The sequence below is a fragment of the Shewanella frigidimarina genome (genome assembly GCF_003797125.1).
Classification (GTDB): Bacteria; Pseudomonadota; Gammaproteobacteria; order Enterobacterales; family Shewanellaceae; genus Shewanella; species Shewanella frigidimarina.
Window position 1 is genome coordinate 173,014 of record NZ_RKKE01000004.1, and the last position, 115,343, is coordinate 288,356.

A 115,343-nucleotide genomic window follows, 5' to 3' on the forward strand; every position below is an offset into this window, starting at 1 on the left:
TTTCAGCAATCGGGCGGGCATTAGGGGCAAGGCGTGGATCAGTGGTATAAATACCGGCTACATCGGTCCAAATCTCAACCGCTGTGGCACGAAGCGCTTCGGCAAGTAATGCCGCCGAATAGTCGCTGCCACCACGGCCTAATGTTGTTGTTCGTCCTTCTTCATCTGCACCAATAAAGCCTTGAGTAACGATAACGTAACGCGCAAGTAATGGCTGTAAAAAGTCACCCGCTAACGTTGAAATCGCTTCAATTTGTGGCTCTGCGCGACCAAAGTGACTGTCGGTACGTAATACTTGGCGCACATCAAAATGATTTGAAGCGGTGCCCTTTTCCCGAATAACCGCAGAAAATAAAATCGATGAACATTGCTCTCCCGTCGACAGTAACTCGTCCATAACCGCTTTGCTGCGATTCAGCTCTAACGATTCGCTGAGTACTGACATCCGGCTGAGTATTTTATCAATACTGGCTGCCACGTCTTGCGGACGACCGAGTTCATCTAATATCGCATATTGAATTTGAGCAATTTGCTTAAGCAATACCAAACGGCGTTCATCATTAACATTAGCTTGAGTTAACTCAACTAATAAATTGGTCACTCCGCTGGAGGCGCTTACTACCACAAGACGAGTAGCTTGATTAGCCAACACAATATCTGCACAACGGCTCATAGAAGCGTAATCAGCAACTGACGTGCCGCCAAATTTGGCAACGACTAATTCTGGGGTATCTATTTCAGACTGAACAAAGCTCATACTGATGCCTCCGCTGTTTGCGAAAGGCTAAAAAATAAGATGTGATTTACTAACATGATATACGCTCCGAACACACTACGTTCGAAGAGCCTGGTGCTAAGATAACGCACCCTTATAGAAGGGAAACAGCAATCATCACCAGAAGCTCTCCACCAAAAAAATAGGTGACAATCGTTAGGATTCAGCCTAATCGACCGATATCAATGTTTGCCAAACAAACTGATACCTCGGCGCTAATCTCCATCATAAGTGGTCATCGGATTGGCATCCTCTCACTTACTACCTAGTTAACGCTCCTCTTCTGTTCCTCCCGAAGGAGTGAGTTGAAAATAGCAACAAATCCCCTATCAAGTCAATCAACAAACACAGTAAAAATACACTGCTGCGATAAAAAATATCGTTGCGTTGAGATATTCTGTTGCTGTGCCCTCTAATTAATGATTGTTCTCTATTACGAAAAAACGCCAATATATATGCAAAAAATATTATGAATGGTAAATTACCGAGACAATCGAACATTGATTGTCCCCAAATAATACATCAGTTGTTCTTCTACAACGGTGCAGTTTAAATTACGCCATTATTTACCCAGTATACGAGCCTATCTCAGGCCACTCACTCACCACCCTTAATCGGTGGTTAAACATCCCCATATCAACTTCAGGTTTGATAATATCAAGGCACGCAATCAAAGATAGTAAACCTTGATTAACGTAGTAAATTGCATGTTGATTAAACTCTCTGCCAAGCTCAATAGCTTGTTCTTTATCAATAAAAATCGCCCAACTCTTTTCCATATGCGACAAATCAGGTGCTGCACCGATTAGCGCACGATAGGGGCGGTTATATTGTTGAATTTTAGATTGAAGCTGACGATCGAGTAAGCGATTTTGACTAGGAGAGAGTCTTGAACCACGAGGGTTATGAGCAGTAACAATAGCAAATGGGAAATCATGTGAAAGGCGTTGGGTGAACAAAAAATGAGTGCTTTGATACTCATTCCACAATGTGTCTATAACATTTTCCATAATAAATTTTCGTCAATTAAGCCAAAATTAGTCTAGCAGATAGGTTAGAGTTCTAAAAGGTTTGCTATCTAAATCAACAGTATTATATTAGAAAATCATTAATTATTATTATCTTAGCAAGGTTAATCTTTCATATACTTGAGTGTTATATTAATTTTTTAACATTTAATTTGTTAACAAATGCCTAAAACGAGTACAATAACCATCACGCACTATTAAATCACTGTAGCAAAGTTAGCTACATACACCTCAAAAACTCAGCAAATGTTGTTGTGAGTGTGATGATTTTTTGATGTAAAGTTTACAGTCGTACTAAATTTGTTCTACATTTGATAAAACATTAATACGATTAAATAAGTTTGCTATAGAAGGAACTATCTTTCTAAATCGCATTCATAGTAAGTAAGCTTAAGTGCAACAAATTTTACACCATCATGCATAAGTGCAAACACGTACCTTGGCGTAGTGGAAATTAATCGACGTAAGCAGACTCAGTAACCAGCATTAAGTGTTACATAATAGAGTTTATAGAGAGTGTTTAATTCAGGGTAGACATAGATAAACACCAAAAAATATCGGAATCTTAGCGCATTAGCTAAAGCGCTATTGCAATCTATTAGCACACAGTTCGCAAACAGTGGCTAGAATCGAATTTTATAAAATCAGGTAAATATCATGCAAAATCCGCACATTTTAATTGTTGAAGATGAAGCTGTAACTCGTAATACATTACGCAGTATTTTTGAAGCTGAAGGTTATGTTGTCACTGAAGCTAACGACGGCGCAGAAATGCATAAAGCCATGCAAGACAATAAGATTAACCTTGTTGTTATGGATATTAATTTACCAGGCAAAAACGGCTTATTATTAGCTCGTGAGCTACGTGAAATTAATAACATCGGTCTTATTTTCTTGACTGGCCGTGATAACGAAGTTGATAAGATTCTAGGTCTTGAAATTGGTGCGGATGATTACATCACTAAACCGTTCAACCCTCGCGAATTAACGATTCGTGCTCGCAACCTATTAACTCGCGTTAATAATGCTGCAGCAGAAACTGAAGAAAAAGGTTCTGTTGAGTATTACCGTTTTAACGGTTGGAGCTTAGAAATCAATAGCCGTTCTTTGGTAAACCCACAGGGCGAAGCTTATAAGCTTCCACGCAGCGAGTTCCGTGCGATGCTTCATTTTGTTGAAAACCCAGGTAAAATTTTAACACGTGCTGACTTGTTGTTAAAAATGACTGGCCGTGAATTAAAGCCCCATGACCGCACGGTTGATGTGACAATTCGTCGTATCCGTAAGCACTTTGAAAGCTTGCCTGATACGCCAGAAATCATCGCGACAATTCACGGTGAAGGCTATCGTTTTTGTGGTGACTTAGAAGCATAATCTTTTAAGGTTAGCCGCAATAAAAAACCAGGTGAATCACCTGGTTTTTTTATATCTGCTTTTTAGTTAATCATGGAACGCCATAATGATTACTTCAGCTGTTGATCTAAAAATGCCGCTAATGATTTATATAAATGATTACGCACTTTCTCGCCACGCATTGAATGCTTAGACCCTGGGTAATCCATCATTTGGAATAACTTACCCTCATCTTGTAACGCTTTATATACTCTAGTGCTGTTTTCAAACAGGACATTATCATCAGCCATACCGTGATACATCAATAAGCCCGATTGATAATTTTTTACATAAGGTAAAATACTGCTAGCGTCGTAACCTTTTTTATTGGTTAGTGGGTTACCCATATAACGCTCAGTATAATGAGTGTCGTACAAACGCCAATCCGTTACTGGCGCACCCGATATTGCCGCTTTAAAATAACCTGGTGCCTTAAATTGACTCATCAACGCCATATAACCACCATAACTGTGACCATAAATAGCAATGTTGTCACCATCAATAAATGGCAAGCTACGTAAGTAATCAACGCCAACTTTTTGATCGTTTACTTCAGCATCACCCATGTTTTGATAAATCACATGTTCAAATTGAGTCCCACGGTGCGCTGAACCACGATTATCTAATTGAAATACCGCATAGCCTTGCTGCAGTAAATATTGAGTAAAATAATCTGCTTCGCTCCAGCTGTTGACCACTAGCTGAGCATGCGGCCCGCCATATACACGCACCACAACCGGATACTGCTTAGCGGCATCAAAAGGCACTGGTTTAAACAATCTGTATTGCAATGCTTGACCATCTTCAGCGCTTAATTGACCAAACTCAGGCATTTGCCATAAACCTGCATAATCATAAAGCGGATGATTTTTATCAATGTCATTTTGCTCAACCCAAGCTAACTGCTTGCCAGAATCATTGTGCAAACTTATCTGCGGCGGTTGCTGTAAACTACTAAAGTAATCTAAATAAACGGGCTTTTTATCCGCAAATACAGCCTCATGCATACCCGATGCTTGGCTAATTCGCTCAATAGAATCCATACCTTTATTAAGATTAACCCGATACAAATGACGCTCAACAACGCTGTCTTTTCGACCGCTAAAATATACCCAACCCGTTGCTTCATCGACAAACTCAAGTGTATCTACCGCCCAATCACCTTGGGTTAATTGCTTAAGTTGTTTGCCTTGTAAGTCAAATAAATACAGATGATTAAAACCATCACGCTCAGAGCCCCAAATAAGGGCCGCTTGTTGCTTTAGGAAGTGTAAATCATTGTTTAAATTTACCCATGCTTTGCTGCGCTCTTCAATCACCGTTTTAGCTTGTGTCGGCTGAGAGATTGCAGCAATGCGTAAATCCAGCGTTTGTTGATCGCGGCTTTGCCATTGGAACGACACATGCTGGCTGTCGGGTAGCCAATCTACACGAGGTAAATACATGTCTTTTTGTTTGCCCAAATCAATCCAGCTAATAGTGCGATCTTTTAAGGTCACGACACCCAGTGCGATCTCAACATTGGCTTTGCCTGCATAAGGGTAACGCTGCTCGGTTAATTTAATCCCCTCGGCGTAAATTTCATTACGAGTCACTAACTCCACACCAGATTCATCAATATGAGTAAAGGCAATAGCAGACTCATCGGGCGCCCACCAATAACCTGTCATACGGTCCATTTCTTCTTGGGCGACAAACTCTGCCATGGCATTTTTAATCGGCCCTTTACCGTCAGTCGTTAGTGCTGTTACTTTTTGGCTATCCAATGACAATACAAATAAGTTTTGATCGCGCACAAACGACACAAAGTGACCTTTTGGAGACAAACGCGCATCGGTTGCAAAACCGTCACCGGTTGCAAGCTCAGCCACCTTATTGCTGGCAACGTCATATAAATACAACTTACCCGCAGCAGGGATTAAAATATGTTGGCTGTCTTCAGACCAGAAATACTCCATGATCCCTTGGCCATAAATTCGTTGGCGCTCTCGGCGAGCTTTTTCTTCATCAGACAGTTCTCCAGCCTCTAATTGATCAGCATTAATCAGTACACTGCGCTTACCCGTAGCGATATCCATTTGCCATAAATCATACAAATGTTGATTATCGGCTCGGTTCGATAAATAGGTTACACGTTTTCCGTTAGGCGATAATGCCAACCCACGAGGGCTTGAGCCTGCTAAGGCTGGTGACGCATGAATACGTTCAATGGTCAGTGGTGTAGTGCTACCGTTGATTGCAGTCAGTGTCGCGGTAGTTGATGAGTTCATGATGCTGCCTTGAGCGGTTGCTGTTGCTGAAAAAGCCGAGCTAGTAAAAAGAAGTGGCACGGCAGACACTGCCGCTAAAGCATGATGCTTCCATGTTGTTGTCATTATTATTAATCCTTGGGGCAATTCAATCCGCCCACATTTTGCCTCAATTAACAGTAAAACCAAAACCTCAGATAACAATCGCTGAAATTAGCGTCATTGTGGGGTATGATTTGCACATAACTGATAAGAATTAACAACATCGACCTTAACCTCGCAAAATCTCATAGGAAAAATCATGCAGACTTTGGCACAAACCCTTAGCGTACAAGCCGTAAACGCGTCTTTAACACAACTACTATTAACCTTAGCTGACACCTCAAAAGCCATTAGTGGTGCGGTTCGTCACGGGGCATTAGCGGGCGTTTTGGGTGCAACAGAGCAAGAAAATATTCAAGGCGAAACCCAGAAAAAACTGGATGTAATCACCAATGACATGCTTAAAGATGCCCTTAAAGCCGATGGCAATGTACGTGGTTTAGCGTCTGAAGAAGAAGATTATGTGGTTGAGGTGAATGCTAAAGGTGAATACCTGGTGTGTTTTGATCCACTCGATGGCTCATCAAATATCGACATCAACTCATTAGTGGGCACTATATTTTCAGTATTACCTGCACCCGCTGGTGAGTTAAACGAACAAAGCTTTTTACAAGCTGGCCGCAAACAAGTTGCTGCGGGTTATGTGTTGTATGGCCCATCAACCATGATGGCGCTAACCACAGGCCAAGGCACTCAGTTTTATACTCTTGCTCCAGACAGCCAAGAGTTTTTACTGACCGACGATAGCGTGCAAATAACCCCAAACACTGCCGAGTTTGCCATTAATATGTCAAACCAGCGTTTTTGGGAAGCACCAATGCAAACCTATATTGCCGACTTATTACTCGGAGAAATAGGACCTCGTGAGCAATCATTTAACATGCGTTGGATTGCAGCAATGGTCGGTGATGTGCATCGTGTATTGTGCCGTGGCGGGATATTTTCTTACCCGACAGACAATAAAAACCCAGCCAAACCGTTTAAGTTACGCTTAATGTATGAAGCCAACCCAATGGCATTGTTAGTTGAGCAAGCTGGCGGTAAAGCATCAACAGGTTATGAAACTATTTTGGACATTCAGCCAATCGAAATCCATCAGCGCGTTGCGGTAATTTTAGGTAGCGCTAACGAAGTTGATACCTGCTTGAGCTACCACGGTATTGATTACAGCGAAGAGCCATCAATTGATTAATTGAGCCTGTTGTAAGAAAAACCGCCTTCTGGCGGTTTTTTCATTTATGTAGTGCAATTGAACTGATTGATAATCTGACTAAAGTGAACAAATACAGTGAACCACAATGTTGCATTGTGGTCAGGAAACGAGAGTAAAGAATCATTTCTTTACAATAACTTAAATACCCACTAAGTTATTTTAAGGAAATTAATAAAGGACTATAACGATGCCGCCCGCCAGATCATCGAACAAAAATAAATACATTGCGGCTATTTTACTCTTATTGCTTATTAGCATGAGTGCTTATGCTTATCTGATGTCCACTAAAACCCCTACAATAGAAACTGGCACTATTTTAGTACTTCCAGTGCAACTCGCAACAGACAATACAGACTTACAATGGAATCGCTATGCCGCGATGGATATGCTTATCAATAAGCTCAATGTCGGTGTTAGTTACCCATTGCTGCAAACCGAAGATATTATAAATATCATCTCGCTTATCGCTAATGACCACTTGAGCCAAACTGTCGACATTCAGCAATTAATGGCTGTCTCTGGTGCGGGGTTGGTGATTAAATCCAGTATTACCGGCGCGAATAATCAATATCAATTAGCATATACATTACATCAGCAGCATCATACAAGAGTGGGGATAGTTAACGCTTCAAGCATCGAGCAAGTATTATTAGCAGCAACAACCAATATTACTCAGCGGATCAATCCACAACACAATTTACAAAATAATTTACAACAGAATCAACATCATAAAAAGACAACAACTCAATACCATTCACGTCTTAGTGAACCGCTGTTGTTCAATGCAATGACACAGCTACAACTTGGCGACATTAAAGCTGCTGAGCAGCACTTATCCAAGCTCATACGCTCCACACCAGACAACTTAGTTGCCATACGTCTGCTAGCCAGCATCCAATTGCAGCAACATCAATATCAACAGCTTAATACAACATTGATAGCAGCAATCGATCTAGCTACGCATCAGCAAGATGAGCGAGAGCTAGCCAGACTAAGATTGTTATTAGCGCAAAGCTACACCGAAACCGACAGAATAGAACAAGCATTAGGTGTACTTACCATTGCCAAAACCAATGCAGCTAAAGTGAAAGACTGGCTAACATTGGGCTATATTTCACAGCTTGCTGGCATGATAAACCAGCGCATAGGTCGTAATGATGAAGCCAGAGAGCAGTTTAAAAAAGCCATTGAATATCATCAAATGATGAACTATCCCATAGGACAAACACAGGCGCTGAATGAATTGGCAGAACTTGAGGTGATTGAGTTCAACTACCCACAAGCTTATCGCTATATTAATCGCTCTTACGAGCAGGTCGCTCATCGCGGTTTAGATGATTTAGAAAAGACGACATTCAAGCTGATGACCAAGATAGAAAATAAAATGCAGCATAGATAGCATCTACTATTTTCGACACAACGACCCTGTAACAGATTCGTCAATTTAAAGCCTTAAGCATATGACCTTAAACATAAGGCCTTAAACCTTAGACATAAAAAATGGCCTGCATAGCAGGCCATTTTATTCATACTGCTAAACGAATCTTATACTTCCTCAGCTGCAGCTTTTGCAACCTCAAGCTGATGCGCTTGTTCAGTTTGATCCACAATGGTTAGTACCGCAGTATCACCGACCACATTACATGAGGTTAATACCATATCAATAATACGGTCTAATGCTGCAACAATCACAAATGCCTCTGCTGGTAAGCCTAATTGGTAAATCAATACCCCAATCATCACCATCCCACCACCAGGAACACCACCAGCACCCACCGACAGTAAAAATACGCTGAACAATAACGATGGAATTTGATCATTACTGATTGGCATACCAAAGGCATTCGCGACAAAGAAGATTGCAATGGTAATATAAATCGACACCCCGCCCATGTTCATGGTCGCGCCCAGTGGCACACCAAAACCAGCCACAGCTTGACTCACACCTAGCTTGTCAGTAAGGGTACGCATAGTTACCGGAATAGTGGCGTTTGAGCTAGCAGTAGACAATGAGAATAGAATTTGTTCTTGAGTTTTATCTCTGAAAGTTTTCGCTGAAATTGGAGTGAACAGGCTAACAGAATATGGGTATACGATAAAAATCCAAATCAATAATAAAGCCAAAATAAGCACTAAATATTCAACTACACTGACAAAAATTTCAGGCTCTAAGGTTGCGCCTAATTTAAACATTAAGGCGAATACACCGTATGGCGCTAAACTCATTACCACTGAAATTAAACGCATCATGATTTTATTGGCGGTTTGAAACCCTTTAACTGCTCCCTCAACCGATTGCCCCATTGATTTAATGACACCGCCCATTAATAGCGCCATAAAAATCACTTGCAACATATTGCCAGAGGTAAAGGCTGAAAACGGGTTGTTTGGTACAATACTCACAATTAACGACATTAAATCAGGCAGTTCTGTGGCGGTAATATCCAGCGAACCGTTGCTCGACATATCCACGCCTTTACCGGGCTCAAATATCATTGCGACGGTAAAAGCAGCTAAAATCGCTACCATGGTATTAATAATATAAAACCCAAAGGTTTTACCACCTAAACGGCCAAAGCTTTTTAAATCTTGTAACTCACACACACCGCACACAATACTCACAAACACCAGTGGAACCACTAGCATCATAATCATATTGACGAACATGGTGCCAACACCACTGGCTAGGCTAACTAACGTGCCACCAAAAAAAACATTATCTGCCAGTAAAAACTGCACAATACTACCAAGCAGAACCCCAAAAAACAGACCGATAAAGATCCGTGCTGAAAGTGATTTTGTCATCTATAAATTTCCCTTCGAAATGGCAACTTCTGTTGCTAATTATTGTTATACCAATCCTGGTGTTTATTCTTTTCGAGCGCTGAAATACTGAGACATAGCGCAATATATTTCAATCACCTTATGAACAAAAGTGATTACTTAATCGACGCTTAACAAGCGTGCAATATAAAAGTTAGATATAACAACAGATTATATACTTAGTTAATCATTAACGATGGTATAACCAGTGACAGATTTACTACGAAAACAGCTAAAATTTGTGCGTATAGCATTAAAATCAAACCGACAACGAGAGTAACAATCAATTTGAAGGTTTTACTTGCTGATTAAGTGAGCTCGACTCTGTTTAATAAATGGGGTTAGCTGGCTCAATCAGCGTAGTGTTTTTTTTATTCTGCACAGTGGTTTTATTATGAAGAGTGGTTTTATTCTGAACAGTGGATATTAAGCAACGTCAGTGACATGGATTTGGCTAACATATGTTGTTGTTTAATGCTCACGCAATGTTGTCCGAGCCATTGCACTAACGCTAACCACTGCGAGCTGTATTTTATTGATTGAGAGGAAGATTGATAAGCAGATAGAGACTTTGATTGTTCGCCAGAATGTGCATCTCGATGTAAGTTATTAAGGTAAGCCCATTGCTTGTGTTGTTTATGAAAATCATCCGTCGAATTTGTCTGGGCTAACGCTAATAACTTATCAGGCGACTCTAGCGCAAGTTGCGGCACTATAATGCTGCTGCAAGACTCAAGGGTATTAGCAATCATTAATCCTGCAGGATCAAGATCAGTAAAGCCAATTACATTGATGTTGAGTGGTTGAAGTAAGTGTAAAAAACGCTTTCGGCCTGCTGGCGAATAGTCATGACTACCACGGTATAACACCATGCAGTTATTAATGATGGCCTGTAAATCTGGGGTAAATGAATTAGCAAAAAAGTGATCAAAACTGTCGAGATTTTCGACCACAATAAGGTTCGGTAAATTGAGTCGCTGACAAAGCGCAATCGCACTGTCGACCTTTAATCGCAGTGAACAATTATGTACAGATAATAAATCGGCAACTGAACCTGACGCTAAATCAGTCTCTAAGCTTTGAGATAAACTAGGCGCTAGCTTAATTAATACATAGTCAGCTTCAGGGCTGATGTTAGCGTATTTTTCATTAGCGCTGAGTTGTGACATCTGTTGGCGGGGCACATCAAAATCAAGGGCCAGAATATCTAAGCCCGAATCAATTTGGGCCATGTTACGCAGTAAAACATAATCGTTTGCAGTCAAATACAAGTATTTGTCAGTTCCATCGGTCTCACCTATATGCCACAACTGATACAATTTTTTCCAATCGGCAGTTAACTTCACACGCGGCAAGCGCTGCTTTGCCGCGTGTTCCATTAGCTGTAACTGTCTTTTGCTTAGGCTAGCCATAACTCAACATCGTTAATGATAAAGTTACCGCTATAAACCGGATCAGGTTTACCTATCGGTTCAAGCTCAAAGTAATTTTTATGCTCATCGGCTAAACCTTCATAACCGCCAATGACTTGATAAAGCCAGCTTTCTGCATCCCATGTTAATTGCTTCTCTTGCAAATAGCTTAATGCCGATTGACGTAAACCAGAATCAATCACTTCACAAAAATATTCATCCACGGCTATTTTAAGGGGATTTTCAGGGATATCGAAATCCTCACTGTCGCCCATTTCAAAGGTCACGTTGTGCTCACGCAGTACCGCAGGTAACGAGTCGCGACTAATGGCTTTAACTTGTGCCACTAACCCCATCAGCTCTAGTTCGTGATGAGGGTTTGACACATCAACACTTGCAGGGGCTATCAGCGCTTCAGCACAATTAAATAATATCGGCACCGCTTTATGCACTACATGGTTTTCAGGTTGATAATCAGGATGCATGTTGGTGTGCAGTAACCAACCTTTTAGTAATCGGGTACGCCCTTGTATTTGCCTAAATCGCCCAAGTAACTCATATAATCTCGCCTGGACAATACTCAACTCTTGGGTACATTGACTTAAGGTTTCTTGCAAGCTGGTCATCAATAAACGGCGCAATTCACGAATATCGCCAGCAATTTCACCTAACTCGCTAAATTGAAACATTTCTAAGCCGTTTAGCAGTTCTGACACCTGGCTTTGGGCTAATTCGTTTTCGCGAATTTTGGCACTTATAGTCCCAACATAACCAAATTCGTTGTTAATTCGGCTCCATAACACCCGAATTGAATAACGCAAACTGTCGGTAAAACTGTAAACATGCTCATTTAAATCGGCTAAATAGGCTTCTGCAGCACTAAAATCCACATCACGGCGCGCCTCTTTATAATGGTCGGCTAAGGTTTTTATTGTCGCTAGCGCTGAGCCGACGTTGGCATCAATCTGTCGATTACGTTCGTCGCTTAATGCTTCTTCCAATAATGCCCGCACCGAACGCTTTAAGCGCAGTTCTTGATCCGGTTCTGGTCGCCATAAAATGCCACTTTTTTTCAGTTTTTCGATAACGCCAGCATCATGGGCTGTATCGTTAATCGACCCAGCCAAATATGCATCCATGACAACATCGGCATGGCGCCCAAGTTGTTTGAGCAGCTTTACCCCAGCTTGGTGTAAGTTACTGCTCATATCAAGTCCCTTTGGGTCGCGGTTTCTGCCTGAGCCTCAAGACTTAAGCCTTCGGTCTCATCAATAAAGCGAATCACTTCGTATAAATAATCTAACTTACCCGTGGCGATATAAATCTGTTTTTCACTATTGGGTTTGGTTAAATAACCCAGTTCCACTAAGCGCTTAAACACCAACTTAATTTGGCCGTCAACGTTAGTACTGCTTGAACCGAATAATCGGTAATGGCTCAACTTAGTGAGTTGCTCTCTAAAGGCTGGCGTGTCTTCAATACGCGCTTGTAAATCGGTTAAGCGGATCAGCGCGCCTTCGCTCAGCGGAGCATCTTGACCACTGGCTTCTTGCACTAATACCAGCCATTCCACTAATGGAATAAGTCCTGAGCAAATATCTTTAAATTGCGATGAAATAACTTTGCGCTCAACCTCACCTAGCTGCAAATAACCGCAAAAAAAGACTTCACCCTCACCAGCACTCGCAATGGTGCGATTAATTTGGTTAAGGTAGGTTTCAACTCTGTCGCGAGTGCTGTTGTTTTTTAATGCCCGCCAACCATCTTCATTGGTCACTCGGCAAATAAACTCACCACGCAACAATTGCTCTATTAATGCGCCAGTACCAACTAAGGTAGTTTCAGTCGATTCAGACATTAGATGTGCTCCTTAGCAGTTTCAGCGCGAGTCATTTCCGCCGTAGGCATTTCGGTTTTAGTGTTACGTTGCGATAAACGGGCCGCTAACGGGTTGGCTTTAGGTTTAACGACCTGCAGCTTTTTAGTTTGCTTATTAATGATGTAACGGTTAGCAAATAGACTTAGCACTTCAGATTCAGGATTTGGGAAAGCCCCTAATACACTGATATTGTTGTTCTCACAGGCATCGAAGATTTTCTTCACGTTAGTGTGATGTAGCGTACCTAACTCATCAATTGGCCAATGGATAGTGACATTGGCTTTGCCGCGCAATAAACGGGTGAAGGCCAATAAAAACTTACATAAAATAAGGTAAGCCATACCATGACTTGAAGACTCGTTTAACTGACGGTCGGTACGAATAATTAAGTCGCTGTTACCTTCTTTTAAACGCAATTCGATTTCTAACAGTTTCGCAATACCGCCGGTTAATGCTGCACGGCCAATAATGTCTAATGCACGGCGCATTGAGTTAGTGTAATGCTCGTCCGGTAGTTGGCTGAAACCATCTGCTTTCCACGCTTTAAAGGCTTTAACAAACACTTCAAGTTCAGGCCAAAACTCCAGTTCGCTGATGCGAGAGCGAATTCGCACAGCCGACTCTGATACTCCTTCGAGGAATAATTCTTCACCCACTTCACGGGTAATACGCGCGCTTTGGCTGGCAATACGGCGGTCAATATCGGTTAACACGTCATAGAATGCGGTTAAGTCGATACCAAAAATACGCCCTTGTTCGCGGATCGCCATTAACGATTGCGGCACCATCACATTCAATAACTGCTCAAGCTGTGGGACTAACTTGCGATAGTCGAGTAGACGAATACCTTTGTCGTTAACAAAGCTAGACTCATCACGGGCCCGCTCCCAAAATTCGGCCAAACTTGAACCTGATTTACTGGCAATGACCGAGTCAAAGTGTTCAACATATTGTTTAACAGAACCCATTAAGTAGTCACGCTTTAGCAATAAATCTTCGCCTTGGCGCAAACGCTCGCCAATGCTGCCCATCGCTTCATCGTTATTAGCTGGCAATTTGAGCTCAGCTAACTTGCGCATCACTGCACGCAGCTTAGTGAGGTTTTCAGACGCCTCTACTTGGGCGGCATCACAGGCTTTACGTTCGGTTTCTAAACTGTCTCTTCGGTGTTTTATTTCTGCCGTTTTCGCTTTTAGCAGTTGCTCCAATTCCAGCGTAGCGCGCTTAACATCAGTTAATTGCGTTTGCACTTTAGGCTTTCGAACAAGCCAGGTATGTTGATACCAATCATCAAAACGCAGCACTTCACTGCGGCGTTGTTCTGCATTACTGATGCAGGCTTCAAGATCGCGGATCTGTTTTTTAAGCGCCAAAATGGTGCCTTCATCAACACCACGTGATTTAAGCTCATTTTTGTACCAGGTTTCACCTGCTTTTTGCTCGATTTTTGCATTGGCACGGCGTTGTTCAATATTGGCTTTAATCTGGCCTAATTGATTATCAATGGCGCCGACCACTTCTTGCCAATAGGCATTTTTTTCCATGCGCGCTTCAAGCGCCTGCTCTTTTTGCTCGCTTAACCAACCAAGATGCTGATTGCTAAGCAGCTTAAGTTCATTATCAAGTTGTACTAATCGCTTGCTCGAATCGGCTTTACGATCTGCCACAGCTTGATTGATTTTTTGTTGTTCGTTACGCTTCTCGTCAAACAGACGGCGTAAATCTTCACGGCTATTTTTGTACGCTGTACGGGCAAATGTCAGTTCGCGGGTGATGCTATCGAGCGCCGTATTCATAGCAACCAGTTGATCTTCCGCTTCGGCATGCATTTCTTGCGCACTTTTTAGTGCTTCTTCTGCTTTGGCTAAACGAATACGTAAATCTTGCTCTGTAGCGGCATACTCCGGTACATCAATGGCTTTAAGATCGAGGTTAACCCCAAATAATGCTTCACTGCTGTCTTTGGTTAGGCTTGGGTGTAGATCGCTGCGATGCAACAACTCTGGCGCGATAACTTTACCAAAGGTGTGCTCCCAACCGTGGGCTTCTTTACGCAAAAACTCCAACAAGGTATGCGACTGTGGGAACAACATATGGTGCAGTTCTTCTTTGGCATTTTCTCGGTCACTAACGCGAATGCTGGATATACGCAGCGCTTCGTTAGCTTGGTCGCGCTTGGCTCGTTGTTTACGCTCTTCTGTGGTTAAACGATCGACCTTTTGATTACAGGTTTCTTGCTCTTCATCAGCTAGGCTTATGCGTTCATCGAAAATCGCTAAACGCATTTTTTCATCTTCGGTGTAAGTCACACCATCAACTCGATGCTTAAGCTCGGCAGCGGTTAATTTAAGTTGATATTCTTGTTCGCTAAATTTAGCTTTACCAGCATCAGTTTGTTCACGCCATTGCAGCTCTAGTTTAGCAAGATCGTCATTGGCAAGCTCACGTTGCTTATCACGCGCTTCACGTTGGGTGTCTTGCTCAAGATGTAGCATTTCAAGTTCGCGATGTAATTGCTCAGCAATTTTACTACGGCGGGCATTAAAGGCGGCTTCAATATCTTGGTGTTTTTCGGTTTGTAATTTATGACGCTCGTTAAGGTTTTCAACATCACAGCGCCAATTAGGCAAATTATCTAAATCAGCTTTGGCTTGTTCAATGTCGGCATCTAAAAAGGCAGCATGCTGGTCTTCAATGGCATTAAGTTCATCTTCAAACTTGCCAGCGTCACCTTTAGCAGCAGATAATTCCTGGTTTAACTCATCACGAACATCTTTCCACTCATCATCTAATAAGCGCAACTTGAGGTTTAGTTCTTTACCATGAGTTTGGTTACGATCTTGACGCTCAGCTTCTAAGGTTTCGTCAGCGCGATAACCGCGCGATAAACTGGCTAAGCGTAACTCTGCACTTAATAACTGATTAAATTCTTGTTCGAGCTTTTCGTATTCGGGGCGGATTTGTTCAAAACCTTGCACCAGCTGACTTTCACGGATCCACGTTTCTACTCGTTGCGGATTCAGTCTAGACGTCGGTGGGTTTACCCCATCTTCTTCTAAAATGGCTGCGATCATTGATTTAACCGTTTCCATTTTGCCCTCTTTCGAGTGCACTGCTTTGGCGAGTTTTTCGATATGACGCAAGCTATGTTCACCGTCACACAACGAGAACTGACGCGCGTAAGTACGCAGCTCATTGCGGTTACTGCCGGTATTTAATAAGCTACGATCGTTCTGGATGATCGCTCGAAACTCTCGAGTGTTTAACAAGTTTGTATGGGCTACGCCATCACGTTTTACTTCACGGCCCAACTCTGCCATTGAATGACAAATGATGGTGTCGCCATTACGCGACTTAATATAATGCTCTAACTCAAAAGCACGGCCAATAAAGCGGTAGTTTACCCCTTTACCGTCACCCGCTGATGCTAAAACCGCTTGATAAAGTAAACCATCATCTTTTTGATATTCATAGATAATGTAGCTTGAGTCATGGGGTAAATACCAACGTTCGAAACTGTCACGCGTTGACGGCACAACACGGCTAGGGTACTCGCCATAAAATACCGGCACTAACCGTTGTAAGGTTGTTTTACCAGAGGCATTGGTACCACAAATATTAGTGTGACCATTTAATAACAGTTCGACCACACCTGGTAGGTGGGTATTAATTAACACGATTCTAATCAAGCTTGGCATGATAATCCTTTTCCAAACAGCTCACATTGCAGTGACAAAGAAGCAAAATACGGATGAAAAAATAACGTCTATTTATTCAATTTAAATAAAGTAAAACAAACGCAGGTTGGAGGCAATTTTCCCCCACAAAAATTGGCTTTATAATACGCTAAATAATTCAAAAATGGCGGCTAACAATGCAGCAAACAGCCAGAAACTGTTTATGTGCAACATATGTCGTCAGGCAGAGAGGATAAACACTGCGGAGCAGAAGGCTTTTTGGTGCGGGATAAAATAAAAAACGCACAGATTTCTCTGTGCGTTTTTTTATGGTGTACCACTCACATTTGGATCTGAGTTGTCAGCAATATTACAATTTAAACTGTGAGGTAGCGTGGTTAAGCTCATTAGCAAAACCATCTAATCCTTCTGAAATGCCCTGCACTTCTGCAAGAATACCCAATGTTTGTTCAAATGATGCATTCATTTCAACCACATTATTCGCCACATGTGCAGCAACCAAAGATTGCTGTTCAGTGGCTGAAGCAATATGAGTATTCATACTATTAATACTGACAATTTTAGATTGAATTGAGCTTAATACTTCACCGGTATCTTTAGCATAACGTTCGTTTTCTGATGACTTAGTAATCGCCACATCCATAGTACTTACCGATGATTCAGCTGCGATTTTAAGCTTCTCTAGTACACCACGAATTTCTTTAGTCGCGTCTGCCGTTTTAGAAGCAAGTGCACGAACTTCATCAGCAACAACGGCAAAACCTCGCCCATGCTCACCCGCTCTAGCTGCTTCAATAGCGGCATTTAACGCCAATAAGTTTGTTTGATCTGCAATAGAGGTAATTACGTTCAAAATAGAGCCAACACTTTCGGTATCTTTGGCTAATTCATGAATGGAGTTAGATGCCAGCTCAATACCGGAGTTGAGTTCTTGTGAAATTCTCACTGTACGTTGTACTACAGCCAAGCCCTCCGTCGCTTCTCGTTCAGCAACTTGCGCAGCTTCTGCCGCTTGCTGGGCACTATGTGAAATGTCATTCACCGAGTGGCGCATTTCTTCCATCGACATATGCACGGCTTTAGCATCGTGGCTTTGTTGCTTGGTTGCCTTAGTCGCTACAGCCATACGTTCTTTTAGCGATGACGCACTGTCTAATAATGGACTGGTTACACTGACTACACGTTGAATAGAGTCAGCTAATAAACGTAAAAAACGGTTAAAATTACTCGATACTTGCCCCAGTTCATCAGTACCTGCAACCGTCAATTGGTGGCGTAAGTTACCTTTACCATCTGCTAACTCACCCAATGAGTTTGCCACATCACCAGCAGAACCACTGATGGCACGTGCAATAGAAATGGTAGCAAGTGCCATAAATACCAATAATGCGATACCGATGCTAAATGAAAGATATAAACTTTGCTCTGAACGGTCGCCAGCTTCTTTAATGGTAGAGCTAAACTCATCCACTTTGTCGGCTTTATAAACAGTAATTCCGTTGGTCAGTTTATCGAAAATCTTAGCTTTTTTCTGACTGATTTGTCCCACATCTGCCATATCGATCGTGCCATCAAGCATGCCTCTAGCCAATGATAGTGTCATGGTATTGTATTCATTGAGGTTGTTAGATAATTGCGATAAAACTGCAGTTTCTTGCTGATCGGTAGTTGATAAGTCGGTTAAATTATCGTTAAGTGAAACAAACGTTTTATTGGCGTTCTCAAGTAAATCTTCATCTGCAAACGATACCGCTTGAGTATATAACTCATCTAAGCGTTGTACATAAATGACATTTTGATTTGCAAGTTCAACCCGGTGTGCCACCTTGGTTTCCATGAAAGACAAGGTGTCACGATTTTTATTAATCGCAACAGTGCTGATACCAAGGTTAACGGCAAAAATAATAACCGATAACACAAAAATCAATCCAACCTTTTTAAAGATTGACATGTTACTAAACCAATTCATATTCCGCCCCCAAGCGATAATCAAATGAAGATAAAACCAATGTAGAGCTTATCAATACAGCTACTGAGATATTGCTATTGAGAACTGTGATGCCTAGTCTCAATCCTTGAGGTTGTTTATTGTGTTGCTACGGATACCGCTTCACATCAATCTTTAGTCAATTCACCATAGCTGGTACTATTTTATTGTTATAAAAATACTTTCTAACGAAATAAAGCTCATGCGTAAATGACTATCTATGTCTATATGTACGTAAAGGCTATCGACCTAAGTCCAATATACTTGAAACTTTTCTAATATATCAATTTCTTTATCAGTTATTGATAAACTGCCAATCCCTACGATGAAAAATTGTAAATGAATAAACAAAAAAATAGCCCACAAAAATGCGGGCTATTCTTATTCGGTGGTTGAAATAAAACCACATATAACAAATCTTACAATCTGCTATGCAGCTTTTACATCCTCTTCTTCTGAATGTCTGATCAGATAATCAAATGCACCCAGTGATGCTGTTGCGCCGCTGCCCATAGCGATAATAATTTGCTTAAACGGGGTATTGGTTACATCACCTGCGGCGAATACCCCTGGAATTGAGGTTTGACCACGCTCATCGACAATAATCTCGCCACGAGGTGTCATATCAACCACACCTTTTAACCATTCAGTATTGGGCACTAAACCAATTTGCACAAAGATACCGGCTAAGGTAACGGTATTGCTTTCACCTGTTGCACGATCGGTGTAGATCAAACTGGTTACGCGGGTACCATCACCTTTTACTTCTGTGGTCATCGCTTGGGTAATAATCGTGATGTTACCCATTGATTTAGCTTTGCGCTGTAGCACTTCATCGGCACGTAACTTACTGTCAAACTCAAGTACAGTGACGTGTTCAACGATATTGGCTAAATCGATAGCCGCTTCAATTCCTGAGTTACCACCACCGATAACCGCAACACGTTTACCTTTGAACAATGGGCCATCACAGTGTGGACAATACGCTACACCTTTATTACGGTATTCTTGCTCACCAGGGACGTTCATTTCTCTCCAACGTGCACCCGTTGCCAAGATTATCGTTTTACTACGCAGCGTTGCGCCACTTTCTAGGGTCACATCAAACAGGCCATTTTTAGCTAAACTCAACGCACGTTGGTTTTGCATAATGTCGACGTCATAATCTTTAACGTGGGCTTCAAGGTTAGCAACTAGTTTAGGACCTTCAGTTTTAGACACTGAAATAAAGTTCTCAATACCTACTGTTTCGGCGACTTGTCCGCCAAATTTATCGGCAACAATACCGGTGTTTAAGCCTTTACGAGCAGAATAAATTGCCGCGGCTGCACCAGCCGGGCCGCCGCCAACCACTAACATATCAAAAACTGATTTTTGGTTTAATTGTTCGGCTTGTCTGCCCGCAGCATTTTTATCTAATTTATTCAGTACTTCAACAACGCTAATGGCACCGACAGAGAAGGCTTCGCCGTTTAAAAATACTGATGGAACTGACATGATATTGCGATCGCTGATTTCCTGTTGAAAAAGCGCACCGTCAATCATCACGTTAGTAATATTTGGGTTAATTGCCGCCATCATATTCAGTGCTTGGATCACTTCTGGACAGGTTTGGCAACTTAACGAAATATAGGTTTCAAAATGGAATTCACCAGGTAGCTGACGGATTTGTTCAATGGTATCCGCATCTAACTTAATCGGATGTCCGCCGCTGTGTAATAACGCCAACACCAGTGAGGTAAATTCATGGCCCATTGGCAATCCAGCAAAGGTTATGTTGGTTGCAGCTTGTGGGTTAATAACACTCATGCTTGGTGTGCGCTTGCCTTGCTGATACGTGACTGAAACTAAGTCTGATGAGTCAACAATGTCTTGGGCTAGGCTGGTTAATTCTTTACCTTTGTTTGAGTCATCTGCAGATACGACAAGTTCAACTGGGCGCTTGAGGTTTTGCAGATAGGTTTTCAGTTGATTTTTTACATTCGCATCTAACATAACAACTCCTAAAAAATGGGGAATAATCGATGAGTTTAAAAGTGCTAGTCAGTGCCGGGGGAACACCGACTAGCTGGAGATGATATTACTAACCTAAGGGTGAACTTAGCGGTTAGATTTTACCGACTAGGTCAATTGAAGGAGCTAATGTTTCTTCACCTGGCTGCCATTTAGCTGGACATACTTCACCATCGTGAGTTGCAACATATTGTGCAGCTTGAATCTTACGAACTAGTTCAGAAGCGCTGCGGCCAATACCTAGGTCATGAATTTCAGCTACTTTAACTTGGCCTTCAGGGTTGATAACGAAAGTACCACGTAGGGCTAAACCGTCTTCTTCAATCATCACACCAAAGTTGCGAGTGATTGCGCCAGTTGGGTCACCTATCATTGGGTAAGTAATTTTACCGATTGTGTCTGAACTTGAATGCCAAGCTTTATGAGTAAAGTGAGTGTCAGTTGATACTGAGTAAACTTCAACGCCCATTGCCTGTAGCTTCTCATAATGATCAGCCATGTCGCCTAATTCAGTTGGACATACGAAAGTGAAGTCAGCTGGGTAGAAAAATACTACTGCCCACTTGCCTAATAAATCTTGCTCTGTAACTTCAACGAAAGCACCATTGTGGAATGCTGTTGCTTTGAAAGGTTTGATAGTGCTATTGATGATAGATTGTGTCATGTCATGCTCCATTGGAATTAAGATTTACGTTAACCCGATACCATGTGGTGTCGGTGATGATGAACATGTGCTCGTCATCTGATGTGAATCATAATAGCGATGGAGATGAATTAAGTATAACGGATAAAAACTATCACCTTAATCGATTTTTTATATTGAACTTAATGTTAATCAATAAAACAGAACGTCGTAATGAGCAACGTTCTATTATCAAGGTGAGTTATTCCCAAATACCAAAACGAGTTAATACGCGGCTGATGTTGGTATCGAGCTTTTGCGATAATGCTTGTAAGGCTTGCTTATTGTTCGCGGCGGCAAACCCAGTATGACCATTAGTGGCATATACAACCCAATTACCACCGCCAGTTAAACAAGCATAAACATGCGTAAAATGGCTATAAAGAGTGTCACGCAGTTGGGTGTCACGACTATGCTCTTTCCAACAATTAAGCACTAAAAAACCATCCGTTTTTAAAAGTTGCTTTGCTTGACCAATGAACAACGTTGATAGCTGTTGCTTATCGACACCTTTGTTACTGTATATATCGGCAAAAACGACATCGACTTTTTTGTGTTCTGCATTGGCCAAAAAGACATTGGCATCTTGATGAACTAAGTTCAATTTTTTACCCAGTGGCAATTGAAAAAATCGTTTGGCTACCTCAATTACCCTTTCTCGTAACTCTACTGCAGTAATTTTAATCGCGGCATCAACATGCCGAAGCGAGTGGACTAATGCTCCGCCGCCTAAGCCTAAAATAATCACACTTTTAGGTTGAGTAAATAATAATACCGCAAGCATTGCCTGAACATAAGTATGCTGCGGCACATGCGGTTGGGCTTTATCCATTTTGCTTTGCTCGTCGTTATCTCCAAAAGATAACACTCTAAAATCACCATCATCGAGCACACAAAAATCACCAACACTATCACTGTCGACATGCAATACTTTATAATCGGACATACTTCACTCAGTTGGCTGGCTTGCAATCATTATTAAGCAAGCATTAAAACCGCATTGTACCTCAGAATGAAGTACCAAGTCTGAGCCTTATTAGCCAATTTATTACTGATGATAGAATTTATTGGCCTTCATTATTTGACAGGGAATTTACATGCTTAACCAGTTGCTGATGTGTATTGTGTATTTAGCGGTATTTTTGTTTGCTCAGCGCCAAGTGAGTAAATGGATTAGGCAACAAGCTGAGAAAAAACAGGTTAACGAAGTGCGCAGTCGCTTAGTGACTCGGCTTATTTCTTACTTTATGTTTTTTGTCACAATCTCAATCATGGCGATATCGCTCGGTTTAGGTTATCAAGAGGTATCGTTATTTGTCTCTTCGGCGTTTGCCGTTTTAGGCGTGGCATTATTTGCCCAGTGGTCAATCCTCAGTAACATTACCGCTGGGGTACTAATATTTTTTGCTTTTCCGTATCGCATTGGCGACAGAATTAGAATTGTTGAAAAAGACGAAGATATGTCTGGGGTGATTGTAGAAATCGCATTATTTCACATTTTAATTAAACGCGAGTCCGGTGACGTGATGACTTACCCTAACAGCCTGCTATTACAAAAAGGGGTTATAAAACTGCCAAATGAAATGCCAGCAAAGAAAGTACAGCCGATAAAACGTGTGATACCTAAACGTAAATAACCGTTATTTCCTGCACATTCAGACACAAAAAAGGCGCATTTAGCGCCTTTTTGATTGTATCTTACATAGCTAGTTTAATACTCGATGAAAAAATGCCACCGCTTGTAAATACATTTGCAACGCTAAAGCGGCATCGAAACGCTCGCCTTCATCACGCATAAAAGCGTGTTGAGCGTTGACTTCAAGCCAAGTAAAGTTTGCATTTACCTGCTCAAGCTTTTGATAAATAAGCTTACGGCCTTCTTTAGTGACATGCGGATCTTGCTTACCAAACACCATCACCAACTCGCCTTTTATATCGCCAGTACGGGTTAATGAATCATTGCCTACCTGGCAAGGTAATGTGTTTGAATGAATGTCGGTTGGGTATAAACAAAAAGCACCGCTGATGTCTGGATTAAGTGCGGTGCGGTAAGCTAAGTGACCACCGATACAAACGCCCATAGCGCCCACTTTGTCGCTGCAAAATGACTGAGCCCGAGCAAAGTCGACTAATGCTTGAGTATCGCTGTCATGTTGCTCTAATGGTTTGGCCCACTTGTCTGCATTACCTTTATCTTTACCAGCTTCGTCATACGCCAACACGGTTCCGATAGGATTTAGCTCATGAAACACTTCTGGTACTAATACAACAAAACCATGACCAGCTAAGATTGCCGCTGAGCGAGCAATAGGCGCGGTTTGCTGAAATATTTCTGAGTAGAAAATAATGGTCGCAAATTGGCCTTTAGTGTCTGGACGATAAAGCGTGGTACGCATTAAGCCCGTAGCCGTTTTAATGTCGTGGATTTCTGTTGTTGTAATCATAATGTTCCATTTATTTTGCTCTGCGCCTAATCTTTATCAGGCTGGACAGAATGTGATTATAGTTTATGAACTCGTAAGTATTCAGGTTAACCCATGCGAATTAAAACAGCTCATTATTACAAGTTTGCCCAGTGGTCAACTGCGTCACATTAGTTAATGTTGTTGAGGCTATTGCATTTAATGCTTCTTCAGTTAAAAAGGCTTGGTGACCAGTAAAAATCACATTATGACAAGCAGACAAGCGACGGAAGATATCATCTTGAATAATCTCATTTGATTTATCTTCGAAAAATAATCCTTTTTCATTTTCGTATACATCTAGCCCTAACGAGCCAATCTGGCCATCTTTTAACGCTTCCATGGCATCAAATGCATCAAGTAATCCGCCGCGGCTGGTATTAATCACCATCACGCCTTGCTTCATTTGATTGAAGCTCACTTTGTTGAGTAAATGATGATTATCTTTAGTCAATGGACAATGCAAACTAATGATATCGCATTGAGGATACAGGCTTTCTAATGGGACATATTCGACGCCTAAGTCGATTACCGCTTGGTTTGGATAAGGATCGTGGGCGATCACTTTACAACCAAATCCGAGTAAAACTTTAATGGTAGCTAAACCAATTTTACCTGTGCCTATTACCCCAACTGTTTTGCCAAACATGTTAAAACCGACAAGACCCGATAAAGCAAAATTGGCGTCACGAGTACGTTGGTAAGCTTTATGAATTTTACGATTTAAGGTCAACATTAAGGCCACCGAATGCTCGGCAACTGACTCAGGTGAATATGCTGGTACATTAACGACTTTCATACCGAGTCGCTCGGCAGCGATTAAATCAACATTATTGAAACCGGCACAACGCATGGCAATAATTTTTGTACCGCCTTTTGCCAACTCAACTAACACTTCTTCACATAAAGAGTCGTTGACGAACGCACACACAACTTCATAGCCTTCTGCTAATTTTACGTTTTGCATGCAAAGTCGGTAATCAAAGAATTCAATATCAACCTTAAAGGTTTCGTTAATACTATTGAAATGGCGGATGTCGTAAGGCTTTGCGCTAAAAAATCCAATTCTCATAAGGCTCCAAATGCGTTAATGGCGCTATCGCGATCGTTTACAACGATTTACCGCAATAGTCGCGCTCAAAACAGAAGTTAATTGTATGTGAATTAACAGTTATTGTCGTCAATATCACACGGGATAAAGATGAAATTGTGATCCAGGCTAGGCCTTGCGAATAGCAACAACAATAATCACTCTGCGGTATAGTTTGCTGGTAACGCCAACAAAAAATAACCGTTTAGCGTTATACATTCCTTTCTATATAAGCACGGATTTAGCCAAATTATCTGGAGCAGTATTCACGATTAAAGTGATGCGGCAGCAAACTAAACATAGCGAATGTCGATTTCATTTGTTCATCAACATATTCTCATTTCACTCTACTTCAAATAATCTAGAGTAGAGATGCTCTTAAGAGATACCTAGTAAGCTAGAACACATGATAAAGAACATCTACTTAAGGCATTCATTAATTAAATTGAATAATCACATTGAAAATGAAAAAAACTGCTGTACCCATCACTGTTTTAACGGGGTAAAATTGCTAATGTTACCGCAATGTTAATCTAACAACGAAACTATGAATCAGAAAAAAAACTTGCCAGTATCAGACCGTCGATTTTGGATTGAACGGATAAGCAAAACTGCACTCAGAGCACTACATATTATTGGTGTAGTGGGCAGTGGTGGTGGCATAATATTTAATCTTGAGTTATCTCTATGGTTGAATTATTGGCTTGTTGCAATCATATCCGGTGTATTACTAATGAGTTGGGAAATCATTAGAGATTGGCGCTGGCTGATACAACTCAAAGGAGTGTTAACCCTACTAAAAGTGATATTGCTAGGTTTTTTTATTCAAATAAGTCAGTGTCATTCTGAATTAGTCATCTTTATTATTTTATTATCTGTTATTGTATCTCACGGACCTGCTGGATTACGCCATTACTCGGTAGTTCATCGAAAAGTGATTCAGAGCAAAAAAGAAATAAAAGGCTAATACGCCACAACAGATGACTTTAAGGACATGGGATGTTCCCTTACCCAGATCAATATCGCGTTGCTATGCCGCCAATGACTACCGCTTTGATGGTAGTTTGGGCGTTGATGACTCATGCCATTTTTACTGATGCCAGTCCATTTTCACTTTATCCATTGTTAGCGCTATTTCCGACAGTTATTGGTGCGCATCTATATTTAATTTGGCAAGCAAAAGGTATGAGTCGTCTTGATCAATGCTTTTATGCGTTGGTACATATCCCACTCGCATTTGTAGTGTGGACATTCACCATCATGCACGTCAACGGTAATGCATTCTCTTAAATCGTTATTTTAGTCTCCCAGCAATACCATTCTATACTTGCACATCATAAGCCCTAGCGGTATCTTTGCCGCGAATTGACTCACGAGAGCAACTATGGCTGATTTCATTTACAACCCACCTACCACCCCTTGGTTAGATATTGTGTATCAAGACAAGGATATTCTGGTCGCAAATAAGCCCTCTGGACTACTTTCGGTTCCAGGAAGAGAAGCTATTTACCATGACAGTATTTATTCTCGAGTTTTAGCTGAACATCCAAATGCACAAATTGTACACCGATTAGACATGGCAACCTCTGGAGTCATTGTCGTCGCACTACGGCGCAGTGCTGAACGAGAATTAAAACGTCAATTTCGTGATAGAGAAACAGCCAAAACCTATTTTGCTCGAGTGGCTGGTCATATGAAATCCAATATCTCGAGAGTCGATTTACCACTAATTTGTGATTGGCCTAATAGACCCAAACAAAAAGTCGACCACACAGTTGGTAAGCCTTCGGTGACGTTAGTTGAAGTCGTGAGCTATGGTGCTAAGTCTACATTAGTCAAACTCACTCCTATTACTGGACGCTCACATCAGCTTCGAGTTCATATGATGGCATTAGGCCACCCTATTCTGGGTGATGGATTTTATGCCGATCCTTTAGCAAAAAGCTTATCACCTAGATTACTCCTTCATGCAGCGGCATTATCGATAACTCATCCTTACTCTCAGCAAGTAATGCATTTTGAGTCACCCGTCACGTTCATGACTCCAACGGCGGATCAATAACAAAATTAAACATTGTTAATAACCATGCTAATTTTAGTAGCTATTATGCAATGAAAGTCGTAAATTTATGGCCAATTAATGGTTTATTAGGCTTTATACAGTGGATAGCTCATTTCAACGTGATGAATTAGACAATCATATTCTCACCGCACTTATGCAAGACGCCAGAACACCTTTTGCGGAACTGGCGAAACGTTTTAATGTCAGTGCTGGGACGATTCATGTTCGCGTTGAAAAAATGAAACAAGCAGGCATTATTACTGGTGCGCAAATTACCGTAAACCCCAAAGCGCTCGGTTATGATGTTTGCTGTTTTATCGGTATCAACTTGAAGAGTGCTGGCGATTATCCCGCTGCTATTGCCAAGCTAAATGAATTAGAAGAAGTAGTGGAAGCGTATTACACCACCGGAAATTACTCGGTATTTGTAAAGGTAATGTGCCAATCTATCGATGGATTGCAGCATGTGCTGATTAATCGTATTCAGTCTATTGATGAAATCCAGTCTACAGAAACACTTATTAGCCTACAAAATCCCATCGTAAGATCTGTAAAGCCATAGATCATGGAGGGCTAAGTAGCCCTCAAGCCCTGCATCAACCCCTAAATTGTCAACTCCCACTAGTGAATAACACAACGTCAATCACAAACCAACACATACTTATTAACAATTAATTGCCGACTTTTTAAGTTACAGTGTTACTTTTGTTAAATCTTTGTGCTACAAATGCTACTGATGCGCCATAGAGTGCAGCAAAAAACCGAAAATATTATAAACACCATCACTTAATATTCATCGTGTTACAGCGATATCCCCCTCAGATTGAGTGGTGTCTAAAAACAAGGAAGAAGTTGTGAAGACAAAATTAGCCCTAGCCATTTCGGCAGCACTAATATCAAGTGCTACTTATGCAAATACTCAATATAGCTCTAACCATGCAGGCATTGAACTGCTTTCAGCTGACCATCATAAAAAACCTGCGATAAAAATTAACAATGTCAAAGCTCCTCAGCGTTATATCATTGAGCTAGAATCACCTGCTGTTGCAAAATATCAAGGTGGTATTTCAACTTATGCCTCTACCGCTGTTAAAGATAAAAATAGCAAATTAGATATTCAATCAGCTCCAGTTAAGAGTTATGCGTCTCATCTTAAGGCCGAGCAAGCTGCATTTACAAAAGCCCTTTCAAAGGTTGCTTCAAATGCTAAAGTTGAACGTCAATTTACAACATTATTTAACGGTGTCACGATTGTTGGCCAAGGGTTAACTGTTGAACAAATAATGGCTATTCCAGGAGTTATCTCTGTATATCCTGAAGCAATGTACGAAATAAACATGGATGCTTCACATGAAATAATCAACAGTGAAGCTATGTGGAATGCTGTAGATGGCATGGAAAACGCTGGTAAAGGTATCCGAGTTGCCATTATTGATGGTGGTATTCGTCCTGAAAACCCAATGTTCTCAGGAGAAGGTTTTGAAGCGCCAACAGGTATGATGCCAACAGATGACTACTGTTCAACGGTTGATAGTTCATTTTGTAACGACAAACTGATTGTTGCACGTTGGTCGCAACCTACATTCCAAGTCTGTCCAGATGAATACATGAGCCCACTAGGATTTGGTGGTCATGGTACTCACGTTGCTGGTACAGCTGTTGGTAACAAAGTAGAAACAACATTCCAAGGTGTTGACGTTACATTATCAGGCGTTGCTCCAGCTGCATATTTAATGGCTTACAAAGCACTTTATTCTAAAGCTGACTGTACTGGTGGCAGTGGTTCAAACATCATGTTAATGGAAGCATTAGAGCATGCTGTTAATGATGGCGCAGATGTCATTAACAATTCATGGGGTGGTGGCGCTGGCGCAGATCCTTCAAGTAGCCCATACAAAACGATGTTTGAAGCTGCCGAAGCTGCAGGCATTGTAGTGGTAAGTGCTGCGGGTAATGATGGTAATACAGCAAAAACAGTAGGTTGCCCTGGTTGTATTGAGTCTGGTATCACAGTGGCTAACAGCACTACAGGTCGTTACTTCGCTAACAGCTTCAATACTGGTGGTGATGATTTGTTAGCGATTCCAGGTTCAGATACTGAAATTGATATGGACATCACAGGAACTGTTATTTCAGCACTCAATATTGATGCCGAAAACTTTGAAGGTTGTGAACCATTCGCTGCAGATTCATTTAAAGATGGTATAGCACTGATTTCACGTGGTACTTGTAACTTTAGCAATAAAGTAACTAACGCTGAAGCTGCTGGCGCAACTGCCGTTGTTGTTTATAACAACCGTGCTGGTGCACCAATCACCATGTCAGTGCCGGGTATTACCTTCCCTTCAGTTATGATCGGCCAAGATGACGCCATGGCGATTTTAGATTCAATGGGTGATACCGCTACTCAAGGTACTATTGGCGCTGACATTAAACGTATTATGGCCAGTGGTCTTGCAGATTCTATCAATGAATCTAGCTCTCGTGGTCCAAATGGTAATGAAAATATTCTCAAGCCAGACCTAGCTGCTCCAGGGACTAACATTTTATCGGCCTTCTCACCTGATGATGGTGGAGAAGACTTTAATATGATTTCTGGTACTAGTATGGCTAGTCCACATGTTGCAGGTGCAGCAGCGCTTTTAAGTCAGCTACATCCTACATGGTCAGCAACTGATATTAAGACCGCGCTAACATCTACATCTAAAATGGACGGCATCCTAGATGACGACTCATCAACACCAGCAACACCTTTTGCTATGGGTGCGGGTCGTATGGATTTAGATGCTGCAGCAAAAGCAGTGTTAACATTTGATAAGCCTTCTATAGCTGCAGATTCATGTGTTGGTATCTGTACCTTTACTCGTACGGTTTACAACAAGAGTGATGAAAAATCATCTTGGGCGCTTTCTGCAAGTTCTGGTACTGCAGGCCTAATGATTTCACCTTCAACACTTGAACTTGAAGCGGGTGCATCAGCAACCTTCACTGTCACTGTTGATTCAACATTTAGTGAATATGGTGACTGGATTTTCGGTAATGTCATGATTAGCAGCACTGAAGGAAAGCAAAATGCTCACCTTCCATTGGCTGTACTCGCTAAAGAATCAAGTGATTCATCATTAATATCAGCTTTTACAACCGACACTGATATTTCTGTTGCAGATCCTTTCACAATAAAATCTGTTGTGAATAACACTATGTTTGAAAACACGGTAACTCTGACGGCTACGACTCCTAAAGGCACTAAGCTTACATCAAAAGATGATGTATCTGTGGTCCTAAACGGCGCCTCGCAAAACGGACTATCTGTTGATGAAAACACGGGGGTTATCACTTGGGTTGGTTCAATGGATTTACCTGAAATGGTCACGACTAGTGGCACTGGTACATATCCAAATATTACCGCTCTTGGCTTAAGTCAAACACCTGCTTGTTTAGACGGTTGTGATGAAAATACACTTGTATATGGTGTTCCAGCTTATAAATACAATGGCCAAACTTATACCTCAATTTCGATCTCTCCTAATGGTATTGTGATTCCAGGTAGTAGTTCAGCCGCAGGTACTTATGCCAATAAAGAGCTGCCAGATGGCTCAAATCCTAATAATATTGTTGCACCTTTCTGGTCTGACTTTGATTTAAGCGATGGCTCTGGCGATGTTACTGATACTGGTGGTGGAGCACTCTCTCTTGGTGTCGTGAACACTGGAACAGATTCATTCTTAGTTGTTGAATGGAATGATGCACAGCTTTGGGGAGATCCATCAGGTGATCAGTATAGCTTTAGTGTGTGGTTCAAAACTGGCGATACTGAAGAAGTCACATTCAATTATTACGATATTCCTGGTATGCCAGCTAACGTAACGATTGGCGCTGAAAACATCGGTGGTAACATAGGTACAACTCATTACTTTAACGGTGTAGGCACATCTGTTACAGATGATGATTGGGTAGAAGTTAAATCAACTACAGCAGGTAGTGTTGAACTTGCTTATAAAGCAATGGTTACTGAGTTTAGCTTCGGCCAAGCTGACGCTCCTTCACTTGATGAAGATACTTCTATGGAAGGTAATGTATTAGATAATGATACTAAGCCAGACCAAAAAGTAGCTCGTACTCAAGTAACGGGTGATGGCATGACGGCTAAGGCTCAACGCTTAATCGATGTGTCTCCAGTTGGGAAATTAGACACTGTTGTTCTTGTTGATGAAGTGACTAATGGCGAACTGACGTTAGCAGCAGATGGTGCATTTACTTATACACCAACTGCAGACTTCACTGGCACCGATACATTCTCTTATACATCAACTGATGAAGAAGGGAATTTGAGTACGCCTACACAAGTTGTTATTACTGTTAATAACGTTAATGATGCCCCAACGGTTGCGCCTTCAGGAATGAATAGCGCTGGTGGATTCGTAGTAACAGCAAAAGCAAATGGTAAAGACATCGATGGTGATGCTTTAACTTATAATTGGGTTCAAACTGGTGGTAAGAGTGTTAGCTTTACTAACGGTGGTCCATCAATTCTGTTTACTGCTCCAGTTGGTGATGACACCTTCACTTTCACAGTAACCGCATCTGACGGTGAGCTGACAAGTGCACCGGGTACAGCAACCATTAATGTCACCGAAGAAGTAGAGCAATCTTCTGGTGGTTCTATGGGTTGGTTAACTGCACTATTACTTCCATTAGCTGCATTACGTCGTCGTAAGCACTCATAATAGTAATCATTAATTTGGCATTGCCAAATTAATATAAGAAAAAACCAGCTGTTATCAGCTGGTTTTTTTATGGTATAAAAATATGAAACTAGGTAGCGTTAGTTATTCATTTTCATCCGATTCATCAGCATGAGCAGAAGCTTCAAACTGCTCTACATTCGCCAATTTCCCAAACCAGAAATCTGAACTCACCATCTTAAACTGACGAGATAAACCTTCACTTGATACTAATTCTAGCTTCCACAATATCCCTAAGGCTTCTGGAAATTGCGTACCGGTAATTTGGTCTTCATATAATCGATGTAAGAGCGCATCGGGAGATAACCCAGATGCGAGAAGACGTACCATTGATGCATGTAATGATTCATCAAAAATAGTTAGCTCTGCTGCGTCAGCTGCTGTGACATTAACCATAAACTCAACACCGGTAGGCTCGGCAAAAACACCATTAAATGCTTCTCTCAATAAGGCATAAGCGCTAAAAAAACCTTCATGGAGCAAGCAATCAGAATATTCTTCCCACATTCTGTCACCGATCATGTCATTACTTAATTGATCAATTTTCCCTTCAGTCAATTCACTGAATAAATGCGTCAAGACGATTTTAGCTGCTTCATTGGCCTCTAAATCATTTAGAGACATCATGCACATTTCTCTAAGTTCAGTAGCCTCCATTCCTTCTAGGCCATCATCTAAGCCCATAATAGCCATCAACTGAAGGTAGTCTTCATTTGACCAAGCATTCGGGATCTTATTGATTTTACGAAAAGAACCAATTTGAACATTAAATTGTGCTTGCATGGAAACTCCTTCTTATAAGCGTCAAAAGTGACGAAGACAGGTCAAACTAATACCCAACATGTACAATCGCAATACTGTATACGTGCAAAAACAAACCATGACGTATCGATAGAGAACTAAATAAATATAAAGACATGATTCATAATGCTTTATTAAAAATAAAATATATTAACAATTATATTAAACTTTGTTTATATGATATAAATTTAGCTCATAAATGAAACAAATCACATTTTATCTTGAATAGTAATAGAATTAGATATGACTAAGAAAATCTATAATGATTCACACCTTTTATTCGCCCCTAACTCTGCATGTTAACTTTATTAGCAAAATCACTACGCCCCCTCATGATCAGTTATCCATGCTAACAAGCTGACTGACTATCCAAGAAGCTTCACATTTTAAAAGCATGGACAAAAAAGATAGGTTTTATCAGTACCACCACGACACTCATAACTGCCGACATAGTTTGTGGTAAACACTACAGTCCTAACTTTCCTCTTAACTTATTTAAAGCGATAACCGTTTGCCTGATAGTTGGCCTCAACTTGGAATAATAAATGATATATCACAATCCGTTGCTCCACTAACAGTGTTGTATCAAGATTCAATAAGCTCGCTATAGAAGCGCCAATACGGCTTGTCAGCAAAACAAAGGCGTGATCTGTATCAATTATAAGTAAAACCCTCGATACATTATTGTGAGAAATTAATTCTCAACAATACAGTAATCAACATCACATATTATAACTTTACCTAAATAAATCAATTAATTAAAAACAAAAAATAACTGGCACATTACATGCTCTTACTTTAATGCTTACATTTTCAAACAAGAAAATGAATAAACAGGTTAATAGGTAAATATTCACCTCGTTTAAAAATCATTAATATTAAGGGGACGATAATGAGTACAGACACTAAAACAAATCTATCAAGACGCCACTTTTTAAAAGCAACCAGTATTACCACCGCAACAGCTGGATTAGCTTTATCCGGCTTTGCTTCTGCCAAAACAGAGTCAAGCTGCACATCATTACCAGATAAATGGGATGAGACCTATGATGTCGTTGTTGTCGGTAGTGGATTTGCAGGTTTATCTGCCGCCATCGAAGCTAAAAACGCTAAATCATCAGTTGTGGTACTTGAAAAAATGCCTGTTCCTGGTGGCAACTCAACCATCAATGGTGGCGGTATGGCCGTCGTCGGCAGTGATATTCAAAAAGCCAATGGTGTAACAGACTCTGTTGATGCAATGCTTGCTGATATGTATAAAGCGGGTCTTGGTCTTAACTACCCTAAACAAGCACGTATGGTTGCCGAACAATCTAACGATGCATTTGAATGGTGCCGAGATTATCTTGGTGTGAAATTCAAAGAAAAACTCGCACAATTCGGCGGGCACTCAATCCCAAGAACACATACCACTTATAACCAATCTGGTTCAGGTATCGTGCACCCAATGTTAGAAAAAGCAAAAGAACTAGGTATCCCACTCAAAAAGAAAGTCTTCGTAAAACGCCTAATAAGCAATAAAGAAGGCAGAATTGTAGGACTTGAGGTGATCACTAAATTCAAGCCTGGTAAAGAAAACTCTACTGCAACACATTTCATCAAAGCCAATAAAGGCGTTGTGATGGCATCTGGTGGCTTTGCTGCCGACGTGGTTTATCGCTCATCCCAAGATCCTAGATTAACAGAAGAGCTTGCAACAACAAATCACATGGGAGCCACTTCTGAATGTTTAAAAGAAATGATCCGTGTTGGCGCAAATCCAGTGCAACTTTCTTGGATCCAATTAGGGCCATGGGCTTCACCAGATGAAAAAGGCTTTGGTCTTGCTCCTATTTTCGCTGCTTACTCAGCCTTTACTCACGGGGTGATGGTTAATCCTGAATCCAGTGAGCGTTTCGTTGACGAACTTGCTGACCGTAAAGTGCGTGCCGATGCCATTATCAAAACCGGTAATGTCGCCGTCGCGATTTGTGATGCAAAAGGAGTCAAAGCTTCTATGCATGTTATGCCTAAGCTACTTGATCGAAAAGTAGTACATACCTTTGACACCATTCAAGCCCTAGCTGCTCACTATAATATGTCGGCTAAAACGCTAGAGGCACAAATACAACGTTATAACAGCTATGTTTTAGCAAAAAATGACCCTGAGTTTAATAAACCGTTCTCAATGAATCAGCAACCAATTGTCGAAGCACCTTTCTATGCTGTTCGTTTATGGCCTAAAGCACATCACACAATGGGCGGTGTTGAAATCGATACAGAAGCAAGAGTCATCAACATTGCCACACGAGAAACCATTCCAGGATTGTTTGCATGTGGTGAATCGACAGGGGGCACCCATGGCGCTTGTCGCCTAGGTACTGTAGCCATTCCCGACTGCATCGTGTTTGGTCGTATTGCCGGTAAAAATGTAGCAAAAGCATAACAACTATAACGACTGGGCAAAATGCCCAGTCGACGAATATTGATGAACTTATGAAAGAGAAAAATCATTATGAATAAATTATATGCACGTAAACCATTAGTAACAGCTGTCGCTATTGCAATACCGCTTATGCTTGGCACGGCCTCGGTTAATTCGGCAGAATTTGATATCGCAGACACTAAAGTGACTGTCGGTGGTTACGCTAAATTTATGCTGAATTACGATACCGACGGTACGATAACGGCCCCATTTAATGGCGATCTTTATAGTGTTTATACCACTCCAATTGATGGCTCTGCCAACGCAGAAAAATCGGATTTACACATGACGGCAAGAGAAAGCCGCTTATTCATTAAAACCGCATCAGAAAATAAATATGGCACATTAAAGACTTATGTTGAAGGAGACTTTTTTGCCGACATCGATAGTGATGGCCCAACTTGGTCTAATAGTAACGGCTTCAGGATCCGCCATGCATATGGTGAGATGACCATGGGTAAACACGTGGTTCTAGCGGGGCAAACATGGTCTAACTTCATGGATTTTGCAGGCATCATGCCATCGATGGATTTCGCCACCGATCCTGGAACCACGTTTGTCCGCCAGCCTCAAGTTCGCTACCAATACAATATAGGTAAAGGTCAATACACTTCAATCAGTCTTGAAAACCCAACGCTTGGACTAACAGCCGCAGGCCCTTATACCCTAGTCAATAACGGTTCAAGTGAAGATGTCATGCCAGATATTATCGCCAAGTACTTTTACGCTAATAGTAGAGTTACTTTTTCACCGAGAGTCGTGATCCGTCGATTTGAACTAGAAGGTGATGATGCTTTTGGTTATGGCCTAGCATTAAACACTAGCCTTAAATTTGGAGACGGTCATAAGGCAGTTCTCGGCTTAATGTACGGTGATGGTATTGGTCGCTATGCTGGTCTAGGTTTTAATGCCGGTGCCGGTATCAATGCTGATGGGGAAACAGATACCTTAGAATACAGCAGCATTACTGGCGGAGTCGTTTTTGCGCTTCAACAAAATATGCGATTAGCCATTGGTGCAGGTTATTCAGAACAAGACGAGAAAGGCCTTGAAGACGGTATTCTTACTGAATATGCCAATAAAACAGCCTTCTCTTGGCATACCAATCTATTTTGGAATATTACACCGGATATTGAATGGGCAGTAGGCGTCACCATGGGTGATGTCGAAAACATGGCCGATAAAGAAGGTGATATGACACGCTTTCAAACTTATGTGAAATATACCTTCTAACAAACCAATATTGCAGCGGTGATAGCAAAAACCGCTGCGTGTTCTCTGACTGGATGACCATTATGGACAAAAAACTGATATTAACGTTACTTACTGTACTCACGCTTTTTTTTACACACTATGCAAGCGCTAAAACAATGAAATCCCACCACAAAAATGCGGGATTGAACTGTGCAGATTGTCACATCAGCAAACCTTTTGAAGCAGCACCAATGGAACAGTGTTTAACGTGTCACGAATTACCGCAAAAAAAACAAGACTATCATGGTGCCCCCGACAAACATGACTCACCTCATTACGGCGTAGAACTTGAGTGTGAGAACTGTCATGCAGAACATGAAACGTCAGAAAACTTTTGTAATAACTGCCATGAGTTTGAATTTAACGTACCTTAAATAATTAACATGTCCATAATTTTTTAATTATAAACAAGTCACTACAAATAACGCCTTAGACATATTTAAGGCGTCTCCCCTCTTTTTAGTCAGTAACAATTAAGATACTTTTTTAAATCATATAAGTAAGAAGACCCTCACTGAAATGCAACATTAGTGATGTTACGCTCCCTACAACAGTTAAATAGATGGATGTAGATGAAAACATCACAATTAGATCTTCGTGAACTCCTAGCATTTAAACCTCATGGCGGCACAATGAGTTTTCTTGGCCAAAGAGCATACCTTACGGACATGGTATCTCACGGTATGCTCAGAAAAGAGTTACTCAAGACCATAGGGGAAAAAGCTACACGAACGATAATAACTCGTTCTGGGTTTATAAGAGGTTGGCTATTAGCAGAACAAATAAAACGAAAAATGCCTGAAGTATGGTCAGAAGCACGTCAGGGGAAATTAGGTCCAATGATTTGCTCTATGTTTGGTTTTGGCGAAGTACTTACGAGTCAGCGCACCGATGGACTGTCAGACGCCCCACTGGTTGAAACTTACTTTATTGGTTCATATGAAGCCGATCAGGAACTTCGTTTAAATGGACAATCTACTGATGTCGCTTGTTGGGAGCAAGTGGGGTTCGCAAGCGGTTATGTTTCAAATGTACAACAACGCACAGTTTATTTTATTGAGCCAGAATGCCAAGCAAAAGGCGACTGTCACTGCCGCCTAGTCGGAAATTATATCGATCAATGGGGTGATGAAGCCTTACCCCTTCTGCAATATTATAATGGGATCAACAACGACAACATTAAATCCGAAGTACAAGACATATTAAAAATTGAAGAGTATTTTCCTCGAGACTCTAATATCAATTTAAGCGCTAAAAACAATTTTTCCCACAGTAGTTATCCCATTAGCAATAGCCATCCGATGCAAAAACTCATCGAAATGGCCATTAACGTGGCTAAGGTGCCCACATCAATTTTAGTCACAGGTGAAAGTGGCGTAGGTAAGGAGAAATTAGTTGATTTTATTCATCGCCACTCCGATAGAAATAATAAACCCTTACTGGCAATAAACTGCGGTGCACTAACTGAATCTCTATTAGACAGTGAACTATTTGGCCATGTAAAAGGCGCGTTTACAGGGGCTGAAAATAACAAAATGGGATTGATCGAAAGTGCCAACGGTGGAACACTATTCCTCGATGAAGTCGGCGAACTTTCTCCCTCAATGCAAACTAAACTACTGCGAGTGATTCAAGAAAAACAAATTCGCCGAGTGGGTGACAACAATATCAAAGATGTCGATGTTCGAATAATATCGGCAACCAATAAAGATTTAGAAGCAGCGGTTGAAGCAGGTGATTTCCGTCAAGACCTTTACTACCGACTCAATGTTATCGAACTCAAAATCCCTCCACTAAGGAATCGAGGAGAAGATATTTTACCCTTAGCGCGCTGTTTTCTGTCCGATTTCAATGAAAAACTGGGTAGAAAAATCACTGGTTTTAACTACAAAACAGCAGATTTATTACTCAACTACGACTGGCCAGGCAATATTCGTCAACTCGCCAATACGATTGAACGGGCGGTAGTGTTAAGTCCTGGGCCACAGATTATGCCTGAAGACTTACCAGAAGAATTTCATCAAAATATCACTAAACCATCGATAAATAATGGTATTAAACCACTTAATACCATTGAAAAAGACTATATAGTCTCGGTATTAGAAACCCTAAATAATAACAAAGCACTCACCGCCAAAAAACTCGGAATGAGCCTCGCGACCCTATATCGAAAGTTGAAAGAGTATGATGAACTTCAAAATTTCGATTAACATAAATCATTTAGTAAACGATTAAAAGACAGCGATATAATCTAAATCTACGTAACAAAGAGATAAAGATAGACTACCATCACGATGTTTTATTCACCGAGCAATCATTGCTCATCAATGAATAGATAATTGTACGACGGACATGAATCAAGCAATGAATACACTGGACATTAAGTTTGTTTGAATAACAAATAGATTAAGAGTTTTGTCATCTTGATGAGCTAAGAAGTTTCAGGTGCTATCGAGTCGACGTCGGGAAGGCTCAACATTGGTACCATGTTACAAACCAATCCAACAAACACGGCTACAAATAAGTCCATCTGATAGAAATAATAAAATCAATAAATCGCAGATATAAAAAAGCCCCGTTCAATTAAGAACGGGGCTTCCAAATGATGGTACCTGAGGTCGGACTCGAACCGACACGCCGTGAAGCAGGGGATTTTGAATCCTTGAAATTGAGTATGGTCTAATTAGAACTAAGTGTGTTTAGGTTACTGTAATGTACAATTAAGGTGTATCCAGTTGGTTTTAATTATTTGTCAGATACTCGCATAAGGCTCACATGCGTTGCTAACAGATTCTATGAATATACATTCAACAGTATCGAACGGCATTGTTGACTAAATAAGTGAACTTTTAAGGTTCGTTGCGTTCAGAACCTCTGAACACATCATAGGAATCGATACCAGATGGGAAAATCCAAGCAACGCATCACTAACTGGCCTGAATATAGCAAAGCATTGGTCAATCGAGGTCCACACTCTTTCTGGATAGATGAACAAGCGATGAAACAGTGGTGCTGCTCCGAGCATCATATATCAACAAGTTAATTGACAAAGTTATTTATTACATAGAAAACTCAAAAATGTTACTCGAAATTAAAAGTATTAACGTATTCATGATCTAAGCCGGCTTCAATTGCTATTTCCTTCAAGTTTATTCGATTGAGAAGAGCTACTGTTATTGGTCTTTTATTATCCGTGAACACGATTGAATTTATAAATTTTTTGCAGACTTCTGATGATAATAAGGTGTAAACGAGATTTGCTTCTTCTTTTGTTTCAAAGCCTAGCATATAACAAGTATCATCTAAAACTATCGCTTTATCATTGAATAACCCCACCTTTGCAAATGAAAAATTTTTATACATGCCTGAAATGGCTACCTTGTATGGTTTGAATGTGTAATCTCCAACACCAAATATTGAGAATCTAGGAGAGTTCTTGTAGATAGAACTTTTTCTACCATCGAGTTTTTCTGAGTTTTCAATAAGATATTGCCATGTAAGTGGAGCTATAGTTGATATATGATTAGTTTCATCACCAATTTTTTTTTGTGTTACAATCATAAATTTAACAGGAGGAGGGAGGATCTCTTTTGCTAAATTTGAACTTTTATACATTGGATAAACAAAATCTCGTTCTATATTAACCTTTTCCTTATTTCCATTTTCTAATTTGTCACCGTGTAACGTTAACTCCATAACCTTTGATGCATCATGTTTTACACCAGAACGCCATTTGAACTCTGAACCTTTATCAATATGACACAAATTAATATAATCATTAATGTTAGACACTAACCTACTATCAACAACTCCCATAATTTTGTATGGTTCATTCCAATTCTGAGCATTATAAACCTCACATCTGACACCGTTTTGTTGAAAGTCACAGCCACTCGCCTGAAAAAGACAAGCATCGACGGAAACATCAAAATGTTTTTTTGCATCAATTTCTTTAATTGAAATATTATTTATAGATAAATTGTTTTTATCGATAAATTGGATAAGCTTTCTTGCTACTGAAGTTTTAATAAGAAATGCGATTCCTGAATCGCTCCCAGAGATAATCTCTAATAGCTTTATTAGCATCCACTCTGAAATATCAAAGTTACTTTTTCCAGTCATAGCTTCCAGACCTTTCAAGCCATGGAAGTTAGCTTTTTCAGGAAGGTTTTGACTTGATAACTTACCAAGCTCTGAATTTGTAACCCAAGGTGGATTTCCTATAAATAAAGTTTTACCATTAAACTTCCCCTTATCCCATTCTATTTCAAAAAAATCTTGCTGTTTAACTAGGTTAACATCCTGCTCAAAAAGTTTATTTATTCTTTTATTGGCTTCCTCTGTATAAATTGGGTTTATTTCCCACCCTTCTAATTTTTCATGTGGAATTGATTGTTGGGCTAGTGAAATAAGGAATGAACCGAGGCCACACGTTGGCTCAATGATGAGTTCATAAGAATTAATATCACCTAAAGACGATATTACATTGGAAGATAATGCTAATGGTGTTTGAAAATCACCAAACTCAACTTTTTTTAATTTTTCAGTCAATTTAAGAACCTTAGTTAAATAGGGCGAAATCGCGAACGTTTTTTGAGCACTAACTGCTGGCTGGTTAAATGAGCTGAGCTTAAAGCGAACCACCGAAATTAATATACTTGAACGCAGTTCAAGTATATAGTTTAAACATACTATTCAAAAAAGAGCGCGCTCAAGCGGTTGCCCTACTTAGTTAAACCTGTTTGTTTATCAGTTAGATTAATATTCCACCGTATTTTAACTTACTTGGTACAGTTAAATAAATAATTTTGGTTTTTTTTGTCATAACGTCTATGTGAAATTCATCTTTGATACTTATTATTCTTCGACTTTACTGTTCCAGCTCTTACGTTCAGCAACCTACTCATCTTCAATCATACTCCGGTAATATTTTTAAGTCACACTAAACAATAGTCGTCACTACATGAATCCCCTTAGATGACCGCCTCTTACTTTAAAAAACTTTGCCGCAAATCATTAAAACTCTGATTTATTTAGCTTTTTACGACTTGGTCATAATATAACCTAATAAATGTGTAGATAGAGAAAATGATTGACTAATTATTTATTAGAACATAGAATGCGCACGCTTTCAGTCTTCAAGATTAAGTAAAACCTTACAGTTATTAAGATTTTACCCGATGACATTGACATATTGAAAATAAAATCCAGCAATCTAGGTCATGCTGGATTTGACTATATATTTGATTTATGGCGAAGCAAGTCAGTTAGAGGGTTATTTTAATTCTCTTGATGCAATATGTGTCCCTATCGTCTAGAGGCCTAGGACACCGCCCTTTCACGGCGGTAACAGGGGTTCGAATCCCCTTAGGGATACCACATAAAAAAAAAGGGTGTAGCGTACTAGGTCATGCTGTTTCCTTTGGCTTTAAAACTGCATATTGTTAAAGCTAAAAAAAAAGAATTGACTCAATTTTGAGTGAATAGTTAAGTTAATCTTTGATTTCCCTAACTCGATAGTCTTGATTGTTTTGCAATCTTAGTGTCCCTATCGTCTAGAGGCCTAGGACACCGCCCTTTCACGGCGGTAACAGGGGTTCGAATCCCCTTAGGGATACCACTTTAAAAAAAGTGACCGTTTTACGATCACTTGTCAACGCTATTAACTTGCAATGCAAGTCTGATTCAGCTTTAGAAATTTTGTATCATATCTCTAATTGCGTCCATCTTTCTAGCTTCTTTTCTCATGAATATTTCGTAGGCGCTCTTCAATCCTTTATAGAAAGTTTCTATATCTTGATTTTTATCGACAATGAGGTCTTTTGACATTTGTATGACCCCCCAACCTTGAGCTTCAATGGTTAGACAATCCCAGCTAATTTGATGAACAGGTACTAAGCCTGTATCACTTACGATTTCGATTTCTTTTCCCGTTTTATTATAATCTACAAAAATAAAGTATAATTCATTCCCCCCTTGCTCAAGCCACTTAATTAATCTTTTTGCTGAAATAATATTTGGGGAGTAGTTATTCTTTGCCAAGTTGTTACTTTTGACATTCACTGGTTTTTGTATATCATCGTTCAGTAAAAAATCACCAATTGCCTTCTTTGTTCCCTTTGCATATGCACCATGTTTTTTTGCAATTTCTATTTCGATTACTCTATAGTCGTCCATTGCCGTTCCTCTGCCTTATACCCTTCAAAGGGTGATTTGGGTTGATATTTACCACGTTAACAAAGTCTTATCTAATTAGCGTTAACATCCCATATTTTCAGCTCATTATAAAGCGCAAGTTCATATTTTTCAGCATTTAAAAAATACCTCAAATAACTTTCTTGTCTAGTTATCTGAGGTATTTATGAGTCAGCTGGCAAGTCCATAACCTAAATAAAATGCTGTAGATTCAGGTTTGAACACTTAAATACTCTCTGGCTTGCACAACCTGCAATGGTTGTGTAATTTCAATGCTTAAAATTACAGCATAGATACTGGGTAAAGTTAACAGGCCCTACCAGATAACCAGTTATTGGTTACCTTGCCATTTATGACTATTATTTGAGCAATGGTTTCAATAAGCTTCTCACTAGCCCACTTACAGTCATATCGCTTCCTTTTATGTAAGCCTTCAAAATAACAGTCTCCTCAGGACTTAAATAAAAAGCTTAATCGAACCTTTTTCGGATGTCGTAACTGCGGTCTACCACCAATATGCTCAGGGCAGAGTCTTCAAAAAAGGGAGTATCAGTGCAAAAACGCAAACGAGCATGGATGAAACTAACCTTCTTAGAGGCTGTTTTAAAAGCGGGATTTAGCGACATGTGTAAAAATCAAACACTCATGCGGTTGCCCTGCCCAATGAACACAGGTATTATCGTTAAAAAGTAAACATGAACTTTACGACAAGTTTTTTCAACCTTATTAAGGTTTCCAATCAATATAAAATATTACTAGCATGTTAAAATTACTTAATGAGGAGAATTATGAAATTCAATCAAGTTAAAACAGATGAAGATACGGTTATTACATCGCAAGTTGAATGTATGTTTGGTGATTACCCAGTGCTGTATCAAAAGTGGGTATATGATGGTATTGATGCAGAATCTTTGATTTTTTGTAATGAAGATATAGCAACAGTTCCACTTAATGATTTAGTTGAAGATATTAGAAAATCACCTTTGGTTAATTATCCCGAGAAAGAAATAACCACATCAATTAATGAGCTATATACATTCGTCAATTTTAATTTTAAAGTTAATTAATACCTGCTTATTTGAGGAATACAGACCCAATACAACATTAGATAGTCGCTGATTTAACCAATAACTTACAGGGCTATTAAGTAGAATTTAAAAAAACCTTTAAAATGCAGATATTATGGAAGATGAATTTAAAGAAAAGCTTTTAGAAATGGATATTCGCGATGTATATCAACGCTACTTTCTGGGTCATGATGTATGGCTCTTCCGTAAACACCTTAAGACAACAAACCATGCTCAAGAATATGATAACTTGAAACTTTTCATGTCTAAAGGACTTGAATTGCATGTTAATAACATAGCTAATTTAAGCATGTAAGAAGTATACAACTTTAAAAGCAAACCATGTTAAATCGTAAGATAACCGATTATCTTACGATTTATGTAGATTCTTATTTGAGCAATGGTTTCAATAAGCTTCTCACTAACCCACTCACAGTACTATCGCTACCTCTTATGTAAGCCTTCAAAATAACAGTCTCCTCAGGACACAAATAAAAGCTTAATCGAACTTTTTTTAGATGAATTTTTTCAGGTCTGCCACCAATAGATTGGTCAATACTTGCTAGGCTTGGTAGCTTCATTATCGAGTCCCCAGTTTAATGATTTCGTCATACACTAACTCATGCATAATACGAGTCTTGTTGAGCTGAAACTCACCGTGGTCGTTATGAATATTCTGGTACCAATCATCGCCATCTTTAGCGACACGTTCGAACAGAGTCGTCGTTCTAATCCCATACACAATCAACTCACCAAGCACACTTTGTAACTCTTGCACTGCGTCATCATACTTATTTTGTTTAATGTAATTATTAATGATAATTACGATAGGTTTACCGCTGGGTTTGACTAAGTTATATGTTTCAATACTAGCCTGAATGCTTCGAGGGTCTGTCATCGTAGGAATAACAATTACGTCACACAACTTCGTGGCATGTGACACCTTTGGGTCGATTTGGGAGTACATGGCACCAAAATCATAAACTGCATTTTGTATCTTAGAATAAGCTAGTGGGATTACCTTCTTGTTATATTCTATTTGGATTGCCTTACTGTTATTACAAGTCACAAGGTCATTCGTAATATAGCTACCATTAGTATAGCTAGCTAAGTTTAGCGCGATTGAGCTTTTCCCAACCCCACCTTTTATTGACACGACAAGACATCTCATCATTACTTTTCCTTAAAATAAACCAGTCCGAATCTGAACTAATTGATTGTTAGAAAAAATAGGTACCTAACTGGGACTTTTGGGGTACCACAATTTGATGCCGTTTCAAAAAAGAAACGATATAAAGTAACTCAATATAAAAAACAATGACTTACCGAAGTAAAACCTATGTAAAACATATATTAGTATCTTGATATGTAATCAAGGAGTCATATATGAATAAGAAATTTAAATTCACCACTGCCCTTCTAAAATCACTCCCGGCCAATGACCCGCGCTCTAAATCAACCGAATCAGAATACAGCGATACTGAAATAACAGGCTTCAAATGCTTGTGTGGGAAAACCGGTTCCAAACGTTTCCTGCTTCGATACACTTTTTATACACGTAAGACTTCAATTGCTATCGGTCGGTTTCCTGATATTGACCTTGCTACTGCTCGGAAGATTGCTCGAAACTTTAAAGTTGATATAGCTCAAGGCATTGACCCCAAAAGTCATCGTATTGAGAAAGAATGTGAAATGCAGGTACCCACAGTGGCTGAGTTCTTCTTTGAAACTTATCTACCATTAGCCAAACAGCGTAAACGAACCTGGAAAGATGATTTATCCAGATTTTCACTCTGTAAAGCAATTCATGATGTGCCGTATGACAAGCTCACACCACAACAAGTATTGAATATTCAATTGGATTTGAGCAATGAATGTGATGAACATAAGCGTTATGCAGCAGCCACACGCAATAGGGCAATAGCCCTACTTAAAACCATGGGGAAGCAAGTAGAGAAATATTTAGGCATCCCAAATGTGGCGATGAAGGTGTCATTATTACCGGAGAATAATGCTCGTACTCGGTATTGTGATGTGTCTGAAACAAAGAGCATTATTGCTGCTGCACTGAAATATCATTGCAAAAGCGTGGGGGGCTATATTTCCTTATTATTCCTTACGGGGTGCCGGATTAGCGAACTACGATTACGATTATGGACTGATGTTGATTTAGTGAAAAAAAACATTACAAATACCTCGAACTAAGAACGGTTCTTACCACATCATTTATCTATCAGACATGATGATTGATATTATTAAGACCCTACCTAGAGTCACTAATAACCCATATCTTTTTGCTGGAAATAAAGTTGGTAAACCAATATCTGAGTCATGGCGAGCATTTAAGGAGATAAAAAATAACGCCAATATCAGAGACCCCGAGGAAGTCGTATTTCATACAGCACGTCACTCAGTAGCATCTAACCTAATATCTAATGGCACCGATATCAGCGCAGTACAAAAGCTATTAAACCATCGCTGTATTGAATCCACATTACGGTACGCCAAGCTTAGTGAGGCTAAGCAACGTGAAACCACACAATATTTATCAACAATGATCCAAGACTACAATCCGCTAGACCCGCGATAACAATCACCCGCAGCCTTAAACTCACAAAAATACCACCCGTTTAGCCCCTTACCATTATAGGTAAGGGGCTTTTTATTTATGGAGTAAAAACACATGAAACGAATAAGCCAAATTAATCAAATTTCGACGTTGAATTTACCTTATGACATTTCAACTGCGTTGACGATTCACTTAGAAAGTTGCTTCGAGCATAAAAGTGAAGCCGAACACTTTTGGGCCGAGTATGGAACCTTTCTCATATTAATTGAAGAAACTGACTGTCCTGAATGGATAGGAAAAATGGATAAAAAAGACGATTACTGGCTTGATTCTGTGATCAATTTCCCAGAGTACGTTCTCCTATTAGGAACCACTCAACCCTATTTGTTGGCTTTATCAATCATTGATGATGCGGGTGCAGGAGCATACGTATTAATCCCTCTTTCACACAATTCACCTTGTGTTGCCACCTTAATAAACCATTTAAATAACGCTAATACTTAACTCAACCGGAGAAATACTAATGTCTAACAAGCAAAAAACGAACCCACAGACCGATAAAACTTTAAGTGATGCAGCGATGGCACAGCCTAATAGCCCTTTAGACGGGTTCACCCTATTGGTGAGTGATGGCCGAGCTTTAAAGTTGAGTCCAAAAACTAAGAATCATGTGTTTTACCAAATAGGCATTAAAGATGATGATAAGACACTTCACTTACGAATGAGCGGAAATGAGGGCGGAGGCCTTCACTCTAAAGAATGGGTATCATTTGATGCGATCACCGCGATCCTTGATGACCAAAAAGATAAAGTCATTAAAAGCACCCTTTTAAAACCCGTATTTAAGGGAGGAAGTGCTAACAATTGTGGTTTCATGGCGGCAGTGCTTCGCAGTAATGCCATTAACCTATTAATGCAGTCTGCGAAGAGTGTATTTGTGCATTGCCTAGCCGATGAATATGACGAGAACAAAGCCAAATTACTCGGCATGGTTAAATAAACAACTGTTTCATACATTTCCTACTGACAACAGTTCCCCCTAAGAGAACCAAACGAGTGCTTATTATTAACCATAATAATGGCTTGATTAGCCGCCACCAACGAATTGCAATTAACTAATTTATCCCCCCCCCCTCCCCCCTATGGTCATTACATGACAAAGAAATGGTAAATGTACGTTTGATGAGACAGTCGTGTCCTCATCGCACTGAATTAACCAGCAAGTCGACTTCTCTCGGTTAAAAGGGAACGAACCAATAAGGCATCTACAAATGAGGAATTTAGGCCCGTTCTACGAAAACGATTTGGTACGAATGCGAAAGCCAAAAATCGGTAAAACAGGAAAGGAACAGGAGGGATTTAACGTGTTAAAGCAAAGTTTTATACCTAACTTGATATTCCTTACCGGACAACACGTAATGAGGTGGTGTGTCTCCAGGGAAGGCTCAAACGCAAAGGATACTGCACCCGTCGCCAAAAAAGTGCGACATTAAAAATGAGGTAATAAAAATGATACAACGAGATGAGAATGATAATTCGAAAATAAATGCACAAGGTAGATCAAAAGGGGCCGTACAAGGTGCAATGACTGGGGCATTAATTGGCTGTCGATTTGGGCCCGTAGGCTTAGCTGTTGGGACGGGTGTTGGAGGGGTTCTAGGCTATCTTATTGGTGACGAATAATAAGTAAATTTCGATATAAAAAGATAACATTTTACGTTATCTTTTTTTTGTTTTCGTAATTACCCTTTCAATAATACGCATTTAAAACAAATAGATAGATGGGATCGCATTAGTGACGTTGGGGATAGTATAGGTAGTATGATTTTTTTATAGAAACAAAAAAACGGAGGTAAGCAACGAAGACTGTAAATATTTATACTTTAATAGTCCGTTTTACTAGAGATGTGGCAATGCGAAGCATTGGCGCATCCGCTCGCGACAGCGAGCCACATGCGCAGCGTTATCGCGCGCACTGACAAAGGTATTTTACAGGCTCTTTTTTAATCTTATTATTCTCTTTTTCTTGAGTAAATTGTCAGTTCATCTTCTGCAATATCGGCTGTAGATGATACTAATGAGAAAATAAGTGTATCCATTACATATTGGTTTTCAGCATTTTTAATCAATTGCATACTTTTCCTATCACTCACAGCTTTGGATATGTGGGTTAATGCTTGTTTAGAACATGATAACCAATACAAATTAGCAACACCCCACATAACTAACCCACTGTATTCTTGATGGTTAAATCTAAAATACTGAGCAGATGCGCGCCTAATCGGAGCGAGAACATTTGAAGACTGTTGTAACTTTTTAGTGTCATAACGTTTCATCAAATCAGATATTTCTTTCTTAGTGTGACTCGTTCTACTCAACAACCAGTGAGCTAAAACATCATTATCTAAGTCGCTATGAATTTTACATAGCCTAACCAATTTTAGTATTTCACTTTCACTGAACTGACAAATAACTGATTGATAATGTGTACATTTAACAAATGATAAGCGCGCTCGTTCTATCCCGTTAATTGACTCGACTATGGTTTTTTCAATAAGCCCCCTAGCTTTCCGAATCCATTTAATCTGTATTTTTTGAACGCTATTATCGAGACTCAAAGGGGTAAATTGCCCTTTCTTATTGCGATTTCGGGGAAGGAGTTTTTCTAATTGAATATCGCCATTTTGACTAAAGCTAATCATCAGAGTGTGGTTTTTAAAAAACGTATGCGTTGTATTAAATAGCTTAACGTTTTTACTATCAGATCTAATTAACTCATCTAACTGATTAGGTGGGACTAGATATTTTTGAAGTGATGCCGCTTTCCTAACAGCTGAATACACTTTGATTGCATCGCTGGGACTGATACTTAATGTGAAACACAGTGACGACCACACCGCTATAGAGATGCACTCATTCCGACCCCCGTCTAAATAGGGCAATAACAGATTAATTTCCATTTTTTATCATATTGCCTTTACATAAATACGCTTTATATAGATTGAATCATACCTTTTAACACCAGTAATTCCGACCTGTTTTCATAGCCGTATTCAAAAACCCCTACTCTGCATGGTATTGCAGGGCTAGACGTTTTAGCCCTTTAAAACATTAGTCTAAAGCCATTTTACACACAGTTATTTCTGATAAATCCAGCTCTCATCTGGGCGTTTTGAATTTATATAAATCTACTTATATTTAACGCACAGAAAACGACACGGGAGGGCTGATACATGGCTATGAAGACAATCGACGTCACCAAATTATCCCTAGAAGAGTTTCAATTAACAGGCTCTTTTGGGGAGGAAGCAAAGGCCACTAACGATAAACGATGGCGAATTTGGAAGCGAAAGAAAGGACTCTCACTGGGGTTTGAACTGCACCATATAGGCAAAGTGAGGCGTGAGGTCATCGGGCGATATGGTGATATTTCTTTAACGGAATATAAGCGGGCAGTGACGCTAGTCATTGCAGAAGCACAACTTAGTCGGTTTAGACCGACAGCAATCACTTTCGATGAATATTTTGAGTCATCTTTCCTTGAATACAGTAAGCGACATCATAGAAATCAGAAGTCGATTTTATGTAATTACAACCGCTTATCTCGGGAACTAAAAGGTAAGGATTTAGACAAGATAAAACGAGGTGATATCGAATCTGAATTAAATCGGCTAAGGGAGAAAGGTTTATCAAATGCCAGTTGTAATCGGGTATTAGCCATGGTGAAGAAGCTTTTTAACTTGGCTCTGGCAGATGAATTAATTATTACATCAGGGGCGAAGCACATTAAGCCGCTCAAGGAAACATTCAAGCCGTCCATATCATTGAGTGATGCAGTTTTTGGGCGATATGTTGGTTTAGCGCACCGAGAAAAAAATACGATCCACGCTATGGCATTGATATTAGATGCTGCTACTGGGTGTCGAATTGGCGAGATTATGGGCATTCGTTTAGGGGATATATCAGACGACCTAAGCAGTTTCCTGATTAGAGACACTAAAAATGGCGAATCACGGACTGTTTGTGTGGGAGAGACAGGAAGCGAGGCAATTAAGGTAGCGATGAAATTCAGTTTTAATGAATTTTTATTTAGTAGTAACAGAACAAGCACAGGGTTCATTGGGTACCCACGGGGCGTACACGCTCGAATAGTTAACGAATTAAATAAGGAGTTCGATATGGAAATGAAAATTAATATCAAAGATTTACGCTCTACTGTAGGCACGAAAATCTATGAGCAGACGGGTGACATTAAGGCTGTACAGCAGCAATTAGGACATAAAACGATTGATCTTACCGCTAGGCGATATATCCACCCTAGCCAAAAACATCAAATGAAGACAGTTAACGGCATTAACGATTTTTTCAAATAGAGGATAGAAGGTATGGAACTGAATAAAGCGTGTTACACGCTCAAAGAGCTGGCTGAATTGTTAAGCCTAAATCCAAAAACATTAGCGGTAAATGTGACCAGAAGACCGCACACAATGCCCGTACCTATTCGTATAGGTCGGCAAGTACGGTTCACAAGTGAATCAATTTTACAATTCATTAACGATCAAAAATAAAGGAAAAATATATATGTCTAATAAAACGGTTATTCGCTGCGATTGTGTGTTCTTTTATGCGGAAGATGTAGCTAACGTAAACCTCATGGCTAAGGGGGTAGGAGTTAATAATCATCAGGGTCAATTAATCTTTTGGCATCCAGAAACTAATAAAGATCAGGCTAAGAAGGTAGCTAATGCATTGACTGATGCAGTGCTAGGTAAAAAAGCTATTGATTGGGATAGTTTAATCCAAAAATAACCCAAAAAAACAGATTATATCTTTAACAAAATGCCTCGATTAAGTCGGGGTATTTTTTTTGCGAGTAAATAAACATGATGATTAGACCTAGTACCCAAAAACAAAACGTTACTGAGCAACTATCTAGTTTTTTAACTACGTTAGTTATATCAATTGACGGAGAATATGTCCAAATCTCGGGCTCGGAAGTGAGATTACTCAGCTTACAGTATTGTGCACTACACAATGATAAAATGTGTTCTGGCATTATTCCTATAGAACGAGGAGAAGAAAGGCCAACATTTACAAAGTTTATTAGAGCAGCGATTGAGGATGCGATTAAAAGCGGAGTATTAGAGGTTTGGCCCGAAAAACTCATTGTCTGCGCCCACTTTTTACGTGCAGATTTAATGCACTTCAGTAATGCATTTTCAGACTTTGATGGAAAACTGCATGCTGTTAGAAACACAATGGTGAGTATGGAGGAAACCTATGGCATGGAAGTCGAGCTGACTAAATATCAAAGGGAAAAACTGAGAAAAACCAAGGGGGAAGCAGATAATGCATCAAACGCTTCGATAGGCACTGACGTTTTCAGTATTTATGATAAAAATCGTAACTATCACAAAGTTGAGATTAAGTTTTACGACACTATGTTAATCGCACCAACAGGACAAACCTTAGCGGATATTGGTGAATTAGTGGGGGTACCTAAGAAGGATATACCAGACCCTTACTCAATAGAGCGCATGGACGTGTTCCAAGATGAAGCGCCGAAAGAATTCGGCGAATATGCGGTTAATGATGCCGTTATTGCGGCTCTAGCCTTTAAGGGTTATCGACAGTTCTGTAGTGAAATGGGTCTACTCGGGCTTCCTTATACTATCGGTGGCGTCGCATTAAGCCTCTATCAGAAAAGTATCGGTTGTGATTTACCTGAATTATTTGGGCAAACCACTATTAAGAAAGAAATCTTTAATGGAGAAACGGGTAAGTTTAGAACCATTAAATAACTAGTATCAATTGATGATAAAATCGCGAGCGAAGAGTTTGTCAAAAACACCTACCATGGTGGCGTCAATAACTGCCACCAAATCGGTCCTACAACGATTGAGACTTGGTATGACTATGATGCACAATCCTGTTACACCACAGCTTTAAACGGCATAAAAACTCTTGACTACGCTAACACCTTCATGAGCACCAAATTAGAAGACTATTGTGAAGATGTTATGGGATTTGCTCGAGTAAAATTTGAATTCCCTAAAGGAACATGCTACCCGAGTTTACCAATAAGGACGGATAAATACGGCCTAGTCTACCCCCTTAAAGGTGTGAGTTGGTGTACCTCTCATGAGTTAGTTGTGGCTAACACAATGGGGGCAACACTTAAGATTTTACAGGGATTTGTGATCCCCTGGGCAGACGAAAACCATTATGTATTCCGTGAGTTCATGCAGCTTGTTCGTGCTAAACGCAAAGAGTACAAAGCATCCAACAATATTTTTTATGAAAAGCTTTGGAAAGAGATAGGTAATTCTTTATACGGCAAGCTGGCGCAAGGTTTACGCTGCAATAAAACGGGGTTTGATATTTTTTTACAGTACAGTAAGAAATTGCCGCCCTCTGCTATTACTAATGGTTATTATGCATCCTACACGACAGGCTTAGCACGGGCTTTGATGTTTGAGCAAATGGTAAGTATCGGTGATAAGTATGAAATTGTATCTGTAACCACTGATGGTTACCTAACTAACGCCCCAATGAGTGAAATTAAGCTAGATGGCTCCATCAGTAACCTATTTCGTAAATTTTTTCATGTGATGAATGGAAATACTACTGAAGAGATAATAGAAGAGAAACATCGTGTTATGCAGCTCATCTCAATGAAAACACGCGGCCAACTTACCGCTATTCCTATTGATACAAATCCCGTGTTAGCAAGAGCTGGTGTACAAGTTAGAATTAAAAAAAAGGATGAGAAATTAGGCAGCTTAAAACTAGACCAAAATGACTATTTTACGGGAGTATATCTAGGCAGAGAGCCTGGCCAAAAGCATGAAAGGAAGAGCTTAATATCTACGCGCAAAATGTTTACCCATCAAACAGACATGGTATCTGTTGAAACTGAACAGAGATTGAACTTAGAAGCTGATTTTAAACGAAATTTAGTCAATCCCAAGATGCGAGCCGTACTTGGTACTGAACATATCCATTTAGATACACAGCCCTTCGAGACAATAGAAGACATGCTATATGCCAGAATACGATTCGATGTCTGGCGTAAAAACAATTGCTTAAAAACATTAGTGGATTGGGACTCGTGGCAGGAGTTTTACCTAATGAGCCTTGCCTTATGTAAAATTAAAATGCGATTAAAGGATGGTGAACATTCTGGGCACTTACTCTTAAGGCTGTTTTTAAGGGCATACGGACAGGCAGAACTAGGTCTACAGGGTGATGAATACACACGTAAAGAGTTGGTAGCAAAATTCGCAGATTGGGGGTATAGCTACAAAACAAGCGATTTTACACCCGCTAAGAAAGCACCGTTATATCTGGGGGTAGTCCCCCGAACGGAACGTTCTTCGCATTTAGCATCTTTGCTTTTGTCTCTGTTTCCAGACTTTGATGTTGAGTCACTTTACTTCAATTAATAACGGTACTCGAAAAAAAAGGTATATTGACTTAGGAATATAAGGTGTAGAAACAGGGTGAGTACAAGAAAGTAAGGATTTAACATTGTTGAATATGATAGGTATATCAGCGGGCTAAACAAGAGGCTCTTTACTGTACTTAGATCCTGTTCGTCACACAAAAAGCACACAAAAAGACCGGAGGAGTGCTGGGTGGGGATTTAAAAAGGATATTGAACCAGCTGGTTTAAGATCGTAATAAGAAGAGAAAACAACGAGTATTAATGTTTAAGTAATTGATAACTCTAGAAACAACAAAGCCCCGGCGTTAGCTGAGGCTTTGTTATTTATATTTGGTACCTGAGGTCGGACTCGAACCGACACGCCGTGAAGCAGGGGATTTTGAATCCCCCATGTATACCAATTTCATCACTCAGGCAAAGACTTAGCAGCTATTTTAGCTTTGCAAAGTAATCTGATAAATCCAAATATCTTTGCAAAACAACACTCGTAATTTAACCCTAACTGCGAGCACTAAATTTAAAACTAACTAAACAGTAATTACTGCAAAAATCATTGTCACAATTAAGTGCTGGCGATTATACCGTTGCATTTCATAATGGCAAGCCCTTTACCTATTCTTTTCTATAAAAAACACTCAACTGCTCAAAAGTCATTCATCCCCCTCAATTGAGAAGGATAGTAGTTTTTTGTGAGCTAATTGGCAATTTTACACTAAGTTAACATCATGACGGCTGAAGATTGATCAAGATCAGTATAACGACGTTATTTTGACTTTATGATGATCGTGTCTTCACATTCTAAAGGATAAATATCATGGCATTTTGGTTAGATTTAATGTTTGGTAACGCGATAGGATTACTTTCTATGACTGTAATTTTTTGCACCTTTGGAATAATGTCTTATCTAATGTGGATGTTTATTGTGAAGTCTGCACCTACTAAGTGAGTCTCTTAATAGGCTAAGTTTTTTACTGCTTATTATTCATATTCAATATGGATACTTCCTTGTGAATGATACATTGGCGACAAAACACATGATGCGTTTTTATGCCAGAATGGGGGCCGTAAATGCCCCCATCTTTTTATTCATAAACTTATTCATCTACAGCACTATTTTCCGCGCTATTAGCTATTACACCGCATGCTTACGCGATTGAATCAATCCATTAATAAAATGTGGTCGCGTTTTAATCAAATGATTCATTTCTTCTGCACTGGGTTCACCCGCAGGTAAACGTAGTACATCACGATTTAAATAATTACGTGCTTGCATCGAAATTTTGTATTCAGCCGTTGGCCCTTGAATCGCGTAGTGACGCTCGTTTCCAAGCATTTCAAGTATACTGGTGTTAACTAAATTTTTAACCGCTAATTCATTTTGTGGCAAGGTTAAAATTGTTTGCCCTTGTAAAAAGAATTCCCGTAGCAAGGCTCTTTCAGCAGGGTCCAGCAGTTTCACTTTTGCGTCAATGGTTTCTACGGTACGTTTTTGACGTAAATATACGATTGCTTCATCGACGATAAAGGCAAAAATCTGACTTAAAAAATATGCAACCCCCATAATCAACCCTAAGCCAATAAACTGACCATATTGATGTACGAGTTGGTCTAATGATAAAAACGCCAATAAATCTTTAGGCGCAAACAATAAACTTGCACATGCTACGATAAGCCATGACATAGAACTTACGAACAAACGCTTACTATTCAATAACTTTATTGAACTTACTTTAATTTTCATCATAGCTTACCCGCAGTGTCAGTTTTTTGAGCTTACTAAGATAAAGCAAAATATATGCCAGAAAAATTAATTGATTAGCTGATATTTATTTATTTTTTCATCACTATATATTGCCTATCAGGCTATGCTTGAACCAAAGGTATGAGACTCGAACTAACACCAGCGAAATACATTGTAGAATCAATACTCTCATGAGTAGATTCTCCCTATTAATAAATCACAATGAAGATACTATGCTGATATCCATAAGACAGTTACTACAAAGTCCTATAGCACGAAAATTAACGCTTTCGATCATAATCTTTAGCTCTTTAATTACGCTAGTGACGACGGCTTATCAGCTCGTGAATGATTATCAAAATGATGTAAGTAGAATTGATCGCGTTTTTTCGAATATAGAGGCAGTAAATTTAGAAGTGCTGGCAGCCAGCATATGGGTAATAGATGAACATTTGATCGACACGCAACTCCGTGGTTTGAGTCAATTACCTGACATAAACTATATTTCTATCCGTGATGACAGTAATCAAGAATGGCATTTTGGTGAATATAAGAACACGGCTGTTATTGAGAAACAATATCCATTAATTTATACCAATAATGAAAACATTCCTGTTGGTACGCTCATCGTACAAGCCGATCTAAATGTCATTTATGATCGTTTGTATAATAAAGCAATACTGATTTTATTATCCAACGCGATCAAAACCTTCCTCGTAGCAGGTTTTATCTTGTTTCTAGTGTGGTTCAATGTGACCAAGCACCTTCGTCATTTAAGTAAATATTGTGATGATATTAGCTTAGACCACAACTTTACTCCCTTGGATTTTAATCGAAAGCCGCAACATGATGAATTCAGTTTAGTAGCAGATGCGGTTAATACTATGCAACGGCAAATCAGAGGCTCTTATCAAGCATTGCGCCAATCAAAAGTCGATCTCCAGCATGCTCTTGAAGATCGCGATCGTTTACTGTTGTTAGAACGCAGCTATAAAGATGAGCTCGCGCGCCAAGTTAAAGAACAAACCAAAGAACTTGAACAATCACTGCAAATGTTGAAACGAACTCAACAAGTACTTATAGAAAAAGAAAAAATGGCTGCATTAGGTGGCTTAGTTTCTGGCGTAGCCCATGAAATTAATACCCCTATTGGTATTTGCTTAACGGCTGCTAGCTCGCAATTGTCTCATATAGAAGAGTTGATCAAATTGATCCATAGCGATGATGCCACTTTAGAACAAATAAATGAAATTTTAGAGCAATATCAACAAAGCAGTCAGTTAATCGTCAGTAATATCACTCGTGCGAGTTATTTGATCCAACAATTTAAGTCTATTGCCGCAGAACAAAGCCATGAGCAAAACACGACCTTTAATTTGAGTCATCAATTACGCGATATTACTGATTCAACATTAATGATCTTTTCACCGCAAGAAGTCGAAATAACGATCAGTATTGATGAACAGTTGCAACTTAATAGTAATGCCAGTTTATTAAGCCAAGCGATTACTAATGTTGTATCAAATGCATTTTCACATGCATTTAAAGATGTTACTCAAGCAAAGATCCACATTAATGTCGTTACTGAGCCAGAGAGTATTCATATAGAAATTCAAAATAATGGCGCGGCTATTCCTAATGACATCGTCGAACATATTTTCGAACCCTTCTTCACTACAGCTCGTCATAAAGGAGGAGTAGGTTTAGGGCTCGCGGCAGCGTTTAACGCAGTGGCTCAGCTTAAAGGCAATATCAGTTATGTACCTATTTCACCACTTGGTGGGCCCATGTTCGTGATTAGCGTACCGAGATTACCAACAGCTTAGTTCAATGATGTTAAGCGGATTTAGCGGCTAATTTACTCAGCACACGGCTAACGGCAACAAACGCAAACGTTCCCGTTACCATGGTAATAGCACCAAAACCAGATGCGCAATCCATTCGCATACTGCCCTCTGCATCTGCTTTAGTGTTGCACACGCTGCCATCAGCTTGAGGGTAGACTAGATGTTGGGTCGAAAATACTGCATCGACAGCAAAGCGTCGTTGAATATTTTTAGTGAAATTATAATCTTTGCGTAATATGTTACGTACTTTTGCCAATAATGGATCTTGTACTGTTTTAGCCAAGTCAGTCACTTGAATAAGAGTCGGATCGGTTTGTCCACCAGCACCACCTATGGTCACTAGGGGAATTTTATTGCGCTTACACCAAGCAATTAATCCCGCTTTAGGCTTTACAGCATCAATACAGTCAACCACATAATCAATATTGCCACCTTGTGAGGTCGGCTTAAAATGTTCAGCAAGATTGTCTAAGGTAATAAAATCTTCTATTTCATTAATCATACACTCAGGATTAATTTCGCCAATGCGCTTTGCCATAACCTCAACTTTTGATTGGCCAATAGTCGAGGTTAATGCATGTATTTGGCGATTAGTATTGGTAACACAAATATCATCTAAATCAATTAGTGTAATCTGCCCTATACCACTTCTCGCTAACGCTTCGGCAACCCATGTACCGACACCACCAATGCCAACCACCACAACATGCGCCTGCGAAAAAGTCGTTAGTGCTGCTTGACCGTATAAACGGCCGACACCAGCAAAACGATGAGTATAAGATTCTGACAACATTAGTTACGCCTTAATTAACGACTATTTTCGCGGCCAATTTTATATGATTTATCCTCAAAGCTAAACGTTTGTCATGATTCACTCTAGATGAATTTGGTTAAGGAGGCTTTTTGGCTTAATAACAAGCACCGCATGCTCATATTCTTGGCTAGTAATTCAGCCCACTCGTTATGGCAAATAGGATAAAGTGATAAAATTAGTTTATTGCAGCTTAAATATCACATTAGCTATTGGTTAAACTCATCAAGATAGGTTGACCCTTTAATAGTGTAACTATGATAAGAACCATTTAACTCAGATAACATGACAAAGAGCCGTTTTATAACTGTCTATTACCCGAGTAGAAGCAGCTTGAGCTAAATATATTTATCTGCCAAAAAGATTCCGATCACAACAAACATTAAATCATGCTTAATTTTTAACCTTATTAGACTAAAGATATAAAATTTAACATCGAATATTCACAACAATTAAATTAACATGAGCTAAAATACATTTCTGCAACTTTTTGTGGTTGTGCGCTAGCCTATTTCTAATCAAATAGGAACATCCCTAAAGAGGTAGATCTACGCCATAATGTTATTTAATTATACAAATGGTCGCAGTTATCACAGATTTATACACAAATTTTCAAGTAGGCCCTGTTTATTTGATCTAGGCCACACTATGAAGTTATCAAATCTGTAAAAATCTGCACCAGCTTGTTACAGAATTGAATCTGCAACAAAGTTCACTAACTAAAACCATGAAAAATGGAATATAGAACATAACGTTCTAGGGAGCATGAAAGATGAAAAAAACCTTAATCTCTGCATCGGTAGCATCTGTACTTACATTAGTTTCTTTCGCTACACTTGCTGAAGGCCCAAGTTTCTATGGTCGTTTAGATTTAGCAGTATCGAATTCTGATCAAGGTGCCACTACTCAAAACCGTAAAGAAGGCACAGTATTAGAAAACAACTTTTCTAACTTGGGTGTTAAAGGTAGCGAGAAATTTGCTAACGGTATCGAACTGTTATACCAAATGGAATTCCAAGTTGAAAATACTACTCAAACTGAAGGTAAGAATGGCAGTGACGAAGTTGTATTTAAAGCACGTAACACATTCTTAGGTTTAAAAAGTGACGCTGGTACTGTGTTAGTAGGCCGTAACGATACGGTATTTAAACAGTCTGAAGGTGGCATCGATTTATTCGGTAACTTTAACGCCGATATCGATCGTATGATTGGCGGCCAGTTACGTAAAGCTGACGGTCTTTGGTACTACTCACCTGTTATTGGTGGTTTAGTCACATTAAACGCGACTTATTTAATGGAAGACAACTACACAGATGATGCTGGTAAAGAATCATATGATGATCAATATGCATTAAGTGCAACTCTTGGTGATAAAGGTCTTAAAGCACACCCTTACTACGTAGCTGCAGCTTATAACACTATTGGTGGCATTGATGCTTACCGTGGTGTGGCACAAGTTAAGCTAGGTGAGTTCAAGCTTGGTGGTTTATACCAAAACACTGAAAGCCAAACATCTGATCAAGAAGGTGATTCTTTCTTCCTTAACGTATCTTACAACCTAAACGGCGTAAACTTAAAAGCTGAATACGGTCAAGATGAAGCTGGTTTTGGTAGCTACTACAAAAATATTAAAGAAGCGACTGGTACAGACGTAAACATCACTCAAATTACTGTGGGTGCTGACTACCGTATTTCTAAGTCAACGTTAGTTTATGGTCACTATGCTATGTATGAAGGCGACCATAAAGTTGGTACTGCTACAGTTGATTTAGAAGATGACAACATCTTCACTGTCGGTGCTCGTTACGACTTCTAATCATTATGATATAAGAGCTTCGGCTTAACAGTATAAATGATTAAAAATGCCAGTCTGTATAGACTGGCATTTTTGTATCTGTAATCCAATGCTGAACTCTAGCGCTTCAAATCTAATCTTGACATCCAGAACTTGAAATTACAGCGCTTGAAAATTACAGCTCTCGAAATTGACGTACTTAACAGCTACCGCCAATTAAGCTATCACTTGATTAAACACTTCAACATGATGTGATTCAACCAACTCAGGCATTACATTGTGGAAATAATGCTGAATAGCATCTTTAGCGCAATGTTGATCAAACGCAGCACGATCGACAAACTTTTCCACAAAGGCAACTTTGTTGTCGTTATCTACACTGATATTCAATTCATAACGAATACAGCCAGATTCACGACGAGTATCAGGGATCAAGCTTGCCAATACCGCCACTAACTCATCACGTTTTCCTGCTTTCGCCACAAATTGAGCGACACAAACAATTTGCTGGCTATTAATTACATAATCTGACATCATTTTTCCTTAATAAGACCTACCCGAATCCAGAGAAATAACGACTCAACTCAAAGTTGATTATGCTATCTCTGAACCCAACGCTATTCATACCAATTAGCTATTATAGATTAACAACATATCAAGATGCTCTATACCGTCTTCAAGGTATACATCTGAATTAACTACAAACCCATGTTGTTGATAAAATTGGCGTAAATAATCTTGCGCCCCAATTTGAATATTGTCATTTGGCCAATGCTGTTTTGCAATAGCAATGGCACCTTGCATTAATTGATTCGCCACTCCTTGGCCACGAGCCGATTTAGCAACGGCAACACGGCCAATACTGGCTTGAGAATAACTGACGTTTGGGGCTAATATGCGACTATATGCAAGGATCTCACCTTGGTCATTTAGCCCAAGTAAGTGTCTTGCTTGCGGGTGTTTATCTTTACCATCTAATTCAGGATAAGGACAATTTTGCTCAACCACAAATACATCTACACGCAATTGCATTAACCCATAAAGCTGCTCTAAAGACAGTTCAGTAAAACCAGCATCTAGCCATGTTAATTTCATCTCTCACCTTAATTTATTGCTATCAATTAAAATAATACTAACATGATTAATGCATTTCATTAGGTTGATCTGTATCACTTTTAGCCGCAGGTTTACGGATCAATAAAACCGCCACAACCGCAATAAATAGAAAACATGCCATAATAAAAAACACATCATTATAGGCTTGTATATATGCTTGTTGTGACATATTTTTAGCAAGTAAAGCATAGGCTTGTGAGTTAGCACTCACCGCATCAGAACCCGCTGTTTGCAGTATCGAACTGGTATGCTGAATATAGTTGTAAGCCTGGGAGCTGACAGCCGGCAACGTTTCTTTAATATGGGCCAAATGAACTCGGGCTAAATTATCAGTTAAGGTTGCAACCAGCGCGATACCAAAAGCCCCACCTAAATTACGCATAACATTGAGTACCGTCGATGCAGAAGCATTTTCATGTGCTTGAAGATGCATTGTCGCCAAAATACCAATAGGTACTAAAATAAACGGCTGCCCTAACGCCCGTACTATTTGCGAAGCAATCATCTGATCGCCTGCGAAATCAATGGTCATATGGCTATTCATATAATAGCTGGTCGCAAATAAAGCAAATCCAAGTGCTGCCAAATATCGCGGATCAAACTTCTGCATTAATTTAGGCACTAATGGCAGTACGAGTAACTGCGGGAAGCCCATCCACATAATGACTTCACCAATTTCTAACGGGGTATAATCATGAATTTGTGATAAATACAGCGGGATCATGTAGATCGCCCCAAACAACGCCATACCCAGTAAGAAATACGCCACAGTGGATAAAGCAAAATCTCGCTGCGCAAGCAGACGAATATTCACTAATGGCTGAGCTTTACGTAATTGGATCCAAATAAATAAACTGATATTAACCGCGGCAATAATGGCAAGATTACGAATAAGATCTGACCCAAACCAGTCTTTACGATTGCCCTCTTCTAACACGACTTCTAAACAGCCCATACCCAACGCCATGGTAACAATGCCAGAATAATCGGCGTCTTTTAACTTGTCCCAAATAATCGGTTTGCGCTCTAAACCATAAGCCAACATCGCCATCACTAATAAACCTGGCGGAACATTAATATAAAATAAATAGTGCCAGCTAAATTGTTCGGTTAACCAACCTCCTAATGTTGGCCCAATAGAAGGCGCAAATGTTGCGGTTACTCCAAACAGAGCCATACCCATGGCGCGTTTGTCGTCGGGTAAAAACTCAAGAATTAATCGAAAAGCTAACGGAATTAATGCCCCGCCAAAAAAACCCTGCAAGGCACGAAAAGCGATCATCGACTCAAGGTTCCAAGACATTGAGCACAATACAGAGGCAACGATAAAGGCAGCAGTAGTCCACAGTAAGTAACGACGAGTAGATAAACCAGTACTTAACCAACCAGATAAAGGAATGGCAATCATCTCGGCTACTAAATAAGCAGTGGCAATCCAGCTACTCTCTTCTAGCGTCGCCCCTAAACTGCCCTGAATCTCTTTCATCGACGCGTTGGTGATTTGAATATCCAAAATCGCCATAAAGGCACCGATTAAACCGCCAGCAACAGCAATCCAAGAACGTGTGCTACCGCGCTGATAACCGGTCGGTTTATCATCCACAGTACTTACAGGGCCGACTTGCGATGCATCTGCCTCAGTGGCTGACTGGTTCATATTAATGCCCTGCAGTCACAGATGTTGCTTGAACAGCAGATGCCTTAGCAAGCTCATGAGATTGAGTTGCTGACTTTGTATCAACCTCAACCAAGGCACTTAAGCCAGGTAAAATACGCCCAATTGCAGATGAGGGTTGATCATGTTCAAGACGAATACGCACCGGAATACGTTGAACAATTTTGGTAAAGTTACCCGTCGCATTCTCTGCGGGTAACAAGCTAAATTTAGAACCCGATGCAGGTGCTAAACTGTCGATAAATCCGCTAAACACATCATCAGGATAAGCATCTAAACTCACCTTAACGGCTTGTCCGGCTTGCATGTGCTCAATTTGAGTTTCTTTAAAGTTAGCCGTAATCCACACTTGTGCATCTGGCACTAGGCTAAACAATGCTTGTCCAGGTTGAACATACTGGCCCACCATTGCGCCACGCTTACCTATAATCCCTGAAAACGGTGCCGTAACACGTGTATCAACCAATTGAATATTGGCCAACTCGACACTGGCCATTGCCTGATCGACATCCGCTTGTACTTGTAATAATTGCGCGTTAAATACCGACAATTCACGCTGCTTAGCCACTAATGCAGCTTGCGCCTCATCGACATGAGCTGATGCTGAATCGAAACCAGCCTGAAGTTGGTCAACATCATTTTGTGAACTGTAATTACTGATTTTTAATTTCTGTGAACGCTTCAACTGTTGTTGAGCAATTAACTGCTCTGACTGTGAGGCCACAACGGTTGCCTTAGCTTGGTTAATTAATGCTTGCTGTAAATCAACCTTTGCGGCCAAGGTTTGCAAGTTTGCTTGGGTACTCGCTAGCACAGCTTTGCTTTGAGCCAGCTTAGCAACAAACTGACTGTCTTCCAGTTGAGCCAGTAGTTCACCTTTGTTGACATGTTGATTATCAACCACAGCAGACTGCACAATGTAGCCGGGGACTTTTACACTGATATTTGAAATATCAGCCTCAACATACGCATTGTCCGTTGACTCGATATATCGAACTTGTGACCACCAATAAACGCCTGCAACAACTAACACAACGATAATACTTGGCACTAACACTAACCGCTTATTGATAGACATATTTGACTCCTAATTTATTCTGCTCTAGTTTACTACTGTTTCCTTAAGTTTATTAGATAGTAAAAATTCAACCCACTGTTTCACAGGTGTAACAATATGGATCTCAACCGCGTTCAAATATTCTCGCAAGTAGTAGAACAAGGCAGTTTTACCGGTGCAGCCAAGGCGCTGGGGATAACCAAAGCCACTGTGAGTCGTAAAATCGCAGATCTAGAAGCAGATGCTGGTGTGCAATTACTGTTTCGCACCACAAGGTCATTGAAACTCACTGAAGCGGGTTCGAGCTATTACCATCGCATCAGTAAAATTTTACAAGATTTACAAAACGCCGAAGATCTTCTCAGCGCGAGCCAGCAAGACATCAAAGGCAACTTAAAAGTGATTTGCCCTATCGAGCTAGGACAATTATTTTTAGGTCGTATCCTTGCCCGGTTTCTGGCGGCTTACCCCAATATCACCATTAATGCAGAACTGACTAACCGTAAAATTGATGTGATTGAAGAAGGGGTCGATTTTCTATTTCAAATTACTGAACAGCATGATCCTAAGCTGCAAAGCTACTCGTTAGTCACTGCCAGCAGGCTGTTAATGGCAAGCCCAACTTACCTTGAGCGTCATGGCACACCACAAATACCGCAAGATTTAATGATCCATACCGCAATTAAATTACAGTCGGCCCATATTAATGGTGGCTGGCGTATTTTTGATGGTAACCAATGGCTTGATCTTGATCCCCCTGCGCAGCTAAAAGTCAATAATGTCACCTTTGCCCGAGAAGCTGCAATTGAAGGCTTAGGCATTACTGCGGTACCGGTTTTTATTGCACAAGAAGCCATAGACAGTAAGCAACTGATACCAATACTAGAAGACTTTCCAATGATGCAAACCAAGGTCACCCTGAGCTTTCCGCAGCGTGTGTATTTACCCCGAAAATACCGAGTGTTTGTAGAGTTTTTATATGCAGCTCTGTTTGAGCATTGGGGTGAAGGCGTGCTCGAAATTCCCGATTTTGTTCACCAAAGCAATCATAATTAAAGATGAGTTTTTAAGCACAAAATAATCTATAGAATAAATAGATATTTTTTACTGACTAGGTGCTAATATCAACTCAATCAGGTGATTAATTTAGATCATAGAGGTAAGTTTTCGCACATCATTAATTCGCAATATCAATGATAAGTTTGGTTCAGTAAATTGTTCAAAGGCTAAGTCAGTATTTAAGTGGCTGATTAATTTTGGTTCATTCGATACTAACAACACAAATTACCATTTATTAGTCACGTGTTATGCGTGCTAGGAGTCATACAAATGAGCAAAGAACGTAATAATTCAAAAGAAGCGAAGAAAAAACCGGCATTATCTTTAAAAGAGAAACGTGCGGTTAAGCAATCGAAAAATTCACCTGAAAATTTTGCCAGTAAGATCAAATAATTTACACGTCGTTTAACAAGTAAATAGCTTGATGTAGACATACTGAGCACATAAAAATACCGAGCTAATTGCTCGGTATTTTTGTTTGGAGCCTATTTATTAGCACCCTACTTAACAGAATATTAATTAAAATCGCTCTAGCCACTTTATCCCAAACGACTCAACAGAAAATAAACCAACTAGCGAATGGTAAAAGCCTAGCGCAAATGTCGACTTGGGCAGATAAAATCAGTTCCGTTAAAACTTAAGATCGCGCTGCGCAATGGTATTACATTTAAATTAAAGACGATGAAAGGTGGAAAACGGTTAAATGTAACCCAAATAGCGATATCATCGAAAGTTTACCGCGATTTGGAAAAACATTAAGGCTTGCCGAAAAACTCAACGCTATTTTTACCTAGCACTATTGTTAACTAGCTCTAATGTTAACAGGGCCATCCGCAATATTTTACCCTGATAAAAAGCCAGTGACATTTATCACTGGCTACCATATGCACTTAACTCGCTTTGATTAACCCATTTGGCTTAACTTATGAGCAACAGCCTTTCTCTTTATTACCTTTAGGGATCATATCCCACAGTACTTTGGCCATTAACACCGCCAGCACAATACCAGATATAGCCACTACACCTTGCGGTAATAAAGCATGCTCTTCGCCAATCTGCGGCATCACTTCAAAACCAAATGTATCCACTAAGTAATTAACTAGTACACCAAAAACTAACGCCACACCGATAACGCCACCTAAGTAACCATATAATGCACGCTTGCCTAACTCTTCAGTCACCACGCCTAAGGTTGCAATATTGGTTGCAGGGCCTGCCATCATAAATACCAGTACCGCGCCGGGTGACACCCCTGCTAATAGCAAGCCTGCAGCAATAGGCGTTGAAGCCGTAGCACAGATATACATCGGGATCGACACCAAAACCATCACTAACATCGCCAGAATGCCGTCGCCCCATTTGACTAAAAAGTCAGCTGGTACATAAGTCTGCACGATGGCGGCAAAAAATAACCCAACTAATAACCACAAGGTAGTGTCTTTCACTAAATCCGTTGCGGCGTAATGCAAACCCGATAACACACGGCTGAATACACTGTTGTTCTTCAACTCTGTTGCCATATCTTGAGTCGATGCACAGCAGCTGGCTTCATCACTACTTTCACTTGTTGCTGGGTTTACTGTCGTTGCTGTGCTGCAACAGCTTGTCGATATCGCTTCGACCTTTGGCTCAGCTTTGCTACTGCAGCAACTTGATGTAACGGTTGCAGCTGGTGTTTCGTCTTTTATTAGGTCATCTTTTGCTTTTGTGCTGCAACAGGCAGCAGGTGCAGACTCGGCTGGTTTATCCGCAGCTTTACTACCACAGCAACTGCTTTGCTTTACTTGCGAACGACTGCCACCGATTGATTGCGCTGCTGTCATCGGGCTCAATATCGATCCTGAATTAACTGATTCTGCTTTAATCGCTGTCATTTTCACGCTAGCATTTTGCATAGTGCTAGTGGTTGTTTTACCTGTAGATGTAGTTTCAGAGCTAGCTTCTGCGCTGGCGTCCGAGCTTGCAGTTGATTTGGATCCACAGCATGATGATACCGGCTTGGCACTCGCTGATGAATCAGTGGCCGTTTTCGCTTTAGCAGATGTTGACGCAGGAATACCATCATCGTCATCACGGCCCACTAATAAACCCGCCACTATCGCGCTAGTAATCGCCGCTATCGGACGCACTATCGCCATAAAAGGCCCGAGTAATACATAGGATACGGTAATTGAGTCAACGCCAGTTTCGGGTGTAGACACTAAAAAAGAGGTTGTAGCGGCTTTTGAGGCGCCAGCTCGACGTAAACCAACTGCTGCGGGGATAACACCACACGAACACAGAGGTAAAGGCGCACCTAATAATGCCGCCTTCACCACCGTTTTCATTCCATGGCCGCCGAGTTGCTTTTGCATCCATGCCATCGGCACAAATACCTTTAACAAACCTGCCAGCACTAAGCCCAGTAACAACCAAGGGGCAGACTCTAAAAATAAATGAAGGAAATTGGTCAATAACATACTTAATCCTTATGACCCAAATTAGCAAAATGATGATGTTCTTTTTTAGCAATAATATGCTTGTCTGACGACTCTAACGCTTCGAGTATCGAGCAATGCTCGGCGCTATCAGGGCCACCACAACAGGTATTCGATAAACTTTTTAGCGATGTTGCAAAGTGTTGTAACTCTGCCAGTTTGGCTTCCACTTGCTCAAGCTTGGTATCAACCAAACCTTTAACGTCTGCACATGCACGATTGGACTTGTCCACTTCTATAGATAATAAGTCGGCAATATCGTTAAGCGAGAAACCAACCGCTTTAGCGCGTAATATAAACTTGAGCCGTTCAGAGTCAGCTTGGTTGTATAACCGATACCCAGAATCAGAGCGACTTGAAGGTGATAACAAACCATGCTTTTCGTAAAACCGTAATGTGTCTGCTTTAATGTCATACAAAGCAGAAAGTTCGCCTATTCGATACATATGTTAACTCACCATCATGATCTGAATTTTACCTGAGTATAAACCTTGGAGTTTAATCCAAGGTCAAGGGTTATTGGATGATTATTTTTGCGTACCTTTGTTCTTATTTCAATATTGTGAAATCACACAGAAAAAACACCCAATAGAAGCGGTTTACGATAAAATACGCCCGCCTGATCACAACACAGTAAGCCTCGACGGTGTTAAGCAATCTAAAAAACACTATGAGGGACTTTGGTAAAGCAGACTTTAATTGACTCTGTTTTACTAAAGCTCCTTAAAATCAAACTAGCGGACCTGTACCTACATGAATAATGTCAGACCAATTCGTCGCGCGCTATTAAGCGTATCAGATAAAACTGGAATTCTTGAGTTTGCACAAGCGCTGCATGCACAAGGTGTTGAACTCTTATCAACTGGCGGTACTGCAAAGTTACTTGCAGACAATAATATCCCGGTAATGGAAGTGTCTGACTACACGGGTCACCCAGAAATTATGGATGGCCGTGTTAAAACCCTACACCCAAAAATTCACGGTGGCATTCTAGCTCGCCGCGGTATTGACGAAATCGTCATGGAACAAAACGCCATTAAGCCTATCGACTTAGTTGCGGTTAACTTATACCCATTTGCTGAAACCGTTGCAAAACCAGGTTGCACCTTAGCGGACGCTGTTGAGAACATCGACATTGGCGGCCCAACCATGGTGCGTTCTACGGCTAAAAACCACAAAGACACAACAATAGTCGTTAACGCTAAAGATTACGGCCGCGTGATTGCAGAAATGCAAGCCAACAACGGCAGCACTACTTTAGAGACGCGTTTTGACTTAGCCATTGCCGCCTTTGAACATACCGCAGCGTATGACGGCATGATTGCTAACTACTTTGGTACTATGGTGCCAGCGCACAGTAACGACGAATGTCATGACGATTCAACGTTCCCACGTACTTTCAACAGTCAGTTTGTCAAAAAACAAGACTTACGTTACGGTGAAAACAGCCACCAAAAAGCGGCGTTTTATGTCGATACGCAAATTGATGAAGCTTCAGTTGCCAGTGCGATTCAGCTACAAGGTAAGGCTTTGTCTTACAACAATATCGCTGATACCGATTCAGCTCTTGAATGTGTAAAAGAATTCGAAGGCCCAGCCTGCGTTATCGTTAAGCACGCCAACCCTTGTGGTGTGGCATTAGGCGCTAACTTATTAGAAGCTTACGACCGCGCATTTAAAACCGACCCAACATCAGCCTTTGGTGGCATCATTGCCTTTAACCAAGAGTTAGATGCACAAACGGCGCAAGCCATTGTTGACCGTCAGTTTGTTGAAGTCATCATTGCCCCTAAAGTTAGCCAAGCCGCACGCGACATCATTGCTGCTAAAGCCAACGTGCGTTTATTAGAATGTGGTGAGTGGAATACTAAAACCACAACGCTTGATTACAAACGTGTTAATGGTGGCTTGTTAATACAAGACCGCGATCAAGGCATGGTGAACTTAGAAGACGTTAAAGTCGTGTCTAAGCGTCAACCAACTGCTGAACAGTTAAAAGACTTAATGTTCTGCTGGAAAGTGGCTAAGTTTGTTAAATCTAACGCCATTGTTTACGCTAAAGACGGCATGACTATCGGTGTCGGAGCAGGCCAAATGAGCCGCGTATATTCAGCTAAAATAGCGGGTATAAAAGCTGCCGATGAAGGCCTAGTGGTTGAAAATTCAGTAATGGCATCTGACGCTTTCTTCCCATTCCGTGATGGTATCGACGCAGCAGCAGCGGCAGGTATTAGCTGCATCATTCAACCGGGCGGTTCAATTCGCGATGAAGAAATCATCGCCGCAGCAGACGAGCACGGTATGGCAATGGTGTTTACTGGCATGCGTCACTTCCGCCACTAAGCAACGCTAATATCAAATATGGGTATCGCTTATCACTCATGCTTTTGCAAAAATAGATAACAAGCGATACTTTTTAAATTTTGTTTAAACGAATTAGAGCATAGCTATTTTTTCTAGTTCAATGAAAGCACGCGCAGCTTATAAGTATAAGTGAGCATGCTTGAAGCAGAAATAGAGAACATAGCGCAGCTATAAAAGGATTGAAGATGCAGGTACTTATAATTGGTGGCGGCGGTCGTGAACATGCTCTAGCTTGGAAAGCGGCTCAGTCAGCTCAAGTAACAAAAGTGTTTGTTGCACCCGGTAATGCTGGTACGTCTTTAGAACCTAAGTTAGAAAACGTGGCTATTGATGTTGAACAAATTGACGCACTTGTCACCTTTGCCAAAGATAACGCCATCGCAATTACCATCGTCGGCCCAGAAGTGCCATTATCACTAGGCGTAGTTGATGCGTTTAATGCTGCAGGCTTACCTATTTTTGGCCCAACTAAAGGCGCGGCACAGCTTGAATCTTCAAAAGCGTTCACCAAAGACTTTTTAGCGCGCCACAACATTCCTACTGCTGATTACTCAAACTTCACTGAGATTGCACCGGCTAAAGCTTATTCGGCAATATTAACCGCTAAAACGGGTTTCCCAGTCGTGATTAAAGCCGACGGTTTAGCAGCAGGTAAAGGTGTGATTATCGCAGCTAACCAAGTTGAAGCGGATGCCGCGATTGATGACATGCTCGCGGGTAATAAGTTTGGTGATGCCGGTTCACGCGTAGTGATTGAAGAGTTTTTAAAAGGTGAAGAAGCCAGTTTTATCGTAATGGTAGACGGCAAAAACATTCTTGCTATGGCCACCAGCCAAGACCATAAAGCTCGCGACAATGCAGACCAAGGCCCTAACACTGGCGGCATGGGTGCGTACTCACCAGCTCCTGTGGTAACACAAGCGGTACACGATTGGACTATCGCTAATGTCATTCGCCCAACAGTTGATGGCATGGCAGCTGAAGGTAATGTTTACACTGGCTTTTTATATGCAGGGTTAATGATTGCACCAGATGGCAGCGCCAAAGTACTTGAATACAATTGCCGCTTTGGCGACCCAGAAACCCAGCCAATTATGATGCGTTTGCAGTCAGATATCGTTGAACTTTGTTTAGCCGCAACTCGTGGAGAATTAGACAAAGTCACAGCAGAGTTTGACTCACGTGCAGCAGTAGGTGTTGTCATGGCAGCTGGCGGTTATCCAGATGCTTACAATAAAGGCGATGTGATTGACGGCCTAACCCTTGGCGACACTAATGGTAAAGTGTTCCATGCAGGAACAAGTATGAAAGATGGCCATGTGGTGACTAACGGCGGCCGCGTATTATGCGCTACTGCTCTGGGCAACACAGTAACCGAAGCCCAGCAAGCCGCTTACGATTTAGTGGATGCCATCCATTGGGATGACGTGTACTTCCGTACTGATATAGCTTACCGCGCCATTGCTCGTGAACAAGCTAAAACCTAATAGTAGATTTGGTTTTAGCTTGTTAGAAAATCCCTTTGATGGCAACAACATCACAGGGATTTTTTATATCCGCTTGTAACGCAAAAGATTAATTACTGTTTACATTATCCATAACCCGCAACTTTTATGATTTAGATCACAAAAATGACCCTGATCAAGGCGCAAGCTAGTAACTGAAAAGGAGTGTGATTACCTTGGCTGTTATTCAAACTCCTGAACTTTAGATAACGTACTCGTAATGATTATTGGAGGATAAAATGAAAGTTAATACTAGCGACCTGATTTATCAAGGTGAAAAAGCCGGAGTGCATAATTGGGACACCTTCTCGGGCACCTCTTTCTATTGGCATCCAGATTGGTTACATATTGCAGAAGATATGACAGGCCATAAAGCCCTAGAAAAAATTGATATTCCTCAAGGTGAAGCCACTAAAGCTGATGCCGAAAAGGCCATCTTAAAACATTTAAATAAATAACTGGCTTAATATTGTCATTAATAGCCATAAATTGCGTCCAAAGAACGATCAAATCTGCACGTTTTTATGAGGATACTTCTGGTCCCACTAGATATCCTCAGCGGCTATTTATTCACATTAACCGACCTATTTGACATATATAACCACGCAAAGTAATTAACCAAGCATACGATTGAAAAGCTGCAACAATCTCCCCATCAATAAATTATTACTCAAGCCTAACAATGTTCGACTTAACAGGCATTTTTATGTCAGGATGTGCTTCTGTTACAAATAAGTTACTAACTTATTATGATAACACTTAGCCAACTCACACGAATGAGATATTGGTCAAAAATAATAACAACAAAGGAAGTAGTATGTCTCAATCGGCGTCGTTCAAACCGTCTTCATCGGAACACAAGCAACCCAGCTTACTTGATGCACTAATCCCCGTTTTTGCTCTTATTCTTATGCTCGCGGCAGCGGTTTATCTGTTTTCTTCAGACAGTTCATCAGGCGCCAATCAAATCGCATTAGTGTTAGCGGCATGTATTGCGATGATAATCGGTTATAAAAATGGTTATAGCTGGAATCAAATGGAGCGAGGTATCGTCAAAAGTATTGGAGTGGCGACCGGTGCTTTATTAATTCTATTCAGCGTAGGTTCGCTCATTGGTACGTGGATTTTAGCCGGTACAGTTCCGACGATGATTTATTATGGTATGCAAATCCTTAACCCAGACTACTTTTATACTGCCTGCTGTTTATTGTGTGCGGTGGTTGCACTGAGTATTGGTAGCTCGTGGACTGTTGCAGGCACCTTAGGTATTGCCTTAGTCGGTATTTCGTCTGCTATGGGACTAGACGTTAACATTACTGCTGGCGCTATTATCAGTGGCGCCTATTTTGGCGACAAAATGTCGCCAATGTCTGACACCACAAACCTTGCACCTGCTGTTGCAGGAACGGACATTTTTAGCCATATCCGCCACATGACCTGGACCACTGTGCCGAGCATTATCATTGCCCTTATTGGCTTTACTTTTTTAGGCCTTACAGCAGATGTGGTACCAATTGAAAATCAACTCACCGATACATTGGCTTTATTGGATAAAACCTACAGCCCAGGAATACATTTATTGATCCCGTTATTAGTGGTGTTGTATTTAGCTAACCGCAAAATGCCAGCGTTTCCAACGGTCATATTAGGTACGTTAGCTGGCGCGGTATGCGCTGCATTATTTCAGTTTGATAACGTGATTGCCTTTGTACACGACGACACATTATTGCCAATGGTCGCGTTAGTGAAAGGTTTATGGATAGCCATGTTTGACGGCTATGTCGCTAACACGGGCGATGAGGTATTAGATAATCTATTGAGTCGTGGTGGCATGAGCAGCATGGTAACAACGGTTTGGCTTATTCTGTGTGCGATGGCATTTGGCGGCGTGATGGAAGTCACCGGATTATTAAATCGTATTTTAGAAAGTATTCTTACCGTCGTCACTGGCACGGCCAGCTTGATTATTACTACTCTTGGTGTGTGTATTGGCGCTAACATCATTACTGCCGATCAATATATTGCCATTGTACTGCCAGGCAGAATGTTAAAGGTGGAATACACTCGCCGTAAGTTGGCCGCAGTTAATTTAAGCCGCACGTTAGAAGACTCAGCAACAGTAACCAGTCCGCTAGTGCCTTGGAATACCTGTGGTGCCTTTATGGCCAGTACACTTGGCGTAGCCACTATCGCTTACCTACCTTATGCTTTCTTTAACTTAGTGTGTCCGTTTATCAGTGCATCTTATGCTTATTTCAATTTCAAAATTGAGCCTTTAGACGAAACTAAAATAAGCACTGGCGAAGTCGTTGGTTAATTAACAAGCCGTCTATTAACCTAGAAATGGGCGTTAACCAAAGCGATCTTTTAACCAACCATAATGATAATAACCCCATTGCCCAAGCCGTCTTGCTTGGGTGAAGGGGAACTTAGGCAAGGGTTGTTGATACAAAGGTAAATTGGGTAATGTTTCTCCCGCAATACTTTGCGCTAAGCGATACGCAGCCTGGCTACTAAACGACACTCCCGCACCACAATATCCTAAGCTGTACCCTACGCCGTCTTTGCTATACACATGGGGCATATCATCCATTGCAGCAGCAATCCATCCGGTCCAATTATAAGCAATAGCTTTACTGGTTAAACTTGGAAAGCACTTATTTAACGCCATTTTTAAACGCTCACCATAAACGGGATTCGCAGCATCTTTGCCCCACACTGCACCACGGCCACCAAACAACAATCGATTATCGGGTAATAAACGGTAATAGTATTTTAAAATACGGGTATCCATGGTCACTTGATGAGTATGCAAACCCGCCTCTGCAAGCTCTTGCGCGGTAAGCGGTTCGGTGACAATCACATTGCTTAATATCGGCAAAAATTTATCGTCTATGCGCTGGTTAAACCGTTTAGGCGTATAAGCATTACCCGCCATAATCACTTTGTTGGCAATCAGTTCGCCTTTATCGGTAATTAAACGATGTTTACCACCCTCTTCAATCCAATCTAATACGCAAGATTGCTCAGAAATAGTCACGCCTTGAGCTTGCACCATGTCCTTATAACCTAATAACAATTTAAGCGGATTAAGACCAAAACCGTCTTTTAAACGCAGCGCACCAAAAGCTTGATGATGATCTAAATACTGGGATCGAAAATCTTGGCTTGAAATAAACTCGGCGCCCGAGTCTTGGCTACTGGCTAAGTGTTGTTGAATATAATTAGCGGCATTTTGCAGCGTGACTAAGGCTTTAGGATTATGCGCCACCTTTAAGTAGCCCGCTTCTTGCGGTTCACAGGCGATATTATGTTGTTTAATTAACCCATCGACTCTAGCCACGGCTTGGGTAAATTCATCGTATATGCCCTTGGTCGTTGCTAAGTCCCAACGCTCAGTCATGGCGGCGTACCCTAAACGCCCCGATCCTTTTAACACAAACCCAGCATTGCGCGCACTCGCCCCAAAACCGACTTGATTGGCCTCTAACACATGGCAATCTATATTGAATTCGGTTGCCAAATAATAGGCTGTTAATAAGCCTGTGTAGCCACCACCCACAATAGCCACATCGGTTTGTTGGCGGCCAGACAATGCAGCAGCTGGTGCGGGTAAGGCTTGAGTGCTTGCCCAATAGCTAGGGGCAAACGTTTGATTATTAGGATGCGAGTTAATCAGCGGATCGTACATATTGGTCTTCTTTTTTATTATTGATTTAGAGAGCAGACATTAAAATAACAACAGCATTTCACAGGCAACACAGTGGCAATCTTCACCGCATAATACGCAAATATAATCATCACCCATATAACGTTGATGCCAGCGCTGCGGATGCTGTTTAATTAACTTACCACCCGCCTTAGTAAAATATCGCACCGCAGCATTATTAGGGCTTTGCTGCCATAAATGACTCACCCCAGCTTTAGCCCCTTGGGCAATAACCGCAGCTTTAGAGGCAGCTAATAATTTGCCACCAAGCCCTTGTCCTCGGCCAGATTCAGCTATGGTATTTGATTTGAAATAACACACATCTTCAAATTTCACGTCCCACTTATCAACCGTACACCACTGATCTTGCGGCCATTGTCCCGCGGCATACGTTAACCGAAAGCCAATAAGTTGTTCATGTTCAAGCGCGACAAAATTGGCATTAATGCCATTTTTAATGCCTTTGTGATAAATCGCTGTCAGTTCAGCGATATCCATATAACCACTGCCGTGGACTATTTCACCTAGGGTTATCACTGCATCAAAGTCAGCGGGAGTCAGTTGTCTAATCATAATCATTATTATTTTTGTTGGTTTAAACTCACTTTATCACACGTTATTATCGGTAAGTTAACGATGTTAATCTTTTGTGATAATTTGGCGATAAGTAGGTGAGATCACCTGTGCATACTGGCTGCAATTAAACAAAAGGAGCTCGGTTATGAAACGTACACTAGTGACTGCAAGTCTTATGGCTGCTGGATTATTTAGCCTTCCAACGTTGGCAGCGGATATTGAAGTTAGCGTGACCAATTTAACTCACGGAAATCACTTCACCCCTATTTTGATCGCAGCCCACGACGCTGACAGCCACCTATTTCAAGTCGGCACCGAAGCATCTGCAGCATTACAAAAAATGGCTGAAGGTGGCGACATAGCCGACTTAGATACTGCGGTAACCGGCAATGCAGGCGTAACATCAGCAAATCCGGCAATGGGTTTGCTTGCTGCGGGTGCCAATGTAAGTGGAGTAATGCTTGATACGGGCGACAACACCCATTTATCTATAGTTGCCATGGTGTTACCCACTAATGATGCTTTTATGGGGCTAGATGGTTGGGAAATCCCTACTGAAGCGGGCACGTACACTATGTACGTCAATGCATATGATGCTGGCACAGAAGCCAATGATGAAATCATTAATGGCGGTGGTATGTCAGGCGTACCGGGTATTCCCGCAGCCCCTGGTGGTGACGGTGGAGCTAATGGCACTGGCGTGATGGATAATTCAGATAACAGCAATGTACATACTCACCCTGGCGTTTTAGGTGACATGGACCCAGCTGGTGGCATGAGTGATTTAGACAGTCGCGTTCATCGCTGGTTGAACCCTGTAGCCAAAGTTGTGGTGACAGTAAAATAAGGAGGTAGCCCATTAAACGCACTGACTTTACACTTAAGCCCAGCTTAATCGCCATGCTGGCTGCAGCAACACTGCTTACTGCCTGTGGCGATGACAACGATGATGATACCGTTGTTGTCACCCCGCCTGCGCCAGTGATGCAAACTTTCACGGTGACCGTAACTAACTTGACGGCTAATCAACCTATGTCACCAGTTATCTTAGCCTCTCATGCTAGTGATGCCATGTTATGGAACGCCGGTGAAATGGCCAGCGAAGCACTCGAGAAAATAGCTGAAGGTGGTGATACTGCCGACATAGCAGCACTAAGCGTAATCAATAGCAGCGTTAACGGCACAGGCTTATTAATGCCTGGTATGTCAGAAACGCTGACCTTGACCCTAGATGAAGCCGAAGTCGCGAGTATTAGCTTAGCCACCATGTTGGTTAACACTAACGATGCCTTTACCGGTATTAACAGTTACACCATTGCCGGAATGGAAGTGGATGCAACAACCGCAATGAAGTTTATGGCTTATGACGCTGGCACTGAAGCCAACAGTGAAGCCAAAGGTTCTATGCCAGGACCTGCTGATGGCGGCGAAGGGTTTAACGCCATCCGTGATGATGTTGACTTTGTGCATATTCATCCGGGTGTTATTTCAATGTACGACGGCTTAGCGGATTCGGTACTGGATGCATCGCATCGTTTTGATAACCCAGTATTAGCCGTCACCATTATGCGTACTGAATAATCTTAATCGGTCGTGTCGACTGAATGAATTTCAACCACGTTGAAATTTATTCTCCTCAAAGCGGGTCTAAGTATTAATGCAATTACTGGATTTGCTTTGAGGAAGTCACCATGAATGGAACCGCGAAACATAATGGCCATGTTTGTCCGCAACATATTTTGTTAGTCGAAGACGAACAAGACTTGGCTAAGTTAATCATACTTAACCTCAAAGCACTCAACTACAGCGTCGACCACGCCACCACCTTGAAGCAAGCCATGCACATAATCGAGCATAAAAAACTCGACCTGATATTAATGGACCGTATGCTCCCCGATGGCGATGGCATTATGCTGTGTGAGCAACTGCGCCAAGACGGTAAGGAAGTTCCACTGATGCTACTAACCGCCAAAGATTCAGAAGCAGATGTGGTACTGGGTCTTGAAGCTGGGGCAGATGATTACCTCGTCAAACCTTTTAGCGTATTAGAGCTGCGTGCACGAGTAAAAGCACTATTAAGACGCGGCAAAGCGCAAAATGAACAAACACAACAAATTGAATTTAACAGCGTATCCATTAACTCCAGCACCCGTGAAGTTACCGCCTTTAATAAAGCGTTAACCCTCACCGCCCGCGAGTTTGATTTACTGCTATTTTTAGCCAAACACCCGCAACAAGTCTTTAGCCGCATGCAACTGCTAGAAGCGGTATGGGGTTATAACTACGACGGCTATGAGCACACTGTAAACAGTCATATAAACCGTTTACGCAACAAGCTTTCGGTATGCTCGCCTGAACATGACCTTGTCAAAACCGTGTGGGGCGTAGGCTACAAATTTTCACCACCAGAGGTGCAAGCCCACTAATGAATCGCTTATTTAATCGGTTGTTTTTAGCATCCACAATCATCGTGTTATTACTGTTTGTGGCGCTATGGCAATGGCTGCAACTTAACCATGAATTTAGCCGTAACCAAATTCAGCAATCACTGCACTTACAACTTGCTGAACACATGGCGCACATCAACCCTTTATTATCGCAAGGGATCACGTCAGACGCCGCGCTTAAAGAAGCCTTTCACGACTTTATGTTGCTAGGCCCAAGCTTTGAAATTTACACCTTAGATCCAGATGGCAAAGTGATTGCTTATGATGCCAAAGAAGAAAAAATTAAAACCCACCGAGTCGATACCACAATCATTCAGCAGTTTTTAAATGGCGACAGCCTACCTGTACTTGGCACCGATCCGCGTAGCGAAGATACCCACAAGATTTTTTCCGCCAGTAAACTTGTCACCAAAGATGGGCTTCATAGCGGTTATTTGTATGTCATCATTGGCGGTGAAGATTACGACAGTTGGCAAGCACTGATTAACGCTGAAAATCAACCTAAAATCTGGGGCGCTACAATCGGTTTTTGGATCATTTTTGCCTTAGTGCTATTCGTGATTTTATTGCGCTATTTTACCCGCCCAATCCAAAAGCTCGCGCAAGACTTAACCGAACTTAAAAACACCCCAATGTCAGACAAACTGATGTTACCCCAGCGTTATCGTGGCAGCTTAGAAATAAGCCAACTGAGTCATCATATCAATCATTTATTGCAAGAAATCCAATTGCAGCAACAACAAGTTAAACGCCAACAACAGGCTAAACACGACTTTTTATTGCATTTGTCTCATGACTTAAAAACCCCGCTTACTGCATTGTTAGGTTATATTGATACTTGGTTAATATTACCCGAGCACGAACGCGACGAAGCGTTGATCCAATATGCTGCAAACTCAGGCCAAACCTTACAGCAGCTACTGGCACAGTTATTAGAATTGGCCGCCCTCGAAAATGGTCAAATCGATGCGCAACTGCAACAGGTTAACCTCAGCGAACTGCTTAGCGATATTGAACAAACCTTTACCCCACGAGCCAAAAATCTCGGGGTTCAATTAGATTTTGACATCAACCATGCCAGCCAAATCTATACCGACCCCGCACTAATGCGCCGCATACTCAACAACTTGGTCGATAACGCCCTGCGCTACACTCCCGCTGGTGGCAAGATTCAAATCGTCAATGCACAACACAACGGCCAACAATGGTTAACAGTGCGTGACACTGGCGCAGGCATGCACAAGCATGAAGTTGACGCCCTCAAGCAATTGTCGATGACAAGGTTGTCATTTGAAGCTAATCAAAGTCTGCCACAACTCGGCGTCGGACTCGCCATCGTCAGGCAGTTATTGGGCTTATTGAAATGCAGAATTGAAATCGACAGCCAACCAGGCGTCGGCAGTGAATTTAAGATAGAGCTTGTAACGCAGGGTTAGGTGTTGAGGTTGAGATTGAGGTTGAAGTTAGATTTGTTGCGATTGAATATCTAAATAAACAGTGTTTGGCAACATACTCTGCTATTGCTCTACTTCTGGATGATTAAATCGCTTGCGAAGCAATCGTGTCATGTAAGGCCGGAGGAGACTAGATTACCTCCGAGTAACCGACTATAAATATTGTTAAAACAAACTAACTACAACTAACACAAAAGCACATATAAAATATTTATAGCTTGCAGTAGAAAAAACCAAATTTGATTTAAACCAGTGCTTAAGCGGAGCTACTAATAATAATGGCGACGAGAGTAAACCACGCAAGAAAAATAATATTCCAAAAACCCCAGCTATTTCGCCAAAATCTAACATTCGAGTTTGATAAAACTGAACTACTTGGAATATTATTACCAGAGCCATAAAACCTTTAACAAGGTTTGAACTACGTTGAATTTTAACTGCTTGTTCTTCCATTGAACTCAATCCTATTTAATGCGTATAACGATTTGCTAAATTGCATTTTGGTTGTTGTGAATGTGGTGCTGAATTTGGCGAATCAATGGTATAAAGTAGCGAAAACCAACAGGCAGTCCCTGCATCAATTTAGTGAAAGTACCATACTTATCTCAATGTTTCGTCATCAATATGTTTTTATCATTCTTGTATGTCTGCTGTTTCATATATTGCCTCGTATATTAGAATCTGTGCGTTGCGCTGTGTGAAAGTCATAAATCGCTCGTTGGACTTGGCCAATTACAAAACGAGGTTCAAAGCTGGATCAATCCCCATGACAACCTTTTCGTCGCTATTGTTTTGTAAATAGCGAAAATATTGCGGGGCGGCGAGGCCAATTTTTTTATCAAGAGTAAAGAGGGAGCAGCCGTTGGTTTCCTCTTGGTTTAGTGTGGGTGAAGCGCCACAACGTTAGTGACCGCAGGCCATAAAACCTAAATAAAAATCATAAAAAACAGCTGAATTCCGGCTCACAAGCATTACCGGAAAGACGTAAAATAGAAAAATAGAAAAACTAACTGCTCACATTCAAAAGCTAAAAAAACAAAAAACGATCAACAAAAAAGCGAATCCGAAGACTCGCTTTTTTTAGTCAATACCACTGAATTACTTGTGGTATTTACCTGACAACTCATGCACAGAATTGATAAATGCACCAGCATGCTCAGGATCAACATGTTGATGAATACCATGGCCTAAGTTAAATACATGGCCAGTACCTTCACCGTAACTCGCTAGAATTTGATCAACTTCTTGATGAATACGCTCTGGCGTAGCATACAACATTGATGGGTCCATGTTGCCCTGTAGAGCCACTTTATGACCTACGCGACGACGAGCGTCACCAATATCAACAGTCCAATCTAAACCTAATGCATCACAACCAGTTTCAGCCATAGACTCTAACCATAATCCGCCGCCTTTAGTGAACAAAGTAACTGGCACTTTACGGCCATCAGCAAAACGAGTTAAGCCATCAACAATTTTTTGCATATAACGTAATGAGAACTCACGGTAAGCGTGATGTGATAACGCACCGCCCCACGAGTCGAATATCATTAACGATTGTGCGCCGTTAGCCACCTGAGCGTTAAGATATAACACCACAGAGTCTGCTAACTTATCTAATAACATATGCAATGCAGCTGGTTCTGCATACGCCATACGCTTGATTTTTTCGAAAGTTTTACTTGAACCGCCTTCAACCATGTAAGTGGCCAAAGTCCAAGGTGAACCCGAAAAACCAATTAACGGCACAGAGCCGTTCAGTTCACGACGAATGGTACTCACTGCACGCATTACATAACCCAATTCATCTTCTGGATCTGGAATACATAATTTTTTGATTGCATCGATGGTGTCAGTTGGACGTTCAAAACGCGGACCTTCACCTGCTTCGAAATACAAACCTAAGCCCATTGCGTCTGGCACGGTCAGGATATCTGAGAATAAAATCGCAGCATCTAAGTCATAACGACGTAACGGCTGTAAAGTGACTTCGCAAGCCAATTCGGCATTACGGCATAAAGACATAAAGTCACCCGCTTGAGCACGAACTTCTTTATACTCAGGTAAATAACGTCCCGCTTGACGCATCATCCATACTGGAGTGACATCAACAGGCTGCTTTAGCAACGCACGTAAATAACGATCATTCTTTAATTCTGCCATGTGGACTTTGTTCCTAGACTGTTATGATTTCTGCTGGGCGTTAGTTTAGCACTTACGCGATTAATGTAACCACTCATGCAGAATTTATGTGAGCTATTCCTAAATCTATAGTCGATTTTATTAACACAATCGCTACTATGCTCACAAAACACACAATACTGATGTGTAAATCGCAATTTATCCGATTATAAGTTGCGTCACGCTAAGTGGTTTGGTATAAAAAGTGTGCGCTAGCAAGAACAATCAAGAAGCCCGATAAATCGAGCCTTTGAAAACTTCGTTACCCCGTGATGGCATGCCATCACGGGGTTTTTTATTATTCCGCTTAGTGCCCTCTATTCTTTTCATCCCCAAAGCAAGCTAGTCGATAAGCAAATAAAAATAAAACAGTTGATCGTAATACACTTTGTCCAATACATTAGTTGTTACAGAATGACTGCCAATTAGAGAGAAGACATGCTAACAAAATTAGAAAAAGCAGAAAAACGCTGGGGCGGTTCTCATAATTTAATTGATCAATGGCTTAATCATCGTCGCAAATTATTAATCCAATATTTTATCGTTGCCGGATTAGCGCCTTATTCGCGCAGCGAAAAATCACTGCCAAGCATGGATCAAGTCAAACAATTTTGTGCCCAATTAGTTGATTATGTGTCAGAAGGCCACTTTGAGGTTTACGACAACGTTGTTAAAGCTTGCGAGAAGTTTGGTGAAACGAGCATCGAAACAGCCAACGCCTTATTACCGCTGATTAGCGAAAGCACAGACGCGGCATTGGATTTTAATGATAAATATACTGATGCATCTGATGAACAAGTGCTGTATCAACTAGACAACGATTTATCACATTTAGCACAAGCAATGGAGTCGCGTTTCGAATTAGAAGATCAGCTTCTTGAATTACTATATCAACGTCTTCCTTAATTAAGTCAGCCCATTAAAAAGTGCGATAAATTGACGCACTTTTTTAATACGGAAACTTGATTGCAGCAAACATTATTGCCGTTTATGCCAGTTTTCAGGCAACTCGACTTGTGACCATAAATGTTGACATAAATTTTGTGACTGATGCCAATCGCCCATTTTTAACCACTCTACCAATGCATCGCCGACTTGTGGGTACGCAATAGGCTTAGGTGATGGGCTTTTTAACCAACGCTTGAGTACGGCAAAATCTAAAGTTTGCATACTTTCTGCCGCGGCAAGTAATTCTAACGCAGCAACGTTAGCAGACTGCTCAAACTGCCCCAGTAACGGTTTTACTAATAACTTCTTACCTAACGTCATCGCTTCACTGGCCAGCTCAAAACCAGCATTGCCGATCACCCCACCACATTGAGCCATATGCTGTTTAAAGCCTTCACGATTAAAGCCATGCCAATGAACATGCTCTGCTAATGGTTTCAATGGTTTAGTGCTGTGGTAAACAGAAAAGTGGTATTGATCAAATGGGGCTAAAAATGCCGCTATACGATCAGGCTCTTCAAAGGGTAAATAGACTAAGATTTGATGGCTATGATCACCACCATTGGGCCACACCTCAACAAATGGAGGCAAAATAGGAAAGCCAAAATGATGCCAATGACAACCTAAAGCAATATCGACGGGTGCAAAATGGTTAAGCAAAAATTCATTAAACCAACTGTTGCCTTGCTTAGGGACTGGATATTGTAATGCTGCTTGGTGACTAATGGCGATTGATGGAACATTTTGTTGTTTGGCCGCCCAAGCACTCACAGGTTCAAAATCGTTCAATACTAAGTCATACCCCGTTAAATCTAGCTGCTTAATTTCAGAGAAAATAGGAGTAGTTAAATTGTTTTTGGCGGTTTTTACGGAATTAACTCGACCATTTTCGGTTATGAATGTCATACCATTACGGGTCTGATAATCGCCAAAGCATTGCATATCAAAGTAGTGTTGTTGTTTTCGGCCTGAAAATAGAAAATCGACATCAATATTATGTTGCTTAAGCGCTTTAGACATCACGCGTGCGCGACTGATATGGCCATTCCCTGTGCCTTGAACTCCGTACAAAATTTTCATATTGCCTTACATCCCTCTACGGCTGAATGATCAAGATTAAAACGTTGTACTTCTTTCTACATAAACAGTTACTACATGAGGAGTGACTACAGAACCTTTACCACATGTACTGTGACGGCATGAGCGATTACGACATGAGCGTTCTTAACATAAGTTTTTACAGCATGAGTTGATCGACCAGTAATACCGAGCCGATCCCCAAACCAGCGCCAGCGATAATATCCACAGGATAATGCACTCCCAAAGCAATACGTGATGAGCCAACAAAACAAGCCCAAGCAAACGCAATAGGTGCTAAGGCAGGAAACACCAGATTCACTACGCTAGCAAACACAAAGGCACTAGCTGTGTGCCCTGAGGGTAAGCTAAATTTATCAGCTGGCTCAAAACATGATTCAAACCCTGCTAAAGCGTGGCAAGGACGATGACGTCGAATGCTATTTTTCAACAGTAGATACAACGGCAACTCAACCAAGAAACTCCCCAACACTAAATTAAAAAAGTGCTGACCGTTGGGATGGAAAAATAACAGCGCAACAGATAAATAAACATAATAGTGACCATCACCGGTTGCAGATACACGTTTAGCAGCCTGATTTAAACCGTTATCTCGACTAAATTGCACTACCCAATAAAACCAATATTTATCTAACTGGCTGATACTCTTCATGCCTGACTCCATGTCAAACGTCGGCAATATCATTTACCTAATATTAATCCGACTAAAGTTATGTATTTGTTAACAGTTTAGATAATAGACAGAGGTAATGAACACGAGGTGACAGTTAGCCTAAAGTTTTATGACACTGCCCAGAGCTGAATTTAACGTTAGAAAGTCACCATGGTAGAAGCTTAACTGCCGATGTTTACTCGCAAGATTATTTCAGCTGAGGATAAGAGATTAGACAAATTGATGTTACTCAAAAGAAGCATTAATACGTTCGTAGGGAGCTTATTGCGGGCGGTTATAACGCAGGCAGTAGAATGAAAAGCAGTTTGATATCTGTTTATTGTTTAAATCGATGCGACTTAAAGCAATAACCCCTCAAGTTTGGCTTGAGGGGTTATCAATCGCGACCGTGTTATCGTCATTCACTAACACGATAACTTAATATGACTCGTGCAATTATGCAGTTTGTGGCTGTGCACTTTTATTACGATAAATCTTAATTAAGTGAAAAATGTTAATGCATGCAACAAAGGCATTCATGCCCGCTACTGGCCACGCTTCGATTGCATATCCGTAGGCAACAAAAAAAGAACAGCCGACAAAATTTAACCATCTTAGTAAAACGATGTCTTTCATCATTAGTGAAATGGCCACCATAACTGATGCTGCATAACCTAAGACTTCAATAATATTGATATTTTCCATAAGAACCTCTGTTTCAGGCTCTCTGCCTTCCGTATGCGTAACGGGGGATCCGTGCCCCTAAAGCTAGTATTATTTTGTAAACTAACATTAATAAATCTAGCAATATGCTAACAAACTGTTGAACAAAAATGTAATTAAAAAACGTATTAGGATGACCTAAATCAACATATATCGACTAATTGGTTCAATTTGAAAGAAAATTACTTACAAATTTGATCCTTGTTCTCTATTTAGGCCAATGCGTCATTTGGGCATAAGTAACACCATAAGTTGATTTATAACAATCCAGTGATTGATAAGGCTTTTATTTTCATAAAAAGCTCATATAATTCATTTAACTTTGCTTTACCCAGCAATTTACCTTTGCTGTCCAACAGGAGTGAAATATGGAATACAACACCTCAGAACTCTGCGACATGTATATAGATGTAGTCGATGTCGTCGAACCAATGTTCAGTAACTACGGTGGTTGCAGCTCCTTCGGTGGCTCAATCAGTACAATTAAGTGTTTTGAAGATAATGGTCTGATTGCTGATGCTTTAGAAGAAGACGGTGAAGGTAAAGTACTATTAGTCGATGGTGGTGGATCGTTAAGACGTGCCCTACTCGATGCTAGAATTGCTGAAATTGCTGTAGCCAACAATTGGGAAGGTATCCTCATTTACGGTTCAGTACGTGACGTTGACGCTCTTGAAGAACTTGATATTGGTATCCAGGCGCTTGCTTCGATTCCTGTCGGTGCTGAAAGTAACGGTGTGGGCGAAGTCGAAATTCCAGTTAATTTTGGTGGCGTGACCTTCTTACCGGGTGACCATATCTATGCTGATAACACTGGCGTTATTCTGTCTCCAGAACCATTAGATATTGAATAATCAGTCATAGCCAATTTAGCTTTGTAAAAAGCTGGCAGACAATTCCTTTAAAAACCAGCTATGCTGGTTTTTTTGTGGCTGTAATTCGGAGAATAACCATGTTTAGCGCATTCACTCAGCAGCATTGCGATGCATTATTAAATTTACGCTCTAATGAAACCAAAATAGGCCAACAGGTTTATCTGGCATCTGCTGAACTGTCATTAGCGCAAAATGCTCAACGGGCTAAATCTAGTGGCGCTCAGTTTGCCATTATTGCCATTGCAGAAGATGTGGGGCCACGGGCCAACCTTGGCCGAGGCGGGGCTGATGATGCCTTTATCGCTAGCATGAAACAGTTGATCAATTTACAGTCCAATCGATTTCTTAATGGTAACGAATGTGCCATTTTAGGCCAAATCAGTCTTGGTACATCGTTACCAACAACCGCTACCGTTGAACAATTACGCCAAGCAACCGCACAACTAGATGACATCGTTATTGCTGCTGTAAGTGAAATCATGCAAGCAGGATTAGAACCCATCGTTATCGGCGGCGGCCACAATAATGCTTATGGTTTATTAATGGCAACAAAAGCCACTACAGGCCTACCTGTCGCAGCCGTCAACCTCGATCCACACAGTGATTTTAGACCACGAGAAGGTCGCCACAGCGGTAATGGATTTAGTTATGCCGCCGCCAATGGCGCCCTCGACCATTATCATATTCTAGGCTTGCATGAATTAAAAAACAGCGAAGAAACCCTAGAACAACTGAGCTTATTTGGCGCCACATGGAACAGTTTTCAACAAATTTGGATCCGGCGTGAATTGTCGCTAGAAACCGCATTGAAACAAATTGCTAAATCATTAAATCAAACCCAACTGCCAGTAGCATTAGAGCTCGATGTCGATGCGATTGCCAATATGCCCAGTAGCGCAGCGACTTTTGCCGGTATATCGATACTCGATACGTGCCATTATGTGCATTATATTGCTAAGCATTGTCCATGCCGTTACGCCCATTTTGCTGAAACCGCTCCAGCATGTCATCACGCGGGGTTAGAAGCGGGTTACCGCGATGCTGGTCAAGGTCTCAGTGAGTTAATTTATGCTTATCTTCAGGGTCGATTAACCTGTCTGAATTAGAATCAGCTGCGGCTATTCATTAAAGGCTAATTTTATGCTCTAATGCAGGCAATTTTTTAGCCTTAACTGCTGATTTTTATTGGGGCTAATCGACGCGAAGCTCATTGCTGCGTTCAAGTTGAAGTGAAATGTATATTTAGGTGTAAGGTAAGACAACTAATTGATTGTTGTCACACTCTCGCACCACAGCATTTCAGCAATCATTCGCAATGGCATACACTCGCTATTAATTATCGCACATTATAGGAATATACCGATGTCTGAAGGCGAACCGAAAAACACTCATTTTGGATATAAAACTGTCGAAGCCGATAAAAAAGCAGACTTAGTTGCTGACGTTTTTCATTCCGTCGCGGCAAAATACGACATTATGAATGACGTGATGTCTTTTGGAGTTCACCGCTTTTGGAAGCGCCACACCATTGAAGTAGCGGCTGCAAGACCTGGTATGAAAGTGCTTGATTTAGCTGGTGGTACTGGCGATCTCACGGCTAAGTTTTCGCATTTAGTCGGCGATAGAGGTCAAGTCGTTCTTGCTGACATTAATGATTCAATGCTCAAGGTAGGTCGCACTAAATTACGTGACAAAGGTATCGTCAATAACGTCAGCTATGTTCAAGCTAATGCTGAAGCACTGCCGTTTCCTGATAACCATTTTGATATCATCACTATCGCATTTGGTTTACGTAATGTTACCGATAAAGATGCGGCGTTACGTTCAATGCAGCGAGTATTAAAGCCTGGTGGAAAACTACTCGTGCTTGAATTTTCAACACCTAAACATGAATTAATGCGTAAAGTTTACGACATGTATAGCTTTAAGGTGTTACCTAAAATGGGCGCATTAATCACTAAAGATGCTGACAGCTACGAATACCTTGCCGAATCAATTCGGATGCATCCTGATCAAGAAACCCTTAAACAAATGATGGTCGATGCAGGTTTTGAACAAGTCGACTACACCAACATGACAGACGGCGTTGTCGCATTGCATAGAGGTTATAAGTTCTAATGACCCCTAATCACTTTGCTTTGTTAACTTGTGCAGCCATTGAAACCGCTTTTAACCAACTGCCAGCACAGGCTAAAAGTGACTATGCTCGCCAAAAGTCATTGCACGGCAAAGTATTTTGTATTCAATTGAGTCAGTTAAATTGGCCCATTTATTTGGTGTTTGCCAAACAAATTCAAGTGCTGAGCCATTACGAAGGTGATGTTGCTGTAACCGTACGAGCTGATGCATCAACATTATATCAGCTGACTGAAGGCGCTAATTTAACTGAGCTTATCAAACAAGATAAACTCAGTTTGGAAGGCGATATTCAATTACTGCAATCGTTAAGCCATTATTTACAGAATATTCACGTTGATTTTGCTGAACCATTATCACGTTATATTGGCGATGCTCCGACGCATAAACTCGTTGCTACAGCAAAACAATTTAACCATGATATCAAACTGGTTTTACAAAAAACTCGCTCACACATCAGCCAGTTAACAACTGAAGAATATCGCTTGGCACCGCATAAAATTGAATGGCTACACTTTCGTGATAATCTGGACGAACTAGTCAGTCAAACCGAACGTATCGAAGCCAAGATAGCCCAATTAAGAGATCAAATAACGCAATGACAACTGCAAGTATCAGGCGTGGTTACCATGTCATTAAAACCATTCTGCATTTTGGCTTAGATGACTTAATACCTAAACACAAAAAGCCTTGGTATTTCGCCATTGTGCGCAACAGTTTATTTTGGGTCCGTAATAAACATAAAACTAAATCGCCAGCAGAACGCTTAAAATTAGCGATGCAAGATTTAGGGCCTGTATACATCAAACTAGGGCAAATGTTGTCGACTCGCCGTGATTTACTTGACGACGAATGGGCCTATCAGTTGGCCATGTTGCAAGACAGAGTACCTCCGTTTGATTCCGCTTTAGCACGAGAAGCCATCGAAGCTGAGCTTGGTGCTCCTATCGCAACCTATTTCGACGATTTTAACGATACACCACTTGCCTCGGCATCCATATCACAAGTGCACACTGCTACCTTAAAATCTAACGGTAAAGCGGTGGTACTTAAAGTGCTGCGGCCTAATGTTGAGCAGCAGATATTAGCTGACTTACAGTTAATGACTCAAACGGCTAACTTACTCGAAACCTTATTAGGTGACGGTAATCGTTTACGCCCAGCAGAAGTGATTGAAGATTACCGCACCACCATTCTAGGCGAGCTAAACTTAAAGCTCGAAGCACTCAACGCCATTAAGCTGCGCAATAATTTTCTGGGTTCCAATTCGCTGTATGTGCCTTTTGTTTACGAAGAACACAGTTATCAACGCCTTATGGTCATGGAACGCATTTACGGTATTCCAGTATCTGACACCGAAGCGTTACGAGCTCAAGGTACCAACTTTAAACTGCTTGCTGAACGCGGTGTAGAATTGTTTTTCACCCAAGTGTTTCGAGACAATTTTTTTCACGCAGATATGCATCCAGGCAACATTTTTATCAGTCGTGAACATCCAGACGACCCATTTTATATCGGCCTAGACTGCGGCATTATGGGCACATTAACCGAAGTGGATAAACGTTACCTTGCAGAAAACTTTTTAGCCTTTTTTAATCGCGATTACCACCGTATTGCCCAGCTGTATATTGAGTCAGGTTGGGTATCGGAACGCACAGATATTATTGCGTTTGAACAAGCTGTAAAAGTAGTTTGCGAACCCATGTTTAATAAACCATTGGATGAAATTTCATTCGGTCATGTTCTGTTAGAGTTGTTTAGAACCGCGCGTCATTTTGATATTGTGGTGCAGCCACAACTGGTGCTACTCGAAAAAACCTTACTGTATATTGAAGGTTTAGGCCGCCAGTTATATCCGCAACTAGATTTATGGCAAACAGCCAAACCCTTCCTAGAAAATTGGATGTCAGAACAAGTCGGCCCTAAAGCCATGTTCAACAAAGTAAAATCAAATGCGCCGTTTTGGGCAGATAAACTCCCTGAGTTTCCTGAATTGATTTACGACAATTTAAAACTAGGTCGTAAATTACTCGGCACTCAACAGCAAATGTTAGATAAGTACTTGCGCTACCAACAGAAATCGCATAAGAGTAATTATCTACTTATCACATCGGCTGTATTATTGATCTGTGGCACAATTTTATTTACTCAAATAGTTACACTATGGCCTGCATATACCTGTATCGGTGCAGGTATATCGATTTGGGCGATAGGATGGAGATCTAGGCCAAAGAATCGTAAATTTTAGCTAGCACTAATTTATTAGAGGTTCATAATACTTAAAGAATTGAGTGTTATTATGGATTTTGAAATAACTTTTCTACAAAAACCATTTTACTTTAAAGAGGAAAATCTTCATGGGCGGCATCAGTATTTGGCAGCTTCTAATCGTAGCGTTAATTGTCATTCTATTATTTGGGACTAAAAAATTGCGTTCTTTGGGCGGTGATTTAGGTGGAGCAGTAAAAGGCTTTAAAAACGCCATGACTCCAGAAGATGAAAATAAATCTTTAGATGACAAAGAAAAAGAACAAACTGCAGCGACTTCGCAACAGGCTGCAGAAAAGCAACCTGAAACAGAATCTAAAGATAAACAGGCGTAATTTATTATGTTTGACGGTATCGGCTTTATGGAGCTGCTGCTGATCGGTATTTTGGGGCTAGTCGTACTAGGCCCCGAAAGACTACCGGTTGCAGTACGTTCGTTAACAGGTTGGATCCGCGCGCTTAAGCGCATGGCTAACTCTGTCAAAGATGAACTTGAGCAAGAGCTAAAAATTGATCAGTTACATGCTGATTTAAAAAAAGCTGAAAGCAAAGGTTTAGCCAATTTGTCGCCAGAGCTACAAGAGTCGATTGATCAGCTGAAAAAAGCCGCTGAGTCAGTGAATCGCCCTTATAAAGTTGAAGACACATCACCTGTAGCGCCAAAAGCATCACCTGACGAGTCTCCTTCAGTCGTAGAAGCTAAGTCATCTGAAGCGACTAGCGAAAACAGTTCAACCCCTAAATAAAACGGATAATCCATGTCGCAGCAGCAACCGCTTATTAGCCATTTGCTTGAATTACGTAACAAATTGCTTAGAGCCATTGGCAGCGTGTTATTGGTATTCATTACTATTGTGTATTGGGCTAACGATATTTATCACTACATAGCTCTACCACTAATGCGTTCGCTTCCAGAAACAGGCAGCATGATTGCAACCGACGTTGCCGCACCTTTTTTTGCACCCTTTAAATTAACACTCGTGCTAGCATTCTTCATCGCCATTCCCTATGTACTCTATCAAGTATGGTCTTTTGTCGCCCCTGGATTATACAAACATGAAAAACGCTTAGTTGTTCCCTTGTTAGCCAGCAGCACCCTGTTGTTTTATCTTGGAATAGCCTTTGCTTACTATATTGTTTTCCCCGTTGTATTTGGTTTTTTCACTAGTGTAGTTCCAGATGGCGTGCAAGTTGCTACTGATATCAGCAGCTATTTGAGTTTTATTTTAAAACTGTTTTTTGCCTTTGGTTTAGCTTTTGAAATACCTGTAGCAGTGGTTTTGTTATGCTGGGCTGGTGTTACCACACCCGATGAGTTACGCCAAAAACGTCCTTATATTGTAGTAGGAGCTTTTGTTGTTGGCATGGTACTCACGCCGCCCGATATTATCTCGCAGACTATGCTAGCCGTACCAATGCTGTTATTGTTTGAAGGTGGACTAATCGCCGCACGTTTCTACAGCAAAAAAGAAGATGAGCCAGAAAACGAACAAGCTGAGAATTAAGCGATAAAGAAAGGCTCTACTGACTAAAATAATAAGGAAGAATCAATGCGTTTAAGTTTAATTGCCGTCGGGATCATATTGATGTCGGCTAATGCACATGCCAATACTAATCTTGGTCAGCAACTGTCTATATGTGCCGCTAAAACGGACAAAACCGTGCGATTAACTTGTTATGACGAATTAGCAGCTAATGCTAAACCCAGTGCTCATATAATGACGACGACAAATACAACTAAGATAGCTCCATCAGAAGCTCCAAGGCCGCCAGCTACACCAAAAGTTGTGGCACCTATAGCTGCAGCAAGCCCTCAAGTGCTCAGCGTTGATGATTTTGGCCTACAAAAGAAAGTAATAGAAGATGAAGTCGATAAGATTTATTCTGAAGTCATTAGCGTCAAGAAAGATGCATTAGGCGCATTTGTGATAACACTCAGCAATGGCCAAGTATGGAAGCAAAGTAATTCAAAGAATTATAAAATCAAAAAAGGTCAACGCATCTTTATTGAAACGGGTGCATTGAATTCATTTTTATTGGGTAGCGATGAACGCAATGCTACTGTCCGAGTTAGACGATTAAAGTAACTACAGCACTTTTATTACATGACTCAATACATCGACATTGCAGTCAATCTGCTTAGCGACAGGCTTAAGCACGATATTGACACTATTATCAATGACGCGGCGAAACATCATGTTTCGCCGTTAATTATTATTGGCAGCGATCTCGATGAAAGCTCCGACTCAATATCTCTCTGCCAACAATACCCGCAACAACTCTACTGCACTACAGGTGTTCACCCGCATCATGCATCGTCTTGGGATCAACACAGCAAAGCACGTTTAACTCAGCTTGCCACACAAGAAACAGTGGTTGCTATTGGTGAGTGTGGACTTGACTACAATCGCGACTTTTCACCTCGTCTTGCACAAAGAAAGGCATTTGCAGCGCAATTAGAGCTGGCTTGCGAACTCAATATGCCTGTACTGATGCATTGTCGTGAAGCACATAGTGATTTTATCGCCATTGTAAATGAGTACAGAGCTCAACTCCCTAATGCTTTATTGCACTGTTTTACTGGCAGTAAAGATGAGTTATTTGAATGCTTAGCGGCTGATTTATACATTGGCATTACAGGTTGGATTTGTGATGAACGCCGAGGACAAGAGCTCGCTCAATTAGTGCCGTTGATTCCTAGTAATCGCATTATGGCAGAAACCGATAGTCCTTACTTATTACCTCGTAGTATGCGGCCTAAACCTAAGTCGAGTAGAAACTTACCCCAATACTTACCTTATATTGTCGAGTATATGGCTAATTTACGCCAACAATCACCGCAAACATTGGCGCAAGAATGTTATAAAAACAGTTGTGATTTTTTCCAACTGCCAGTTCATTTTAGCGTGAATAATAACTGATGATGCCCCTCATAACTCATCAGTTACAACAGCAATGTAAATATCACTTTAGGGTGTTAATTGGATTATTTTTGCTGTTGATTAGCCAAAACTGTTGGGCTAATACACTCTCTGGGGTACCGCTTAGACTTACATCAGATTCCATAACAAAAATTGAGTTACAAGACTGGGTTTATGCCAATCAAAGTAATGATATTGAAAACCTAACCACATTATTACAACGGCCAGAAAACAGCTGGAAAAAAATCGATACCAATCAACCATACAAAATAGGCATTAAAAACTATTGGGTGAGTTTTAGTATATTTAATCCCAACGACCATCTATCACGCATTATTGCCTTAGATAATCCATTACTCGACAGTGTTAAAATATACCACCTGATCAATGGGGAGCTGGTCAGTACTGAAGTCATGGGCGACTCCTTGCCATTTAAGCAACGACCATTAGAAAGCAATATCTTTTTATATCCAGTCAATTTTGAACCTGGTGATACTCATACTTTTTATCTGAAAATAGACAGTAAAGGTAGTATCAGTTTGCCATTAGTGTTGTGGTCATCAAACGACCTAACACGGCTAACCGAAACCAAGAACTTGTTTAGTGGTATGCAAATAGGCTTATTACTCGCTATTTGCTTGTTCAGTTTATTTATTGCCCTTGCGTCAGCATCTTATAGTTACAGTTATTACAGCGGCTATGTATTAGGACTTACATTACTCACGGCGACAATACATGGCGTATCATTTCGCTATTTATGGCCTCAATGGCCCATCATACAGCAGTATATTTTCATCATAATCATCCCATTAACACTGGGGTTTTCATTGATGTTTACTGAGAAAGTATTACAGCTAAAATATCATAATCTAAAAATGCTGCGTATTTGCCGCATCATGGCAGTGCTTTGTTTTGGCTTAACTATCATCATGCCATTTATTAACTACAGTTTTGCACTGTATTTTCTAGCATTTGTAGTATTAACTATCAGTACAATTTTAATGGCTTTCTCCTTGATCCAAGCTTTTGGCGGCCAACGTAATGCTCCTTTATACGCCATAGGCCGTATGGGTTTAATGGTTGGGTGCATTATCACAGGGCTAATTTATCTCGGCCTAATCACTCTGAGCATATCGCCACAGATACCCGTAATGATAGGGCTCACTTTTGAAGTAATCACTATGGCTGCGGTGCTCGCCTTACGTTATAACGATGAGCGAAAGGCTAAATTTGAGATCCAGCAACAGACATTAGAACAAGCACAACGACTTAGAGAGATCCGTGAAGAAGCGCTGCGTAACGAAGCTGAAAACAGTGAAAAACTTGAACAAATGGTACAAGAACGAACACTTGAATTAGAAATTACCTTACGCGAACTCAATGAGGTCAATCAAAAGCTGACTGAGCAAAACACTATAGACAGCCTTACCGGAGTGAAAAATCGTAGTGCTTTTGATCGTCGTCTAATTGCAGAAGGCCGTATTAGCCGTCGCCAACAAACACCTATGTCTTTGTTAATGATTGATATCGATAAATTTAAAAATATCAATGACCAATACGGCCACCTTAGTGGCGACTACACCATAAAGATGATTGCAAATACATTATGTGAATACGTAAAACGTCCAACGGATCTCGTATCACGTTTTGGTGGTGAAGAATTTGCTATTATTTTACCTTGTACAGATATTGAAGGTGCCCTGCTAGTTGCAGAGCAAATTCGCCAAGCCATCAGCGAGCTTACTATTGTCCATAATGGCCACACGATACCCTTAACGGTCAGTATCGGTGTCAGTGAAACAATTATCGACAGTGATGAGCACCCAATGCTATTACTAGAACAAGCAGATAAAGCCCTGTATAAAGCTAAACGCAGCGGCCGAAACAAAGTCTGCTATTACCCGCTCGAAACAGACGAGATCTAAACCAGGAGTCGAAATTGAATATTATTACTAGTGCCTTTCCACAGCGCAGAATGCGCCGCATGCGTAAACATGAATTTAGCCGTCGTTTAATGTCTGAAAATACCTTAACAGTTAACGATCTCATTTATCCGATGTTCGTGTTAGAAGGTTTTCAACGCTCAGAAAAAATTGCTTCAATGCCAGGAATTGAACGTTTCTCGGTTGATCTATTATTAAAAGAAGCCGCTGAACTTGTTGAACTTGGCATTCCGCTTATTGCACTATTTCCAGTGACGCCAGCAGATAAAAAAAGTTTACTTGCAGAAGAGTCTTACAATCCTGATGGATTAGTACAACGTGCAGTCCGTGAATTAAAGCAGGCATTTCCACAACTTGGTATCATGACGGATGTAGCTTTAGATCCGTACACGACTCATGGTCAAGACGGTATTATCGATGACACTGGCTATATCATGAATGACATCACCACCGAGATCCTAGTCAAGCAGGCTTTATCTCATGCCGCTGCAGGAGCAGATATTGTCGCGCCATCAGACATGATGGATGGTCGTATCGGTGCAATCCGCCAAGCACTTGAAGAAAATGGCTTTGTGAATACTCAAATCATGGCTTATTCAGCTAAGTATTCATCAAGTTATTACGGTCCTTTTCGCGATGCTGTCGGATCGGCTAGTAACTTAAAAGGTGGCAATAAACACAGCTACCAAATGGATCCGGCTAACAGCGACGAAGCATTACACGAAGTGGCATTAGATATCCAAGAAGGTGCCGACATGGTAATGGTTAAACCAGGGATGCCTTATTTAGACATTGTACACCGTGTCAAAACAGAATTAGCAGTGCCAACATTTGCTTATCAAGTCAGCGGAGAGTACGCCATGCACATGGCTGCTATTCAAAATGGTTGGTTGGCAGAAAAAGCCATTGTGATGGAGTCATTACTTTGCTTTAAGCGCGCTGGAGCGGACGGTATTCTAACCTACTTTGCCAAACGTGCTGCTCAGTGGCTTAAAGAGCAAAACTCGTAAACCTCCGATATTGCGTAGTTATAAAGCCAATCCATCTAGGGTTGGCTTTTTTATTTTAACACTGCGCACTACGTCAATTGCAATTCAATTACATCATAAGGTAAGTCTCATACATCTCATTATCGTGATCAACTCTACATCATAAGTCATAGTCTCTTAACAGCCCTGTTTAAGCATGCTTGAATACAGTCAAGTACAGTATTTTCTTCTTAACCGAGACATTATCATGCACAATAACGTTAGAACATTATTGGCCACAACAGCGCTCTTTTTCAGTAGCCAAATGCTGCCTATGGCCGCATCAGCGAATTCAGGTTGCGCATTTGAAAAAGATCAACAAGGCTTTATTGCAACATGCAGCGAGGAGAAACAAGAAGTGATTTTAACTGGCGTAATCCAACCACAAACTCTAACAACTGAATTACCCGGCTATACTGAAGGGTTTACCAATTACCAAGTTGATGCGCAAGCGATCGATGTACTCAAAGCCATTAAAGAACCGACGCAAATAGTCGTGATTATTGGCACTTGGTGCCCAGATTGCCATCGCGAAACACCGCACTTTATGCGAATCATTGAAGCGGCAGCCAATCCCAATATTGAAGTTGAATACATTGGTGTCGATCGAAGTAAACAAGACCCTGAAGGTTTAGCGGCAAAATATGCGTTCAGCCGAATCCCAACGTTTATCGTTAAGCAACAAGGCAAAGAGCTAGGCCGTATCGTTGAACGCCCTCAAGCTACATTGGAAGCCGATTTAGTTGAGATTTTAAAGTAGTTATGTAAGAAGTTATTGAAAATGTTTGTTTAAACAACTAAAAGTAATAACTTAATAATCGTAATAAAAAATAGGTCGCCATTGGCGACCTATTTTTTATTACGATTATGCAGTGACTATATCGAGACTTTTGCTGCTATGCGATCAGCTAACAGTTGTAATACGCCTTCGCGAAGTGCGCCACCAGCAAGATGTAAACGACTAATTGATAAGCTTTCAAACAACGCAATTAATATCGCAACCCCCGCAGAAAATGTAGGAGCTTGTTCGGCATTTAAGCCGTTAATGCCACTAAGTCTGGCATCTGCTTGCGATAATATCTCATTACGAAAACCAAACAAAATCTTAAGGGTAATCACTTCTGGCCGTTGTCGATGCTGTAACACCGATACCATTGATTGAACCGCACCAGAAGCCCCCACAACACTTTGCCAACCTAAATCGAGTAAGTGAGGACGATGTTCTGCTAAAATCGTATTAACGTAATCTACGGCCTGTTCAAAGTCGATGGCTTGAAGCGGTGCATTAGCAAAAAATCGTTGATTAAATAGCACACACCCCATTGGCAAACTGGTTTTAAACAACACCTGACTGCCATCACCAATAATAAACTCAGTACTGGCGCCGCCAATATCAATCACTAACCGGCGTCCCTCACCCTTAGTGGTGGCCACCATACCTTGATAAATCAGTTCAGCTTCACGCAACCCCGAAATCACCTCAATTTGATGCTGCAATATTGGCATCGCTCGTTGGTGAAATTCATCGGCATTACGGATAACACGCAAAGTAGCGGTTGCAAATACAGCTACATTGGCACTATCAATATGGTGCTGCGCTAACATGTCGGCAAACATGGCTAAACACTCTAAACCACGTTGCATAACATGCTCAGACAACATGCCATCTTCACCTATACCTTCGGCAAGGCGCACTTTACGTTTATATTTAGCGATAACAATCGGCTTATTACCTACCGAATTAGCCACTAACATATTAAAACTGTTAGAACCTAATGTTATCGCCGCATACGGCTGAGATACAGTTAACAATGGCATTGACTATGGTCTACGAGTCCTATGGCGTGGCGGACGTGAAGTATTTCCACCACTACGATGAGCACCTTTACTTCCACCATCACGAGTCCGAGATGTAGGAGGCTTACGATGAATACGCGCCGGAGGCGGAATATCATCTAATAGCGCATCTTTATCGTAATTAGACACAGGAATAGAATGGTTAATATAGGTTTCAATTTCAGGTAAATTCAGTGCATATTCTTCACAAGCAAAACTGATTGAAATACCTTTCTGTCCCGCACGACCGGTTCGGCCAATACGATGCACATAATCTTCACAATCATCAGGTAAATCATAGTTATATACGTGTGACACATCAGAAATATGTAAACCACGTGCGGCTACATCTGTTGCCACTAATACATCGATTTCACCAGAGGTAAATTGCTCAAGAATGCGGATACGTTTCTTTTGCGGAACATCACCGGTTAATAAACCCACACGATGACCGTCACCTTCTAAATAAGACCACAACTTTTCACAGCTGTGTTTTGTGTTCGAAAACACAATCGCTTTATCTGGCCAATCTTCTTCAATTAGGCTCAGTAATAAACGCATCTTATCTTCCATCGACGGGTAGAAAATTTCCTCTTTGATATTTTTAGAGGTTTTTTCTAACGGTTCGATTTCAACTTTTTCAGGATCATTCATATGATCGTATGCTAATTCCTGCACTTTCATTGAAAGCGTGGCAGAAAACAGCATATTCAAGCGTGACTTAGCATCAGGCATTCTGCGGAATAAAAAGCGAATGTCTTTAATAAAGCCAAGATCAAACATACGGTCAGCTTCATCAAGCACAACGGCTTGAATGTGGCTTAAACTAATCACTCCCTGACGCACATAATCAATAATACGTCCGGTGGTACCAATTAGAATATCAACGCCTTTGTCTAATACCGCGCGCTGAGTTTCATAGCTTTCGCCACCGTAAACGATGCCAACTTTTAAGCCTGTATGTGCCGCTAATAACTTGGCATCTTTAGCAATCTGAATTGCTAATTCACGTGTAGGCGCCATAATAATAGCGCGGGGTTCAGTTGCTTTGCGACTCTCAGGTGCAGCAACATTAAGTAAGTGGTTAAATGTGGCCACTAAAAATGCCATAGTTTTACCGGTGCCGGTTTGGGCTTGTCCGGCAATATCTTTTGCATTAAGTAAAATAGGTAAAGATAACGCCTGTATTGGCGTGCAAAACTCAAAGCCGTTCTCGTTCAATGCCGCGAGTATTTCGGGCTTTAAAGGGAAGTCGGCGAATTTCTTGGTCGATAAATGTGTTTGGCTCATAGCACAAGCATACCTGTAGGGGTTGCAAAAAAAGATTCGATCGTTTGAAATAGCTACATTACTAAAACGGTCTCTTGAAAAGCTATTTAACTGACCCAATATACATGGTAAGCCATTAATAAACTAGCAATGGAACCAAATCTGGAGAACTACATGAGCGATAAAATTGTATACCTAAGCGATGACAGCTTTGAAAACGACGTATTAAAGTCTGAAACACCAGTATTAGTCGACTTCTGGGCTGAGTGGTGTGGTCCTTGTAAAATGATTGCCCCAATCCTAAACGACGTTGCTGAAGAATACGCAGGCAAACTTACAGTCGCAAAACTAAACGTTGACCAAAACAACGTTTCACCAGCGAAATACGGCGTACGCGGTATTCCAACATTGTTAATGTTCAAAGGCGGCGAGCTAGTAGCAACTAAAGTTGGTGCACTATCAAAGACGCAACTAAAAGAGTTCATTGACGCTAAGATCTAACTAGAATTAGCCTAGAAACGTTAAATGGCACAAGTTTTGAACAATTTGTGCCATTTTTAGGTTTTATTTACGCTAAATTTCTGGACGACCAACACATAAAGTGCTAATTTATTCATCAGATTTTTTCAATTAACCTCTTCTCGTTTATCAATCATAAAATATCTTTTCAAACTTGCTGATTGATTGCGGTAAGCTTCGTCGCGCAAAACAAGACTCCCATACATGAATTTAACAGAATTAAAAGACACGCCAATTTCAGATCTAGTTTCGCTTGCTGAAAGCATGAATCTGGAAAACATGGCTCGTACCCGTAAACAAGATATCATCTTCTCAATTTTGAAAGCTCACGCTAAAAGCGGAGAAGACATCTTCGGTGGCGGTGTATTAGAAATCCTCCAAGACGGATTTGGATTTTTAAGAAGTTCAGATGGCTCATACCTTGCGGGTCCTGACGATATTTATGTTTCTCCAAGTCAAATTCGTCGCTTTAACATGCGTACTGGTGACAGTATTTTTGGTAAAATCAGACCGCCGAAAGAAGGCGAAAGATACTTTGCACTGTTGAAAGTCAGTGAAGTCAACTTTGATAAACCAGAAAGCTCTCGCAATAAAATCCTGTTTGAAAACTTAACCCCATTACATGCAGAAGAGCGTCTTCGCATGGAGCGCGGTAATGGTTCGACAGAAGACATCACCTCTCGCATCCTTGATCTTTGTTCTCCAATCGGTAAAGGCCAGCGTGGTTTGATTGTTGCACCGCCAAAAGCCGGTAAAACATTGTTACTACAGAATATTGCTCAAAGTATTACTTATAACAACCCAGATGTGGTGTTAATGGTATTACTTATCGATGAACGTCCTGAAGAAGTGACAGAAATGCAGCGTATGGTTAAAGGCGAAGTCATTGCTTCTACCTTTGATGAACCAGCCAGCCGTCACGTTCAAGTAGCCGAAATGGTTATCGAGAAAGCAAAACGTTTAGTTGAGCATAAAAAAGACGTCGTCATTTTGTTAGATTCAATTACTCGTTTAGCCCGTGCTTATAACACCGTCATCCCTTCATCGGGTAAAGTGTTAACCGGTGGTGTTGATGCTAACGCATTACATCGTCCTAAGCGTTTCTTTGGTGCTGCACGTAACATTGAACACGGTGGCAGCTTAACCATTATCGCCACAGCCCTGGTTGATACAGGCTCGAAAATGGACGAAGTAATTTACGAAGAATTTAAAGGTACTGGTAACCAAGAGTTACACCTTTCTCGTAAAGCTGCTGAAAAACGCGTATTCCCAGCGATTGACTTCAACCGCTCTGGTACTCGTCGTGAAGAAAAACTAACGACGCCAGAAGAACTTCAGAAAATGTGGATTTTACGTAAAATCTTACATCCAATGGACGAAGTTTCTGCAATGGAATTCTTAATCGATAAATTGGCTATGACCAAAACTAACGAAGAATTTTTCACAGCAATGAAACGCGCTAAGTAATTAATTACCTAAACGCAACATAATCGCAAAAATGCCGCTAATTTAGCGGCATTTTTATATGTATATCACGGTTACTAACCAAAGCCATGCCTAGAATCTAGAGCGGACTTCGTCCTGATAGTACGCTTCGCTGCTATAAAAAGCTTTAGCTTGTATCGTCTCTAGCAGCGCTCTAGCATCTAGCCTTTCCACTTGCCATCGCTTGTTATCATTCTACCGCTTGTTATCGATCTTCCAGCCTTTAAAGCTTTAGCTCGTATAGTTTCTAGCAGCGAAGCGCTCTAGCATCTAGCCTTTCCACTTGCCATCGCCTGTTATCATTCGCAGCTTGTTACCGCTCAGCCCGTCTTTAAAGCTTTAGCTCGTATAGTTTCTAGCAGCGAAGCGCTCTAGCATCTAGCCTTTCCACTTGCCATCGCCTGTTACCGTTCAGCCCTAAACAGATGCCATTTTCCGGCGTAAATACGCAATTTGCTGCATATGCGGTAAATCTTTCGGGCAAGTATCTTGGCAGCCGAGTAACGTCATACAACCAAACACACCATCTTGATTACCTATGACATGGTAAAAATCATCAGCGGTTCGAGTATCACGGCTGTCTAATTCAAAACGGGCAATTTTCATCATACCTACTGCGCCAACAAAAGTGTCACGCATTTGTTTAGTCGCACAAGCAGAGACACATACACCACATTCTACACATCGCTCTAACTCATAAAGCTTAGTGGCTTCCTCTGGTGACATCGGCGCTTCTATACGATGAATATCATTATCTGCGCTATTAGGATGCAACCACAGCGACAAACGCTCAGATAATTCGCGCATAAATTTACCGGTATTCACCGACAGATCGCCAATTAAATCAAAGCCAGGTAATGGCATTAATTTAATATGTCCATCTGGATAATTAGCGGTTAAAGTTCGACAAGCTAACGTAGGGAAACCATTAATCACCATCGCACAACTGCCGCAAATACCCGCGCGACAAACAAAATCAAATTGTAGTGATGGGTCTTGTGTTTCGCGTAGTTGATTCAACGCGATGAACACCGTCATACCGGGTGCTTCTGTTAAGCTATAAGTCACCATTTTAGGTTTGTCGCCAGACTCTTGCGGATCATAACGAAAAATTGAAAAAGTTAACGTGCGTGCTTGGCTCATATTACTTTTCTCCAGACTCAGCGTCGGTTTTGGCTACAGTATCAGTGAAGCGCTGATTACGTGGTTGATATTCTTCAGGTAGCTCAAAAGGCATTAATGCCGCTTGCTTGGCATACCTATCTGCATCGTCACCTAATTCAGCTAAAATAGCTTCAACCTGTTGCTGACGTTTTTGGGTATCAGGATGAGCAATCGCATTATCAACACCATAGCCTCGATAACCAGGCGGCAATTCCATTCGCATCACATCAAGAGCTTCATAACTCATTTCTGGTCGTAAACTATTAGCATCTGGCCAACTTGTTAAGGTACGGTTCAACCAGTCTTGGTCATTACGCTGTGGAAAATCTTCGCGAGAATGCGCGCCTCGACTTTCGGTACGAGCAAGCGCCCCGCATGCAACGGTCACAGCAACTTTCAACATCCGTTTGACGCGTAACGCCTCAACTAATTCAGGGTTAGCGTGGCGTTTTTTACACTTTAAGCCGAGGTTTTTCGAACGTTCAAGCAGTTCGGTTAATTGGTTAACAGCCACTTCAAGTTCAGGCCCATTGCGGAAAATCCCGACGTAGTCCATCATAATTTTTTGCATTGAAGCTTTAAGTTTAAATGGATCTTCTGTTCCTTCACCCTCAATAAGCTGATCAACTTCTGTTTGTAACTGCTTACCAAACTGGGCGATTAAATCAGTATCAACGACTAAACTAGTTTGCTCACCAAAGTCAGCAACATACTTACCGATAATCATTCCACCAACCACCGTTTCTGCGAGGGAGTTGCCACCGAGTCTATTAAAGCCGTGCATATCCCAACAAGCAGCCTCTCCAACACTAAACAGCCCTGATAATTGCGGGCTTTCGCCATTGGCTTTAGTACGAATACCGCCCATAGAATAATGTTGTGTAGGTCGAACTGGGATCCAATCTTTAACCGGATCAATACCTAAAAAGTTTTCACAAATCTCTTTAACTTCACGCAAATTGGTATCAATGTGCTTTTGACCTAATAAGGTAATATCCAGCCATAAATGCGGCCCATAAGGGCTATTTACGCCTTTTCCTTTGCGCATATGTTCGGTCATTCTACGAGACACAACATCTCGCGAAGCCAGTTCTTTTTTCTCTGGTTCATAGTCGGGCATAAAGCGGTAACCGTCTTTATCGCGCAGCACACCACCATCACCACGACAGCCTTCGGTAGTTAAAATCCCCACTGGAACGATAGCCGTAGGATGAAATTGTACCGCTTCCATATTTCCTAGTGTCGCGACACCGGTATCTAGCGCCAACGCTTGGCCAATCCCCTCACAAATAACGGCATTGGTTGATACAGAATAGATTCGTCCGTATCCGCCTGTGGCAATAGTGGTCGATTTAGCAATGTAAGCGCGTAATTCCCCCGTAATTAAACAGCGAGCGATTACACCGTGGCAACGTTCACCATCATGAATAAGCGATAATGCTTCCATCCGTTCATGCACTGGAATACCTAACGAAATGGCTTTATTATCGACAGCATACAATAAAGAATGACCTGCACCGTCTGCGGTATAGCAAGTACGCCACTTTTTGGTACCACCAAAATCACGCGCATTGATGAGTCCATGAGCCGCTTCGGCCTCGGTAATGGTGACTTTTTCAGCGTTAACAATTACTTGTCTATCGCCTTTAGTTATTCGTGTCCAAGGAACGCCCCATTGAGCTAACTCTCTTACCGCTTTGGGTGCACAGTGAGCAAACATTCGAGCAACATCTTGATCGCAGCCCCAATCGGAACCTTTAACCGTATCTTGAAAATGGATATCTTCATCATCACCTTCACCTTTTATGGTATTGGCTAAACTGGCTTGCATACCACCTTGGGCAGCTACAGAGTGTGATCGCTTAGCGGGAACCAGCGATAACACCAAGGTATCGAGACCGCGCTCTTTTGAGGCTATCGCGACTCTTAATCCTGCTAGTCCGGCACCAACCACCAAGGTGTCGGTATAAATAATTTTCATGTTAATTCCTTACAACATCGACACATATGGCACTACAGGTAATGCTAAAGAGCGGCCAATAAAAATATACGTCAGCAAACTCGCCACACCTAGCACCATTAAATACACTAGCAACACCTTGGCAAATTTGAGCATAGCAAAACGTTGCTCAACCAAGCCCCATTTCACCACGACGCGATATAAACCAAATACGGCATGCACTGCTACAACAGGTAATAGCAGGATATATAAAGCCCAAGCATTGAGGTGATACACCCGTTCAGCCGAAAGATGTGGGCCTATTTCAGGGTTGGTGATCATGGTGAATAAGTGCGTTGGTACGAGGAAGAACAATAAAAAACCAGTGATCATTTGCCAAAACCAAATTTTGGTATCTTCATGGGGTAAAAAACGCATTTGATTTCGTAAGGCTCGCCATTGCCCTAATTGAGTAGGAAATCGCCGTAATGCAAATACCGCATGGATCAGCAGAATCAATAACATAAAGCAGGAAAAAATTTTTGTTACCAGAGGATAGCCATGGCCAGTTTCACTGAAAATGCCACCTTCTAGAAACTGTGCTACTTGGTAGAAAGCTTCTTTGCCAAACAAAATACTCGACTCAAAATGCAAATGCATCACTAGAAAAAGCCCCAGTAATACACCAGACAAACTTTGTAGTTTATCTGCACGAGCAGCCCAAAGAGGGTGAGCAAAACCTTTATCGGTATTTACCGCCCTGTCGACTTTCGTTTGCAAAGAATTCGCAGCCATAAATCATCATATCCTGTTATACACAATCACAAGTATTGACCATATCAAGAGTTTTTGAATAGCGGCAATGAACAATAATCAAACCGTGATAATGTTCACCTATTATTAAGCGGGAGTTAGAAGTGGGTCACACAAACTAGCAAATAAAAACTTAAATAATACTGATAGTTAACTCAATATCGAAACGAGTTTTCGGTAGATAAAACAATCGAGTATTTTATCTAAAAATGTGGCTTTATGGTAATAATTACTGGCAATATTGACGTAACTTATCGCGTAATAACAACATGACCGGAGTGATATGACCGCGACTAGGACAGATCAAGTTTAACGCAACTGACTCACCTGTTTTCTAATCATCAGCAATATCCTACGCGATTTTTAATATAAACGAGACCGTAAATGGTCAATCTTAACCGAGCAAAAAACCAATAAACTCTCACCTAAACGAGCATCTTAAAATAACTTGGGTATAATAAGCGCCAATTTGATATTACTTTTACCATAGTTAGGAAAATCCCATGGCTTGGATCCAATTACGCATTCACACACATCGCGATAACGCCGACTTGCTTGGTGACTTATTAATGGATCAAGGTTCACTTTCCATCACCTATGAAGATGGCCAAGACGAGCCTATTTTCGAACCAAAATTAGGTGAAACACCACTGTGGCAAGATACCGTAATGATTGCATTATTTGATGCGGGTACTGACTTAGCACCAACAATCGAGTTTTTAGAATCAATGCCATTTTTAGGCAAAGGTTTTAATCATAAAATTGAACAAGTCGAAGATAAAGACTGGATCCGCGAATGGATGGACAGCTTCCACCCAATCCAATTTGGTTCACGCTTATGGATTTGCCCTAGCTGGCGTGAAATTCCTGACCCGACCGCTGTTAACGTCATTCTCGATCCAGGTTTAGCGTTTGGTACAGGTACTCACCCTACCACCGCCTTATGTTTAGAATGGTTAGACAGCCTTGATTTATCAAACCAAGAAGTCATCGATTTTGGTTGTGGCTCAGGTATTTTGGCTATTGCCGCCATTAAACTCGGCGCCAAAAAAGTGACCGGTGTTGATATTGATTATCAGGCTATTGACGCTTCAAAAGCCAATGCTGAACGTAACGATGTAGTTGATAAATTGGCCCTATATTTACCAGAAAATCAACCAGCCAACTTACAAGCAGACGTATTAGTCGCTAATATTCTTGCTGGTCCGTTAAAAGAGTTAGCACCTTTGATAGCTGAGAAAGTCAAAATAGGTGGCAAACTGGCGCTATCGGGTTTATTGCAAGAACAAGCACAAGAAGTATCCGACTTCTACAGCCAATGGTTCATCATGGATCCAGTAAGCAACAAAGAAGACTGGAGTCGCTTAACAGGAATACGCAAGTAGTCAGCTCGCAAGCCTAAAACGCACTCAACAATTGGCTATATTACGAGCTAATTGAGTGCGTAAATTCTCGTTTACAGGTTGTTAACATTCATAATTGACACTTGTATATAGGAAAACATCTCTCTACAACACGCACCAGTGCTCAAAAATGGCCAAAAAACGCCATTTATTAGTCAAAGATGTGACGGCTAATAAAAGTCAAGCAAAAAAGTTGCATTTAGGTCATTTATTGACCTTTTCACGGCCGTAAAAAAGGGCTACTATAGCGCCCCTTTGGAGAGCAAGGTGAAGTCCGAAATGCAAATTGGCCCGTATCAACTGTCTAATCAGCTGATTGTGGCACCAATGGCAGGTGTCACCGATCAGGCCTTCCGAAATCTCTGTTTACGCTATGGCGCAGCTTTAGCCGTATCAGAAATGCTTTCATCGAATCCCGACGTTTGGGACAGCGACAAAAGCCGCCAGCGCATGATGCATTCTGGTGAAGAAGGAATACGCTCCGTACAAATAGCAGGTGCAGATCCTGATTTAATGGCCAATGCCGCTAAGTTCAACGTTGAACAAGGTGCGCACATCATTGATATCAATATGGGCTGTCCTGCAAAGAAAGTGAATAAAAAATTTGCTGGTTCTGCGTTAATGCAAAGCCCCAGCTTAGTAAAAGAGATTTTACAAGCTGTGGTTGCTGTAGTAGATGTGCCAGTAACGTTAAAGATACGCACGGGTTGGGAGCCTGAACATCGTAATGGTGTTGAAATAGCCCAAATTGCTGAAGATTGTGGCATTGTCTCGCTCGCCGTTCACGGCCGAACCAGACAATGCATGTACAAAGGCTTTGCCGAGTACGACACCATTAAAGCAATTAAACAGAATGTCTCAATTCCTGTTGTCGCTAACGGGGACATCGACACACCAGAGAAAGCCAAGTTTGTACTTGACTACACTGGCGCCGATGCCCTGATGATAGGAAGAGGTGCACAAGGACGGCCTTGGATTTTTAAAGAAATCCTACATTATCTGGAAACAGGTAAAAAGTTAGCGCCAATTAAGGCAGAAGAGCAACGCAGTGTGATGCTTGAACACCTTAAGAAACTTTATGACTTATATGGCGAATACAAAGGTGTCCGATTTGCTAGAAAGCATGTCGGGTGGTACCTAAACCATGAGGAACAGCGCCAATTTCGTGCTGACTTCAATCGGCTTGAAACCGCTGCCCAGCAACATTCCCTCGTAGAATGTTATTTTGATGAATTAGTTTAGAATTTAATAAAGAGCAGAATAGAATGTTTGATCAGACAACTAACACAGAAGTTCACCAGCTTACCGTAGGCAAAATCGAAACAGCAAACGGCACTATCAAGCCGCAGTTATTACGTGACGCAGTTAAACGTGCCGTAACTAACTTCTTCTCTCAGTTAGACGGTCAGGAAGCTTCTGAAGTATATGAAATGGTATTGTGCGAAGTTGAAGCACCTTTACTAGACATCATCATGCAACACACTCGTGGCAACCAAACGCGCGCTGCTAATATGTTAGGTATCAACCGTGGTACTTTACGTAAGAAATTAAAGAAATATGGCATGAACTAAGACTCGCGTCTAAGTGATTGTAATGAAACGGGCTTATCAGTAATGATAAGCCCGTTTTGTTTTATCAGTTACACTCGTAGTAACACACCACTTATCAGCAAGTGTTAAATACGAGTAGAAACGGTCATTCATGTCTAATGACTACTGCACCTGTTGCGGAGATATTTTGGCTGTATTAATGGTATTGCTACAACTAGGCACGTTGTTACCCCGATAATTTTTGCAGCCCCAAAAAGCCCCTCTAGCACTTTCTCTTAAGCTCATATCACCGCCACAGACGTTACATAGCGGCGCCATATGGGCACAACTGTCATTGAGGCATACCTTGAAACCGACAAAACGTTTGCGTGTCATCGGACTGCCGCATTCGTCACAGCCTGTTTCTTTGTGATCGCATAATGGAAAGTGTGAGCAAGAAAAGAATGATGTGAACTTGCCCACTCGTGGTTTTAATATCCCAGTTGTACATCGGACACAGTTAATTTGTTCGAACAAGGATTGCACTAAAGACGTACTAAATTCTTGTTGTTCAACGGCATAATCTTGTTGGATCAGTTCCACAATAAATGGGCTCACATTGGTCATATCGGCGATAACGTAAACTCGGTGCTTTGCACGGGTTAGCGCGACATAAAATAAACGCCGTTCTTCTGCAAACTCAAAATTTTCAGCTTTAGGTAAAAACGCATCAAGTAAAGGTGGCGTTATTTTTTTCGACGGAAATCCATGTATGCCTTGGGTCATTCCCATGATCACCACATAATCGGCCTCTTTACCTTTTGAAGCATGAAACGATAAACACTCAATCACGAACATCGGGTATTTAGCCGTTAACTGACGCAACATGTCTTTATCTGGCAACTGAAACCAGAAACGTGCCAGTAAGTATACTGTCGGTTTAGCTTTAAGCTTATCAACAGCTTGAGTAACGCGGACGGACAGAGCATTTAAGGCTTGCTCTAATGCGTTGTTACTCGGCTCATCTTTAGTTGCGCCCTCATTGGTACCACGACGAAGTATTGATACAGCAGGCTTGGCAACTTGTACCAATGAATGGATATCTTTGTTGAGTTGATGCGGATTTTTACTCACAAAAGCGCTAGCCACTTCACCGATAAGGTTATTAAATCTAAAAGTAAGATCCAAATGCGTTTCGCTGGCATGGCCAAAATAACGTTTAAATTGAGTCGTCAAACGGACATCCGCACCACTAAAGCGATAAATAGCCTGCCAATCGTCACCAACACAAAATAATGAAGTATCGCTGTTACCTTTTTTCGTGCGCGAATCTCGCAAGGCTCGCACTAAACGTGCTCTGGGTTCTGAAATATCTTGAAACTCATCGACCATGATATATCGCCATGGGCTGACATATTGACCACTTTGCAGGTATGCGAGCGCTTTGGCTATCATGTCCTCAAAGTCGATATCACCGTGAGCAGATAAATACTGTTGATACTGCTGTAAAATGGGTTGGAGTAATTCAAATGCTTTACGCGTTTGGGTAGCATCAGCAGCATTGGCAAATACCTTTTCCAGCCCGGCCTCGTCAATACAAGCTGCTTTGTATAAGCCAATGAGCTGGCTAAACAATTTTGCCAGCTCAGTGACTCGTCCCAGTTCATAAAGAGTTGCCAATATCGCTTCATCGGGTAAAGGTGAGTAGTTAACCTTAAATACCGTTAAAGCTTTTTCAAGCTTATTAATTAACTGACTTTTCTTGTGCTGATAATAAAATAATTCGATGCAGTTGGTTTGGCGCTGATGATGTAACTGCCGTTTCCATTCCATTGATGCTAAATATGCAGCTTGATCGATAAAAGGAGCCGTATTATTGGCTTCATCAATGCCATAATATTCAATATAAACCTCATATTCAGGTAGATAAAAATCAGCTTGATACTGGCGAAAATCAACCGTGCTGACATCAAATTCATACTTGGCTTCATATTGATATTCAATGCCATTGGTAAACAACCAATTGGCGATATGCAACTCACCAAAACTTTTGACCCTTTCACCTTTCAATGAGCGAATGTCGTTATCATTTAAATATTCAAAATACTCACCTTGTGTTGAAAATTCGAATGGGCTTTTTTCAACGTAATAATAACGACTGAAATAGTCAAAAAGTTGTTTACGATAAGATTCATTTTTAATCAAAACTTCTAATCTATCATGCACCCATTTGTCTTTGGCGGGTTCATCATTTACCCACGCTGATAAGCTAGGTTTCACACCTTCAACATCGGCAATAATTTTCAGGCCTAAACTGTGAAAAGTACTGGCCTTAATATCATCACTGCCCAGCTTATGTTTAATTCGCAGATCCATTTCCATGGCGGCTTTTTTGCCATAAGCAAGCAATAGAATGTCATTAGCTTGAGCTTGACCACTATTCACTAGATAACCTGCTCGGCCCACCATTACGCTGGTTTTCCCCGTTCCAGCGCCCGCGAGCAGCAGATTACTATCATCATCGATAATACATGCTCGACGCTGTTTATTGGTTAGTGGATTTGACTCAACATGATCAAAAAAGTCTGCAAATGCAAGCAACTGTGATTGAATATAGCTTTCACGTAAGTGCTCTACATCCGCTTTATTCCAGTGATAAAAATCGTGTAATTGAGTTAATGCGGTACGTATATTAGCGGGTAGCTCTGCCCCTTCACTCCAAGGGAACCAGCGAAAGTACTCACGTTCAATTCTAGCGCGCATTTTGTCTACTAATGACTGGCGTAAATACCGGCTTGATATGGCTTTTTCAACTCGTAATATGAAATCGCACAGCGATTTTTGATGAGATAAAGCCCAGAGTATTTCGACCTGTTGCTTAAAATGAGATTTAGCCAAATAACTTAAAAATGGAATTTGATAATGAGCACCAGCGGCCCTAAAACTCAGTAAGTTACCGAGTAAACTGGCACTAAATAGTGGCGGATGATCTAATTGCTGCCATGATAATTGCCCCATAATAAGCTGTTTATTGGTATGCCTAAATCTTGCTAAAAATCGGCCTTGGCTAGGCATAAAAGTCATCCCCTCTTGCGTCAATTTGATCGCATTTACGTCACGCTGATACAAATGCCCAAACCAACTATGAGGGATAAAGTTAACTGAATTTTCTAATGACAAAGTAAAACCTACGACTAAATGGTTTCAGGGGGTAACCGACTCATATTTAAGATAACGTTACAGTAAATAATGAGCAATGATGGATTTAACTTGATAATACCCGCTGTGAGCGTTTCAGGGAATACGGTTGGTAAAACTCGGCTTAACCTAAACAAACAAAACGGGTATTTTTTATAGCGGTAGTTTGACTCAATATAACGTTAACATGCTGTAAGCAGTTTGATGATCAACGGTGTTTGAGACACTATGGCGAATGATGTTGTATTAATTCATGATAAAAAACAGCACATACAAGCAAAATTGCACGTTTACGCTATAAAATAACGTCAACTACTGCATGGCAGTTTTATGTAAAAATACATCACAATGATTCTATTATTTTTGTTACTCTGGCTTGTTGCAATCTCACTCGTTAACGGTGAATACTATTCACAAAACAGCTAATGCAATACAAAATTCACTCACGTAAAAATCCCCGAATTAGACCAGAATGTTGTGGTGCCTCACGAATAAGGGTGAATAAATTATTCGTTATCTGCGTCGGGATTGGGATTAAACATTAACCGAGATAATATCTGCTTTTTGCATACATTACTGACTTCGCACTTAAGGATTAACCCATGCACAACGCTTCATTACCGCCAGTGATGACATCGATACTATCGTCATTAAAAGGTACTTCTAGTGTTATTCAATCATTAGTACTCATCGGGGCTTTGTGTATTACTACAGTTGATGCCGCACCACTGCAAAACACATCAATTGCCACTATGCCCCAACCTGTGAGTAATAATGCCATCGCATTGGTACACAGTAACAACAAAAGCTATTTACTCAGTTTTATGGGGCTAGCCCCAGAGAAAAACCATCTCGCGGTACACAATCATGCTTGGGCGTTATCACTTACAGAAAAAAATGCACAGTGGAAGTCAATTGCAGATGTCCCTAACATCGCGCCTTTAGCGGGCAGATTGGCGTCAATTGCCATAGGTATTAACGATAAGGCGTATGTGTTTGGCGGTTATACCGTGGCCGAAAATCATGACGAAATTAGCACAATTGATAATTACCAATACTCGATTAAGACCAATCAATATACTCGTATTGCGGACATGCCAGTGGCCGTTGATGACACCACTGCAGCAACGTACCAACAGCGATACATTTATTTATTTGGCGGCTGGCACAACGACGGCAACGTCAATTTAGTCCAAGTGTATGACACCCAGACCAATACTTGGGCTCAAGCAAGCCCAATACCAGCACCGGCTGTATTTGGTCAAGCAGTAGGAATGGTAGGTAATCAGCTGGTGTTATGCGACGGCGTAAAAGTACAAGCTAATATCAACTCGCGCCGCAGTTACCAAGCATCACCCGTGTGTTTATATGGTGAGGTCAATCCAGATAATCATTTACGAATTGATTGGCAATTACTGCCACATTACTCTGTCGCGGCTAACATCAACGCAAGTAAATCTACAATAACTGAATCAAGCCTCAGCCCATCAATAGCAAACATAGCCGAATCGAACACTGCCAAATCAAACGCTGCTGCAACTGCTACAGCACATTACCGCATGGCTGCTACCGGGATTAAAACAGCAACTGGTGGCCAAATTGTATTTTTAGGCGGAAGTGATAATCCGTATAACTATTCAGGTATTGGTTATAACGGTGAACCTAGCGAGGCAAGCTCGTATGATTATCGATTCGACTTGGCTACTAAGCAATGGCTCACACCGCAGACACTATCGCAGCCAAGCATGGATCACCGTGGGTTAGTGTGTTGGCAAGGTAGCTTATTAAGAGTCGGCGGTATGCTACAGCAACAAAAAGTCAGTTCAAAAGTACTGCTAAGCACATTGGCGCAAGGCGAGTCTTGCACTCAATAATGCATCAATTTTCGATTAATGTGTGAGTTAGCTAACAGATTAGTGGTGAATAAATTGAGCATTGTTAAAGATGCACATAAAATACATGTAAATTATGTGCACCTTTGGAATTGCCATGTTAACCGAACAAGCAGCACCCGCATTACAGCACTTATCATTAATTGATTTGATAGATCATATTGAAGCGACTCATCATCAATACATTCGTGAAACCGCCCCATTATTAGTGGAATACACAGATAAAATGGTCCGCGCACACGGTGATGATCACAGCGAGATAAAGCCTCTGGCGCATGCGGTTAATGAGTTAATTGCCGAATTAATGCCGCATTTAATGAAAGAAGAACGCATTTTATTTCCGGCGATTAAATCGATCAGCTTAGGCAAAACCGTTGATGGATGCTTTGGTCATATTAGTAACCCTATCAACATGATGTTGCATGAACACGATAACGCAGACCACATGTTGCAAACCATTCGAAACTTAACCAATAACTACACACCACCTGCAGGTGTCTGCCATACATGGCAAACATGTTATCGCACCTTGGCTGAATTTGATGCCGACTTGCAAACTCATATAGAGATTGAGAACACTTTATTATTCCCAAAAGCTTTAGCACTATAATCCTCCTTGGTTCCCCATTTTGAAGCAACTTCGAGATCATCCTTACGGATTTGCTTCCTTTTTTTTGCGAAACTTCATACAGTACATAATGAGTTTTACGTACCTCAATATGGAGCCTAAATGTCGCCTCATCATTACCCAACCTTTGCCTTAGATGACATTGCAAACTTACATGAATCTGCCCAAGTTGAATTTAAGTTAGCAGGTGGAAGAGATGGTAATGGAATGTTGCCCGAAGGTATGTGGGAAAGCTACAGCGCTTTTGCCAACACCTTAGGCGGGGAAATTATTTTAGGGGTAAAAGAGCAGCAAGGTGACTTTACGATTGAGGGAATTATTAATCCGATGCCGATGCTCAGTGAAATTTGGGCAATTTTACATGACCCCAAAAAAATCAGTCACAATATTTTAGCGCCTACCGACGTACAAATTATTGAAATTATGGCTAAAAAGCTGATTCGTATCCATGTGCCCTGCGTGGATGTAAAACTCAGGCCCATCTATGTTGGCACCGATCCTTACAGCGGTACCTATTTTCGAGTGGGCGATGCCGATATGCATGCGAGCCGTGAGCAAGTTGAACAAATGAGCTTAAAAGCCGGTATCGATTTGAAGCTAAAGCAACTGAAGCAGTAAATCCAATTGGTTAATCTCGATATGCGGTAATACCGGTTGCGCCTTTTTATGCCGTTGCTGCATACATGGGTTTAGCCACGCACTTTGACAACCCGCCATTTTAGCTCCAGCGATATCAGACAACGGATGATCGCCCACATGCAATAACGCCGACGGCTTAATATCTAATTGACGACAAGCAAGGCTAAACATGTCGGCGGCAGGTTTCATTTTAACCCCATGACCAGGATGTAGCACAAACTGCATCACTTTATCTAACCCGATGCGCTGGGTGTCGACATTACCATTAGTAATACCAATAAGTTGGTAACGTTGGCTTAAACGTTCTAGTAACTCCAGCACGCTCTCATCAACAGTAAAATTACTACGATGATGATGAAAACATGTCATGCCATCTTGTGCACCTTGGCTGGCTTCTGTCTCACTATAACCAAAGTGTAATAAACCTTGATGTAACATGGCGTAGCGCGCTGCACTGGTATCATGAGCTAACTCTGGATGTAGTTTGAACAGTGCATGTTTGAGTTGCTGCCATTGAGCAGCGTCCCATGTTGTGGTGGCAGGATAGATTTGATTTATTAACGAGAACAGCTGTTCACTGGCATGTATTACATAAGGAAGATTATTGTAGAGTGTATCGTCTAAATCAAAACTAATCGCGCTAAAAGGTTGTAGGCGCTGATATTGGATCATCGAAGCTTTAGGCAATTGCAATGTCATTATTTCCCCCTGTCTTTTTTCGCTCTTGGATGCGCGTTATCGTACACTTTGGCAAGGTGTTGAAAGTCTAAACTGGTGTAAATTTGTGTGGTCGATAAGTTCGCATGACCGAGTAACTCTTGTACTGCACGTAAATCTTGGCTTGATTCAAGCATATGAGTTGCAAACGAATGACGCAACTTATGTGGGTGAACTTTTACCGCCATGGCTTGATCTTGTCCCCACTTAGCCATACGCGCTTGAATACTACGATGAGACAATCGCTTGCCTTGGCTGCTAACAAATAACGCATCCCCAGCTTCTACACAAGGTAACTGGTTACGGCAATTCAACCACGTTTTGATCGCGGTTAATGCCACTTGGCCAATGGGCACAACACGCTGTTTACTGCCCTTACCCATCACTTTAACTTCGCTTTGATCAAACTTAATGTCAACGCAATCTAAGCTGGCTAACTCAGCTAAACGTAAACCACTTGAATAAAATAGTTCCATAATGGCTTTATCACGCAAGCT

General features: G+C 41.0%; 102 protein-coding genes, 3 tRNA genes, 1 pseudogene and 1 riboswitch (2 of these 107 only partly in view). Of the genes and pseudogenes, 63 read left to right on the top strand and 43 right to left on the bottom strand.

Going from position 1 to position 115,343, the window contains the following annotated elements; genetic code table 11:
* Together lysC and EGC86_RS14410 are read right to left on the bottom strand one after the other, a co-directional pair.
* Window positions 1-757, bottom strand: partial view of a lysine-sensitive aspartokinase 3 gene (gene lysC, locus EGC86_RS14405; protein ID WP_011636023.1) — the 5' portion only. The gene continues 623 nt to the left of window position 1, outside the view; 757 of the gene's 1,380 nt are visible here — the first part of the coding sequence; the start codon lies at window positions 755-757; its stop codon lies beyond the left edge, outside the window.
* A 134-nt stretch (window positions 758-891) separates the two neighbouring features.
* Window positions 892-1,066: riboswitch (Lysine riboswitch) on the bottom strand.
* Window positions 1,067-1,341: 275 nt separating this feature from the next.
* Window positions 1,342-1,785, bottom strand: a complete 444-nt coding sequence (locus tag EGC86_RS14410; protein WP_011636022.1) for a DUF3293 domain-containing protein — start codon at window positions 1,783-1,785, stop codon at window positions 1,342-1,344.
* A gap of 675 nt (window positions 1,786-2,460) precedes the next feature.
* On the opposite strand from EGC86_RS14410, the gene arcA reads away from it, so the two are divergent.
* Window positions 2,461-3,177 carry a two-component system response regulator ArcA gene (gene arcA, locus EGC86_RS14415; protein ID WP_011636021.1) on the top strand — a complete coding sequence of 239 codons (717 nt, stop codon included), beginning with the start codon at window positions 2,461-2,463 and terminating at the stop codon, window positions 3,175-3,177.
* 89 nt (window positions 3,178-3,266) lie between these two features.
* Here arcA and EGC86_RS14420 read toward each other — a convergent pair whose 3' ends face one another.
* A complete protein-coding gene (locus EGC86_RS14420; protein ID WP_123778013.1) occupies window positions 3,267-5,570 on the bottom strand; it encodes a S9 family peptidase in 2,304 nt (767 codons plus the stop codon).
* A 175-nt stretch (window positions 5,571-5,745) separates the two neighbouring features.
* Between EGC86_RS14420 and EGC86_RS14425 the strand changes: the two genes are divergently transcribed.
* Together EGC86_RS14425 and EGC86_RS14430 are read left to right on the top strand one after the other, a co-directional pair.
* Entirely contained in the window at window positions 5,746-6,738 is a 993-nt protein-coding gene (locus tag EGC86_RS14425; protein ID WP_123778014.1) for a class 1 fructose-bisphosphatase, read from the top strand.
* Window positions 6,739-6,946: 208 nt separating this feature from the next.
* Window positions 6,947-8,158, top strand: a complete 1,212-nt coding sequence (locus tag EGC86_RS14430) for a hypothetical protein (RefSeq protein WP_123778015.1) — start codon at window positions 6,947-6,949, stop codon at window positions 8,156-8,158.
* Between the two features lie 146 nt (window positions 8,159-8,304).
* Here the strand turns inward: EGC86_RS14430 and EGC86_RS14435 are convergent, their stop codons facing one another.
* The 9 genes from EGC86_RS14435 to EGC86_RS14475 form a co-directional block, all read right to left on the bottom strand.
* Window positions 8,305-9,564 (bottom strand): dicarboxylate/amino acid:cation symporter, encoded by a 1,260-nt coding sequence (locus EGC86_RS14435; RefSeq protein WP_123778016.1) that lies wholly within the window; start codon window positions 9,562-9,564, stop codon window positions 8,305-8,307.
* Between the two features lie 425 nt (window positions 9,565-9,989).
* Window positions 9,990-10,994: a DUF7281 domain-containing protein gene (locus EGC86_RS14440; protein WP_123778017.1), complete on the bottom strand. Its 1,005-nt coding sequence runs from the start codon at window positions 10,992-10,994 to the stop codon at window positions 9,990-9,992.
* Window positions 10,982-12,202, bottom strand: a complete 1,221-nt coding sequence (locus tag EGC86_RS14445) for a phosphoenolpyruvate carboxylase (protein ID WP_102035819.1) — start codon at window positions 12,200-12,202, stop codon at window positions 10,982-10,984. The genes EGC86_RS14440 and EGC86_RS14445 overlap by 13 nt, the downstream gene beginning before the upstream one ends.
* Window positions 12,199-12,852, bottom strand: a complete 654-nt coding sequence (locus EGC86_RS14450) for a condensin complex protein MksE (RefSeq protein WP_123778018.1) — start codon at window positions 12,850-12,852, stop codon at window positions 12,199-12,201. The genes EGC86_RS14445 and EGC86_RS14450 overlap by 4 nt, the downstream gene beginning before the upstream one ends.
* Entirely contained in the window at window positions 12,852-16,571 is a 3,720-nt protein-coding gene (locus EGC86_RS14455) for an ATP-binding protein (protein WP_123778019.1), read from the bottom strand. Before EGC86_RS14455 ends, EGC86_RS14450 begins: the two co-directional genes overlap by 1 nt.
* 349 nt (window positions 16,572-16,920) lie before the next feature.
* The gene (locus tag EGC86_RS14460) at window positions 16,921-18,522 is read right to left on the bottom strand and encodes a methyl-accepting chemotaxis protein (RefSeq protein ID WP_243638374.1); all 1,602 of its coding nucleotides are present in this window, start codon (window positions 18,520-18,522) and stop codon (window positions 16,921-16,923) included.
* Between the two features lie 465 nt (window positions 18,523-18,987).
* Window positions 18,988-20,553: an alkyl hydroperoxide reductase subunit F gene (ahpF, locus tag EGC86_RS14465; protein WP_123778020.1), complete on the bottom strand. Its 1,566-nt coding sequence runs from the start codon at window positions 20,551-20,553 to the stop codon at window positions 18,988-18,990.
* Between the two features lie 112 nt (window positions 20,554-20,665).
* Window positions 20,666-21,235: an alkyl hydroperoxide reductase subunit C gene (ahpC, locus tag EGC86_RS14470; protein WP_011636010.1), complete on the bottom strand. Its 570-nt coding sequence runs from the start codon at window positions 21,233-21,235 to the stop codon at window positions 20,666-20,668.
* A gap of 220 nt (window positions 21,236-21,455) precedes the next feature.
* Window positions 21,456-22,199: a spermidine synthase gene (locus tag EGC86_RS14475; protein ID WP_011636009.1), complete on the bottom strand. Its 744-nt coding sequence runs from the start codon at window positions 22,197-22,199 to the stop codon at window positions 21,456-21,458.
* A gap of 151 nt (window positions 22,200-22,350) precedes the next feature.
* On the opposite strand from EGC86_RS14475, the gene EGC86_RS14480 reads away from it, so the two are divergent.
* A complete protein-coding gene (locus EGC86_RS14480) occupies window positions 22,351-22,890 on the top strand; it encodes a mechanosensitive ion channel domain-containing protein (protein WP_102036968.1) in 540 nt (179 codons plus the stop codon).
* Window positions 22,891-22,959: 69 nt separating this feature from the next.
* On the opposite strand, the gene EGC86_RS14485 is transcribed toward EGC86_RS14480, so the two are convergent.
* On the bottom strand, window positions 22,960-23,697 hold the full coding sequence (locus EGC86_RS14485) for a dienelactone hydrolase family protein (RefSeq protein ID WP_123778021.1): 738 nt from the start codon (window positions 23,695-23,697) through the stop codon (window positions 22,960-22,962).
* A gap of 100 nt (window positions 23,698-23,797) precedes the next feature.
* The gene (locus EGC86_RS14490; RefSeq protein ID WP_123778022.1) at window positions 23,798-24,787 is read right to left on the bottom strand and encodes a 2-hydroxyacid dehydrogenase; all 990 of its coding nucleotides are present in this window, start codon (window positions 24,785-24,787) and stop codon (window positions 23,798-23,800) included.
* 565 nt (window positions 24,788-25,352) lie between these two features.
* Between EGC86_RS14490 and EGC86_RS14495 the strand changes: the two genes are divergently transcribed.
* The 5 genes from EGC86_RS14495 (at window position 25,353) to EGC86_RS14515 (ending at window position 31,594) form a co-directional block, all read left to right on the top strand.
* Window positions 25,353-25,772 (top strand): hypothetical protein, encoded by a 420-nt coding sequence (locus EGC86_RS14495; protein WP_011636005.1) that lies wholly within the window; start codon window positions 25,353-25,355, stop codon window positions 25,770-25,772.
* Window positions 25,773-25,804: 32 nt separating this feature from the next.
* Window positions 25,805-26,095, top strand: a complete 291-nt coding sequence (locus EGC86_RS14500) for a hypothetical protein (RefSeq protein WP_011636004.1) — start codon at window positions 25,805-25,807, stop codon at window positions 26,093-26,095.
* Window positions 26,096-26,189: 94 nt separating this feature from the next.
* Entirely contained in the window at window positions 26,190-26,867 is a 678-nt protein-coding gene (gene rluA / locus EGC86_RS14505; protein WP_123778023.1) for a bifunctional tRNA pseudouridine(32) synthase/23S rRNA pseudouridine(746) synthase RluA, read from the top strand.
* Window positions 26,868-26,967: 100 nt separating this feature from the next.
* On the top strand, window positions 26,968-27,429 hold the full coding sequence (asnC, locus tag EGC86_RS14510) for a transcriptional regulator AsnC (RefSeq protein ID WP_011636002.1): 462 nt from the start codon (window positions 26,968-26,970) through the stop codon (window positions 27,427-27,429).
* A 292-nt stretch (window positions 27,430-27,721) separates the two neighbouring features.
* Window positions 27,722-31,594, top strand: a complete 3,873-nt coding sequence (locus EGC86_RS14515; protein WP_123778024.1) for a S8 family serine peptidase — start codon at window positions 27,722-27,724, stop codon at window positions 31,592-31,594.
* A gap of 102 nt (window positions 31,595-31,696) precedes the next feature.
* On the opposite strand, the gene EGC86_RS14520 is transcribed toward EGC86_RS14515, so the two are convergent.
* Complete coding sequence (locus EGC86_RS14520) at window positions 31,697-32,395, bottom strand: hypothetical protein (protein WP_011636000.1); 699 nt, start codon at window positions 32,393-32,395, stop codon at window positions 31,697-31,699.
* Between the two features lie 910 nt (window positions 32,396-33,305).
* On the opposite strand from EGC86_RS14520, the gene EGC86_RS14525 reads away from it, so the two are divergent.
* The 5 genes and pseudogenes from EGC86_RS14525 to EGC86_RS14545 form a co-directional block, all read left to right on the top strand.
* Window positions 33,306-34,838 (top strand): flavocytochrome c, encoded by a 1,533-nt coding sequence (locus EGC86_RS14525; protein WP_123778025.1) that lies wholly within the window; start codon window positions 33,306-33,308, stop codon window positions 34,836-34,838.
* Window positions 34,839-34,907: 69 nt separating this feature from the next.
* The gene (locus EGC86_RS14530) at window positions 34,908-36,110 is read left to right on the top strand and encodes a DcaP family trimeric outer membrane transporter (protein WP_123778026.1); all 1,203 of its coding nucleotides are present in this window, start codon (window positions 34,908-34,910) and stop codon (window positions 36,108-36,110) included.
* 137 nt (window positions 36,111-36,247) lie between these two features.
* Window positions 36,248-36,505: a cytochrome c3 family protein gene (locus tag EGC86_RS14535; protein WP_165871062.1), complete on the top strand. Its 258-nt coding sequence runs from the start codon at window positions 36,248-36,250 to the stop codon at window positions 36,503-36,505.
* A 198-nt stretch (window positions 36,506-36,703) separates the two neighbouring features.
* Complete coding sequence (locus tag EGC86_RS14540; protein ID WP_123778028.1) at window positions 36,704-38,341, top strand: sigma-54-dependent Fis family transcriptional regulator; 1,638 nt, start codon at window positions 36,704-36,706, stop codon at window positions 38,339-38,341.
* Window positions 38,342-39,033: 692 nt separating this feature from the next.
* Window positions 39,034-39,159: pseudogene (locus EGC86_RS14545) on the top strand (IS5/IS1182 family transposase); the annotation flags it as partial.
* 53 nt (window positions 39,160-39,212) lie between these two features.
* Here EGC86_RS14545 and EGC86_RS14550 read toward each other — a convergent pair.
* Entirely contained in the window at window positions 39,213-40,682 is a 1,470-nt protein-coding gene (locus EGC86_RS14550; protein WP_123778029.1) for an SAM-dependent methyltransferase, read from the bottom strand.
* 752 nt (window positions 40,683-41,434) lie between these two features.
* Between EGC86_RS14550 and EGC86_RS14555 the strand changes: the two genes are divergently transcribed.
* Both EGC86_RS14555 and EGC86_RS14560 read left to right on the top strand, forming a co-directional pair.
* A tRNA-Glu gene (locus tag EGC86_RS14555) sits at window positions 41,435-41,510 on the top strand.
* Window positions 41,511-41,675: 165 nt separating this feature from the next.
* Window positions 41,676-41,751 (top strand) — tRNA-Glu (locus EGC86_RS14560).
* Between the two features lie 71 nt (window positions 41,752-41,822).
* On the opposite strand, the gene EGC86_RS14565 is transcribed toward EGC86_RS14560, so the two are convergent.
* Window positions 41,823-42,308, bottom strand: coding sequence for a hypothetical protein (locus tag EGC86_RS14565; protein ID WP_123778030.1), 486 nt, complete (start codon window positions 42,306-42,308; stop codon window positions 41,823-41,825).
* 570 nt (window positions 42,309-42,878) lie between these two features.
* Between EGC86_RS14565 and EGC86_RS20900 the strand changes: the two genes are divergently transcribed.
* From EGC86_RS20900 to EGC86_RS14575, 3 genes are all read left to right on the top strand, one after another.
* Entirely contained in the window at window positions 42,879-43,019 is a 141-nt protein-coding gene (locus EGC86_RS20900) for a hypothetical protein (protein WP_165872425.1), read from the top strand.
* A gap of 95 nt (window positions 43,020-43,114) precedes the next feature.
* Entirely contained in the window at window positions 43,115-43,393 is a 279-nt protein-coding gene (locus EGC86_RS14570; protein ID WP_123778031.1) for a hypothetical protein, read from the top strand.
* Between the two features lie 115 nt (window positions 43,394-43,508).
* Complete coding sequence (locus tag EGC86_RS14575) at window positions 43,509-43,709, top strand: hypothetical protein (protein ID WP_123778032.1); 201 nt, start codon at window positions 43,509-43,511, stop codon at window positions 43,707-43,709.
* A 264-nt stretch (window positions 43,710-43,973) separates the two neighbouring features.
* On the opposite strand, the gene EGC86_RS14580 is transcribed toward EGC86_RS14575, so the two are convergent.
* Window positions 43,974-44,567 carry a P-loop NTPase family protein gene (locus EGC86_RS14580; RefSeq protein WP_123778033.1) on the bottom strand — a complete coding sequence of 198 codons (594 nt, stop codon included), beginning with the start codon at window positions 44,565-44,567 and terminating at the stop codon, window positions 43,974-43,976.
* Between the two features lie 212 nt (window positions 44,568-44,779).
* Here EGC86_RS14580 and EGC86_RS14585 point away from each other — a divergent pair, with 212 nt between their 5' ends.
* The 5 genes from EGC86_RS14585 (at window position 44,780) to EGC86_RS14605 (ending at window position 47,645) form a co-directional block, all read left to right on the top strand.
* A complete protein-coding gene (locus tag EGC86_RS14585; protein ID WP_123778034.1) occupies window positions 44,780-45,598 on the top strand; it encodes an integrase family protein in 819 nt (272 codons plus the stop codon).
* A 34-nt stretch (window positions 45,599-45,632) separates the two neighbouring features.
* Window positions 45,633-45,983: a tyrosine-type recombinase/integrase gene (locus EGC86_RS14590; RefSeq protein WP_245423165.1), complete on the top strand. Its 351-nt coding sequence runs from the start codon at window positions 45,633-45,635 to the stop codon at window positions 45,981-45,983.
* A gap of 93 nt (window positions 45,984-46,076) precedes the next feature.
* Window positions 46,077-46,466, top strand: coding sequence for a hypothetical protein (locus EGC86_RS14595; protein ID WP_123778036.1), 390 nt, complete (start codon window positions 46,077-46,079; stop codon window positions 46,464-46,466).
* A 19-nt stretch (window positions 46,467-46,485) separates the two neighbouring features.
* Window positions 46,486-46,962: a hypothetical protein gene (locus EGC86_RS14600; protein WP_123778037.1), complete on the top strand. Its 477-nt coding sequence runs from the start codon at window positions 46,486-46,488 to the stop codon at window positions 46,960-46,962.
* A 509-nt stretch (window positions 46,963-47,471) separates the two neighbouring features.
* Window positions 47,472-47,645 carry a YMGG-like glycine zipper-containing protein gene (locus EGC86_RS14605; RefSeq protein WP_123778038.1) on the top strand — a complete coding sequence of 58 codons (174 nt, stop codon included), beginning with the start codon at window positions 47,472-47,474 and terminating at the stop codon, window positions 47,643-47,645.
* A gap of 329 nt (window positions 47,646-47,974) precedes the next feature.
* Here EGC86_RS14605 and EGC86_RS14610 read toward each other — a convergent pair whose 3' ends face one another.
* Window positions 47,975-48,922 carry a hypothetical protein gene (locus EGC86_RS14610; protein ID WP_123778039.1) on the bottom strand — a complete coding sequence of 316 codons (948 nt, stop codon included), beginning with the start codon at window positions 48,920-48,922 and terminating at the stop codon, window positions 47,975-47,977.
* Between the two features lie 273 nt (window positions 48,923-49,195).
* Between EGC86_RS14610 and EGC86_RS14615 the strand changes: the two genes are divergently transcribed.
* The 4 genes from EGC86_RS14615 to EGC86_RS14635 all read left to right on the top strand — a co-directional run bounded on the left by EGC86_RS14615 (window position 49,196) and on the right by EGC86_RS14635 (window position 53,407).
* Window positions 49,196-50,335 carry a tyrosine-type recombinase/integrase gene (locus tag EGC86_RS14615; protein WP_123778040.1) on the top strand — a complete coding sequence of 380 codons (1,140 nt, stop codon included), beginning with the start codon at window positions 49,196-49,198 and terminating at the stop codon, window positions 50,333-50,335.
* Window positions 50,336-50,543: 208 nt separating this feature from the next.
* Window positions 50,544-50,771, top strand: coding sequence for a hypothetical protein (locus EGC86_RS14625; RefSeq protein ID WP_123778042.1), 228 nt, complete (start codon window positions 50,544-50,546; stop codon window positions 50,769-50,771).
* 74 nt (window positions 50,772-50,845) lie between these two features.
* Window positions 50,846-51,763 (top strand): hypothetical protein, encoded by a 918-nt coding sequence (locus tag EGC86_RS14630; protein ID WP_123778043.1) that lies wholly within the window; start codon window positions 50,846-50,848, stop codon window positions 51,761-51,763.
* Window positions 51,764-51,784: 21 nt separating this feature from the next.
* Window positions 51,785-53,407 (top strand): DNA polymerase, encoded by a 1,623-nt coding sequence (locus tag EGC86_RS14635; RefSeq protein WP_281047856.1) that lies wholly within the window; start codon window positions 51,785-51,787, stop codon window positions 53,405-53,407.
* Window positions 53,408-53,740: 333 nt separating this feature from the next.
* On the opposite strand, the gene EGC86_RS14640 is transcribed toward EGC86_RS14635, so the two are convergent.
* Window positions 53,741-53,825: transfer RNA gene (locus EGC86_RS14640), tRNA-Leu, on the bottom strand.
* A 398-nt stretch (window positions 53,826-54,223) separates the two neighbouring features.
* On the opposite strand from EGC86_RS14640, the gene EGC86_RS14645 reads away from it, so the two are divergent.
* Window positions 54,224-54,355, top strand: a complete 132-nt coding sequence (locus EGC86_RS14645; RefSeq protein ID WP_011635995.1) for a DUF3149 domain-containing protein — start codon at window positions 54,224-54,226, stop codon at window positions 54,353-54,355.
* A 186-nt stretch (window positions 54,356-54,541) separates the two neighbouring features.
* On the opposite strand, the gene EGC86_RS14650 is transcribed toward EGC86_RS14645, so the two are convergent.
* On the bottom strand, window positions 54,542-55,153 hold the full coding sequence (locus EGC86_RS14650; protein ID WP_123778045.1) for a superinfection exclusion B family protein: 612 nt from the start codon (window positions 55,151-55,153) through the stop codon (window positions 54,542-54,544).
* A 230-nt stretch (window positions 55,154-55,383) separates the two neighbouring features.
* On the opposite strand from EGC86_RS14650, the gene EGC86_RS14655 reads away from it, so the two are divergent.
* A complete protein-coding gene (locus EGC86_RS14655) occupies window positions 55,384-56,976 on the top strand; it encodes a sensor histidine kinase (protein ID WP_123778046.1) in 1,593 nt (530 codons plus the stop codon).
* A 10-nt stretch (window positions 56,977-56,986) separates the two neighbouring features.
* On the opposite strand, the gene tcdA is transcribed toward EGC86_RS14655, so the two are convergent.
* Complete coding sequence (gene tcdA, locus EGC86_RS14660; RefSeq protein WP_425376042.1) at window positions 56,987-57,790, bottom strand: tRNA cyclic N6-threonylcarbamoyladenosine(37) synthase TcdA; 804 nt, start codon at window positions 57,788-57,790, stop codon at window positions 56,987-56,989.
* Window positions 57,791-58,580: 790 nt separating this feature from the next.
* On the opposite strand from tcdA, the gene EGC86_RS14665 reads away from it, so the two are divergent.
* Window positions 58,581-59,624 (top strand): porin, encoded by a 1,044-nt coding sequence (locus tag EGC86_RS14665; protein WP_011635991.1) that lies wholly within the window; start codon window positions 58,581-58,583, stop codon window positions 59,622-59,624.
* A gap of 195 nt (window positions 59,625-59,819) precedes the next feature.
* On the opposite strand, the gene EGC86_RS14670 is transcribed toward EGC86_RS14665, so the two are convergent.
* The 4 genes from EGC86_RS14670 to EGC86_RS14685 form a co-directional block, all read right to left on the bottom strand.
* On the bottom strand, window positions 59,820-60,137 hold the full coding sequence (locus EGC86_RS14670) for a putative quinol monooxygenase (RefSeq protein ID WP_123778047.1): 318 nt from the start codon (window positions 60,135-60,137) through the stop codon (window positions 59,820-59,822).
* A gap of 96 nt (window positions 60,138-60,233) precedes the next feature.
* Window positions 60,234-60,698 (bottom strand): GNAT family N-acetyltransferase, encoded by a 465-nt coding sequence (locus tag EGC86_RS14675; RefSeq protein ID WP_123778048.1) that lies wholly within the window; start codon window positions 60,696-60,698, stop codon window positions 60,234-60,236.
* A gap of 46 nt (window positions 60,699-60,744) precedes the next feature.
* Window positions 60,745-62,376, bottom strand: a complete 1,632-nt coding sequence (locus tag EGC86_RS14680; RefSeq protein ID WP_165871072.1) for a DHA2 family efflux MFS transporter permease subunit — start codon at window positions 62,374-62,376, stop codon at window positions 60,745-60,747.
* Between the two features lies 1 nt (window position 62,377).
* Entirely contained in the window at window positions 62,378-63,472 is a 1,095-nt protein-coding gene (locus EGC86_RS14685; protein WP_123778049.1) for an HlyD family secretion protein, read from the bottom strand.
* A gap of 96 nt (window positions 63,473-63,568) precedes the next feature.
* Between EGC86_RS14685 and EGC86_RS14690 the strand changes: the two genes are divergently transcribed.
* Both EGC86_RS14690 and EGC86_RS21150 read left to right on the top strand, forming a co-directional pair.
* Complete coding sequence (locus tag EGC86_RS14690) at window positions 63,569-64,507, top strand: LysR family transcriptional regulator (protein WP_123778050.1); 939 nt, start codon at window positions 63,569-63,571, stop codon at window positions 64,505-64,507.
* 273 nt (window positions 64,508-64,780) lie between these two features.
* Complete coding sequence (locus EGC86_RS21150; RefSeq protein ID WP_011635985.1) at window positions 64,781-64,903, top strand: hypothetical protein; 123 nt, start codon at window positions 64,781-64,783, stop codon at window positions 64,901-64,903.
* Window positions 64,904-65,433: 530 nt separating this feature from the next.
* Here the strand turns inward: EGC86_RS21150 and EGC86_RS14695 are convergent.
* Complete coding sequence (locus EGC86_RS14695) at window positions 65,434-66,969, bottom strand: permease (protein WP_123778051.1); 1,536 nt, start codon at window positions 66,967-66,969, stop codon at window positions 65,434-65,436.
* A gap of 2 nt (window positions 66,970-66,971) precedes the next feature.
* Complete coding sequence (zntR, locus tag EGC86_RS14700; RefSeq protein ID WP_123778052.1) at window positions 66,972-67,433, bottom strand: Zn(2+)-responsive transcriptional regulator; 462 nt, start codon at window positions 67,431-67,433, stop codon at window positions 66,972-66,974.
* A 307-nt stretch (window positions 67,434-67,740) separates the two neighbouring features.
* Between zntR and purH the strand changes: the two genes are divergently transcribed.
* The 4 genes from purH to nhaC all read left to right on the top strand — a co-directional run bounded on the left by purH (window position 67,741) and on the right by nhaC (window position 73,173).
* Window positions 67,741-69,330, top strand: coding sequence for a bifunctional phosphoribosylaminoimidazolecarboxamide formyltransferase/IMP cyclohydrolase (purH, locus tag EGC86_RS14705; protein ID WP_123778053.1), 1,590 nt, complete (start codon window positions 67,741-67,743; stop codon window positions 69,328-69,330).
* A 206-nt stretch (window positions 69,331-69,536) separates the two neighbouring features.
* Window positions 69,537-70,838, top strand: a complete 1,302-nt coding sequence (gene purD, locus EGC86_RS14710) for a phosphoribosylamine--glycine ligase (protein ID WP_123778054.1) — start codon at window positions 69,537-69,539, stop codon at window positions 70,836-70,838.
* Window positions 70,839-71,095: 257 nt separating this feature from the next.
* On the top strand, window positions 71,096-71,314 hold the full coding sequence (locus EGC86_RS14715; RefSeq protein WP_011635980.1) for a hypothetical protein: 219 nt from the start codon (window positions 71,096-71,098) through the stop codon (window positions 71,312-71,314).
* A gap of 359 nt (window positions 71,315-71,673) precedes the next feature.
* The gene (nhaC, locus tag EGC86_RS14720; RefSeq protein ID WP_102036166.1) at window positions 71,674-73,173 is read left to right on the top strand and encodes a Na+/H+ antiporter NhaC; all 1,500 of its coding nucleotides are present in this window, start codon (window positions 71,674-71,676) and stop codon (window positions 73,171-73,173) included.
* Window positions 73,174-73,206: 33 nt separating this feature from the next.
* Here nhaC and EGC86_RS14725 read toward each other — a convergent pair whose 3' ends face one another.
* The gene (locus EGC86_RS14725; RefSeq protein ID WP_123778055.1) at window positions 73,207-74,547 is read right to left on the bottom strand and encodes an NAD(P)/FAD-dependent oxidoreductase; all 1,341 of its coding nucleotides are present in this window, start codon (window positions 74,545-74,547) and stop codon (window positions 73,207-73,209) included.
* Between the two features lie 39 nt (window positions 74,548-74,586).
* Entirely contained in the window at window positions 74,587-75,144 is a 558-nt protein-coding gene (locus tag EGC86_RS14730; RefSeq protein WP_123778056.1) for a GNAT family N-acetyltransferase, read from the bottom strand.
* Window positions 75,145-75,286: 142 nt separating this feature from the next.
* On the opposite strand from EGC86_RS14730, the gene EGC86_RS14735 reads away from it, so the two are divergent.
* From EGC86_RS14735 to EGC86_RS14750, 4 genes are all read left to right on the top strand, one after another.
* The gene (locus EGC86_RS14735; protein WP_102036164.1) at window positions 75,287-75,988 is read left to right on the top strand and encodes a spondin domain-containing protein; all 702 of its coding nucleotides are present in this window, start codon (window positions 75,287-75,289) and stop codon (window positions 75,986-75,988) included.
* A 53-nt stretch (window positions 75,989-76,041) separates the two neighbouring features.
* Window positions 76,042-76,722, top strand: a complete 681-nt coding sequence (locus EGC86_RS14740; protein ID WP_165872426.1) for a spondin domain-containing protein — start codon at window positions 76,042-76,044, stop codon at window positions 76,720-76,722.
* Between the two features lie 110 nt (window positions 76,723-76,832).
* The gene (locus EGC86_RS14745) at window positions 76,833-77,567 is read left to right on the top strand and encodes a response regulator transcription factor (RefSeq protein WP_123778058.1); all 735 of its coding nucleotides are present in this window, start codon (window positions 76,833-76,835) and stop codon (window positions 77,565-77,567) included.
* The gene (locus EGC86_RS14750; protein ID WP_123778059.1) at window positions 77,567-79,024 is read left to right on the top strand and encodes a sensor histidine kinase; all 1,458 of its coding nucleotides are present in this window, start codon (window positions 77,567-77,569) and stop codon (window positions 79,022-79,024) included. Before EGC86_RS14745 ends, EGC86_RS14750 begins: the two co-directional genes overlap by 1 nt.
* A 183-nt stretch (window positions 79,025-79,207) precedes the next feature.
* On the opposite strand, the gene EGC86_RS14755 is transcribed toward EGC86_RS14750, so the two are convergent.
* Both EGC86_RS14755 and hemE read right to left on the bottom strand, forming a co-directional pair.
* Window positions 79,208-79,495 (bottom strand): hypothetical protein, encoded by a 288-nt coding sequence (locus EGC86_RS14755; RefSeq protein ID WP_059747517.1) that lies wholly within the window; start codon window positions 79,493-79,495, stop codon window positions 79,208-79,210.
* 645 nt (window positions 79,496-80,140) lie between these two features.
* Window positions 80,141-81,205, bottom strand: coding sequence for a uroporphyrinogen decarboxylase (gene hemE / locus EGC86_RS14760; protein WP_101086245.1), 1,065 nt, complete (start codon window positions 81,203-81,205; stop codon window positions 80,141-80,143).
* 456 nt (window positions 81,206-81,661) lie between these two features.
* Between hemE and EGC86_RS14765 the strand changes: the two genes are divergently transcribed.
* A complete protein-coding gene (locus tag EGC86_RS14765; protein WP_011635970.1) occupies window positions 81,662-82,129 on the top strand; it encodes an Rsd/AlgQ family anti-sigma factor in 468 nt (155 codons plus the stop codon).
* Window positions 82,130-82,201: 72 nt separating this feature from the next.
* Here the strand turns inward: EGC86_RS14765 and EGC86_RS14770 are convergent, their stop codons facing one another.
* The 3 genes from EGC86_RS14770 to EGC86_RS14780 form a co-directional block, all read right to left on the bottom strand.
* Window positions 82,202-83,251 (bottom strand): MJ1255/VC2487 family glycosyltransferase, encoded by a 1,050-nt coding sequence (locus tag EGC86_RS14770; protein ID WP_123778060.1) that lies wholly within the window; start codon window positions 83,249-83,251, stop codon window positions 82,202-82,204.
* Between the two features lie 157 nt (window positions 83,252-83,408).
* Complete coding sequence (locus EGC86_RS14775; RefSeq protein ID WP_123778061.1) at window positions 83,409-83,921, bottom strand: phosphatase PAP2 family protein; 513 nt, start codon at window positions 83,919-83,921, stop codon at window positions 83,409-83,411.
* A 456-nt stretch (window positions 83,922-84,377) separates the two neighbouring features.
* Entirely contained in the window at window positions 84,378-84,626 is a 249-nt protein-coding gene (locus EGC86_RS14780) for a YgjV family protein (RefSeq protein ID WP_011635967.1), read from the bottom strand.
* A gap of 386 nt (window positions 84,627-85,012) precedes the next feature.
* Here EGC86_RS14780 and rraA point away from each other — a divergent pair, with 386 nt between their 5' ends.
* The 13 genes from rraA to EGC86_RS14845 all read left to right on the top strand — a co-directional run bounded on the left by rraA (window position 85,013) and on the right by EGC86_RS14845 (window position 96,575).
* Window positions 85,013-85,498 carry a ribonuclease E activity regulator RraA gene (gene rraA / locus EGC86_RS14785; RefSeq protein WP_011635966.1) on the top strand — a complete coding sequence of 162 codons (486 nt, stop codon included), beginning with the start codon at window positions 85,013-85,015 and terminating at the stop codon, window positions 85,496-85,498.
* Between the two features lie 92 nt (window positions 85,499-85,590).
* The gene (locus tag EGC86_RS14790; protein WP_425376045.1) at window positions 85,591-86,625 is read left to right on the top strand and encodes a formimidoylglutamase; all 1,035 of its coding nucleotides are present in this window, start codon (window positions 85,591-85,593) and stop codon (window positions 86,623-86,625) included.
* Window positions 86,626-86,881: 256 nt separating this feature from the next.
* A complete protein-coding gene (ubiE, locus tag EGC86_RS14795) occupies window positions 86,882-87,637 on the top strand; it encodes a bifunctional demethylmenaquinone methyltransferase/2-methoxy-6-polyprenyl-1,4-benzoquinol methylase UbiE (RefSeq protein WP_011635964.1) in 756 nt (251 codons plus the stop codon).
* Window positions 87,637-88,257 (top strand): ubiquinone biosynthesis accessory factor UbiJ, encoded by a 621-nt coding sequence (locus tag EGC86_RS14800; protein ID WP_059747506.1) that lies wholly within the window; start codon window positions 87,637-87,639, stop codon window positions 88,255-88,257. The genes ubiE and EGC86_RS14800 overlap by 1 nt, the downstream gene beginning before the upstream one ends.
* Window positions 88,254-89,903, top strand: coding sequence for a ubiquinone biosynthesis regulatory protein kinase UbiB (gene ubiB / locus EGC86_RS14805; RefSeq protein ID WP_123778063.1), 1,650 nt, complete (start codon window positions 88,254-88,256; stop codon window positions 89,901-89,903). The genes EGC86_RS14800 and ubiB overlap by 4 nt, the downstream gene beginning before the upstream one ends.
* A gap of 109 nt (window positions 89,904-90,012) precedes the next feature.
* Window positions 90,013-90,258, top strand: a complete 246-nt coding sequence (tatA, locus tag EGC86_RS14810; RefSeq protein ID WP_123778064.1) for a Sec-independent protein translocase subunit TatA — start codon at window positions 90,013-90,015, stop codon at window positions 90,256-90,258.
* A gap of 6 nt (window positions 90,259-90,264) precedes the next feature.
* Entirely contained in the window at window positions 90,265-90,669 is a 405-nt protein-coding gene (gene tatB / locus EGC86_RS14815; RefSeq protein ID WP_011635960.1) for a Sec-independent protein translocase protein TatB, read from the top strand.
* 12 nt (window positions 90,670-90,681) lie between these two features.
* Window positions 90,682-91,428 (top strand): twin-arginine translocase subunit TatC, encoded by a 747-nt coding sequence (gene tatC / locus EGC86_RS14820; RefSeq protein ID WP_011635959.1) that lies wholly within the window; start codon window positions 90,682-90,684, stop codon window positions 91,426-91,428.
* 45 nt (window positions 91,429-91,473) lie between these two features.
* Window positions 91,474-92,010 carry a hypothetical protein gene (locus tag EGC86_RS14825; RefSeq protein ID WP_123778065.1) on the top strand — a complete coding sequence of 179 codons (537 nt, stop codon included), beginning with the start codon at window positions 91,474-91,476 and terminating at the stop codon, window positions 92,008-92,010.
* 18 nt (window positions 92,011-92,028) lie between these two features.
* Window positions 92,029-92,844 carry a TatD family hydrolase gene (locus EGC86_RS14830; protein WP_123778066.1) on the top strand — a complete coding sequence of 272 codons (816 nt, stop codon included), beginning with the start codon at window positions 92,029-92,031 and terminating at the stop codon, window positions 92,842-92,844.
* A complete protein-coding gene (locus EGC86_RS14835) occupies window positions 92,844-94,769 on the top strand; it encodes a sensor domain-containing diguanylate cyclase (RefSeq protein WP_123778067.1) in 1,926 nt (641 codons plus the stop codon). Before EGC86_RS14830 ends, EGC86_RS14835 begins: the two co-directional genes overlap by 1 nt.
* A gap of 14 nt (window positions 94,770-94,783) precedes the next feature.
* Window positions 94,784-95,797 carry a porphobilinogen synthase gene (gene hemB, locus EGC86_RS14840; RefSeq protein ID WP_011635955.1) on the top strand — a complete coding sequence of 338 codons (1,014 nt, stop codon included), beginning with the start codon at window positions 94,784-94,786 and terminating at the stop codon, window positions 95,795-95,797.
* 226 nt (window positions 95,798-96,023) lie between these two features.
* Window positions 96,024-96,575 carry a thioredoxin family protein gene (locus tag EGC86_RS14845; RefSeq protein WP_123778068.1) on the top strand — a complete coding sequence of 184 codons (552 nt, stop codon included), beginning with the start codon at window positions 96,024-96,026 and terminating at the stop codon, window positions 96,573-96,575.
* A gap of 116 nt (window positions 96,576-96,691) precedes the next feature.
* Here the strand turns inward: EGC86_RS14845 and EGC86_RS14850 are convergent, their stop codons facing one another.
* Window positions 96,692-97,633, bottom strand: coding sequence for a Ppx/GppA phosphatase family protein (locus tag EGC86_RS14850; protein WP_123778069.1), 942 nt, complete (start codon window positions 97,631-97,633; stop codon window positions 96,692-96,694).
* Window positions 97,634-97,636: 3 nt separating this feature from the next.
* Window positions 97,637-98,941, bottom strand: a complete 1,305-nt coding sequence (rhlB, locus tag EGC86_RS14855; protein WP_011635950.1) for an ATP-dependent RNA helicase RhlB — start codon at window positions 98,939-98,941, stop codon at window positions 97,637-97,639.
* A 153-nt stretch (window positions 98,942-99,094) separates the two neighbouring features.
* Here rhlB and trxA point away from each other — a divergent pair, with 153 nt between their 5' ends.
* Both trxA and rho read left to right on the top strand, forming a co-directional pair.
* On the top strand, window positions 99,095-99,421 hold the full coding sequence (trxA, locus tag EGC86_RS14860) for a thioredoxin TrxA (RefSeq protein ID WP_011635949.1): 327 nt from the start codon (window positions 99,095-99,097) through the stop codon (window positions 99,419-99,421).
* A 222-nt stretch (window positions 99,422-99,643) separates the two neighbouring features.
* The gene (gene rho / locus EGC86_RS14865) at window positions 99,644-100,906 is read left to right on the top strand and encodes a transcription termination factor Rho (RefSeq protein ID WP_011635948.1); all 1,263 of its coding nucleotides are present in this window, start codon (window positions 99,644-99,646) and stop codon (window positions 100,904-100,906) included.
* Window positions 100,907-101,341: 435 nt separating this feature from the next.
* On the opposite strand, the gene EGC86_RS14870 is transcribed toward rho, so the two are convergent.
* The 3 genes from EGC86_RS14870 to EGC86_RS14880 are packed head-to-tail and all read right to left on the bottom strand — an operon-like array spanning window position 101,342 to window position 104,822.
* Window positions 101,342-102,067 carry a fumarate reductase iron-sulfur subunit gene (locus EGC86_RS14870; RefSeq protein ID WP_123778070.1) on the bottom strand — a complete coding sequence of 242 codons (726 nt, stop codon included), beginning with the start codon at window positions 102,065-102,067 and terminating at the stop codon, window positions 101,342-101,344.
* A gap of 1 nt (window position 102,068) precedes the next feature.
* A complete protein-coding gene (locus EGC86_RS14875) occupies window positions 102,069-104,069 on the bottom strand; it encodes a fumarate reductase flavoprotein subunit (RefSeq protein ID WP_123778071.1) in 2,001 nt (666 codons plus the stop codon).
* Window positions 104,070-104,078: 9 nt separating this feature from the next.
* Complete coding sequence (locus EGC86_RS14880) at window positions 104,079-104,822, bottom strand: fumarate reductase cytochrome b subunit (RefSeq protein WP_011635945.1); 744 nt, start codon at window positions 104,820-104,822, stop codon at window positions 104,079-104,081.
* 521 nt (window positions 104,823-105,343) lie between these two features.
* Between EGC86_RS14880 and prmA the strand changes: the two genes are divergently transcribed.
* The 3 genes from prmA to fis all read left to right on the top strand — a co-directional run bounded on the left by prmA (window position 105,344) and on the right by fis (window position 107,814).
* A complete protein-coding gene (prmA, locus tag EGC86_RS14885; RefSeq protein WP_123778072.1) occupies window positions 105,344-106,225 on the top strand; it encodes a 50S ribosomal protein L11 methyltransferase in 882 nt (293 codons plus the stop codon).
* Window positions 106,226-106,522: 297 nt separating this feature from the next.
* Window positions 106,523-107,485 (top strand): tRNA dihydrouridine synthase DusB, encoded by a 963-nt coding sequence (gene dusB, locus EGC86_RS14890; protein ID WP_123778086.1) that lies wholly within the window; start codon window positions 106,523-106,525, stop codon window positions 107,483-107,485.
* Between the two features lie 23 nt (window positions 107,486-107,508).
* Window positions 107,509-107,814 carry a DNA-binding transcriptional regulator Fis gene (gene fis / locus EGC86_RS14895; protein WP_011635942.1) on the top strand — a complete coding sequence of 102 codons (306 nt, stop codon included), beginning with the start codon at window positions 107,509-107,511 and terminating at the stop codon, window positions 107,812-107,814.
* Window positions 107,815-107,955: 141 nt separating this feature from the next.
* Here the strand turns inward: fis and EGC86_RS14900 are convergent, their stop codons facing one another.
* The gene (locus EGC86_RS14900; protein ID WP_123778073.1) at window positions 107,956-110,952 is read right to left on the bottom strand and encodes a UvrD-helicase domain-containing protein; all 2,997 of its coding nucleotides are present in this window, start codon (window positions 110,950-110,952) and stop codon (window positions 107,956-107,958) included.
* 620 nt (window positions 110,953-111,572) lie between these two features.
* Between EGC86_RS14900 and EGC86_RS14905 the strand changes: the two genes are divergently transcribed.
* The 3 genes from EGC86_RS14905 to EGC86_RS14915 all read left to right on the top strand — a co-directional run bounded on the left by EGC86_RS14905 (window position 111,573) and on the right by EGC86_RS14915 (window position 114,108).
* Window positions 111,573-112,844 carry a Kelch repeat-containing protein gene (locus EGC86_RS14905; protein ID WP_123778074.1) on the top strand — a complete coding sequence of 424 codons (1,272 nt, stop codon included), beginning with the start codon at window positions 111,573-111,575 and terminating at the stop codon, window positions 112,842-112,844.
* A 115-nt stretch (window positions 112,845-112,959) separates the two neighbouring features.
* Window positions 112,960-113,472 (top strand): hemerythrin domain-containing protein, encoded by a 513-nt coding sequence (locus EGC86_RS14910; protein WP_049763507.1) that lies wholly within the window; start codon window positions 112,960-112,962, stop codon window positions 113,470-113,472.
* 120 nt (window positions 113,473-113,592) lie between these two features.
* Window positions 113,593-114,108, top strand: a complete 516-nt coding sequence (locus tag EGC86_RS14915) for an AlbA family DNA-binding domain-containing protein (RefSeq protein ID WP_011635938.1) — start codon at window positions 113,593-113,595, stop codon at window positions 114,106-114,108.
* Here EGC86_RS14915 and EGC86_RS14920 read toward each other — a convergent pair.
* Window positions 114,088-114,828, bottom strand: coding sequence for an HAD-IA family hydrolase (locus tag EGC86_RS14920; protein ID WP_011635937.1), 741 nt, complete (start codon window positions 114,826-114,828; stop codon window positions 114,088-114,090). The genes EGC86_RS14915 and EGC86_RS14920 overlap by 21 nt on opposite strands.
* On the bottom strand, window positions 114,828-115,343 hold the 3' portion of the coding sequence (xerC, locus tag EGC86_RS14925; RefSeq protein ID WP_123778075.1) for a tyrosine recombinase XerC. 384 nt of this gene lie beyond the right edge of the window; the window shows 516 of its 900 coding nt (coding positions 385-900); its start codon lies beyond the right edge, outside the window; the stop codon is at window positions 114,828-114,830. The genes EGC86_RS14920 and xerC overlap by 1 nt, the downstream gene beginning before the upstream one ends.

Excerpts from the sequence above, each read along its gene's own strand:
- EGC86_RS14410 (WP_011636022.1), bottom strand. The coding sequence starts at position 1,785 with ATGGAAAATGTTATAGACACATTGTGGAATGAGTATCAAAGCACTCAT.
- arcA (WP_011636021.1), top strand. The coding sequence starts at position 2,461 with ATGCAAAATCCGCACATTTTAATTGTTGAAGATGAAGCTGTAACTCGT.
- EGC86_RS14420 (WP_123778013.1), bottom strand. The coding sequence starts at position 5,570 with ATGACAACAACATGGAAGCATCATGCTTTAGCGGCAGTGTCTGCCGTG.
- EGC86_RS14425 (WP_123778014.1), top strand. The coding sequence starts at position 5,746 with ATGCAGACTTTGGCACAAACCCTTAGCGTACAAGCCGTAAACGCGTCT.
- EGC86_RS14430 (WP_123778015.1), top strand. The coding sequence starts at position 6,947 with ATGCCGCCCGCCAGATCATCGAACAAAAATAAATACATTGCGGCTATT.
- EGC86_RS14435 (WP_123778016.1), bottom strand. The coding sequence starts at position 9,564 with ATGACAAAATCACTTTCAGCACGGATCTTTATCGGTCTGTTTTTTGGG.
- EGC86_RS14440 (WP_123778017.1), bottom strand. The coding sequence starts at position 10,994 with ATGGCTAGCCTAAGCAAAAGACAGTTACAGCTAATGGAACACGCGGCA.
- EGC86_RS14445 (WP_102035819.1), bottom strand. The coding sequence starts at position 12,202 with ATGAGCAGTAACTTACACCAAGCTGGGGTAAAGCTGCTCAAACAACTT.
- EGC86_RS14450 (WP_123778018.1), bottom strand. The coding sequence starts at position 12,852 with ATGTCTGAATCGACTGAAACTACCTTAGTTGGTACTGGCGCATTAATA.
- EGC86_RS14455 (WP_123778019.1), bottom strand. The coding sequence starts at position 16,571 with ATGCCAAGCTTGATTAGAATCGTGTTAATTAATACCCACCTACCAGGT.
- EGC86_RS14460 (WP_243638374.1), bottom strand. The coding sequence starts at position 18,522 with ATGTCAATCTTTAAAAAGGTTGGATTGATTTTTGTGTTATCGGTTATT.
- ahpF (WP_123778020.1), bottom strand. The coding sequence starts at position 20,553 with ATGTTAGATGCGAATGTAAAAAATCAACTGAAAACCTATCTGCAAAAC.
- ahpC (WP_011636010.1), bottom strand. The coding sequence starts at position 21,235 with ATGACACAATCTATCATCAATAGCACTATCAAACCTTTCAAAGCAACA.
- EGC86_RS14475 (WP_011636009.1), bottom strand. The coding sequence starts at position 22,199 with ATGTCCGATTATAAAGTATTGCATGTCGACAGTGATAGTGTTGGTGAT.
- EGC86_RS14480 (WP_102036968.1), top strand. The coding sequence starts at position 22,351 with ATGCTTAACCAGTTGCTGATGTGTATTGTGTATTTAGCGGTATTTTTG.
- EGC86_RS14485 (WP_123778021.1), bottom strand. The coding sequence starts at position 23,697 with ATGATTACAACAACAGAAATCCACGACATTAAAACGGCTACGGGCTTA.
- EGC86_RS14490 (WP_123778022.1), bottom strand. The coding sequence starts at position 24,787 with ATGAGAATTGGATTTTTTAGCGCAAAGCCTTACGACATCCGCCATTTC.
- EGC86_RS14495 (WP_011636005.1), top strand. The coding sequence starts at position 25,353 with ATGAATCAGAAAAAAAACTTGCCAGTATCAGACCGTCGATTTTGGATT.
- EGC86_RS14500 (WP_011636004.1), top strand. The coding sequence starts at position 25,805 with ATGTTCCCTTACCCAGATCAATATCGCGTTGCTATGCCGCCAATGACT.
- rluA (WP_123778023.1), top strand. The coding sequence starts at position 26,190 with ATGGCTGATTTCATTTACAACCCACCTACCACCCCTTGGTTAGATATT.
- EGC86_RS14520 (WP_011636000.1), bottom strand. The coding sequence starts at position 32,395 with ATGCAAGCACAATTTAATGTTCAAATTGGTTCTTTTCGTAAAATCAAT.
- EGC86_RS14525 (WP_123778025.1), top strand. The coding sequence starts at position 33,306 with ATGAGTACAGACACTAAAACAAATCTATCAAGACGCCACTTTTTAAAA.
- EGC86_RS14530 (WP_123778026.1), top strand. The coding sequence starts at position 34,908 with ATGAATAAATTATATGCACGTAAACCATTAGTAACAGCTGTCGCTATT.
- EGC86_RS14535 (WP_165871062.1), top strand. The coding sequence starts at position 36,248 with ATGAAATCCCACCACAAAAATGCGGGATTGAACTGTGCAGATTGTCAC.
- EGC86_RS14540 (WP_123778028.1), top strand. The coding sequence starts at position 36,704 with ATGAAAACATCACAATTAGATCTTCGTGAACTCCTAGCATTTAAACCT.
- EGC86_RS14565 (WP_123778030.1), bottom strand. The coding sequence starts at position 42,308 with ATGGACGACTATAGAGTAATCGAAATAGAAATTGCAAAAAAACATGGT.
- EGC86_RS14570 (WP_123778031.1), top strand. The coding sequence starts at position 43,115 with ATGAAATTCAATCAAGTTAAAACAGATGAAGATACGGTTATTACATCG.
- EGC86_RS14575 (WP_123778032.1), top strand. The coding sequence starts at position 43,509 with ATGGAAGATGAATTTAAAGAAAAGCTTTTAGAAATGGATATTCGCGAT.
- EGC86_RS14580 (WP_123778033.1), bottom strand. The coding sequence starts at position 44,567 with ATGATGAGATGTCTTGTCGTGTCAATAAAAGGTGGGGTTGGGAAAAGC.
- EGC86_RS14585 (WP_123778034.1), top strand. The coding sequence starts at position 44,780 with ATGAATAAGAAATTTAAATTCACCACTGCCCTTCTAAAATCACTCCCG.
- EGC86_RS14590 (WP_245423165.1), top strand. The coding sequence starts at position 45,633 with ATGATGATTGATATTATTAAGACCCTACCTAGAGTCACTAATAACCCA.
- EGC86_RS14595 (WP_123778036.1), top strand. The coding sequence starts at position 46,077 with ATGAAACGAATAAGCCAAATTAATCAAATTTCGACGTTGAATTTACCT.
- EGC86_RS14600 (WP_123778037.1), top strand. The coding sequence starts at position 46,486 with ATGTCTAACAAGCAAAAAACGAACCCACAGACCGATAAAACTTTAAGT.
- EGC86_RS14605 (WP_123778038.1), top strand. The coding sequence starts at position 47,472 with ATGATACAACGAGATGAGAATGATAATTCGAAAATAAATGCACAAGGT.
- EGC86_RS14610 (WP_123778039.1), bottom strand. The coding sequence starts at position 48,922 with ATGGAAATTAATCTGTTATTGCCCTATTTAGACGGGGGTCGGAATGAG.
- EGC86_RS14615 (WP_123778040.1), top strand. The coding sequence starts at position 49,196 with ATGGCTATGAAGACAATCGACGTCACCAAATTATCCCTAGAAGAGTTT.
- EGC86_RS14625 (WP_123778042.1), top strand. The coding sequence starts at position 50,544 with ATGTCTAATAAAACGGTTATTCGCTGCGATTGTGTGTTCTTTTATGCG.
- EGC86_RS14630 (WP_123778043.1), top strand. The coding sequence starts at position 50,846 with ATGATGATTAGACCTAGTACCCAAAAACAAAACGTTACTGAGCAACTA.
- EGC86_RS14645 (WP_011635995.1), top strand. The coding sequence starts at position 54,224 with ATGGCATTTTGGTTAGATTTAATGTTTGGTAACGCGATAGGATTACTT.
- EGC86_RS14650 (WP_123778045.1), bottom strand. The coding sequence starts at position 55,153 with ATGATGAAAATTAAAGTAAGTTCAATAAAGTTATTGAATAGTAAGCGT.
- EGC86_RS14655 (WP_123778046.1), top strand. The coding sequence starts at position 55,384 with ATGCTGATATCCATAAGACAGTTACTACAAAGTCCTATAGCACGAAAA.
- tcdA (WP_425376042.1), bottom strand. The coding sequence starts at position 57,790 with ATGTTGTCAGAATCTTATACTCATCGTTTTGCTGGTGTCGGCCGTTTA.
- EGC86_RS14665 (WP_011635991.1), top strand. The coding sequence starts at position 58,581 with ATGAAAAAAACCTTAATCTCTGCATCGGTAGCATCTGTACTTACATTA.
- EGC86_RS14670 (WP_123778047.1), bottom strand. The coding sequence starts at position 60,137 with ATGTCAGATTATGTAATTAATAGCCAGCAAATTGTTTGTGTCGCTCAA.
- EGC86_RS14675 (WP_123778048.1), bottom strand. The coding sequence starts at position 60,698 with ATGAAATTAACATGGCTAGATGCTGGTTTTACTGAACTGTCTTTAGAG.
- EGC86_RS14680 (WP_165871072.1), bottom strand. The coding sequence starts at position 62,376 with ATGAACCAGTCAGCCACTGAGGCAGATGCATCGCAAGTCGGCCCTGTA.
- EGC86_RS14685 (WP_123778049.1), bottom strand. The coding sequence starts at position 63,472 with ATGTCTATCAATAAGCGGTTAGTGTTAGTGCCAAGTATTATCGTTGTG.
- EGC86_RS14690 (WP_123778050.1), top strand. The coding sequence starts at position 63,569 with ATGGATCTCAACCGCGTTCAAATATTCTCGCAAGTAGTAGAACAAGGC.
- EGC86_RS21150 (WP_011635985.1), top strand. The coding sequence starts at position 64,781 with ATGAGCAAAGAACGTAATAATTCAAAAGAAGCGAAGAAAAAACCGGCA.
- EGC86_RS14695 (WP_123778051.1), bottom strand. The coding sequence starts at position 66,969 with ATGTTATTGACCAATTTCCTTCATTTATTTTTAGAGTCTGCCCCTTGG.
- zntR (WP_123778052.1), bottom strand. The coding sequence starts at position 67,433 with ATGTATCGAATAGGCGAACTTTCTGCTTTGTATGACATTAAAGCAGAC.
- purH (WP_123778053.1), top strand. The coding sequence starts at position 67,741 with ATGAATAATGTCAGACCAATTCGTCGCGCGCTATTAAGCGTATCAGAT.
- purD (WP_123778054.1), top strand. The coding sequence starts at position 69,537 with ATGCAGGTACTTATAATTGGTGGCGGCGGTCGTGAACATGCTCTAGCT.
- EGC86_RS14715 (WP_011635980.1), top strand. The coding sequence starts at position 71,096 with ATGAAAGTTAATACTAGCGACCTGATTTATCAAGGTGAAAAAGCCGGA.
- nhaC (WP_102036166.1), top strand. The coding sequence starts at position 71,674 with ATGTCTCAATCGGCGTCGTTCAAACCGTCTTCATCGGAACACAAGCAA.
- EGC86_RS14725 (WP_123778055.1), bottom strand. The coding sequence starts at position 74,547 with ATGTACGATCCGCTGATTAACTCGCATCCTAATAATCAAACGTTTGCC.
- EGC86_RS14730 (WP_123778056.1), bottom strand. The coding sequence starts at position 75,144 with ATGATTATGATTAGACAACTGACTCCCGCTGACTTTGATGCAGTGATA.
- EGC86_RS14735 (WP_102036164.1), top strand. The coding sequence starts at position 75,287 with ATGAAACGTACACTAGTGACTGCAAGTCTTATGGCTGCTGGATTATTT.
- EGC86_RS14740 (WP_165872426.1), top strand. The coding sequence starts at position 76,042 with ATGCTGGCTGCAGCAACACTGCTTACTGCCTGTGGCGATGACAACGAT.
- EGC86_RS14745 (WP_123778058.1), top strand. The coding sequence starts at position 76,833 with ATGAATGGAACCGCGAAACATAATGGCCATGTTTGTCCGCAACATATT.
- EGC86_RS14750 (WP_123778059.1), top strand. The coding sequence starts at position 77,567 with ATGAATCGCTTATTTAATCGGTTGTTTTTAGCATCCACAATCATCGTG.
- EGC86_RS14755 (WP_059747517.1), bottom strand. The coding sequence starts at position 79,495 with ATGGAAGAACAAGCAGTTAAAATTCAACGTAGTTCAAACCTTGTTAAA.
- hemE (WP_101086245.1), bottom strand. The coding sequence starts at position 81,205 with ATGGCAGAATTAAAGAATGATCGTTATTTACGTGCGTTGCTAAAGCAG.
- EGC86_RS14765 (WP_011635970.1), top strand. The coding sequence starts at position 81,662 with ATGCTAACAAAATTAGAAAAAGCAGAAAAACGCTGGGGCGGTTCTCAT.
- EGC86_RS14770 (WP_123778060.1), bottom strand. The coding sequence starts at position 83,251 with ATGAAAATTTTGTACGGAGTTCAAGGCACAGGGAATGGCCATATCAGT.
- EGC86_RS14775 (WP_123778061.1), bottom strand. The coding sequence starts at position 83,921 with ATGAAGAGTATCAGCCAGTTAGATAAATATTGGTTTTATTGGGTAGTG.
- EGC86_RS14780 (WP_011635967.1), bottom strand. The coding sequence starts at position 84,626 with ATGGAAAATATCAATATTATTGAAGTCTTAGGTTATGCAGCATCAGTT.
- rraA (WP_011635966.1), top strand. The coding sequence starts at position 85,013 with ATGGAATACAACACCTCAGAACTCTGCGACATGTATATAGATGTAGTC.
- ubiE (WP_011635964.1), top strand. The coding sequence starts at position 86,882 with ATGTCTGAAGGCGAACCGAAAAACACTCATTTTGGATATAAAACTGTC.
- EGC86_RS14800 (WP_059747506.1), top strand. The coding sequence starts at position 87,637 with ATGACCCCTAATCACTTTGCTTTGTTAACTTGTGCAGCCATTGAAACC.
- ubiB (WP_123778063.1), top strand. The coding sequence starts at position 88,254 with ATGACAACTGCAAGTATCAGGCGTGGTTACCATGTCATTAAAACCATT.
- tatA (WP_123778064.1), top strand. The coding sequence starts at position 90,013 with ATGGGCGGCATCAGTATTTGGCAGCTTCTAATCGTAGCGTTAATTGTC.
- tatB (WP_011635960.1), top strand. The coding sequence starts at position 90,265 with ATGTTTGACGGTATCGGCTTTATGGAGCTGCTGCTGATCGGTATTTTG.
- tatC (WP_011635959.1), top strand. The coding sequence starts at position 90,682 with ATGTCGCAGCAGCAACCGCTTATTAGCCATTTGCTTGAATTACGTAAC.
- EGC86_RS14825 (WP_123778065.1), top strand. The coding sequence starts at position 91,474 with ATGCGTTTAAGTTTAATTGCCGTCGGGATCATATTGATGTCGGCTAAT.
- EGC86_RS14830 (WP_123778066.1), top strand. The coding sequence starts at position 92,029 with ATGACTCAATACATCGACATTGCAGTCAATCTGCTTAGCGACAGGCTT.
- EGC86_RS14835 (WP_123778067.1), top strand. The coding sequence starts at position 92,844 with ATGATGCCCCTCATAACTCATCAGTTACAACAGCAATGTAAATATCAC.
- EGC86_RS14845 (WP_123778068.1), top strand. The coding sequence starts at position 96,024 with ATGCACAATAACGTTAGAACATTATTGGCCACAACAGCGCTCTTTTTC.
- EGC86_RS14850 (WP_123778069.1), bottom strand. The coding sequence starts at position 97,633 with ATGCCATTGTTAACTGTATCTCAGCCGTATGCGGCGATAACATTAGGT.
- rhlB (WP_011635950.1), bottom strand. The coding sequence starts at position 98,941 with ATGAGCCAAACACATTTATCGACCAAGAAATTCGCCGACTTCCCTTTA.
- trxA (WP_011635949.1), top strand. The coding sequence starts at position 99,095 with ATGAGCGATAAAATTGTATACCTAAGCGATGACAGCTTTGAAAACGAC.
- rho (WP_011635948.1), top strand. The coding sequence starts at position 99,644 with ATGAATTTAACAGAATTAAAAGACACGCCAATTTCAGATCTAGTTTCG.
- EGC86_RS14870 (WP_123778070.1), bottom strand. The coding sequence starts at position 102,067 with ATGAGCCAAGCACGCACGTTAACTTTTTCAATTTTTCGTTATGATCCG.
- EGC86_RS14875 (WP_123778071.1), bottom strand. The coding sequence starts at position 104,069 with ATGAAAATTATTTATACCGACACCTTGGTGGTTGGTGCCGGACTAGCA.
- EGC86_RS14880 (WP_011635945.1), bottom strand. The coding sequence starts at position 104,822 with ATGGCTGCGAATTCTTTGCAAACGAAAGTCGACAGGGCGGTAAATACC.
- prmA (WP_123778072.1), top strand. The coding sequence starts at position 105,344 with ATGGCTTGGATCCAATTACGCATTCACACACATCGCGATAACGCCGAC.
- dusB (WP_123778086.1), top strand. The coding sequence starts at position 106,523 with ATGCAAATTGGCCCGTATCAACTGTCTAATCAGCTGATTGTGGCACCA.
- fis (WP_011635942.1), top strand. The coding sequence starts at position 107,509 with ATGTTTGATCAGACAACTAACACAGAAGTTCACCAGCTTACCGTAGGC.
- EGC86_RS14905 (WP_123778074.1), top strand. The coding sequence starts at position 111,573 with ATGCACAACGCTTCATTACCGCCAGTGATGACATCGATACTATCGTCA.
- EGC86_RS14910 (WP_049763507.1), top strand. The coding sequence starts at position 112,960 with ATGTTAACCGAACAAGCAGCACCCGCATTACAGCACTTATCATTAATT.
- EGC86_RS14915 (WP_011635938.1), top strand. The coding sequence starts at position 113,593 with ATGTCGCCTCATCATTACCCAACCTTTGCCTTAGATGACATTGCAAAC.
- EGC86_RS14920 (WP_011635937.1), bottom strand. The coding sequence starts at position 114,828 with ATGACATTGCAATTGCCTAAAGCTTCGATGATCCAATATCAGCGCCTA.